Here is a 108,533-nt window from a genome sequence, read left to right as displayed (position 1 = left end):
TTTCGAGGATGGCGGTGATGGCCGCCTTGTCCTTGACCTTCGACGGGGCGGGACGCGCTTCGGCGGCCGGCGCGGCAGCGGCAGCGGCGGGCGCGGCCTTGTCTTCGCCTGCCTTCACCGGCGAGGGACGCGAATCGAGGCCGAGGCGGTGCGCCTTGCCGATCACCGCGTTACGACTGACGCCGCCCAGTTCGTCGGCGATCGCGCTTGCGGTCTTGCCCTCGGCCCACATGGCCTTCAGGCGGTCGATCCTCTCGTCAGTCCAGCTCATCGCTTCTCGTCAATCTCTGTTTGGGCGGTTGCCGCCATCGGCCATAGCCGATAGGCGCTTGCTCCGTGAACGACCAGCCCTCCACCATTTCGCGGATGCGCCGCGCCGCGCCGGGCGAACAGCGCCTCACGGGCGTCAACTGGGGTGGGCTGAAGACCCTCTATGTGAAGGAGGTGCGCCGTTTCTTCAAGGTCCAGACCCAGACGGTCTGGGCGCCGGCGGTCACGACGCTCCTCTTCCTGGTGATCTTCACCGTCGCGCTGGGCGGCAGCCGCCGCGAGGTGATGGGGGTCCCCTTCAGCCACTTCATCGCGCCTGGCCTGATCGTCATGGCGATGATCCAGAACGCCTTCGCCAACGCCAGCTTCTCGCTGCTGGTGGGCAAGATCCAGGGCACGATCGTCGACTATCTGATGCCGCCGCTTTCGACCGGTGAGCTGATCGCGGGCCTCGTCGGCGCGGCCGTCACCCGCGCTTTCCTGGTCGGCGGAGCGGTGTGGCTGTGCATGGCGCTGTTCCCAGGCGTCGACGTCACCGTCCGCCACCCGCTCGCCGCCTTGTGGTTCGGGCTGATGGGCTCACTGCTTCTTTCGCTCCTCGGCCTCATTACCTCGATCTGGGCAGAGAAGTTCGACCATGCCGCCGCGGTGACCAACTTCGTGGTCGCGCCTTTGTCGCTGCTGTCGGGCACCTTCTATTCGGTCGAGCAGCTTTCGCCCCTGTTCCGCGCGATCAGCCACGGCAACCCGTTCTTCTACGTGATCTCGGGCTTCCGCTACGGCTTCCTGCGCGAGGCCGATTCGCCCGTGCTGTTCGGCGCCGGCCTCCTCCTCGCCATTAATCTCGCCCTCTTCGCGCTCTGCTATGGGCTTCTGAAGAGCGGCTGGAAGATCAAGAACTGACCCGCCACGTGAACCCTTCATAACGGGGGCGTTCAGGCTCCCGATCGCGACTCAGGCGTATTGCATTCCCATCAAGCCTCGAAAGGGAGTGCAAAGACATGAAGAAGTTTCTCATTGCCGCCGCCGGTCTCTCGGCCATTGCCGCCGCCACTCCGGCCGCCGCGCAATATTATCCGGGTCAGCCGGCGCCTTACGGCAATGCCTATGGCTACAACTACGGCAACCAGGGCACCACGCGCGCCTATCTGATCCGCGCCGACCGCCTGATCTCGCAGGTCGAGCGTCAGATTTCGAGCGGGCGCCTCAACCCGCAGGAAGCCTATCAGCTGCGCAACGCCGCCCGCGACCTCCATGGCCGCACTCGCAGCTTCGCGCAGAACGGCATCAACAACCGTGAGCGTTACGAGCTCGACCAGCGCTTCGCCCAGATCGAGCAGAGCCTGCGTTACGCCGCCAACAACAATGGCGGGCGCTACGGTCAGTACGGCCAGGTCCGCGACCGCGACTATGACGGCGTTCGTGACGGCCGTGACGGCTGGGTCGATGCCAACCGCAACGGCATCGACGACCGCCGCGAGGGTTACCCCTACCGCCGCTAAGGCTCGGGGGTTAACCCCCGGACATTAGCCGCCTATAGGAGGGCGCGGCTTCCACTACGGAGGCCGCGCCCTTTCTTGTTCACAGATCTTCAGGAGCCGTTTCATGGCCATCACGCCGCTCATGCCCGTCTATCCGCGCTGCGAAGTGCGGCCGGTTCGAGGCGAGGGCGTCTGGCTGATCGGCGAGGGGGGCGAGCGCTATCTCGACTTCGCCAGCGGAATTGCGGTCAACCTCCTCGGCCACAGCCACCCGCACCTCATCGGCGCGATCCAGAAGCAGGCAGAGACGCTGATGCACGTCTCGAACCTCTACGGCAGCCCGCAGGGCGAGGCGCTGGCCAAGCGCCTGACCGACATGACCTTCGCCGACACCGTCTTCTTCACCAATTCGGGTGCCGAGGCGGTCGAGTGCGCGATCAAGACCGCGCGCCGCTATCACCACGCCGCGGGCAACCCGCACAAGTCGAAGCTCATCACCTTCCGCAACGCCTTCCACGGGCGGACGATGGCGACCATCTCGGCGACCGACCAGGTCAAGCTGCGCGATGGCTTCGCGCCGCTGCTCGAGGGCTTCGAAGTGGTTGATTTCGACGACCTCGACGCGGCGCTCGCGGCGATCGACGACAACACCGCCGGTTTCCTCGTCGAGCCGGTGCAGGGCGAGGGTGGCATCCGTCCCGCCAGCCCCGAATTCCTCCAGGGTCTACGCAAGGCGTGCGACGAGCATGACCTGATGCTGGTCCTCGACGAGGTGCAGTGCGGCGTCGCCCGCACCGGGACGCTCTACGCCTACGAGCAGTACGGCATCGTCCCCGACATCCTCGCCACCGCCAAGGGCATCGGCGGCGGCTTCCCCTTGGGTGCCTGCCTCGCGACCGAGAAGGCCGCGAGCGGCATGGTCATCGGGACTCACGGCTCGACCTACGGCGGCAATCCGTTGGCAATGGCGGCGGGCATGGCGGTGCTCGACGTGGTCGCGACCCCCGAATTCCTCGCCCAGGTCCGCGAGACCGGTCAGCGTCTCCGCGCGGCGCTCGAGCAGATGCTTCCCAATCACGACCATCTGTTCGAGAGCGTGCGTGGCCTCGGCCTGATGCTCGGCATCAAGATGAAGACCGACAGCCGCGCCTTCGTCTCCTACCTGCGCACCCGCGGGATCCTGACGGTGGCGGCGGGCGACAATGTCGTTCGCGTGCTCCCGCCACTGATCATCGACGACGCCGACATCCGCACCTTCGTCGACGGCCTGAGCGCCGCTGCGGCGGATTATGCGGTGCCCGCGCAGGCGGCGTGACGTTTTCGTAGGGATTTGGCCTTATTCCCGGTCTCCCATGCGCCGCGCGGGAGACCGGGAATGATCGACGACGGACATTACGACGAGGACGCCGAGCAGGCCGCGATCATGGCGGCGCTGCAGACGGCCGGACCCGACGACTGGCATGCCTTCGCCGCCGGCTTCAATTGGGGCGAGCCGCTCGGGCCCTTGTGCTGGATCGTCCAGCAGCCCGACTGCGACCGCGCCACGGCGCATCTCATCTTCTGGGCGGGCGAGCCGACCGGCTACGAGTGGCAGGACGAGGAGGAGCCGCTCGGCGCCGATCCCTATGCGGTGGCGCCGTTGCTGCGCTTCATCAACGACCGTTTCCACGGCCGAGGCTTTCCCCGTGCCGAGCTCGGCTACGACTGCCTCGCGGACCACGGCATCGACATGCCCGAATATTTCGCGACCTGCGAGGAAGGCCGCCGCCGCGACATCGCCGAACTCGAGGCATCGCTGTCGGCCCCGGGCCTTCACCCCCTGCTGAAGGAGCTGCGCTTCTCCGGACGCGGTTCGGAGCGCCAAGCGCCGGTCGACCCGTTCGCGCCGCTCTCGCCGCAGCTTGCCGCTTTCACTGATTCCGAAGACGACGGACCCGCGCCCGACCCCTTTGCGGCCATCCGCCCCCAGCTCCCTGCCGATCCCGAGCCCGAACAGCCCGAGGCCGATCCTTTCGCGGCCATCCGCCCGCAGCTCCCCGCTGCTCCCGAGCCCGACCAGCCCGAGGTCGAGCCGCCGCTCGCCGTCATCCCGGCCGCGCCGGCCGAACCGCCGCCTCCCGAAGTGTCCTTTGCTCGCGGACCGGCCGAGGAAAAGGCCTCCGCCCGCGTGCGCGATCTTCGCCGGCAATCGGACGACGCGCCCGACGCCGCTCCTGCGGCGAGCGCCGGCGGATGGCTCCGGCGGCTGCTCGGCCGCTAGCGCGCGGGCGCCGGTCCTTGGCGATCGGCGCCTCCCTTCCTATCTCGCCTCCATGACCCCCCAGATCTCGAATCTCGACGCGGCGCTCGGCGTGACCGTTCCCGCGCGCCATGCCCGCGGCCGCGCCGCCCGCCTCGGACCCGCGCTCGATGCCGTGCTGTCCGCCCACAACTACCCGGCCCCGGTCGAGAAGCTCCTCGCCGAGGCGCTGGTGCTGACCGCGCTCCTGGGTTCGCTTCTCAAGGATCCGACCGGTCAGATGACGCTCCAGGCGCAGACCCAGGGCGGCGTCGTCGACCTGCTCGTGTGCGACTACAAGGGCGGCGAATTGCGCGGCTATGTCCGCCACGACGCGGTGAAGCTCGCCGACGCGGCACACAGCCCCAGCCTCCAGACCTTGTTCGGCGAAGGGTATCTCGCGATCACCTTCGACCAGCCCGCGACTGACGAGCGCTACCAGGGCATCGTGCCGCTCGAGGGCGAAAGCCTCGCCGAAGCCGCGCAAAGCTATTTCTCGCAGTCCGAGCAGATTCCCTCGATCGTTCGCTTGGCGGTCGAGAAGAGGCCCGACGGCCACTGGATCGCGGGCGGCATCCTCTTCCAGCACCTCCCCGAGGGCGAGGAAGGCCGCGAGCGGCTCCACACCCGGCTTGACCATCCCGACTGGGACCATGTCGCGGTGCTCGCCGGCTCGGTGAAGGCCGAGGAACTGACCGACCCCGAGCTCGCGCTCGACCAGCTCGTCTGGCGGTTGTTCCACGAGGAGGCCGAGGTCCGCGTGCTCGCCGGCGCGCCGCTCTCGCGCGGCTGCCGCTGCGATCCCGATTACGTCCGTTCGGTCATCGCCCGCTTCCCCGAGGAGGAGCGCGAGGCGATGAAGGGCGAGGACGGCGTCATCCGGGTCGACTGCGAGTTCTGCTCGACCAGCTTTCCGATTACGTTCGCGTAACGAGCGCGTGGTAAGATGATGGCGATGCGACGAGTCGCGCTTGCTGCTGCTGCCGTCTGTGCCGTGGCCCTGACCGGGGCGGCGGCGCCCGGCATGCGCGCGCTGTCGGGGGTCGCGCCCGGCGCGTGGGAAATCAGCACCAGCGCCACCGGCAGCAATCCCCGGCGGATCTGCTTCAAGGACATGCGCTTGGTCGCGCAGCTCGCCCACGGCTACGAGCGTTGCCGCGGCACGGTGCTCCGCGACGTCCCGGGATCGCTCGCGATGGACCTCACCTGCGGCCCGGGCGAATTCGGTCGGTCGGAAGTGACGGTGACGACTCCGCGCTCGCTCAAGATCGAGACGCAGGGCATTCACGCCGGGGGCCCCTTCAACTACACGCTCTATGCCCGGCGGATCGGAAACTGTCGTATTCCGACTGGACGTTAAGGCCTCGTTTAACCATAACCCACTATGTCAGTCGGAGTGCTAGCCGAGGCCGGCACGCTTTCCTCCCTGACGGGCTTCGGCCCGTACCTGGGCCACCCTTCGGGGTGGCCCTTCTTTTTGTGCGTCGCGGAGACTAAAGGGCCGCCCATGCTGGGTTTCCTCGCCAAGGCAGGCATCGCCGGCCTGCTCGCCGCCGCCGTCGCCGAAATCGCTCGCCGCTCGCCCGGCTGGGGCGGGCTGCTCGCCTCGCTCCCGCTGACCAGCCTGATGGCCTGCACCCTGCTCTACTGGGACACGGGTGACACGGCGAAGGTGGCGGACCTGTCGAACGGCATCATGTGGTTCATCGTGCCGAGCCTGCCGCTATTCCTCGTCCTGCCCGTCCTGCTGCGCAGCGGCATGAACTTCTGGCTCGCGCTCGGCCTCGTCATCGCGGGCACCATGGCGCTCTACGCCGCGACCTTCGCTCTTGCCGGCCGGATGGGCGTGAAGCTGTGAAAAAGGCGGTCGTTCTCCTCTCGGGCGGGCTCGATTCCTACGTCTGCGCGGGCCTCGCGCGTGAGCAAGGCTATGAGGTCGTCGCGCTGACGGTTGACTATGGCCAGCGCCACCGGGTCGAGCTCGAGGCGGCGAAGACCATCGCCGCGCGCCTCGCCCACCGCCACGTCGTCCTCCCGCTCGACCTGCGGGCCTTCGGCGGCTCGGCGCTGACCGCCGACGTCGCGGTGCCCAAGGACGGGGTGGGGGAGGGCATTCCCGTCACCTACGTGCCTGCCCGCAACACCATCTTCCTCAGCCTCGCATTGGGCCTCGCCGAGGCGAGCGGCGCGCGCGATCTGTTCGTGGGCGTCAATGCGCTCGACTATTCGGGCTATCCCGATTGCCGGCCCGAGTTCGTCCGCGCCTTCGAATCGCTCGCCAATCTCGCGACCAAGGCCGGGGTCGAGGGCGAGGGGTTCACCATCCACGCGCCGCTGCAGGACATGACCAAGGCCGACATTGCCCGCGAGGCGGCCCGGCTCGGGCTCGATCCCGCGGTCAGCCACAGCTGCTACGATCCCGGCCCCGACGGCGGGGCCTGCGGCGAGTGCGACGCCTGCCGCCTGCGCGCCAAGGGCTTCGAGGACGCGGGCCTCCCCGATCCGACCCGCTACACGGCGCCATGACCTACGCGGTCAAGGAATGCTTCCTGACGCTGCAGGGCGAAGGCGCGCAGACGGGCAGCCGCGCGGTCTTCCTGCGCTTTGCCGGTTGCAACCTGTGGAGCGGGCGGGAGCAGGACCGCGACACCGCCCAATGCCGCTTCTGCGACACTGATTTCGTCGGCACCGACGGACTGAATGGCGGGAAATTCGCCGACGCCGCGACGCTTGCCAACCGGGTGGAGGAGATCTGGGACGGCGGGCCCGACCACCGGCTGGTCGTCATCACCGGGGGCGAGCCGATGCTCCAGCTCGATTCGGCGCTCGTCGATGCGTTGCACGCGCGCGGTTTCCGGATCGCGGCGGAGAGCAACGGCACGCTCCCCGCGACCCCCGGCATCGACTGGCTGTGCATCAGCCCCAAGGCCGGGACCGAGGTCGTCCAGCGCACGGGCGATGAACTGAAGCTCGTCTGGCCGCAGGCGGGGATCGATCCCGCCACGCTCGAAAATTGGGACTTCCGCCATTTCCTGGTCCAGCCGATGGACGGGCCGGAGGGAACGGTCGAGGCGTCAATCGCGCTCGCCATGGCGCGGCCCAGGTGGCGGCTGTCGCTCCAGGCCCACAAGGTCGTGGGCCTCGCCTGACTATTGGCCGGCGTCGTTGCCGGCCGCTTCGGGTGCTGCTTCGTCTGGCGTCGGCGCGGCGGCAGCGGGCTTGCGGGCCGGGGCCTTCTTCGGCTTGGCCTCGCTCGAATTCGACAGATTGGCGCTGAGGTTGGCGAGCTCGCCGTCGGCCGGCGCGGGCATGTCGGCGGCCATGCGCGCATCGTCGGCGGTGGCCGCGTCGATCGCGGTCACGTCGTTGGCGATGACATTTTCCTGCTCGAGCCCGGCCTGCGCGACCGCGTCGTTGGTCGCCGCTTCCTCCTTCTTGCCGCAGGCGGCGGTGACGATGGCGAGGCCGAGGAGGAGGGCGGGGCGCTTGATCATGCGCCGTGGGCTAGCCGCTTCGGCCCCATGAGAAAAGGGGCCGCCGGCGCGATGCCGACGGCCCCTTGACCTTGTCCGGTCCTCCCCGAGGGGAGGGCCGTGAACATTACATCGCGTTGGCGGTGTTGTTCATCATCATGTTGGCGTCGGCCGAGTTGGCAGCCGGAGCCATCGCGTTCGCGTCCATGGCGTTCGCGTCCATCATGTTGGCGTCCATGGTGGCGTTCGCGTCCATGGCGTTCATGTCGGCCATGCCGGCATTGGCGTCGACGGCGACGTTCTCTTCGACGACAGTGTTGTTGGCCGACTCGTTGCTGCTGCAAGCGGTCAGGGCCAGGGCCGCACCAGCGACCAGGATCAGAGCACGCATTCTAGACTCCCTCAAAATAGTCGATCTGGCGTGGTTTGCCACGTCACAAATCGAGGCGGGTTGTAGTGTGTCGTTGCGCTTCCGCCAAGAGGGGGGTCGATCAGCCGAGTTTTGCGAGGAATTGCGGGAAGTTGGCGCGCAATGCGGCGTCTACTTCCGCCAGTCCGGCCCGGTTTCCGAGCGCGGCGAGGCTGGTCACCCCATGCGTCGCGATTCCGCAGGGCACGATTCCGCCGAAGTGGGCGAGGTCGGGGGAGACGTTGATCGAGAAGCCGTGCAGCGTCACCCAGCGCTTCACCCGGACGCCGATCGCGCCGATCTTGGCCTCGGCCGCGCCCTCGCCCGTCCAGATGCCGATCCGCCCCTCCGCCCGGTGCGCTTCGACCTCGAGGTCGCCCAGCGCGGCGATCACCCAGCCCTCGAGCGCATGGACGAAGCAGCGGATGTCCTTGCCGCGCTGGCCAAGGTCGAGCGTCAGATAGCCCACCCGCTGACCCGGCCCGTGATAGGTGTAGCGCCCGCCGCGCCCCGCCTCGAACACCGGAAAATTGAGCGGATTGAAGAGCTCGGCCGGATCGGCACTGGTGCCCGCGGTGAACAGGGGCGGGTGCTCGAGCAGCCACACCCGCTCGGCCGCCTCGCCCGCGACCACTGCCGCCGCCCGCTCCTCCATGTCGGCGAGCGCCGCGGCATAATCGGTCAGCCCCTCGCTGATCCGCCATTCGATTGCGTCATGCCCGTGCATGGCTTCCCTTGGCCACGTCATTGGCAAAGGGGCAAGAGGGCGGCTAAGCCGCGGCCACAAGCAACGAGTGGGTGAAGGCGCGAAGATGAAGCTGTCGATCGGCAAGGCCTGGGACGAGACGAAGGCGATTGTCGCGCGCGACGGCAATGCGCTGGTCACGATCGCGCTCGCGCTGCTGGTGCTCCCGGGCACGATCATGGAGACGGTCGCGCCGAGCAGTGTCCAGCGGACCGAGCCGGGCCTCGTCATCACCCTGCTCAATCTCGCCGCGCTGCTGTTCAGCCTCGCCGGGCAGATCGCGATTTCGCGCATCGCGCTCGGCCCCTCGACCGTCGGCGAGGCGCTCGGCACCGCCTTTCGCCGGATGCCCGCCCTGTTCGGCGCGCTGATCGTCCTCGTGATCCCCTTCGTGCTGCTCGCCTCGCTGCTGGTGATGGCGACCGGCGCGTCCAACGACGTGACCAAGCTGCCGCCGGCCGCCTCGCTCGGCATTTCGGTGCTGATGCTCGCCTTCCTCTATTTCCTCATCCGGCTGCTGTTCCTGACTCCGCTCGCGGCCGACGGGCGGACGCCGTTCCGGCGGATGCTCCCCGAAGCCTGGGCCCTGTCGCGCGGCCGCTGGGCCCGCCTGTTCGGGCTCATCCTGCTGCTCGCGCTCGTCGGGCTGATCGTATTGTTCGGTCTCGCCGGCGCGCTGTCGGCGGTGATCCTCCTCGTCGCCGGTCCGATCGAGCCGATGAACCTCTCCGCCGTGCTGGTCGCGCTGGTCCAGCAGACGCTGGGTGCGATCGTCTCGATGTTCTTCGCGGTGCTGGTGGCACGACTCTACGTCCAGGCGCGCGACGGGGACCGCCACGTGTCGGTCCCCGACGCCGGTCACCAGTAAGGCGTCAGTTCCACTTCGCCAGCGGCGGCAGGCTCATCAGGATCGAATCGACGTTGCCGCCGGTCTTGAGCCCGAAGGTCGTCCCCCGGTCGTAGAGCAGGTTGAACTCGGCATAGCGCCCGCGGAAGACGAGCAACTGCTCCATCTCCGCCTCGGTGAAGGGCTCGTTCATCCGCTTGCGAACGATCGGCGGATAGGCCGCGAGGAACGCCTCGCCGACATCGCGGGTGAAGGCGAAATCATCCTCGAAATTGCCCTCGAGCCGGTCGTAGAAGATCCCGCCGACCCCGCGCGACACCTGGCGGTGAGGAAGCCAGAAATATTCCTCGCACCACTTGGAATAGCGCTCGTAATAATCTGCCCCATGCGCGTCGCAGGCCGCTTTCAGCGCCGCGTGGAACGCCGCCGTGTCCTCGGCCCTGGGGAGCGCGGGGTTGAGGTCCGCCCCGCCGCCGAACCAGCGCCGCGAGGTCGTCAGGAACCGCGTGTTCATGTGCACCGCGGGGACGTGCGGATTGGCCATGTGCGCGACGAGGCTGATTCCGGTCGCGAAGAAGCGCCGGCCATTGTCCTCGGCGCCGGGGATAGCCTTGGCGAATTCCTCGCTGAAGGTGCCGCCGACGGTCGAGACATTGACCCCTACCTTTTCGAAGACCTTGCCCTTCATCAGGCCCCGGACTCCGCCGCCGCCGGGCTCGCCCGACGGGTCCTCGCGGTCCCAGGCGGTGTAGGCGAAGGCGGCGTCGGAGCCGGCCTCGCGCTCGATCGCCTCGAACTCGGCACAGATGCGGTTGCGGAGGGATTCGAACCAGGTGCGGGCGGCGGTTTGTTGCTCGTCGAGTGCTTGCATGGGAGCGATTGCTAGCGACTCCGATCCGCCAGCGCCATTGATCCTGATCAAATGCACGCGCGCAACGGCCCGAACGTTTCGTCACCGAACCGCCTTTTGGACCCTTGAGGAGCGATGAACGGCCCGCTATCAGACCGCACACTTCCGCTCCGGTCCGTCCGGCGCGGCCATCGTCATTGTTCCAACCGGGGCTTCCCCCGGGAAGAAGACCCAAGCGAGAGCCAAGGACCGTAAATGGCCACCGTCGATCACTCCCAGCCGGTCATGCCCGGTGAACCGACCGCCGCGGAAGCGGGCGATCCCGGCGTCCGTCGCCGCGACTTCATCAACATCGCCGCCGTCAGCTTTGCCGGCGTCGGCGGGGCAATCGCGGTCGCGCCGCTGCTGATGCAGGCGGCGCCGTCGGCCGACGTGCTCGCGCTGTCGTCGATCGAGGTCGACATCTCGAAGATCCTGCCCGGGCAGGGGATCAAGACCAGCTGGCGCAAGCAGCCGGTGTTCGTCCGCAACCTCACCCCGGACGAGATCAACAAGGCGAATGCCGTGCAGGTCAGCGAACTGCGCGACCCGCAGACGCTCGCCGACCGGACCAAGCCCGGCAAGGCCAACTGGCTGATCACGCTCGGCGTCTGCACCCACCTCGGCTGCGTGCCGCTCGGCATCGGCGAGGGCGAGGCTCGCGGCGACTATGGCGGATATTTCTGCCCGTGCCACGGCAGCCACTACGACACCGCCGCCCGGATCCGTAAGGGCCCGGCGCCGAAGAACCTTCACGTGCCGGACTATTCGTTCAAGTCCGACACCGTCGTCCAGATCGGTTGAGGTAGACCACGATGAGCTTTGCCTGGGCCAAGCCCTATGAGCCGAAGAGCCCGCTTTCGAAGTGGGTCGACGAGCGCCTTCCGCTTCCCCGTCTCGTCTATGGCGCGATCGGCGGCGGTTATCCGGTGCCGCGCAACCTGAACTACTTCTGGAACTTCGGTGTTCTCGCCGGCCTCGCCCTGATGATCCAGATCATCAGCGGCATCGTGCTGGCGATGCACTATTACAGCTTCACCGGCGGCGCCTTCGACAGCGTCGAGCGCATCATGCGCGACGTCAACGCCGGCTGGGTGATCCGCTACGTCCACCAGAACGGCGCGAGCTTCTTCTTCGTGGTGGTCTACATCCACATCTTCCGCGGCCTCTACTACGGTTCGTACAAGGCCCCGCGCGAGATGGTCTGGCTCCTCGGCCTCGTCATCTACCTGCTGATGATGGCGACCGCCTTCATGGGCTACGTCCTCCCGTGGGGACAGATGAGCTACTGGGGTGCCCAGGTCATCACCGGCTTCTTCTCGGCCATTCCCGTCGTCGGTGAGCCGCTGCGCGTGTTCATCCTCGGCGGCTATGCCCCCGACCAGGCCGCGCTGACCCGCTTCTTCTCGCTCCACTACCTGCTGCCGTTCGTGATCGCGGGCGTCACCGTCCTCAAGATCTGGGCGCTGCACATTCCGGGTTCGTCGAACCCGACCGGCGTGGACGTCAAGGACGAGAAGGACACGCTGCCCTTCCACCCGTTCTACACCGCCAAGGACGGCTTCGGGATCGGCGTCGCGCTGTTCCTCTTCTCGCTGTTCATCTTCTTCTTCCCGTACAGCCTCGGCCATCCGGACAACTACATAGAGGCGAACCCGCTGGTGACCCCGGCGCACATCGTCCCCGAATGGTATTTCTGGCCTTTCTACGCGATCCTGCGCGCCTTCACGGTGGACTTCATCCTGCCGGCGAAGCTGTGGGGCGTGCTGGCGATGTTCGGCTCGATCCTGCTCTTGTTCTTCCTGACCTGGCTGGACCGCTCGCCGATCCGCTCGACCAGCTACCGCCCGGTCTACAAGATCTTCTTCTGGATCCTGGTGGTCGACATCCTGATCCTCGGCTGGTGCGGCGTGTCGCCGGCGGAGCAGCCGTACATCGCGATCAGCCAGATCGCGGCCGCCTACTACTTCGCCCACTTCCTGATCATCCTTCCGCTGGTCTCGAAGTTCGAGAAGCCGCTGCCGCTGCCCAACTCCATCTCGGAGAGCGTGCTGCATGGCGAACACAAGGAAAGCCGCCCCTACGGGATCGCGCCGACCGGTTCGTCGCCCTCGCCCCAGCCGGCCGAATAAGAAAGACAAGAGAGACACATGGTTCGCATCATCGGTTTCTTCGTCGGGCTGGGCTTCATCGGCGTCCTGCTGATCTCGCTCTTCACCAACGGGCTCGACTATTTCCGCAATCCGCCCGAGCCCACGGCCGCGCACGAGTTCCACAAGCATCCGCGCGATGCGGAGCTCCCCTCGGCGGGCATGACGGGCAAGTTCGACCAGGCGCAGCTGCAGCGCGGCTTCCAGGTCTACAAGGAAGTCTGCTCGGCCTGCCACAGCCTCAAGTTCGTCAGCTTCTACCAGCTGCACGACCTCGGTTATTCCGAGGCCGAGGTGAAGGCGATCGCCAACCAGTGGGCGACCGAGGTCCCGTCGGTGAACCCCGACACGGGCGAACCCGCGACCCGCAAGGCGCTGGTCTCGGACCGCTTCCCCTCGCCTTATGCCAACGAGACGGCGGCGCGCGCGGCGAACAACAATGCGCTTCCGCCTGACCTCAGCCTCATCACCGAGGCGCGCGAGGACGGCTCGAACTACGTCTACTCGCTGCTGACCGGTTACACCGATCAGCCGGCCGAGCTCCTCAAGAAGTTCCCGGATGCCAAGACGCCGACCGGCCTCTACTACAATCCGTACTTCGCCAATCTCAACATCGCGATGCCGCCGCCGCTCATCTCGGACGGCCAGATCACCTACGCCGACGGCACCAAGTCGACCAAGGAGCAGAACGCCAAGGATATCGCGGCCTTCCTGACCTGGACCGCCGAGCCGACCCTCGACCGCCGCAAGAGCGCCGGCTGGGTGGTGCTGCTGTTCCTCGCGATCGCGACGACGCTGGCGTATCTTTCGTACCGGAACATCTGGGCGAATGCGAAGCGCCAGGTTTCGCCGCGCGGCCCGCTCGATCCCGAGAACCGGGGCCGGATGGACGCCGCCAAGGCCGACCAGGGCGTCGCGGGCTAAGCCCCACCGCTACCGCAAAAGGAAGGGGCTCCCGTCGTCAGCGACGGGGGCCCTTTTCTTTTGGCCGTCGCCCCGGGCTTGACCAGAGAGCCCGCTTCTTCTCTTGGCGCACGAAGACACAAGCGCGATGCCGGACCGGGTCCGGCACGACGAGGAAGGTGCAAGACCCATGACCCCCGACCAGCTCCGCGCGCTCGTCCGCACCATTCCCGACCATCCCAAGCCCGGGATCATGTTCCGCGACGTGACGACGCTGCTGCTCGATCCCGAAGGGCTGGCGGCCGCCGCCGACGCGCTCGCGGCCACCGTCACCGACAAGCCCGACCTCATCGCCGCGATCGACGCGCGCGGCTTCATCGTCGGCACCGCGCTCGCGCTGCGCCTCGGCTGCGGGCTCCTCCTCGTGCGCAAGGACGGCAAGCTGCCCGGGGAGACGATCGCCGAGGATTATGCGCTCGAATATGGCACCGACCGGCTGGCGATGCATGTCGATGCCTGCACGCCGGGCGCGAGGGTGCTGATCACCGACGACCTCCTCGCCACCGGCGGGACCGCGCTCGCCGCCGCGCGCCTGATCCGCCGCGCGGGTGGTCTCGTCACCGGCGCGCGCTTCTTCATCGACCTGCCCGACCTCGGCGGCGGCGCGAAGCTCCGCGCCGAGGGGATCGAGCCGATCAGCCTGATGGACTTCGCCGGCGACTGAGCCCCGTCAGTCGGTCCCGAGCGTGATCCGCGAGGGATAGACCCGGCTGTGGTGGACGCTGTTGTTCGCCACCCGGCTCACCGTCTCCTCGCCGTTCCTGCCGCCCGTGTTGAGGTTGCGCTCGTAGCGGGGGAAGTTGCTGCTCGTGACCTGCAGCCGGATCCGGTGGCCGGGAAGGAAGGTGTTGCCGGTGAACATCGGCGGCAGGGTCACCTTCACCACCTTGCCCTTCTCGAGCATCCGCGGCTTGTCGTAGCCATCGCGGTACCGGACCCGGAAGATGCTGTCGTCGAGATTGTACGAGCGCCCGTCGGGATAGACGTCGGCGAGTTTGACCGCGATGTCGGTGTCGGGCGCGTCGCTCGAGACGTAAAGCTCGAGCGTCACCGGCCCGCGCACGCGCACCGCCTGGGTCAGGGGCGGCGTCGAATAGACCAGCACGTCCTGCCGCGCCTCGACTTGCGCCTGGTCATAAGCCCCGGCCGCCGGGATCCCACCCATGCAGCAGGCCCCGCCGCCCAAGGTCTGCACCGGGCGCTTCGGATCATAGACGAAGCTGTCGGCCTCGCGCCCGCCCATCGCCGGGGCCGGGACCAGCATGCCGTCGCCGTTGACGCTGTTCGCCCCCGCGCTGCTCGACAGGTAGAACTGCACCGTGCGCGGCGGCAGCGTCATCGACCGGTCGCCCTTCAGCCAGGCATTCTCGCCCATCTGATAGGTCTGGACGCGCGGCTCGGCCTCGGCGCCGTTGGCGATGCCCTTGAGCTTCCAGTCGAAGAAATCGATGATGCGCTTGTCGAAGTCGTAACTCGGATCGCCGATGTCGCGTTCGCCCACGGGGCCCTTGGCCGGCTGGCGCTGGAACGAGCAATGCACGCCGGGGGACACCACCAGATATTGCTGGTCCGCCGGCCGCCCCTTGGCGATGTGCTTTCGCGCATAATCGTAGAGGTAGAGGTTCGGCCCGACGCTGACGTCGTACCAGCTCACCCCCCACAGGGCCGGCACGCCGAACGTGTCGCCTTCGTTCGCGAAGCTGATCTTGTTCCAGCCCGGGTCCGCCGGGTTCCAGCGCGAAAACCACTCCCAGTCGGTCCGCGGTCCGCCGTCGGCGCTGATGAGATCGCTCACCGGCAGGTGCCCGTAGAACTTCAGCATGTCCGCGGTCGAGATCTTGGGCGTCGTCGCATAGGCGTTGAGCTTCAGCGAATAGAGCTTCGACAGCCGCGTCTTGGCCTCGGGCGAGAGGGTCGAGGGAAACATCGGCCGCTCGTCCGCGCCCGGTCCGCTGCTCCCGATATAATCGCGCATCCAGCTCGCGAAGAGCAGTTGCAGCGCGCCGCCGCGATAGATGTTGCCCTGTTCGGCATAGGGCCCGATCTTCCCGATCCCCGCGCCATAGCCGAGCACCACCGCCGCCTGGTGCGCCGGGTGGTTGAGCGCCATCAGCGCCAGCTGGTCCTCGGCGGTCGACGAGCAGCCATAGGTGCCGATCCTGCCGCTCGACCACGGCTGCTTGGTCACCCAGTTGAGCGTGTCGACCCCGTCCGGGCCGGCATTGGCCATGTAGATGTGCTTGCCCTCGGACATGTACATGCCGCGCTCGTTCTGCAGCACCAGCGCATAGCCGCGGTCGAGCAGCCGCCTCGCGAACTGGTCCATCGCCCCCGGCTCCTCGGGATTGCCGATGGGGTAGGGCGAGCGCACCACGATGGCGGGGAAGGGGCCCTGGCCCTTGGGCAGATAGACGCTGGTGTCGAGCTTCACCCCGTCGCGCATCGGCACCGCCTGATGCTCGAGCGCACGGGCGACGACATTGCCCTCGGGCGCCTTGATCGATTGCGCGCCCAGCGGCGTGGCCGCCAGCACCGCCACCGCCGCGCACCCGCTCACCAACCGCCGTCCGAGGTTCGTCATCCGCCTGTCTCCACCTGTCGCCACCGACTATGCGGCGCGCCCGCGCCCTTGTCACCCGCCGCGCAACGCCGGTGTTTGACATGCATCAGCTTTGCGCGATGCTGCGTCCCACGCTCAGGGGGAAGTTCCATGCTCAAGTCTCTTCGTTTCGTCGGCGCGTCCATGCTGGCGCTTGGCCTTGCCGCACCCGCGCCCGCCATTCAGGCGCCGCAGGAAGCGTCGGCGCCGGCCTTCGACTTCGAAACCGGCATGCAGAGCTATTTCCAGCATCTCGCGGCAAAGCGCTTTCGCGAAGCCCGCGCCGTGACCGCGACCCTTGCCCGCACTGCCCCCAACCAGGCGGTGGGGAAGGGGCTTGCCGCGATGCTCGACGCCGCCATCGTCGCGGCGGGCAAGAAGGATGACGAGGCCCGCCGGCTGTTTGCTTCCGGCGAAGCGGCGACGCCCGACACGCCCGAACTGCTTGGCGTCGTCATTCCGGCCTTCCTGATCGCCGAGCGCCCCGACTTCGCCGCCATGACCCTCGACCGGATGATCGCCCGGGCCCCCGACGCCGTCCGCACCGTCGATCCGAGGCTGGTCTATGCGACGCTCCGCGACACCGGTGAGCCCAAGGCCAGGGTCGACGACCGCCGGATCGCGCTGGCCGAGCTCGGCTTTGGCGGCGCGTCGGGCGACTACATGGCCTCGGCCGCCATCCGTGTCCTCCTCGAGCGCGGCCGGGTCGACCAGGCCAAGGCGCTGCTCGCCGACATCGACGCCCCGCGCGAGGTCGAGAACCTCCTCATCCAGCGCCGCTACGCCGTCCTCTGGCCGGCGCTGGCCGCCCAGGCCGGCCCCGGCCTTGAGAAGAGCCGCCAGTCGAGCGTCCGCCTCGCGCTCCAGGAATATGAGGAGAGCGACAACGACCCCGAGAAGCTTGCCGGCCTCATCAACGCTTATCGCTACGCCGGGCAGACCGACGACGCCATGGCGCTCCGGGCCAGGCTCCCCGCCACCCCCGCGGCGATGGCCGACGCCGGCGAGCAGACCGCTTGGGCCCTGAACAACCTCGCGCTCGCCCTCCATTCCGCCGGTCGCCCCGCCGAGGCCGACCGCCTCTTCGCCACCCTGAACGGCGCGCTCCCGGTCAATGACTGGCGGGTCAGCATGTTCATCAACCGTGCCGAGCTCCCGGTCTCCGACGGCCGCTATGCCGAGGCGCTGCCGCTGATCGCGGCCGCCGAGAAGGAGCGCAAATCGCCCTATGCCGAGCAGCTCCTGCGGCGCCTGCGCTACTGCAGCCTGGCGCAGCTCGGGCGGACGGCCGAGGCCGCCGCGCTCAAGCCCGAGGTCATGGCGCATGCCGCCGACGCCAAGGCCCCGACCATCGACGGCCTGCTCTGCGCGGGCAATCTCGCCGACGCCGAGGCGCTGGCCCTGCGCTTCCTCGCCGACCCCGACTTCGAGGAGGATTTCGTCCGCGGCCTCCAGCCGGTCGCGCTGACGGCCGACGATCCTTCGCAATGGGGCGACTGGAGCAAGCTTCGCGCGCGGCCCGCGATCGCCGCGGCCTATGCGAAGCTCGGCCGCGACCTCCCCGCCGAGCTCATCGCTCCCCGGCCGGTCGCCGCCAGACCGGCAAACTGACGCCGGGCCCCGGCGGAAGTGCTAGGGCGCGCGCGTCCCGGGGCGGGACTCATTGCCCCAAAGCGGGCTCCCGGCGCCGCTGCATCCGCGGCCATGCCGGCCCCGTATCTGTTCCTGCAGGCGCCCACGCGAGGGTGCCGAGACAGGGAGAATATCATGCGATTTCCGATTCTGGCGGGGCTGCTCGCCTCGTCCGTCGCCGCCGCCGCCCCGGCTTATGCCCAGAATAGCTGGACGGGCTTCCACGTCGGTGGACGCGTCGGCCTGCTCGACGTCAGCCGCGGCAACGAGCAGATCGAGTTCGACACCAACCTCGACGGCAGTTTCGGCGACACCGTGCGCACCGCCGCCGGCGCCAATGCCTTCTCGCCCGGCTTCTGCACCGGCGCCGCGGTCGACCGCGTGCCCACCGCCGGCTGCCGCCGCGACAAGACCAAGACCGACTATGCCGCGAGCATCGGCTACGACCAGCAGCTCGGTTCGGTCGTCGTCGGCATCGTCGGCGAATATGGCAGCAGCTCGGCGCGCGACAGCGTCTCGGCCTTCAGCACGACCCCGGCTTTCTACACCATGACCCGCCGCCTCAAGGCCAATGGCGCGATCCGCGCCCGCGCCGGCCTCGCGATCGGCGACACCCTGCCTTACGTCACCGCGGGCATCGCGCAGGGCCGGATCCGCCACAGCTTCGCGACCAGCAACACCGCCAACACCTTCGTCCAGCGCGGCGACGACCGGAACGTGACGGGCTTCCGCTACGGCGCGGGCCTCGAGCAGCGCTTCGGCAATTTCGCGATCGGCGCGCTCTACCTCGGCACCCGCTACGACGACAGCGACTATCGCGTCCGTTCGCAGGGCCCGGCCCCGGCGACCAACCCGTTCATCCTGGTCAACCCGAACGGCACGGACTTCCGCCGCAGCGACGACAAGTTCACCGTCCACAGCTTCAACCTGACGCTGAGCTATCGCCTCTGACCTGCCAGCTTCCCGCCGCGGCGCCTCCGGCCGCGGCGGGGAGCACGACAGGTTCGTCAGTGCAACCGGGCGAATGTGCGCTTTCGACCCATTGCGGACATTCACGTTTGAAGGTTACGCTCGGGTTGTCAGGAGGCGGAAGCGTTGAAGAAGCAGGACGCTGCTGTTTTGGTCGCACTTGGTATCGGCTTGGCCATAGTCATGCCGTTCCACGTGATAACCGCACACTTCGCACGACGGCCGGTGCTTGATGAAACGCTGGTATCTGTATTCATCAGCGCTGCACTTGCCGCCCTGCCGTTCCTAACTCTTGCCGGTAAGATGCTTTACGACAAGGTGACTTGGGTAATTGGCGTTGCACTTATCGTTCCTGCTTGGGTGTTCTTGCTATACACCGCAGTCAGCTACCAACTTAATGGTGACACCTCAGGTGTCGGTGGCGAAGCGCTTATCATACTGGTGTGGCCTATACTGGTCACCATCATCTGCGTTCGAGTCGCCCGCTGGCGCTCTCAGTAAGGTCCACTTTCCACCCAAGCCGGACCTTCACCTGTCCCGCTTGCAAAGTAGAATTTCGCTTGTTAATCTAACCCCATCGGTTCGCTGCCAGGCTCTTTCAATCTGTCGATCACGCGCTGGTGCCCTCGCGGAAGGTCACGGTATGGGACCTTGTTCATCTCGCAGGAAACCGCCAAATTCCGCCAATAAAAGGCGCATTTGGTAACGCCGCGCGCCCCGCGGACCCTGGGACCTTAGTGACCTTTAGCGCTGCGGCTCAGACGTTGAACTTGAAGTGCAGCACGTCACCGTCCTGCACCACATAATCCTTGCCCTCCTGCCGCAGCTTGCCGGCGTCGCGGGCCCCCGTCTCCCCGCCGAGCGCGACATAGTCGTCGAAGGCGATCGTCTCGGCACGGATGAAGCCGCGCTCGAAGTCGGAGTGGATGACGCCCGCGGCCTGCGGGCCCTTCGCCCCCTTCTCGACCGTCCAGGCGCGCGCTTCCTTGGGACCCACGGTGAAGAAGGTGATGAGGTGGAGGAGGTCGTAACCGGCGCGGATGACCCGGGCGAGGCCGGTTTCCTTGAGGCCCATCTCGCCGAGGAACTCCATCTTCTCGGCCTCGTCCATGCCGGTCAGCTCGGCCTCGATCGCGGCCGAGACGACCACCGCATTGGCATTCTCCGCCTTGGCCTTCGCGAAGACCTTGGCCGACAGCTCGTTGCCGTTGGCGGCATCCTCCTCGTTGACGTTGCAGACGTAGAGGACGGGCTTGGCGGTGAGCAGCTGCGCCTGACTGAAGACGCGGGCTTCTTCCTCGTCCTTCGGCTGCGTCAGCCGGGCCGGCTTGCCCTCGCGCAGCAGCTCGAGCGCCTGGCCGAGCACGCTGGCCGCGATCTTCGATTCCTTGTCGCCCTGCTGGCCCTTCTTGACGAGGTTGGGCACGCGCTTCTCGAGGCTCTCGAGGTCGGCGAGGAGGAGTTCGGTCTCGACCACCTCGGCGTCGGCCAAGGGATCGACCTTGTTGGCGACATGCTGGATGTCGTCATTCTCGAAGCAGCGCAGCACGTGGACGATCGCGTCCACCTCGCGGATATTGCCGAGGAACTGGTTGCCGAGGCCCTCGCCCTGGCTCGCGCCTTTGACGAGCCCCGCGATGTCGACGAAGCCCAGCTGGGTCGCGATGATCTTGGCCGACTTGGCGATGGCCGCGAGCTGGTCGAGGCGCGGGTCGGGCACCGCGACCTGGCCGACGTTGGGCTCGATCGTGCAGAACGGATAGTTCGCCGCCTGCGCCGCCTGCGTTTCGGTCAGCGCGTTGAAGAGGGTCGATTTGCCGACGTTCGGCAAGCCGACGATGCCGCAGCGGAAGCCCATGGTTCGTCCTTGTGTGTTCGGGAGTTGGCCTGCCCTCTAGCGGGGGATCAGGCGAAATTGAAGCTGACGCTCACCCGCTCGGCCTTGGCGGTGCCGGGAAGCACCTCGTGCCGCAGCCAGCTTTCCCACAGGAGGAGCTGGCCGGGCTTCGGATCGACCGTGACGAACGGCCGGAGCGCCTCGGGCGCGTCGGGCTGGCGAATGGGGGCGGCCATCATCATCGGCAGCCGCGGATCCTCGAACCGGATCGCCCCGCCGCCCTCGGGCACCTCGACGTAGAGAGTCCCGCTGAGGATGGAATGCGGGTGGATGTGCGCGCTGTGGTGGCCGCCGGGCTTGAGCAGGTTGACCCACAGGCTGTCGAGCTTGGGCCTGACGTCCCACGCCAGCGCCTTGGCGAACGTCGCCGCGTGGCGGGTCAGCGCCTTGGCGAGGTCGGCGAAGACCGGATCGCGGCGGGGGAGGTCGGCGAGCGAGGCGTAGCTCGTATAGCCCTTGTAGCCATGCGCCTTCGCCCAGCGCCGGCCGGCCCCGTCGTCCTCGGCGAGGCTGCGGATCGAGTGGGCGAGCTCGGCGAGGTCGAGGTCGAGGCCGGCTTCGTAGAGCGGGGTCGCGAACAGCTGGCGCATCAGCTGTCCTGCAGCCGCATGGCAACGTCGTTCATGAAGCGCGTGTCGTCGCCCGCGGCCAGCCACTCGGCTTCGGCGGCAATCGCGCCCAGCAGGTCGGACAAGGGCTCGATCTCGCTCTTGGCGTAATTGCCGAGCACGTGGCCGGTGACCCGGTCCTTGTGGCCGGGATGGCCGATCCCGATCCGCACCCGGCGGAAGTCCGGGCCGAGGGAGGCGTTGATCGAGCGCAGGCCATTGTGCCCCGCAAGCCCGCCGCCGGTGCGAACCTTGACCTTCATCGGCGCGAGATCGAGCTCGTCGTGGAAGACCGTCAGCGCGGTCTCGTCGGCCTTGTAGAAGCGCAGCGCCTGCTGAACCGCGTCGCCGCTGTCGTTCATGTAGGTCTGCGGCTTGACGAGGAGGAGGCGGTGGCGGCCGACCCGCCCTTCGGAGACGAGGCTCCGGAATTTCTTGCTCCACGGTCCGAAGTCGTGGATTTCGGCGATGGCGTCGAGCGCCATGAAGCCGACGTTGTGGCGGTGCAGGGCGTATTGGACGCCGGGGTTACCGAGACCGACCCAGAGTTGCATCGCGCCGGTGCCCTTCGACAGAAATTATCCTGAGCGACGCCGCAGGCAGCGTCGTTGGGCGCTTCGCGCTTCGCTCGGGACAAACGAGGATGAACCCGTTCGTCCCGAGCGAAGTCGAAGGACGTTGAAAGAAGGCTTACTCGCCTTCGCCTTCCGCCTCACCCTCGGCGACGGTGGTGTCACCCTCGTCGCTCTTCAGCGCCGACGGGGCCACGATCGTCGCGATGGTGAAGTCGCGGTCGGTGATGGTCGGGGTCGCGCCCTTGGGCAGGGTTACGTTCGAGATGTGGATCGAGTCGCCGACGTCGAGGCCCTTGAGGCTGATCTCGATGTCATCGGGAATCTCGGCCGCATCGCAGCTGAGCTCGATGTCGTGCTTGACGACGTTGAGCACCGCGCCGCGCTTGATGCCGGGGCTCTCTTCTTCGTCGGTGAAGCGCACGGGCACGTTGACGGTGACCTTGCTGTGCTCGCCGATGCGCAGGAAGTCGACGTGGACCGGGCGGCTGGTGACGGGGTGGAACTGCACGTCCTTGGGCAGGGTGCGCGTCGTCTTGCCACCGGCGTCGATCATCACGACCGAGTTCATGAAGTGGCCGGTCGAGAGCATCTTGGCGAGGACCTTTTCCTCGACGTGGATGCTCAGCGGCTCCTGGTTGGCGCCATAGACAACGGCGGGGACCCGGCCTTGATTGCGCAGATCACGGGAGGCTCCCTTGCCAGCCCGGTCGCGCGTCTCGGCGGTCAGCGACAGCTGTTCGCTCATACGTGCATTCCTTTGAAAGAGTAAGTTACCGCTCCCCACGCCTCCAGGGATGACCATGCAGGAGCGGGGGCGCGCATAGCGTGAGCGGGGCGGATTGGCAAATTCGCCCTACATTCCTTCGTGCTGAGCGCAGTCGAAGCCCCTGGGCGCGGACGCCCTTCGACGTCGCTCAGGGTAAACGGGTCATTTTTCGACCGGGGGCTTCTTTGCCGCCGGCGTTTTCAGCGTCTGGCGGAAGCGGAACAAGTCCTCGCGCTGGACCTCGCCGATGTCGCCGGGGTCGAGGTCCATCATCGTGAAGGGCCCGTAGGCGGTCCGGATCAGCCGGCTGACCTGAAGGCCGAGATGGGCGAGCACCCGGCGGACCTCACGGTTCTTGCCCTCGGTCAGACTGAGCTCGATCCAGCAATTGCTGCCGGTGCGGCGCTCGAGGTTGGCGTCGATCGATCCGTAGCGCATGCCCTCGATCTCGACCCCTTCGGAAAGGGCCTCGAGCTGAGCCTGGCTGACTTCACCGAACGCACGGGCGCGGTAGTGCCGGACGACGGCGGTCGAGGGCAGTTCGAGCTGGCGCTTCAATTCGCCGTCGTTGGTGAGGAGGAGCAGGCCCTCGGTCATGAAGTCGAGGCGGCCGACAGGCATGACCCGCGGGAGGCCGGCGGGCAGGCGATCGTAAATCGTCGGGCGGCCGGCGGGATCGCGCGCGGCGGTGAGGCAGCCGGCAGGCTTGTAGAAACGCCACAGTCGCGCTGCGGCGGGGGGCGCGACGGGCTTGCCGTCGACCGTCACGCCGCGGAGGTTCTCGAGCAGGGTCGCGGGCGTGGTCAGCACGTCGCCGTCGAGCGCGATCCGGCCCTCGGCGATCATCCGTTCGATGTCGCGCCGCGAAGCGACCCCGGCCCGGGCGAGCAGCTTGGCGATCCGTTGCGGGCCATCCTCCCGTGCGACCGGCGGGCCACGGCGTGTGTTATTTTCTTCGCGGCGCGGCGCTGGTCGTGGACCGCGGGGACCCGTTGTTCGTTGCGGGGGCAAGTTGTTCTTCCTTGAGGATCGCAAATGCTGTTCGGCACACGAGAACGCCACGTCAAGCGCATCCTCATCGTCGAGGACGAGCCGCTCGTCGCGTTCGACAATGAAACGATGGTGTCGGGGGCCGGTTACACGGTCGTGGCCACGGTGGATAGCGTGCGCGAGGCGCTGGCGGTGATCGCGCGCGAGCTGACCCCGGTCGAGGGCGAGGAGCGGGGCATCGACCTCATCCTCAGCGATCTCACGCTGACCGGCCGCCGGACGGGGATCGATCTTGCACGCGAAGCCAAGGGTCTGGGGGTTCCGGTGCTGTTCGCGACCGCCAATCCGCCCGAGCAGGACGAGGGCCTCGCGCTCGGCTGCCTGATGAAGCCCTATAACGAGCGCCGGCTGAAGGCGGCGCTCAAGACGGTCGAGGCGATCTTTGCCGGCAAGCCCAAGATCAAGACGCCGGACGGCGTGATCCTCTACGGCCGGCCGACACCCGCCGCCTGACCTTTGGCGGCAAGCATCGCGTCCAGCATGCGATGAAACTCGGCGACGCCATATTCCAGCGTGCCGAGCGTGACCTCGTCGATGAGGCCGCTGGCGAGTCCCTGATGGCATAAGGCGGCGGCGCGAAAGTCCTCGGCGCCGAAGGTCCCGCCATCGAGGAGGGTCCAGCTCTTCGCCCAATGCGCTTCCTCCTCGGCTGTTCGCGGCGGCTCGGGAATCAGCATGATGTCCTCGACCAGGGTGCGGCCGACCGCCTGCGGATAGCAGGTGAGGAGGTTCACGTAGTCGGGGCTGACGATGAGGATCGTGTTCGGGAAGAAATGGTAGGTGTAGGTGACCGCGCGCCGCAGCTGCCGCCAGTCGCTGCGGTCGATCCCCGCGAGATAGTCGGTCCGACCGACCGCGGCGCGCTGGTGGGGGCCGATCCGGTCGGCGACGGTGATGCCGTCCGCGAAAAAGGGCGCGATGGTCGCCGCGTGCAACCGCTGGACGTGGTAGCTTTCGAGAAAGGCATCGACGACCAGCTTCCAGTTGGCGGAGACCTCGTGGGTGTGGCGGCGATAGAGGTGGAGCTGGCCGAGGCCGAACGCGTCCATGTCGGGGGCGAGCGCCGCGACGGGCCTGAAGTCGGTGTCCGCTGCCTGGCTGAACCAGATCAGCCCACCGCTCTCGTGCGCGGGAAAGCGGCGCAGCGATTGCCGGGACTTGTCGAGGCCGGGGAAGCAATCGGGGCGGGGGAGCGCCGCGAGCGCGCCGCCGGGCGCGTAGGTCCATGCGTGATACGGGCAGACGATCCGGGCGGCGGGAACCACGCCTTCGGCCTCGATCAGGCGCGTGCCGCGATGCCGGCAAACGTTGGCGAGCACATGGATCTGCCCGTCGCCATCGCGGCTGACGATCAGCGGCAGGCCGTAGGCGTCGTGGGTAATCGCCTGGCGCGGGCCGGGCAGCATGGCCGACGGGCCCAAAAGCAAGGGCACGGCCGGAAAGAGTCGGCTCTGCTCGGCCTCGAAGCGCGCGGGGTCGGTGTAAAGGCTGGCGGGCAGGCGGGCGATGGCGGCGCCGACATCGGCCTCGCCTGATGCCAACCGCTCGGCGAGGGCCGCCTGGCCGGGCGTCGGGCGCGAGGACTTGGGCAGCGCATCCATGGCCGCGAGACTGCGCCTGCGACAGCCCGAGCGCAAGCACCGCCCAGCGCCGACGCTCACCCCCTGTTCAGCGCGATTGCGGCTGCTAGGGTCCGGCCGAAGGTTAGTGGGGAGAGGGACGTAGTGGCGAGCGAAGCGGCGATGGAGGCGGGCCCGCCGAAGGGCTGGCGACTGCTGACGACGGCCCTGTCCAACCGCAAGACGGCGGTGATGCTGGCCTTCGGCTTCGGCGCCGGGCTGCCCTACACGCTGCTGATCGGAACGCTCAACGCGTGGCTCGGCGAGTGGAAGATCGACCTCGCAACCATCGGTGTCCTGTCGTGGATCGGTCTTGCCTACGCCTTCAAGTTCCTGTGGTCGCCGCTGGTCGACCGGGTGCGGCTTCCCGGGCTCGAACGGCTCGGGCGGCGGCGTGGCTGGCTGCTGCTCTGCCAGATCATCCTGACGCTGACCTTCTTCGCCCTGTCGCTCTCCGACCCACGCCTTGCGCTCGGCAGCTTCGCGCTGATCGCGGTGATCGGCGCCTTTGCCTCGGCAACGCAGGACGTGGTGATCGACGCCTGGCGGATCGACGTCGCCGACGAGGCCGCACCGGTCGAGATCCTCTCCTCCATCTACCAGTTCGGCTATCGCATCGCCGCGCTGGTTGGCGGCGCGCTGGCACTGGTGCTTTCAGTGCGAGTGAGCTGGCCGACGGTCTACGCGATCATGGGCGGGTTCATGGCGCTCACCCTGATTGCGACGCTGCTGGCACCCGACACGCCGCGCGGCGCGACCGAAGAAGAAGAGACGAAGCTGCGCCGTGCCGGGGCGATCGCGCCCAAGTTGCGTAACATCGGTCTGGCCGTCGTGGGCCTGGGTTGGGCCTGGGCGATCTGGACGGTCGGTGCCTTCATGGTCCACATGCTTGGCGGCGACCTCGATCCGGTGACCGGCAAGCCACCCTCGGTCGGTGACTTCACCCGCGACTACGGCCCGCTCATCGTCGCCGCGACCGTGCTGATCCCGGCGATCGTGGCAGCGATCTTTAACGGGCTGGCCGCGCGTCCCGGCTACGTCCTCGAGGCCGACGCACCGGCGCAGACCGGCGTCCAGCGCGCCGCAGACCATGCCTATTCCGCGCTGATCCTGCCGCTCGCCGAACTGGTCCGGCGATTGGGCTGGGGGGTGATCGTCGTCCTCGGCCTGATCCTCAGCTACCGGATCACCGACAACATCTGGGGGAGCTTCGCCTTCCCCTTCTACCTGCAGGAACTCAAATACACCGGGGACGAGGTCGCCTTTGCGTCCAAGATCTTCGGCGTGTTCATGACCATGGCCGGGATCGCGATCGGCGGAATTCTGTTCGCCACCGTCGGGCGGATGCCGACGCTGATGATCGGCGCAATCGTCGCGGCGGCGAGCAATCTTCTTTATGCCGACCTCGCGTCGGGCGCGGTCGGGATCGATGCCTTCGCCCGCACCTTCGGGCTCGACGCCTTCGGGCACGATCTGCGGATGGTCCGACTGCTGGTGGCGATCTCGGGTGAGAACATCGCCGGCGGCCTCGCCGGCGCGGCATTCGTCGCCTACCTTTCCTCGATCACCAGCCGCGAATTCAGCGCGGTTCAATATGCACTGCTGTCGTCGCTGACCTTCCTGATCGGCTCGCTGGGGCGAGCGGCGCTGGGCGAAATGATCGACGCCGTCGGTTATGCGCCGGTCTTCTACCTCACCGCCAAGATCGGCCTGATCGCGATCGGCTTCGTCGCGCTCGAATGGGTACGCCAGGCGTGGAACGGCCGGCGTGGCGGCGCGGGGGACTTGCCCGCCAGCGATTCGGCCCGGGCCGCCGAAGGCGACACCGCCTAGTCCGGTATCTCGTCATTCAAGGCGAGGACTTCGCCGGCGAGGTAGAGGGAGCCGGCGATGAGGACCGGACGGTCGGCGGGGATGCCGGTGAGCGCCGCGCCGACGCTGGCATGCGCGCTCGCCTCGAAGCCGAGTTGGCGGGAAATGGCCGCGAGGTCGCCGGGGGCAATTGCCAGCGCGTGATCGAACGCGACCGCGTGGACTGACTCGACGAGCCCGCGAAAGGGCGCGAGCAGGCCGGCGGCGTCTTTGGTCGAGAGGATGCCCGCGACCAGGTGCAGCGGTCGCCCCCGTGTGAGCGCGGCAATCGATCTGGCGAGCACTGCGGCGGCCTGCGGATTGTGCCCGCCGTCGAGCCAGGCGTCGCGATTACCGACGAGCAGGCCGGGGCGCAGCTTCTGGAGACGGGCCGGCCAGCGCGTCGTGGTCATGGCGCTCGCCAGCGCCTCGTCGGGGACCATGACCGCGGACTGATGCCGGATCATGGCGATGGCGAGCGCCGCGTTATCCTGCTGGTGCGCGCCGGGAAGGGCGGGCAGCGGGAGGTCGACGCTATCGTTGGAGTCCGAATATCGCAGGTGCCCGTGATCGGCATCGCTGCGCCACTCCTCGCCCTGGACGAAAAGCGGAGCGCTTCGCTGCCCGGCGGCCTCGCGGATGCGGGCGGCGGCTTCCGGGTGGTGGGCGAGGGTGACGAGGGGAATGCCGGGCTTGGCGATGCCGGCCTTCTCTCCGGCGATGTCGGCCAGGGTCTCTCCCAGCCACATCTGGTGGTCGAGGCCGAGCGCGGCGATACCCGTGACGGCGGGCGCGGCGACGACGTTGGTGGCGTCGAGCCGTCCGCCCATGCCGACCTCGAGGACCAGCGCGTCGGCGGGGGTGCGGGAGAAAGCGAGGAAAGCCGCGGCGGCGGTTGCCTCGAAGAAGCTCGGGCCGATGCCGTCGCTTGCATCGAGCACTTCGGCGAGGAGCGCCGCCAGATGCTCGTCCTCGATCATCATGCCGGCGAGGCGGATGCGTTCGTTGAACCGGACAAGGTGGGGCGAGGTGAAGACGTGGACGCGGTGTCCGGCGGCTTCGAGCGCGCTGCGCAGGAAGGCGCAGGTCGAACCCTTGCCGTTGGTCCCGGCGACATGGAACACCGGCGGGAGCCCGCGCTCGGGATGGCCGAGACGCGCGAGCAGGGCCTCGATTCGCTCCAGCCCGAGCCGGTCGCCGCCGGGGCTCAGCGCCTCCAGCCGATCAAGCTGCTCCTGCACGCCCGGATGGTCCGAGCGGGCGCCGTCGGCCATCAGGCGGCCGCCTTCTCCGATGGGCTGAGGTAATCGATCAGCCGGCCGAGTCGCTCGCGCAGCTGGGCGCGATGGACGACCATGTCGATCATTCCGTGCTCGAGCAGATACTCGGCGCGCTGGAAGCCGTCGGGCAGCTTCTCGCGGATAGTCTGCTCGATCACGCGCTGGCCCGCGAACCCGATCAGCGCGCCCGGTTCGGCCAGCTGGACGTCGCCGAGCATCGCATAGCTGGCGGTGACGCCGCCGGTGGTGGGATCGGTCAGCACGACGATATAGGGGAGGCCCGCCTCGGCCAGCATCTCGAGCGCGACGGTGGTGCGCGGCATCTGCATCAGGCTGAGGATGCCTTCCTGCATGCGCGCGCCGCCGGCGGCGGTGAAGACGATGTAGGGGGCCTTGGCTTCGATCGCGGCCTTGACGCCGGCGACGAAGGTCGAGCCGACCGCGACGCCCATCGAGCCGCCCATGAAGGCGAAGTCCTGGACCCCGACCACCGCCTTGCGGCCGTCGATCGTCCCGCGGGCATTGAGGAAGGCGTCCTTCTCCTCGGTCGAAGTGCGGGCGGCCTTGATCCGGTCGACGTAGCGCTTGGTGTCGCGGAACTTGAGCGGATCCTCGCGCACGTCGGGGCTCGGCAGCACGTCATAGCGGCTGTCGTCGAAGATCTGGTCGAAACGGGTTCGCGCGCGGATCCGGTCGTGGTGGTCGCAGCGCGGGCAGACCATGAGATTGTCTTCCCACTCCTTGGTGAAGACCATCGACCCGCACTTCTTGCACTTGTGCCAGAGCGTGTCGGTGGTCTGCCGCTTGGGCAGGAAGGAAATGGAGTTACGAACCCGGCTGAGCCAGCTCATGCGCTTGTACCTGCGATGGAGATCAAGCGGTCGCGGTTAGCGGCGAGTGGTGCGCAAGGGAAGCCGCGATGCTTCGCGCCGCTTCGGCGGGGTCGGGGGCTGCGGTGATCGGGCGCCCGATGACGAGGATCGAGGCGCCGCGTCCGAGCGCCTCGGCAGGGGTCATCACGCGCTTCTGGTCGCCGACGTCGGCGCCGGCCGGGCGAAGGCCGGGAACGACGAAGGTGCCGCCGGGCCAGGCCTCGGCGACGGCGGCGACTTCCTCGCCCGAGCAGACGATTCCGTCGCAACCGGCGTTTCGAGTCAGGTCGGCGAGCCGGCGGACCTGCTCGGCGGGCGAACCGGCGACTCCCGCGGCGGCGAGGTCGGCGGCGTCGAGGCTGGTGAGGACGGTCACGGCGACCACCTTGCATCCGGCCGGCGCGGCGGCCTTGGCGGCGGCGAGCATCGCGTGGCCGCCGGCGGCGTGGACCGTCAGCACCGCGGGCGACAGCGGCGCGAGCGCGGCGACGGCCTTGCCGACCGTGTTGGGAATGTCGTGGAGCTTGAGGTCGAGGAAGATGTCGAGCCCGAGCGCGCCGAGTTCGCGGACCCCCGCGGGCCCGTTGGCGGCGAAGAATTCGAGCCCGAGCTTCAGCCCGCCGACATGGTCGCGCACCTGGCCGGCGAGCGCCCGGGCGGTCTCGAGGTCGGGGGTGTCGATTGCGACATAGACCGGGGAGGTCATGGCAGAGCCTCCGGATCGGGCGTGGCGGGTAGCGGCTCGGCGGCCGGAGGCGCCGGCGGATTGGCGAGCGCGAGCCGGCGATTGAGCGACCACAGTCGCGCGCGAAGCCACAGGAAAGTCGGAAGGAAGCCGAGGAAGGCGGCCAGCAGGACCAGCACCGGCAGCTTGATATCGGCCTGCAGGCTGCCCCACAGGTTGACCGTGACGTCCGACCAGTTGTTGCGCGCGATGATCGCCACGAACACCGCGAGGATCACCCAGAAAAGCGTTCGGAGGAACTGCATGGGCCGCTTCCTTAAGGCCAGCGACCGACCAAGGCCAGCCGGCGATGCGTTCGTCGCTGCAACCTATCGTCCTGCCGCACCCGCCGATAAGGGGCGGTTGAGCCCACGATGCGCTTGTTTCAGGCGGCGGGCGGGGAGGACAAGTCACTGAAGAAAAGCGTCATCGCCGGCGCCGGGGCCGTGCTGTTGATGGCCGGCGCGCTGGCCAGCATCCGGGTGGTCGCGCCCGTCGAGGACAGCGACAGCGGCGGCAACGCGCTCGCGGACACGCGGGCGGCGAGCCTGCTGCTCGCCAAGGTCCAGCCGACCGCGCGGCAGCGGATCGACTATGCCCGGCTCGACGCGCGGCTGAAGCGCATGGTGGCCAAGCCGACGATGGTCGGGATGGCGGTCGGGATCGTCGAGAACGGCAAGATCACCTTCCTGTCGGGCTACGGCGAGACGCTCGCCGGGTCGGGCGAGAAGGTGACGCCTGAAACGGTCTTCCGGTGGGCGTCGGTCAGCAAGGGCGTGGCCGCGACCATGGTCGCCAAGCTCGCCGAGCAGGGCAAGATCAACCTCAATGCGCCGGTCGCCAACTTCGCCCCCGGGCTGAAGCTGCCCGGCGGCAACGAATATCGGGCAACGGTGGCAGACGCCCTCAGCCACCGGCTCGGCCTTTACAAGAACGCGCTCGACAACAAGCTCGAGGAAGGCCAGTCGCCGCAGCGGCTGCGCGCCGAACTGGCGACGCTCAACAGCATCTGCCAGCCCGGCACCTGCTGGTCCTACCAGAACATCGCCTATGACAGCGCGAGCGAGATGGTCGCGCGGGCGACCGGCGAAAGCTACCAGCAGGCGGTTGTCCAGCAGCTCTTCTCGCCGCTCGGCATGGCGAGCGGGTCGCTGACCCGCGAAGGCCTCGTCACCGCGAAGAGCTGGGCGCGCCCGCACAGTGTCGGGCGGCGGCCGCTCGAAGTGCTCGAACCTTATTACGACGTGCCGGCGGCGGGCGGCGTCAACAGCGACATCAAGGACATGACCTTGTGGATGATCGCGCAGATGGGGGGCATGCCGCGCGTGCTCGACCAGCGCGTGCTCGACACGGTTCATTCGCGGCTGGTGAAGACCCCGGGTGAGCGCGGCCGGATGCGCAAGTTCCTCGAGCGGCTGGGCGACGCCTGGTATGGCCTTGGCTGGCGGTCCTATGATTATGCCGGCCACCAGATCGTCGGGCACCGCGGCGGGGTCGCGGGCTACCGGTCGCTGATCCTGTTCGATCCCAAGCTCAAGAGCGGCGTGGTCGCGCTGTGGAACAGCAATACGAGCCAGCCCGGCGGACTCGAATTCGAGGTCATGGACATGCTCTACGGTCTCGAATTCCGCGACTGGATGGAGCTCGACAAGGGCGGCGCCGGGCCGGCCGAAGTCGAGGAGACCGCGGCGAACGGCAACGGGGATTCGCGCTAGCGTTCCGCTGCCGCCGCGGCTCCCTGTCGGCTCAAACGTGCGCCGAGAGGAATTTCTCGAGGTCGCTGCAACCGCCGATGGTCTCGCCGTCGATGACGATCAGCGGGGTGGTGCTGAGACCGTGCTCGGCCTTGAACTGGTCGGTTTCCTCGCGGCTGGTGAGCTGGCGCTCCTCGACCTCGAAGCCATTCTCGTTCAAGAGTTCGAGGGCGCGGCGGCCGAACGGGCATTCGTGCTCCGGCAGGACCATGCGGGTAATCTGGGCGTGCGGCATTTGGGGGGCTCCTTTGTCTCGCTCCCGACAGCGTTCGATGGCCGACACGGTTCCGGTGGAGTTTCGACGCATTAACCTCTAAGGGGCCGCCTTATGCCTCATCATCAACTCCCCGCGGCGCTCGGCCGGGCGCTCGACGCGCGCGGCTATGACACGCTGACCGAAGTCCAGTCCGCCGCCTCCAATCCCGAGGTCGCGGGCCGCGATCTCATCGTTTCCGCCCGGACCGGTTCGGGCAAGACCGTCGCCTTCGGCCTCGCCATGGCGGCCGAACTGCTCGAAGAGGGCGGCGAGCGCCTCCCCTTCGCGACCGCGCCTTTGGCGCTGGTCATTGCGCCCACTCGCGAACTTGCGCTGCAGGTCTCGGCCGAGCTCTCGTGGCTGTACGCCGAGGCGCAGGGCAGGGTCGTCACCTGTGTCGGCGGCATGGATCCGATCAAGGAGCGCCGCGCGCTTCAGGGCGGCGCGCATATCGTGGTCGGCACCCCCGGCCGCCTCCGCGACCATCTCGAACGCGGCGCGCTCGATCTGTCCTCGATGCGCGTGGTCGTCCTCGACGAAGCCGACGAGATGCTCGACATGGGTTTCCGCGAGGAACTCGAGGAAATCCTCGACGGTGCACCGGCGGAGCGCCGGACCCTGCTCTTCTCGGCAACCATGCCGCGCCCGATCGTCGCGCTTGCCAAGCGCTACCAGAAGGATGCGCTGCGCATCGAGACGCTCGGCAAGGACGCGGGCCATGGCGACATCGCCTATCAGGCCGTGACTGTCCGTCCGACCGACATCGAGCATGCGGTCGTCAACCTGCTCCGCTTCCACGAAGCCGAGACCGCGATCCTGTTCTGCGCGACCCGCGAGGCCGTCCGCCGGCTCCACGGGAGCCTCGCCGAGCGCGGCTTCGAGGCGGTGTCGCTGTCGGGCGAGCATAGCCAGGCCGACCGAAATCGCGCGCTTCAGGCACTGCGTGACGGCCGTGCCCGGGTCCTCGTCGCGACCGACGTCGCCGCGCGCGGGATCGACCTCCCCTCGGTCAGCCTCGTCATCCACGTCGAATTGCCGCGCGACGCCGAGGCGCTGCAGCACCGCTCGGGCCGCACCGGCCGCGCGGGTCGCAAGGGCATTGCGGTGCTGATTGTCCCCAACATGCGCCGCCGCCGGATCGAGGGCATGCTGCGCCTCGCCCGGATCCCGGTCGAATGGACCAACGTCCCCACCGCCGACGAAATCCGCGAGCGCGACCGCACCCGCCTGCTCGAGAAGCTGCGCGAGCCGGTCGAGGCCGAGGAAGCCGACCAGGCGCTTGCCAAGCAGCTGCTCGAGGAACTCGGCCCCGACGGTGTCGCCGCGGCGCTCGTCCGGGCGCTTGCCGCCGACCTGCCCGCGCCCGAGGATCTCCTCGACGGTCCGGCCGGAGACGACAGCCGGCCGCAGCATGGCGGGTTCGAAGGCGCCGGCTGGTTCCGGATCAACGCCGGCCGCCAGCAGGGCGGCGACCCCAAGTGGCTGCTTCCGCTCATCTGCCGGATCGGCCACGTCGGTCGAAGCGAGATCGGTGCGATCAAGGTCGCGGCGACGCACAGCTATTTCGAGGTCAGCCCGCGGGCGATGCCGAACTTCGTCAAGGCGCTTCGCCGCAACAGCCCGGCCATGGCCCAGGATGGCATCATGGTCGAACCCAGTTCGAGCCCCGACGACCATCACGCCGCCGGTGGCGGTCCGCCGCGACCCCGTACACCGCGGGGCCCGCGCCCGCCGCGCCGCTAGGCTTCAGGGAAGGCTGACGAAGCTGTCGAGGACGCGCTTGCGGCCGGCATGCTCGAAATCGATCTCGAGCTTGTTGCCCTCGATCAGCGCAATGGTCCCGTAGCCGAACTTGCCGTGGAACACGCGCTGGCCCTGGCTGAGGTCGTCGCGGCCCTTGTTGCCGAGGCTGACCGCCGAGGCACGGGCCTCGACGACGCGCTGCGGGGCGGGCGTGAAGGCCTGCGCGGCGCGGCCCCATCCCGGCCCACGCGTGCCGATCCGGTCGGGGCGTTGCGCGGCGACATGGGCGAAGGGGTCGCCCTGCTCGCTCCACTGCGCGCGCCATAGCGACTCGCCGCCGCTCATGGTCGTCTCTTCCTCGATATGCTCCTTGGGCAGCTCGCCGACGAAGCGCGAGGGGATGGACGAGGTCCACTGGCCGTAGATCCGGCGATTGGCGGCGTGGATGATGGTCGCCTTCTCGCGCGCCCGGGTGATCGCGACGTAAGCGAGGCGACGCTCTTCTTCGAGGCTGGCGGTGCCGCCTTCGTCGATCGCACGCTGCGAGGGGAACACGCCTTCCTCCCAGCCGGCGAGATAGACGACCGGGAATTCGAGCCCCTTGGCGGCATGGATGGTCATGATCGTGACCTTGTCGCCGCCCTTGTCGGCGTCATTGTCCATGACGAGGCTGACATGCTCGAGGAACGCGCCGAGGTTCTCATATTCCTCCATCGCGCGCGTCAATTCGGCGAGGTTCTCGAGCCGGCCCGAGGCCTCGGCCGTCCGCTCGGTCTGGAGCATGGCGGTGTAGCCGGATTCGTCGAGCAACAGCCGCGCCAGTTCGGCATGCGCCGGCGGCTCGTGCGGGCTTTTCAGCTGGTCGGCCGCCGCGAGATGCATCTGCCGCCAGCGGGCGAAGTCCCCGACGAAGCGGCCGAGGCTTCGCTTGGCCTGCGGGGTCAGTTCGTCCGAGTCGAGCATCTGCGCGGCGGCAAGAAGCAGCGGCTGGCCAGAGGCACGGGCATAACGATGGATATTCGCGACCGCCTTGTCGCCGAGTCCACGCTTGGGCGTGTTGACGATCCGCTCGAAGGCGAGGTCGTCCGACGGCGACTGGACGAGGCGAAGGTAGGCGAGCGCGTCGCGGATTTCGGCCCGCTCGTAGAAGCGGAACCCGCCGACGATCTGGTAGGGGAGGCCGATCGCGATGAAGCGCTCTTCGAACTCGCGTGTCTGGAACTGGGCGCGCACGAGGATCGCGACATCGGCGAGCTTGCCGCCACGGATCTGGTGGCTTTCGACTTCCTCGCCGACCCGCCGCGCTTCCTCGGGGCCGTCCCAGACGCCGATCACCTTGACCTTCTCGCCCGCGTCGACCTCGGTCCACAATTCCTTGCCGAGGCGGCCCGAATTGTTGGCGATGAGGCCCGAGGCAGCGCCGAGGATGTGCGGGGTCGAGCGATAATTCTGCTCGAGCCGGATCACGGCCGCGCCGGGAAACTCGCGTTCGAAGCGCAGGATGTTGGCGACTTCGGCCCCGCGCCACGAATAGATCGACTGATCGTCGTCGCCCACGCAGCAGATGTTGCGGCGCGGCTCGGCGAGCAGCTTCAGCCACTCGTACTGGACGGCATTGGTATCCTGATATTCGTCGACCAGCAGATATTTGAAGCGGGTCCGGTAGCGCTCGAGCACGTCGTCGTGGGTGCGGAAGATGACGAGCATGTGGAGCAGGAGGTCGCCGAAGTCGCAGGCGTTCAGTGTCAGCAGTCGCTTCTGATACTGGTCGTAGAGCTCGCCCCCGCGACCGTTGGCATAGGCCTCCGACTCGCCCGCATCGACCTGGTCGGGGGTCAGTCCCTTGTTCTTCCACCGGTCGATGCAGCCGGCGAGCTGGCGGGCGGGCCAGCGCTTTTCGTCGATCTCGGCGGCGACGATGAGCTGTTTCAGCAGCCGCAACTGGTCGTCGGTGTCGAGGATGGTGAAGTTCGACTGCAGCCCGGCGAGCTCGGCGTGGATCCGGAGCATCTTGGCGGCGATCGAGTGAAAGGTGCCAAGCCACGGCATGCCCTCGATCGCGCCGCCACTGATCCGGGCGACCCGCTCGCGCATCTCGCGCGCGGCCTTGTTGGTGAAGGTGACCGCGAGGATCTCGCTCGGCCAAGCGCGACGAGTTGCGACGAGGTGCGCGAGTCGCGCGGTCAGCGCGGCGGTCTTGCCCGTGCCGGCGCCGGCGAGGACGAGGACCGGGCCCTCGGTCGTGAGGACGGCATCGCGCTGGGGCGCGTTGAGGCCGCCAAGATAGGCCGGCTCGGGCGAAAGGGCTGCGGATTCGGGCACTTGGTGACAGGTAGGGCGAGGAGAACGGAACGGCAACAGGCGGGGTGGGGACAGAGGTGCAACGATTGCACCCGATTTCCCCGTTATCCACAGGCTTGGCCCTGCCGATTATGCTTTGCGCGAATCGGATTCGGAGTCATCTTCATCAGGTGATCGGGGGGCAACGGCCTCTCCTTCCGGGAAGGTCCGCAAGGGCCCAGCGGCAAGGGTAGACGGAAAACTCCGATCTCCGCCGGCAAGGCGATGGAGTGGAATTCGCTTCGAGAACATTGGGCTTCCCCAGGACGCCCGGTCGGACCGAACGGAGGATCTCCGGAGCGAAGCCGGCAAGAGGCGCCGGAAGAGATGTTCGTCTCACCGCCGCAGGCCAGGCAGGCTCGAAAGAGCAGGTCAGGGCAGCGCGAGAGACGAAGGTCCCAAGAAGGGCCGCGAACGGACAGTGTGGTGGCCGACCGAGGTCAGCCCGGGCAACCGGGCAGGATGCGGGAGGCAGGTGTCGGACCGGACGGTCGGTTGAAGTGGACGCTTCCGCAAGGAAGAGGTCGCGGCAAGCGACAGGATGGATCGGGACCGCCGCGAGGAAAGGCAGCTTTGCCAAGGGTCTTCGGACCGGCGGCGCGGAAGCCTGGAGGCGGGGCAGAGCCGGATGGACGCCGGAAGGGCCGCAAGGCCTGGAACAGCGGAAGCTCCGGGGAAGAGTTCGGGTGACCGGACAGCCGACTGGGACCGGCGCGACGCCTGAGAAGGCGTGCGAGGATCGCGATGGATGAGAGCTCTGCTTCTTCGGAGGCGGCATTCTCGGACGGATCGAACACCCGCTAACCTGTCTCGGCGCAGTGGGGCTCGGCAGCAATGCCGGGCCCCATTTCTCGTTCGGGCCCGCCGCGCCACCCACGAGAACCTTGCCCCAAAGCCGGTAGGAGACCGGCGCCCCTTCGCTCGTTGACCGGCCAAAGGAGACAGATCTTGGCCGACACCATCGACGCCGACGAGCGCAAGACCATCGTCAAGGACTTCAAGGACGCGGTGAACATGACCCCCGCGCAGCTCGAGAAATGGCTCGACACGCCCGAAAGCAAGGAGGTCGGCTGGAAGGGCGAGGACGGCAAGGGATCGGGCGAGAGCGTCGGCCACAAGTCGGGCAAGCGGATCGTCGAACTCCTTCACAAGAAGCAGGCCGACCTCGACGCCGACGACCTCGCGCACATGAAAAAGGTCACGGGCTACGTGCACCGCCACATGAAGCAGAAGCCCGCGCATCCCGACGGCAGCAAGTGGGAAGCGAGCCTCAAGAACTGGGGCCACGATCCGGCGAAGAAATAGCGACAACGGCTCGACAGCCCCGGACACGCCAGTCTAGCCTCGGCTGCAACCGGGGGAGGATCGTCGATGAGTTGGTGGCTGGCTCTGGCCTTGCAAGCGACACCGACCGCGCCGCCGCCGCTTCCGCCCCCACTCTTTCCGGCCGTCACGAAGGCCAAGGCCGGGACCAATCTCGCGGCCTATCTCAGCGAGGATGATTATCCGGTCGACGCCATTCGCAACGGCGAAGAGGGGACGGTGGCCTTCACGCTCGAGGTCACGCCGCAGGGCCGGGTCGGCGGCTGCACCATCGTGGCGTCGAGCGGATCGGCGACCCTCGACGAGGCCACCTGCCGATTGATGACGACGCGGCCGCGGTTCGCGCCGGCGCTCGATCAGTTCGGGAATCCGACCCGCGACAGCTTTTTCGGCCGCATTCGCTGGGTCTTGCCGGTCGTGCGGATTGCCCGCTTCAGCACCCTGGAGGTGACGCTGGCGGGGCCAAACGCGAGGTTCGCGCGGGCGAGCGACTGCCACACCATCGAGGAGGTTGCGGGCGAACGCAGCGATACGACGGACGAGGAGTGCCGCGACTTCGACGGAAATCCGCTCCAGTCCGCACTGCGCGAGGCCGCGCGGAAGGCCGGCCGCACTCCGGTTCGGGTACGGCTGACGATGGAGAGTTTGCTCGACGGGGAGCCGGAGCGCCCGTTCCCGTCCGACGGCCGCCTCGTCGGCTCCATCGTCCACCGGATCGAGCTTGCGGCAAGTGGCAAGATCACCACGTGCGCAAAGGCATCCGGCGATTGGCCGTCGATGCCGGATGTCACTTGCGAGATCGCCGACTGGTTCGATCCCGCCCGCTTGAGTGGTGCGGCAACCCGGGCCCGGATCGTCCAGCGGCTCTTCGTCGTCGGAGAGAATAAGGCGGCGACGCGGCCATCGGCCCCGCCGCCGCCGAAAACTTAACCCAGCAAGCTTGCCGGCACCTTGCCGCCATTGTCGGCGAGGCCCTTCATCACGGCCTTGTGCAGCCAGATGTTCATTTCTGCCGAGCCGTCACGCTCGCCGGTGTAGCCGAGCTCCTGCGCGAGTTCCTTGCGGTTCTCGAGGCTCGAAACGATGCCCAGCAGCTTCATCAGGTCGACGATCGACGTCTTGTACTTGAGGTCGGGATTGCCGCGCTGGCGGCTGATGTCCGACAGCACCTGGTCGACGTCGACCGGCTCGGCCGGGGCCAAGGCCTGGGGTGCGGCCTGCGGCTGCGCGGTCGCCTGGGGCTGCTGCCCGAGCGGCGGGCCCCCGGCCATGCCGGCCGGGATAGTCGGGCGATTGCCCGGTCCCGGATCCTTGTGGCCGAAGATGGCGTCCTTGATCTTGCCGAAGATGCTCATGGCTCAGGCCTCCAGGCCGTGCTTGAGCGCGCTGATCTGGTCATGGCCCTGGCGGACCGACTGATAGGCGCGCTCGATTACCGTGCGGGCCTGCGGATCGATGTCGGCCTTAAGCGCGAGTTCGAACTTCTCCTTGAGATAATCCTCGCCGCGCTCGACCTCGTTGACGATCGCGGTGTCGTCACGCCCGGTGATCGCCGCCTTGAGGTCGAGGAAGCGCTGGTGGGTCGCACCGAGGAAGCTGCCGTCGTCGGGCGCATTGCCGCCGAGGCGGGTGATTTCGGCGCGGAGCTCCTCGACGACGCGGCTGCGCTCGTCGGCATTGCGGCGGAAGATTTCCTGGAAGCGGGTGCCCTCGGCATGCTCGGCGGCGTCGCGATAGCCGTTGATGCTGTCGATGAGGGTGGTGGTGAGCGTCTCGAGCGTGCCGAGGCCGCTGGTGTTGCTGTCGTTCGAACCGATCATGCTAGGCTCCTTCATGTGAGGGATAGTGTCCCGTGCCGAACGCGGCGGTCCTCCGCTTTGTTCGAGGCGACGGTGAATTAATGAGGTGGAGCGAGGGCTGCGCTTGGCAGGCCGCACGCTGCTGGCTAGTCAACGCGGGCGTGCTCGCGCCTGGAGTATCCGATTGATGACCGAACGGACCGCATCCGCCGGAGCCGAGTCTCCGCCGCGCGGGGGCAGAAGCGCACTTGTTCTGCTGGCCGCGCTCGTCGTCGGCCTGGTGCTCGGGATAGTCACCGCCGGCCTTGGCGACGGGATCAAGGAACCGCTGGTCCAGGCGGCCGGCCTGATCGGCGGATTGTGGCTCGACGCGCTCCGGATGACCGTCATCCCCCTGATCGTCGCCCTGCTGGTGGTCGGCGTGGTCGGCGGTGCGGACGCGGCGCGCGCCGGCGGGCTGGCGGCGAAGGCCGTGGCCTGGTTCGTCGGCTTCTACATTTTCTCGGCGATCTTCGGCGCGGTGGTGACCCCGGCGCTTCTCGCGGTCTGGCCGCTGCCGCAAGCGGCCGCCCAAGCGCTTCAGGCGGGTCTCGCCGGCGTCGACCAAAGCGCGACCGCGGCGGCGGTGCCGACCGTGGCCGACTTCTTCAAGACGATCATCCCGCCCAACCCCATCGGCGCGGCGGCCAACGACCAGATCCTGCCTCTGGTCTTCTTCACCACCGTCTTCGCCTTCGCGCTGGCCCGGGTCGATTCCGCGCGCCGAAGCACGGTGCTCGGTTTCTTCGAGGGCGTCGCGGACACGATGCTGCTGGTGATCGGCTGGGTCCTCGCGCTCGCGCCGATCGGCGTGCTTGCCCTGGCCTTTGCGGTCGGGGCGGGGGCAGGCGGCTCGGCACTCGGCGCGGTCGTCCACTACGTCATCATCATCTCGCTGCTGGGGATCATCCTCACCGCGATCGGCTTCGGCATCGCGATTTTCGTCGCGGGCTTCGCGCCGGGTGCCTTCTTCAAGGCGATTGCCGGGCCGATGGCGGTGGCGCTGTCGACCCGCTCCTCGCTCGCGTCCTTGCCCGCTATGCTCCGCTCGGCCGCCGACCTGCGGGTCAAGGAGCGCGATGCCGACGTGGTGCTGCCGCTCGCGGTCGCGCTGTTCCGCTCGACCGGGCCGGCGATGAACATCGGTGTCGCGCTCTATGTCGCGCACTGGCTCGGGGTCAGCATCACGCCGACCGGCTATGCGGCCGGGATCGCGGTCGCGGCCATGGCCTCGCTCGGCGCGGTCAGCCTGCCGGGCCAGATCAGCTTCGTCACTTCGATCGCGCCGATCAGCATCGCGCTCGGGGTCCCGATCGAGCCGCTCGCGCTGCTGCTCGCGCTCGAGACCATTCCCGACACCTTCCGGACGCTCGGCAACGTGGTCCTCGACGTGGCGGTGACCGGCGCGGTGGCCGGGCGGGAGGACGCCCCCGCCTAGCGCCCGGCGATGGCGCGGACGCTGTCGGCGTAGAGCCGCCCGACCGGCTGCTCGCTCCCGTCCGCCAGCCGCGCGATCCAGCGGCCCGAGACGTTGCGGTGGAAGCCGGCGATATAGTCGCGCCGGACGATCGCCGAGCGGTGCAGCCGCACGAACAGCCCGGGATCGAGTCCTTCCTCGAGCGCGGCCATGCTGTGATGGATGAGCCAGCTGCGCGGGCCGACGTGGAGCCGCATATAGTCGCGCTCAGCGGTGATCCGGTCGATGTCGACCGAGCGGATGCGGACCAGACCGGTCAGGTCCGAGGCCCAGAATTCGTCGAGATGCTTGCCCGCCACCGCGGTCGGCTGGGTGGCGTTGGCGCGTCGCTCGATGTGGGCGCGGGCGCGTTCGAGGGCGCGTTCGAGCCGGACGGTCTCGACCGGCTTGACCAGATAGTCGACCGCCTCGACCTCGAAGGCCGAAACCGCGAACTGGTCGAAGGCGGTGACGAACACGACCGCGGGTCGATCGGCCCGCCGTGAAAGCTCGCGGGCGACGTCGATCCCGTCCATGCCCGGCATGGCGATGTCGAGCAGGAGGAGGTCGGGCGACAGCGCCTCGGCCATCCGGCACGCCGCCTCGCCATCGCTCGCCGTGCCGACAAGGTCGACCCCGCCAATGCGGGCGAGCAGAAGCTGCAGTCGTTCGGTCGCGAGCGGTTCGTCGTCGACGACCAGGATCTTCAGGGGCGCATCATCCATCGTGTCGTGTCACCGGCATGGTCAGGGCGACCTTGTAGCCGCCTTCGGGCAGCGGTCCATGCTCGATCCCCGCCGCGCGGCCGAAGCGCGCCCGGAGGCGCTGGGCGACGTTGGCGAGGCCGACGCGGGTGCCGGCGCCGCCCGACGACTGGCGCGGGGTCTTGAGCACGGTCCCGCCGAAATTGCTGATCTCGATCCGCAGGCGACCGGGCAGCGGCTCCTCGGCGGTGATCTTGAGCGTCACCTTGTCGCGGGTCCGGCCAAGGCCGTATTTGATCGCATTCTCGACGATCGGCTGAAGGACGAGTGCGGGCAGGCGCGCGCTGGTCAGGCTGTCGGGCACGTCAATGACGACCTTGAGCCGGCGCGGGAAGCGGACCTTCTCGATCTCGAGATACAGCCGCTGGAGCTCGATCTCCTCGGCGAGGCTGACGTCGGCGGTGGGGTCGAGCGACAGGCTGGTCCGGAAAAAGTTCGACAGCTTGAGGATCATCGCCTCGGCCTCTTCCGGGCGGCCGCTGATGACCAGGCTCGAGAGGCTGTTGAGCGTATTGAACAGGAAGTGCGGATTGACCTGGTAACGCAGCGCCCGGACCTGGGCGAGATTGGCCGCGCTTTCGGCAGCGGAGGCGCGCTGCTGGAGCTCGAGCGCCTGGCGCTGGCTGACGGCGGCGAGATAGACGGCCGACCAGGCAGCGAAGAAGAACAGCCAGACCACCGCGGCGTCGGCGGCGATCCGGAACTGGTCGTGCTGCTTGAGGTCCTGGAGGCGCGGCATGGTGACGACCACCGGGTCGGCCGCATTGCGCTCGATCCGGACCTGGTCGCCCTTCTGAACGACGACGAAGCCCTCGCGGGCCTGGAAGCGGAATTCCTCCTTGCTGGTGCGCTGACGGCCTTCCGACAGGACGAGCGTGCTCGCGAGCACCACGCAGGCGATGACCGAGCCGAGGCCCGCCACCACCGCCTTGCGACGCATCGAGGAGCCGGGGGCGAGGAGGGCGATGGCAAGGTAGAGCAGGACCGTCAGGACCAGGCCGACCGCCAGCGTCAGCACCTTGTTGAGGAGGATGGTCGTGGGATCGCTGCCGAGGAAGGCGCGGGCGACGACGGTCACCACGTAGATCGCCCAGAAGCCGAGAACCGTCTTGAGCGCCATCCGCCAATCGCTGAAGCGGCCGCGTGAGCTGTGGTCGTGGAGTTCGAGCAGGTCGGCGGCGATGGGCATGTTCATGGGGCTGGAGCGTGACCCCGCCCGCCCGTTCTTGCAAGCGGGGCGGCGCCGCTCGGCGAAAGGTGAGGCGCCCTCGTCGAAGCGGAACGCCTGCCAGCCGCGTCCGTTATGCGGCCGAAAGGAATTTCCCATGTCCGACGACCACCGCCAAGACGCGCCGCCGCCGGTTCTTTCCGGCGACCCGGAACAGGAACTCGAGCAGAAACTGAAGCGCAATCCAGAGGACAATGACGCCAAGGTCGACGTCGGCAGCGACCAGTCGATGGACGCGTCGGACCCGCCCTCGACCAGCCAGCCCGGCGACGGCGACGAACCGGTTCCGTCCTCGGGTTTTCCGGACTGACGACACTCATCTCACCGTCAAGGTGAGATGATCGCGGCGTTGCAGGATGGTGACAGCTGTCCTGCAACTCGCTGGCGTTTGCGAAAAGTCGTGCAATCGACTCACGAACCGGTTTCAATATGAACCGGGGTTGGGTCGATGGTTAAGCGATTGGCAACGCTTGATCATGCACTTTCAGACCCTGGGTGTAAGGAGCTGGGAGCCATGACGACGCGTTCGACGCAGCCCGCCGGTGGAGCGTTACTGCTGAGCGAGATGAAGGAGTTTGCGGCCTTTCCGAAGGCGACGCAGCGCTACATCCGCCGCAGTCTCGACATCGCATTCGGCCGCCGCGACGCGCTTAGCTGCTGGGCTCGCGACGAAGGCGAAGCCGCCTCGATCCGGGCGCAGGGCCAGCTCTACAAGCAGCTCGACGCGCTCCGGCTGCAGGTCCCCGACGACAGCGGGCTCGACACGATCGACCCGTTCATGGGCCTGCTGATCACGATCACCGCCTTCGATCTCGGCCAAGATCGCCTGCCGAACTTCGCCGCCTATCGCTTCCTTTACGAGCGACTGCTCGGAGCGGGGGTGCGCTCGTGGCTTCCGGCGGCCTTCTGCGCTGCCGCGGCGCTGCCACATCTTCATCCTGACCGCCGCCGCGTCCTGCTGCAGTCGATCAGCGAAAGCGCGGCGACCGCGCCCGGCTGGTCGAACCGCGAGCCGGTCTTCTGGCCGGAGTGGGTCGAGAAGGTCGACGTCGCCGAAGCGGCCTGACCGTCACGTCAATCAGCCCGGTCGGTGGCCGGGCTGATCACCTCGGGATAGATGTTCGCCAGCGCGGCGATGCTCTGACGCGCGCTGCGATGCAGGACATAGATCCCGCCCGCGTCGAGCCACGCCTGCCGATGCCGCTCGCTATCATCGACCAGCACGTCCGCGCCCGTCATGTGACGATGCTTGTCGCGCGCCATGCAGGCGATGACCGGCACGCCGGGAAAATGCTCGGCGGCCCAGGCGACTTTCTGGGACGCGGCCCATTTGCCGACCGGGAGGCCGGTGAGGATGGTCGGCTTCAAATGCCGGACGGCTTCGAACAGCAGGTCGGCGTCGGGCATCTTGGGAAGGGACGCGTAGAAATCCGGCGCCCGGGCAAGCTTCTGCCAGAAGCTGCCCCGGCCATGGCGCCGCTCATAGTCGTCAGCCGTCACGCCAAGTAGGCCCCGGACGCCGGCATCGAAATCGGCCAGCACCCCGTCGCAGTCGAGAAAGAGCTTGGGGCGGCCCGTCACGAGATCCGGGCGGGAATTGCCGTCACCGGCACCGGATGGTCGAGCTCCTTCCAGCCGCGCTCCTTGAGCACGTCGTTGCTCTCGATCGCGCGCCGGCCTTCGCCCAGCGACCAGGTGATGTGGTAAGTCGAGCCGTCAGGCCGATCGACCGTCCCGCCGACCGTCACCACCATCGCCTCGACCCCGTTATCGTCGTCGGTGCGACCGACGATCACGATCTTCGCCTCGGGCGGAAGCGTCGTCGGATCGAGCTGCTGCGTGACGTGGTCGGCCACCGCATTGGCGTAGCGGGGCGGGAATTGCTCGAGCAGGGCGTCGCGCTCGGCACGATCGAGCTTCCAGCCGGCGAAGGGAGACGATGCGGTCATCCCGCTTCAATCAGCCCTGGGCGTCGAGGTTCCGGAGCAGCTCGGCCGCGAATTCGCTGAGCGTGTCGTCGCGGGCGCCGAGGATCGCGATCCGGTCGCCGGCCCGCGCTTCGTCGAGGAGCCGCGCGCCGATCGCGGCGCGCTCGGGAACATGCTCGGCCGCACCGCCCGCCGCGACGATCGCCTGCGCCAGCCAGTCCGATCCGCGGCTCCGGTCGACCGTCCCGCCCTGGTAGACGGGGTCGGAGAGGAACAATTGGTCTCCCTCCCGCATCCCCGAGGCGAAGGTCTGGCTCAGTTCTTCGCCCATCTTCGCGAGCGGGCCGTAGCCATGCGGCTGGAAGAATATGAGTAGGCGGCCGGCCGATCCGGTCAGTGTCGCCAGCGTCGCGGCGATCTTGTCAGGATTGTGCGCGAAATCGTCGATCACCGTGACCCCGGCGGCGGTCCCGACGGTCTCGAGCCGCCGCCGCAGGCCCGAGAAGGTGCCAAGGGCCGCCGCCGCATCGGCGATCGGCAGCCCGAGTGCATGCACTGCCGCCAGCGCGCCCAGCGCGTTCGAGGCGTTGTGGCGGCCGGGGAGGGGAAGGCGGACCTCGACCGACGTCCCATCGACCCCGACGGTGAAGCGGCTGCCCTGCGCGTCCAGCACCAGCGCGTCGCCCCGGACCGCGCCGTCGGCCTCGAAGCCGTAGCCGATCGCGCCTTCAAGGTCCCTGGCGATCGCCGCGCTCTCCGCGTCGTCGAGGTTGATCACCGCCCGGTCGGCAGCCTTGAGGAAGCCGCTGAACAGCGCGCGCAGCTCGTCCATTTCCTTGTGGTCGAGGCTGACGTTGTTGAGCAGCGCCACGGTCGGCCGGTAGAGCGCGATCGAGCCGTCGCTCTCGTCGACCTCGCTGACGAACAGGTCGGGGTCGCCCACAAGCGCGCTGGCGAAAGGCGTGTCGGCCGAGACGAAGTTCTTCATCACCGCGCCGTTCATCACCGTCGGGTTGTGGCCGAGCGCATGGAGGATCCAGCCGATCATGCCCGTGACGGTCGACTTGCCCGACGTGCCGCCGACCGCAACGCTGCGGGCCGCCGCGTTGAGAAGTTCGCTGAGCAACTCGGGGCGGGTGACGTGTCGCAGGCCGAGCTCGCGGGCGCGGACGACGTCGGGGATGGTCGCCTCGACCGCAGCGGAGGTCACGAGGGTCATGCCCGCGTGCAGTCCGCTCCCGTCCTGCGGGAAGAGATCGATCCCCTGCGCGCGGAGGAATTGGAACTTGGGCGCGAGCCGGCCGGCGTCGAGCGCGCGGTCGGACCCCGCCACCTCGGACCGGCCCGAGCGGACGATGCAGGCGAGGGGGAGCATGCCGCTGCCGCCGACGCCGCAGAAGAAGTAACTGGAAGCCGTCATGTCGACCGCCCTATTGAGGGGCGGAAGAAGTGGCAATCGGAGGCACGATGAGGATTGCGGTAGTGGCGCCGAGTTGCCCGTTGAAACGCGAGGCGGCCGATCGCGTGACCGACATTGCGGCGGCGCGCGGGCACGAGCTCGCCATCCATCCACAATGCTTTCTCGAAGACGGCCATTTCGCGGGATCCGACGCGGCGCGTCTCGCGGCACTGCGCGAGGTCATGGCCGACGAAAGCGTCGAGGCGGTATGGTTCGCGCGCGGCGGCTACGGCTCCAACCGGATCGCCGAGGCGGCCATGGCCGACGTCCCCTCGGCGGCATGGTCCAAGACCTTCCTCGGCTACAGCGACGGCGGTTTCCTCCTCGCCGGGCTCCACAAGGCCGGCCTTGCGGTCGCTCATGGCCCGATGGTGCAGGACGTGGCGCGTGACGGCGGCGAGGCGGCAATCGGCCGGGCGCTCGACTGGTTCGAAGGGAATGGCGAGGCCCTCGAGCCCGGCCTCGACGGTCCGGCCTTCGCTTTCAACCTCGTGGTCCTGTCGAGCCTCATGGGAACCCCTCTCGAACCCGACTTCACGAGCGCCGAGCTCCTGATCGAAGAACTCGACGAGGAACTCTACCGGATCGACCGCTTCCTGTTCCACGTCAGCCGCCAGCCGGGCTTTGCGAAGGTCCGGCAGCTGCGCCTGGGGCGGGTTCTCGAACGCGCCAACGACCGGCCCTTCGGCAGCGACGTCGAGGCCGTGGCGCGGCGCTGGTGCGCGGAGGCCGGCGTGTCCTTCGGCGGACGAGCGGACATCGGTCACGATGCCCACAACAGGATCGTGCCGTTTCCCCGGCGCCACGCCTGACCGCCTCTCTCTTGGGAGCCTCTTGCGGAGCCTTTGAGTTTGCGCTCTACCCCTGTGGCGAAACAACAGGAGGGCCACATGGCTAAAGAAGCGAGCGGGACTGGGCGTAAGGCAGGGGGCGGTCTGGCCCGTCCGGTGACTCCGTCGCCGGATCTCGCGGAAATCGTCGGCAAGGATCCGCTGCCGCGCAGCGAGGTCGTGTCGAAGGTGTGGGATCACATCCGCAAGAACAATCTGCAGAACCCGCAGAACAAGCGCGAGATCGTCGCCGACGACAAGCTGAAGAAGATCTTCGGCAAGGATCGCTGCACCATGTTCGAGATGAACAAGCACCTGTCGAAGCATCTCTCGTAAGCGCTTCCACAGCGCTGGAGTTTGAAGGGGCTCGCCGCTCAGGCGGGCCCCTTTTTTCGTGTTATAACAACGACTTGGCTAGCGACAGGCGCGCCAGCCGCCGGCGCCGCGATCGGCGGTGTCGAGGTGCAGGTGGTCGCGGTGCGCCGCATTGTAGTCGGGCGACAGGACGGTGGTGAACGAGCGGCACGCCGCGTCGCGCACCCCGCGCAGGAAGGTGCCCTTGGGTCCCTGGTCCGGCCAGTCGCGAAGCACCGAGATCGTCCGCCCGTCTTCCAGCACGAAGCCCAGCACGTCGAGCGCGTCGGCGGTCGCATGTTCGCTCCACGCCCCTTCCGAGCGGCCGTAGAGCCGGCGACAGGAGAAGCTGCCGGCGTGGAGTAGGCGCACCACCGGCGACCCGAATCGGACCCGGGCCTCGCGCTGCACCGCCTCTTCCCAGACGAACGCCGCGGCGGCGACGGGGCAGCTCGAGACCACTCCGGCCGGGGAAAGCCCGATCGAAGCCAGCCGGAGGTTCGTTCCGTCGCGGTAGCCGCACTCGTTGCCGACGAGGCGGTCGGGGGCAGGGCGGCTGATCCCGCCGTCGCGGGCGAGGATCGCGCGGCAGCGCGGCGGATCGCTCCCGAGTTCGGCGATCCGCCCCGCGGTGAAGCGGCCGGGCGGGGCCTGCAGATCCACCTCGGTCCACGGCAGGTCCTGCCGGTGCCGCTGCATCCAGCCGGCGAGCTCGATCACGAGCACGGCGAGAATGGTGGTGATGACGAAGACACGGATCGCAAAGAGCATGGCGGGCTGAACGCCGCTCGGGCGGAATCAGGCGCGAAGGGCGATATCGAGCCGTTCGCGGGTGACGGGATAGCCGAGGTGCGAGGGGATCGTGAGCCAGCGCTCGCCGTCGGCTTCCTCGATCCACGGGCTGATCACCTCGACCGGATGCGCGAGCGCATGATGCCGCGCGTCCGCGAAACTCGCGAACTGGGCGAGCCGCTCGAGGTTGCGGATGGTCGGGAAGATCGCGCGGGCCGAGCCGCTCCGGACGTCGTCCAGCATCGCCTCGGCGGTGGTCCAGATTGCCCGCTCGCATTCGCCGGGCTGGGGCAAGAGCGGTCCGGAATCGTCGGGTGCGGGAGCGATGAAGAAGAAGGTGTCGAAGCGCCGGTGGCTGACATTGTCCGGCCGCCACCGCGCGAAGGGCACGAGTTGCGCGGCGTCGACGGCAAGGCCCGTCTCCTCGGCCGTCTCGCGCACCGCGGCGCGGATCGCGGCCTGTTCGAGACCGGTCGCGCCCTGATGGTCGTCGGAATCGATCCGACCGCCCGGGAACACCATCGCACCGCCGGCGAAGGCCATGGTCCGGGGCCGCTCGACCATCACGATCTCAGGAAAGAGGCCGGGCCGGTCGCGCATCACGATCAGGGTCGCGGCGGGGATGGCTTCGGAATCGCTCATCGCCGCCGCCTTGCGCGTCGCGGCCCCAAAAGAAAAGGCCGGCCCCACGAGGGACCGGCCTTCCTGGTGCGTGCACCGCTCAAGCGAGCGATGCGCCGCATTACATGGCGTTGACGGCCGCCGCAGCTTCGGCGCCGTTCTGCGCGTTGACGTCGGCGTCGTCGATCGCGTCTTCCTTGCGATCGCCTTCGGCCTTCAGCGCGTCAGCCTGGTTGCGGAGGCTGTCGGCCTCGGCGGCATTGGCGGTGTTGTCGGCCATCGCGTCCATGTTGTCGGCGGCGTTCTCGTAATTCTCCTGGACGTTCTCGCCCAGCGAATCGTCGCCCTTGCCGCCGCAGGCTGCGAGCGCGAGCGAAGCAGCGCCGACGAGCGCGAAATGGATCTTCTTCATGATGGGACTCCCCGTATCGTTATGGTTGGCGGATTTATCCTACCCGCCTGACGCGGCCAAACGCCAGCCCGTTCGTCGCGGTTCCCTCACTCCTTCCTTGGAATCGACGAGCCGATCACCTAGATAGGGAGGGTCGGGCAACCGACTATGCTGGTAGAGTGTGGGTTGAAATAAGCACTTCGGACCCGGGGGGCAGTACCCCGGCGCCTCCACCAGCAGCGGCGTGACGGGCCTTAGCGGGAGCCCTTGTCGCACGCCGTTGCTGATGGGGGCGAAACAGGATCGACGGGTGTAGTAAAGGATCTACTGCCAGCGGGCTTGGACAGGCCCTAAAACCGTCATTCTCACAAGTGCCAACGATAACGAGGCGCTCGCGATTGCTGCGTAACTGACGGCCTAAAGGTCAGAAGTTACAAAGCTTAAGCGCGGTTGGACCCCACCGGGCAACAGAAGGGGATTCCAGCGGTACGGGAGGCACCGGGCAACAGAAGCCTCCCACTTTCACCGACCGACGATCTGTGACAGATTTCTCCTGATTTTTCGGGGGAATCGGACATGGTGAAAATGCTGTTCTGCGCGCTGCTGCTGGCCGGCGCATCGATTTCGGCGGCCGCGGCGCCCGTTCCCAAGGAACAGCTGCTCGTGCCCCCGGCGAACGCTCGCCATTTCACCATCACGTCCAAGGCCGGCAAGCACGGCGACAATTGGGTCTGGACCTTGCCCGACGGTCGGATTGCCTCGCGCATGTCGATGTCCTTGAGGGGCTGGATCACCGAGGTCGACGAGGTCGCGACGCTCGGGTCCGACGGCCGGCCGGTCGCCATGGAGGTTCGCGGCTATACCGACAGCGGTGACGCGAGCGAGACGTTCAAGGTCGGACCCGACGGGATCGCCACCTGGAAGACCGCGGTCGACAGTGGTTCCGCTCCGTTCGGAACCAAGCGCTACAGCAGCTACGGTGGCCCATGGTTCGACGGGGTCGACCAGGAGGGTGCGTTCCTGGCCGCGGGCGAACGCGGAATCGAGCTCCTTCCCGGCGGCAAGGGACGGATGCGGATCGTCCGCTCGGTCGAAATCACGGGACCCAAGGGTCCGGAAACGGTCAGGCTCGGCTTTGTCGAAGGCTTCGGTCTCTCGCCACGGCCCTACTGGCTGACCGCCGACAACAAGTTCTTCGGCTCGGCCGGCCAGATCAGCATCCTGCCCGCCGGCTACGAGGCCAATGCCGAGCGCCTGAAAGCCATTGGCGAAGAGGAGACCGCCAAGCTCGTCCGGGACATATCGCGGCGCTTCCTCGCCAAGGAGAACAGCGCGCCCGTCCTGTTCGACCACGTCAAATTGTTCGATTCGGTCGGCGGCCGCTATCTCGCTGACCGAGCGGTCCTGGTCGCGAACGGCAAGGTCGCGGCGGTGGGCGCCGCCGGCTCGCTCAAGGCGCCCGCCGGGGCACGGATCATTGACGGGCGCGGCAAGACGCTCCTGCCGGGCCTGTGGGATTCGCACCGCCACGTCGGCGGCGACGACTTCGAGCTGATCCAGAATCTCGCCACCGGAATCACCAATTACCGCAGCCCCGGCTCGCTGATCGAGGACGCGCAAAGCATCTTCAAGCGCCGCGCCGCGGGCGATCTGCTTGCACCCGACGGCAAGGTGTCGGTGATCATCGACCGCAAGGACCCGCTCGCCGCGCAGGGTGCGCTCACCGTCAGCAGCGAAGCCGAAGCCATTGCCGCCGTCCGCAAGGTCAAGGCGGCGGGCATGTGGGGTGTCAAATTCTATACCTCGATGAATCCGGCATGGATCGCGCCGGCCGCTGCAGAGGCGCACAAGCTCGGGCTCCACGTCCACGGCCACGTGCCCGCCGGCATGCGCCCACTCGACGCCGTGCGCGCGGGCTATGACGAAATCACGCACATCAACTTCATCATGATGCAGGCGATGCCGCAGGCGGTGGTCGACAAGGCCAACACGGCCGCCCGGCTCGAGGGACCGGCGCAATATGGCAAGGACGTCGACCTCGATTCGCCCGCGATGAAGGCCTTTTACGCCGAATTGTCGAAGCGCGGCACGATCATCGATCCCACGCTCACCGTCTGGGAGCCGCTGATGACCTCGGACGGCACCGCCATTGCGCCCGAATATGCGCCTTATGCACCGGTCGCCCCGCCGGCGGTGGCACGCGCCTGGAAGATCGCGGGCTATCCCCTGTTCGGCAACGTCACCCGCGATGACTTCCGGAAGAGCTTCGCCAAGATGGTCGGCGTCGTCGGACGCCTCCACAAGGCCGGGGTCCGGGTGGTCGCGGGGACCGACGGCTACGGCCTTGAACTGGTCCGTGAGCTCGAGCTTTACCAGCAGGCCGGCATGACCAACGTCGAGGCGCTCCAGACCGCGACCATCGTGCCTGCGCGCATGGTCGGCATGGACAAGGCGGTCGGCTCGGTCGCGCCGGGCAAGACCGCCGACCTCATCCTCGTCAACGGTGACGCCGAGAAGGACCTGCGGGTCCTCCGGCAGGTCGACAAGGTGGTCCTCGACGGCGTGCTGATGGACGCGCAGGCGCTGCGTGAGGCGGCTGGATTCAGCGGACCGCCGGTCGGAGCCAATTGAAAGCGCAAAGTGTGCCATCTATGTAAGTCACCTGACGGGCTTTCAGGGGACCAGTAGAACATGACGATCCTTCGCCGCTTCGGCCTTCTCGCGCCGCTCGCCGCAGTCAGCCTTGCCGGCTGCGGCATCAATTCGGTGCCGACCGCCGAAGAGAATGTGAACGCCAAATGGGCCAATGTGCAGAGCGAGTATCAGCGCCGCGCCGACCTCGTGCCCAACCTCGTCGCGACGGTGAAGGGCTATGCCAAGCAGGAGAAGGACGTCCTGACGCAGGTCACCGAGGCCCGCGCCGGTGCCACCCGGATCCAACTCGCGCCCGGCGACCTGTCCGATCCGGCCAAGGTCGGCGCCTTCAACGATGCGCAGAACCGACTGACGATGAGCCTCCAGCGGCTGCAGGAGGCCTATCCGGACCTCAAGAGCAACGCGAACTTCCTCGCGCTCCAGTCGCAGCTCGAGGGAACCGAGAACAGCATCCTCGTCGCGCGCAACGACTATAACGAGGCGGTGCAGGCCTATAACACCCGCATCCGGACCTTCCCCGACGCGGTCGGCGCCAAGATCTTCTACGGCGCCAAGCCCAAGGTGCCGTTCCAGGCCTCGAGCGGCGCGCAGGCGGCCCCGACGGTCGATTTCAACGCCCAGTAAGCCGGTGCGCTTCCCCGTCCCGCTGGTTGCGGCCGCGATGCTCGCGGCATGCGGCCAGTCGCCGCCGCCCGGGGGCGATCCGGCCGCCGCCGGGCAGCCGGCGCGCGTCGCGGACGGGGCTTTGCGTGGCCGGGTGATCGACACCGCCGACGTCCTCACGCCGATCGAGGAGAAGGCGATCGCCGGGCGGCTCGCGGCGCTGGCGGCCAACCAGAAGAAGGCGGTGGTGATCGTGACGGTGGTTCCCAAGAACGGCGACAGCATGGAGCGGGTCGGCTGGGCCGTTGGCGGCAAGACCGCCAATCCCGGCACGCTGCTGATGCTGATCGATCCGCAAGCCTCGAGCGTGCGTCTCGAAGGCGAATTGTCGCCGGCCGACCGTGCGCTCGTCGCCGCTGCGATCCTGCCGGACCTGCGTGAGCAGCGCTACGGCGCCGCAATCGGCCGCGGACTCGACCGCTTGCAGGGGTTGGTCAAGTGAAGTTGCGCCATCTCCTCGCCTGCCTGTTCGCGTTGCTCCTGGCGGTGCCGGCCGTGGCCCAGGACTTTCCCAAGCTCACCGGCCGAGTGGTCGATAATGCCAACCTCCTCGATCCCGCGCAGGAAGCGGGCCTGACCGCCAAGCTGGAAGCGCTCGACAAGCAGACCGGGCGGCAGCTCGTCGTCGTGACGCTCCCGAGCCTCGATGGCCGAACGATCGAGGATTACGGCTATCGCCTCGGCCGCACCTGGGCGATCGGCGACAAGGACAAGGACGATGGCGTCCTGCTGATCGTCGCCCCCAACGAGCGCAAGGTGCGGATCGAGACCGGCTATGGCGCGCGGGTATTCCTGACCGACGCGCTGTCGAGCGTCATCATCCGCAACGCCATCACGCCGCGCTTCAAGGCGGACGATTATCCCGGCGGCATCGATGCCGGGGTCGATGCCATCGCCGAGCAGATGCAGCTGTCCCCCGCGGAAGCCGCGCGCCGGGTCAAGGAAGCCGAGGCCAATGCCGCCCGGCCCCGCCCGTCGAACAACGGCGGCGACCTCACCCCGCTCATCTTCTGGGGCTTCGTCATCCTCTTCGTCTTCCTGTCTTTCGCCCGCAACGCGAGCGGCCGCCGCTATCGCGGCAAGCGCCGCGGCGGGATCGACCCCTGGGTCGTGCTCTGGGGTCTCGACGCGATCAGCCGCTCCTCGCGCGGCGGCGGCGGCTGGGGTGGAGGCGGTGGCTTCGGCGGCGGCGGCGGTATCGGCGGGGGCGGGGGTTTCTCGGGCGGCGGCGGTTCGTTCGGCGGGGGAGGCGCGTCCGGATCATGGTGACCCTGAAACTCGACGACAGCGACCACCAGCGGGTCAGCGAGGCGATCGCGGCGGCCGAGGCGACCAGCGATGGCGAGATCCTGACGATCGTCAGCGCCGACAGCGACAGCTATCACGACGTCGCTCTTCACTGGGCGGTCGCCGCGATGCTTGGCGTCATCGCGGTTGCCGCCTGGCAGTCTGATTTTCTTGCCCGCATGTGGGACCGGTTGTTCGGCGGCTGGGGCGTGCAGCCGAGCATCGGCCAGATCCTCTTCTTCGTCCTGATCCTTGTCGTTCTCAAATTCCTCGCCGTGCTGCTGGTGATGAAATGGCGCCCGCTGCGGCTCGCGCTCACCCCCGGCGCGACCAAGGGCCGGCGGGTCCGTCGCCGCGCCATCGCCCTGTTTCGCGCCGCAACCGAGCGCCGCACGGTCGGCCGCACCGGGGTTCTCATCTATCTCTCGCTCGCCGAGCGCCGCGCCGAGATCGTCGCGGACGAGGCCGTCACCAAGGTCACCACGCCCGAATGCTGGGGCGATGCCATGAGCGAACTCATCGCCGAGATCCGCCAGGGCAACCCGGGAGAAGGCCTCGTCCTCGCCGTGCGCGAGGTCGGCGAGGTGCTGACCCGTCACTTCCCGAAGACCGGCGACGATCGCAACGAAATCCCCGACAAACTGATCGAACTGTGAGCCGCGATCCCGACCTCGATCTTCCGCCCGAGACTATGTGGTCGGGGCGCTTCGTCCAGGCGCTGCGCAAAGGCAAATGGGAATATGCCGGCCGCACCGGCGGCATCCGCGCGGTCGTGATCCTCGCCGAACATGAGGGGCAGTGGATCCTGGTCGAGCAGGACCGCGCACCTCTGGGCGGCCCGTGCCTCGAACTTCCGGCCGGTCTCGTCGGCGATCACGGCGACGGTGCCACGATCGAGGAGACCGCGGTCAAGGAGCTGGAGGAAGAGACCGGCTTCACCGCCGAGCGGATCGAGCGCCTCGGCGATTTCCACGCCTCGCCCGGCATGCTGAGCGAAAGCTTCACCCTGGTCCGCGCGCACGGCGTCCGCCGGGTCGGTGCAGGCGGCGGGGTGCCGGGCGAGGAGCAGATCACCGTCCACCTCGTCCCCAAATCCGACCTTGCCGGCTTTGTCGCCGACAAGCGGGCGGCGGGCGTCGCCATGGACGTCAAGCTGCTGCTCCCGCTCGGCCCTGCGCTATTGGGCATTCCCGACGCCTAGCCATTGACGGTTCAGGCCGCACCGTGTGGAAGGCGCGCATGTCGTCATTTTCGAGGTCACTCATCAATGCGCTTGCCCATTCTTCTTGCCGGTTCGGTCCTTCCCCTGCTCGCCGGTTGCGCGACCGTGCCGCCCGCTGACACGTCCGCCGCACCGATGGCGGAAGCGGCCGCCGAGCCGGTAGCGCCGCCCGCGCCCGCGGTGCCCAACAACATCCTCCTGGCCGACTGGACCGGCGGCTTCGGCGGGGTGCCGCCGTGGGACAAGGTCAAGCTGTCGGACTTCCCCGAAGCCTTCACCTTCGCGATCGACGAACAGCGCCGCGAATTCCGCAGCATCGCCGACAATCCGCAAGCGCCGACTTTCGCCAACACCATCGAGGCGATGGAAAAGGCCGGTCGCCGGCTCGACCGCGTCGGCAGCATCTTCGGGGTCTACACCTCGAACCTGTCGAGCCCCGAGGTCCAGGCGCTGAGCAAGGAATGGAGCCCGAAGCTCTCCGCCGCGGGCGACGAGATCACGCTCGATCCCAAGCTCTTCGCGCGCATCGAGACGCTCTATAACGGCCGCGCCGCGCTCGGGCTCGACGCTGTTCAGACGCGCCTCCTGACGCGGACCTACGAGAGCTTCGTGCGCAACGGCGCCAAACTCGATCCCGCGCAAAAGCAGCAGCTCACGGCCTATAACCAGCAGCTCGCCTCGCTCTTCACCGACTTCAATTCGAAGCTTCTTGCCGACGAGGGCAGCTTCACCGCCGCCAGCGAAGCCGAGATGAAGGGCGTGCCCGCCGACGTGAAGTCGGTCGCGGCGAGCGTCGCGAAGGACAAGGGCCTTCCGCCCGGCAGTTACGCCATTCGCAACACCCGCTCGGCGGTCGAGCCGGTGCTGACCTTCGGCACCAACCGCGCCTTCCGCCAGAAGGTCTGGACCGCCTTCACCAACCGCGGCGACAATGGCAACGCCAATGACACCAACGCGATCATCAAGCAGATCGTGAAGCTCCGCTCCGATCGGGCGCGCCTGCTCGGCTACCCGACCCATGCGCACTGGCGGATGCAGGACACGATGGCCAAGACGCCCGACCGGGCGATGGACCTGATGATGCGGGTCTGGCCGGCGGCGGTCGCGCGCGTTCACCAGGAAGTCGCCGACATGGCGCCCTTCGCCCGGCGCGAGGGCGTGAAGACGGTCGAGCCGTGGGACTATCGCTACTTCAACGAGAAGGTCCGCAAGGCGAAATACGACCTGTCGGAAGAGGAAATCAAACCCTACTTCCAGCTCGATAATCTCGTGCAGGGCATGTTCTGGTCGGCCGGCCAGCTCTACGGGCTCGAGTTCAAGGAAAATACCGGGGCGGTCCCCGTCTTCCACCCCGACGTGCGCACCTTCGAGGTCACCCGCGGCGGCAAGACTGTCGGCCTGTTCTACCTCGACACCTATGGCCGCGAGGGCAAGCGCTCGGGCGCGTGGATGACCACCTACCGGTCGCGCGCGCGGCTGACCGGCGACGACATCGTGCTCGCGAGCAACAACAACAACTTCAACAAGCCGGCGCCCGGCGAACCCGTGCTCGTCAGCCTCAGCGACGCGAAGACGCTGTTCCACGAGTTCGGCCACGCGATCCATTATCTCAACGTCGACGTGAAATATCCGAGCCTCGGCGGAGCGCAGCGCGACTTCGTCGAATATCCCAGCCAGGTGAACGAGAATTGGCTGCTGACCCGGCCGGTGCTCGACCGCTTCGCCAAGCATTACAAGACCGGCCAGCCGATGCCTCAGGCGCTGGTCGACAAGATCGAGAAGGCCTCGACCTTCGGGCAGGGCTTCGCGACGGTCGAATATCTGTCCTCGGCGCTGGTCGACATGAAGCTTCACCTGCTGCCGGGCGGCGAGGTCGATCCCGACGCGTTTGAACGCACCACGCTGGCCGAGCTCAAGATGCCGCGCGAGATGGTGATGCGCCACCGCCTGCCGCAGTTTGGGCACCTGTTCAGCTCGGACGCCTATTCGGCGGGCTATTACAGCTACCTCTGGTCCGAGACGATGGACGCCGACACCTGGGCGGCGTTCCAGGAAACCGGCGACCCATTCAACAAGACCGTCGCCGAGCGCTTCCGGACGATCCTCCTGCAGACCGGCAACGAGACCGACCGGGCCGAGGCCTATCGCCAGTTCCGCGGGCGCGACCCCGATGTGACAGCGCTGCTCAAGCGGCGCGGTTTCCCGATCAACTGAGGAAGGGGAGGGCGGGGCCTAGAGCCTCGCCCTTTCCGCCTGCGCCCAGGCCATGGCGGCGAGCGGTTCGAGCGCCTTCGCGCTTTCGGCGGCATGCGCACTCGACGCATTGCCGCGGGCGAGACGGCCCTTGATGCCGTGGATGATCGCGGCCAGCCGGAACAGGTTGAACACCATCAGGTAATCGTAGGCCGGAATGCCCGCGCGGCCCGTGCGGCGGCAGTAGGCCGCGACATATTCCTCTTCGCTCGGGATTCCGAGCGCCGCGAGGTCGAGTCCGGCGAGGCCGGTGAAGATGCCCGACGGCATCCGGTACATCATGCAATGGTAGACGAAGTCGCTCTCGGGGTCGCCGAGTGTCGACAACTCCCAGTCGAGCACCGCTCGGACCTGCGGGGCGGCGGCATCGAAGATCATGTTGTCGCAGCGATAGTCGCCGTGGACGACCCGGCTGTCGCCCTTGTCGGCGGGGAGGTGCTTGCCGAGCCAGTCGACGAGCCGGTCCATGTCCTCGACCCGGCCGGCATCGGTGTCGGCGAGATATTGCTTCGACCAGCGCGCGACCTGCCGCTCGACGAATCCGCCCGCCTTGCCATAGTCGCCGAGACCGATCGCCGCCGGCTCGAAGCTGTGCAATTGCGCGATGGTCGCGTTCATCGCGTCGAAATGCGCTGCGCGGCGCGACCGCTCGACGTCGGGGAACTGCGCTTCCCAGACGATCCGTCCCGGCACCATGTCCATGACGAAGAAGGCGGTGCCAATGACGCCCTCGTCCTCGCACAAGGCATGGACCCGCGGGACAGGGAAGCCTTGGCGTCCGAGCGCCGCCATCACCTTATATTCGCGCTCGACCGCATGCGCGCCGGGCAGCGTCTTGCCGGGCGGCTTGCGCCGCAGGACATAAGCGGCGGTCGGCGTGTCGAGCTTGTAGGTCGGGTTCGACTGCCCGCCCTTGAACTGGCTGACCGACAGCGGGCCGGCGAAGCCCGCGACATGGGCTTCCATCCATTCGGCGAGCCGCGCCTCGTCGAAGCGCAGGCGATCCGAGATGTCGCGGGTTCCGGTGTTGGCAGTGGTACGATCCATGGGTCAGCCGTCGTCCCGAACGTGATTACCGTCCCACCCGTAGACTGCGCGGCCCGCCGAATGAAAGGCAAGAAGGCTGAAACTTGTTCGCGTCGACGGCGGTTTGATGCGCCATGGCCAGTCTCGTACAACTTTCCGACCTTCATTTCGGCGCGCACGACGAGGAGATCGTCCGTGCTGTCGAGCAGGAGGTCGACGCCGCCAGGCCCGACCTCGTCATCATCAGCGGCGACTTCACCCAGCGCGCACGGACCGAGCAATTCCAGCGCGCGGGCCAGTTCCTCGAGCGGCTGCGCGATGCGGGGCACGAGGTGCTTGCCGTTCCGGGCAATCACGACGTGCCGCTCTACGACGTGCTCCGGCGCTTCCTCTCGCCCTTGTCGCGTTACAAGAAATTCATCGATGGGACGCTTTGCCCCTGGCACCAGTTGCCGGGCGCGTCGGTCCTCGGCCTCAACACCGCCCGCTCGCTGACGATCAAGGACGGCAAGGTCAGCCGCGAGCAGATCGATTTCGTGCGCGAGCATTTCGATGCCGCGCCCAAGGGCGACCTCAAGGTGCTCGTCACGCACCATCCATTGTTCGCGCTCCCGGTCGACGACGCGGGCATCCTCGGCAAGGCGATCGGTCGGCAGGAGCTCGCGCTCGACGTCGTCAACGACCTCGGGATCGACCTGCTCCTCGCCGGGCACAACCACCGCGCCTCGACCCATTATGCGCGCGATCTCGTGACGCGCGCGGGCGGCGCGCTCGTGATCCAGGCCGGGACCGCGACCAGCGTCCGGACCCGCGAGGAGGAGCAGAGCTTCAACATCCTCGAAGTGTCCGCGCACGAGGTGACGCTCGGGCTCAAGCGCTGGACCGGCAGCCGGTTCGAAGCCGCCGAGCCCGTGCGCTTCGTCGAGGAGGAGGGCGGCTGGAGCCACGCGCAGGTGCTGAAGGATCCGGCGGAGGCTTGAGCGGCGCCGCGGTCCGCTCCATGAGCCTCTTCATGATCGACGGTTTCGACGCAGACGAGTTCGTCTCCCGCACGCTGGCCGAGGATTTGGGGAGCGGCGGCGATGTGACGTCCGCGGCCACCATTCCCGCCGACGCCCGCTTCACCGCCACCATGAATTGCCGCGAGGACATCGTCGTCGCCGGGCTGTTCCTCGCCGAGCGCTTCTTCCGCGCCACCGATCCCGACGTCACGATCACCACCGACGTCAGCGACGGTGACCGCGCGCCGGCCGGCACGGTGCTGATGCGGCTCGAGGGTAATGCGCGGGCGATGCTGACCGCCGAGCGCTCGGCGCTCAACACGCTCCAGCACCTGTCGGGAATCGCGACGCTGGCGCGGCGCTATGTCGATGCGATCGACGGCACGGGCGCGACCCTGCTCGACACGCGCAAGACGACTCCCGGACTACGGCTCCTCGAGAAATATGCCGCGCGCATGGGCGGGGCGCACAACCACCGGCTGCGGCTCGACGACGGGTTGCTCATCAAGGACAATCATGTCGCGGTGAACGGTTCGGTCGAAGCGGCCGTGTCCCGCGCGCGGGCCGCAAACGCCGGGCTCCAGATTCAGGTCGAGGTCGACCGCGTGTCGCAGATCGAGCCCGCGCTCGACGCGGGGGCCGAGCGCCTGCTCCTCGACAACATGCCGCCGCCGGTGCTTCGCGAAGCCGTCGCCCTCGTCGCCGGCCGGGTGCCGCTCGAAGCCTCGGGCGGGGTCAATCTCGACACCATTCGCGGCATTGCGGAAACGGGGGTCGACTTCATCTCGGTCGGCCGGATCACCCAGTCGGCGCCGGCCGTCGATATCGGGCTCGATTTCGCGCTGAGCTAGCTGAACGGCAGCCGACCGGACGGTTCAGACGGACGTCAGAGGAAAGGGCGCAGAAGGGCCTTCACACGAAAGGAGCCCTGCTCATGTTCAAGAAGTTTCTCTTCGCCGCCTCGGCCGCTTCGCTGGTCGCCATCCCGGGCGCCGCGAGCGCGCAATATTACCCCGGCTACGGCGGCGGCTATAACGGCCAGAGCTATTACGGCGGCAATCGCTGTTCGGGCACGACCGGTACCGTCGTCGGCGGTGTCGCCGGTGCGGTGATCGGCAGCCAGATCGCCAAGGGTCGCGGTGGCTACGATTACTACGGCAATCGCCGTGGCGGCAGCGGCACCACCGGCGCGATCATCGGCGGTGCGGTCGGCGCTCTCCTCGGCCGCAAGGTCGACAAGGACAGCTGCAAGAGCCGCAACTACGGCTACAACGGCTACGGCTACAACAACGTCTATGGCGGCAACTACGGTAACTACGGCTACCGCCGCTACTAAACGGCTGCATTAGCAACCACATCGGGCTGCCGGGCTTTGGTCCGGCAGCCCTTTTTCATTTGGGGCTGGCAAAGGCCACGTTATAGGCGGCTGGTTCAACAAGGAGTGCTCACGTGTTCAAGGGACTGTCGCCGATCATGTACCAGGGCCGCGAAGTCTGGCCGCTGGTGGAAGGCGGCAAGGGCGTCAGCGCCACCAATCACGCGAGTTCGGGCGCCTGGGCGGCAGCCGGCGGTATCGGCACGGTGAGCGCGGTCAACGCCGACAGCTACGATCCCGAAGGCCGCATCGTGCCGCAAGTCTACAACGGCATGACTCGCCGCGAGCGCCATGAAGAACTGATCAAATATGCCATCGACGGCGCGGTCGCGCAGGTCCGCAAGGCCTATGACATCGCCAGCGGCAAGGGCGCGATCAACATCAACGTGCTGTGGGAAATGGGCGGCGCGCAGCATGTCCTCCACGGCGTGCTCGAGCGGACCAAGGGCCTCGTCGCGGGCGTCACCTGCGGCGCTGGCATGCCCTACAAGCTCAGCGAGATCGCGGCGCAGTACAATGTTTCCTACCTCCCGATCGTGAGCTCGGGCCGCGCCTTCCGCGCGTTGTGGAAGCGCGCCTACAGCAAGGTCGCGAACCTGCTGTCCGCCGTGGTCTACGAGGATCCGTGGCTTGCCGGCGGGCACAATGGCCTCAGCAACGCCGAGGACCCGCGCGCGCCGCAGGATCCCTATCCGCGCGTCGCCGAACTGCGCGCCGTGATGCGCGAGGGCGGGATCAGCGACGACGTGCCGATCGTCATGGCGGGCGGCGTGTGGCGCCTCGACGAGTGGGAGAACTGGATCGACAATCCTGAGCTCGGCAGCATCATGTTCCAGTTCGGCACCCGCCCGCTCCTGACGCAGGAAAGCCCGATCCCGGTCGAGTGGAAGCAGCGGCTGATGACGCTCGAGGAGGGCGACGTCCTCCTCCACAAATTCTCGCCCACCGGCTTCTATTCCTCGGCCGTGCGCAATCCGTTCCTGCGCAACCTCGAAGCGCGCAGCGAGCGCCAGATCGCCTTCACCAAGGAAAGCGTCGGCGACCACGCCTTCGAGCTCGACGTCGGCATCGGTACCAAGAAGAATTACTGGGTCACCAGGGGCGACCTGCAGCATGCGCGCGAATGGTTTGGCGCGGGCTTCACCCAGGCGATGAAGACGCCCGACGACACGCTCGTCTTCGTCACCCCCGAGGAAGAGAAGGTCATCCGCAAGGACCAGGCCGACTGCATGGGCTGCCTGTCGCAGTGCAGCTTCTCGAGCTGGGCCGACAATGAGAAGAATTCCACCGGCCGGCTCGCCGACCCGCGCAGCTTCTGCATCCAGAAGACGCTGCAGGACATCGCGCACGGCGGCCCCGTCGAAGAGAACCTCATGTTCGCCGGCCACGCCGCGTTCCGCTTCAAGACCGATCCCTTTTATTCGAACGGCTTCGTCCCGACGGTGAAGCAGCTGGTGGATCGGATCCGGACGGGGGCGTGATGAAGCGTCTCCTCGGGATCGTCCTTCTCGGCCTTGCCGCGAGCGCGAGCGCGCAGGACCGGCCGGTGCCTTATTGGAACTCGCTCAAGAGCGGCGAGGCGATGATGCGCTCGGGGCCGGCGCGCACGTATCCCGGATTGTGGCTTTACAAGCGCCGCGGACTTCCGGTGCGCGTCCTGAAGCGGTTCGAAAACTGGCGGCTGATCGAGGACAGCGAGGGCGCCAGGGGCTGGATCCTTCGGACCATGCTCAGCGAGAGCCGTACCGCGATGGTCAAGGGCAGCGAAGCGCGCCCCGTGCACGCCAATCCGGATGAAGGCAGCCGCGTCAAATATCTGGCCGAGCCCGGCGTCGTCGGCCGCATCAGCGACTGCGACGGCACCTGGTGCCACTTCGAGATGGGCAAGCGCGCCGGCGCCATCCGCATCGCCGACCTGTGGGGCGTCGCCCCGGGCGAAGAGGTCGACGACTAGCCTGTAAAGAACTCTTGACTGTCAAACATGTTTGTCATACCCGGTTCCCATGGAGAATCGGGTCAAGGATTGGCGCGAGCAGGCCGGCTGGTCGCAGGGCGAACTCGCCCGTCGCCTTGGCGTGTCGCGCCAGACCGTGAATGCGGTCGAGACCGACAAATATGATCCGAGCCTCCCGCTGGCACTTCGGATGGCGAAGCTCTTCGCCGTCCCCGTGGACCAGCTCTTCCTCGATCAATGGGAGCCGATCGCATGATGTCCTCGACCCTTCCGCCGCCCGCCAAGACCCGCAAGGTCGCGCTGCAGATGGCGCTTGGCGCCGTCGCGGGCGGGCTGGGCATGTACGGCCTGCTTTCGCTGCTCGACGCCGACCGCGCCTTTCTTGCGTCGGGTGACCGAATCTTCGCGCTCGGAACCGCGCTGGTCTATCTCCTGATGGGTGCGATGGTCGGGCTGGGCTCGCTCCTGCCCGGGGTCGGCGCCAAAACCCTCAATGTCGAGGACGCGGACGACGTGCGCGAGCAGCGGACCGCGCTTCTGGTCGGAAGCGCGACCTTCCTCGTGGTCGCGATTCTGATCGGGGCGCTCGCCCTCGTGCGCGACTCAAGCGGCCTTGGCTATCTGTCGGCCAGCACCGCCACCATCGTCGTCGCCGCCGCCGTGCTGGCCCTCACCGTCCTCGGCGTGCGGTACCGCAAGGTCGGGGACGAGCTGATGCGGCAGGTCTCGCGCGAGGCGAACGGCGTCCTCGTGCTGCTGCTGCTTGCCGTCGTCGGCGGCAAGGCGGTGGGCGCGGTGCTCGGGTTCACCGCGCCGCTCGCGCCGCTCTCGTTCATCAGCGCCTTCTTCGCCCTCTATCTTGCCGCGATCTTCATCGCTGCCGGACGACGCGGTCTGCTGACCCCGCGCTAGACGAGCTCGACCGCGACCGCCGTCGCTTCGCCGCCGCCGATGCAGAGCGAAGCGACGCCGCGCTTCAGGCCCTTCTGCTTGAGCGCGTTCAAAAGGGTCACGATGATGCGGGTGCCGCTCGCGCCGATCGGGTGGCCCAGCGCGGTCGCGCCGCCGTGGACGTTGATCTTGTCGTGGCCGATGCCGAGGTCCTTCATCGCGAACATGGCGACGCAGGCGAAGGCTTCGTTGACCTCGAACAGATCGACCTCGCCGATGCTCCAGCCGGCCTTGTCGAGCACCTTGTGGATCGCGCCGATAGGGGCGATCGTGAACTCGGCCGGGGCCTGCGCGTGCGCGGCAGTGGCGACGATCCGCGCGACCGGGGTCAGCCCCTTCTCGCGCGCCAGCGACTCGCGGGTCAGGACGACCGCGGCGGCGCCGTCCGAGATGGACGAGCTGGTCGCGGCGGTGATCGTCCCGTCCTTGGCGAAGGCGGGCTTCAACTGCGGAATCTTGTCGGGACGGCCGCGGCCCGGCGCCTCGTCGGTGTCGACCACCGTCTCGCCAGCGCGGCTCTTCACCGTCACCGGCACGATCTCGTCGGCGAAGCCGCCGCCGTCGATCGCTGCCTTGGCGCGATTGAGGCTTTCGATGGCATATTCGTCCATCGACGCCCGCGTCAGCTGATAGTCGTTGGCGGTGTCCTGCGCGAAGGTGCCCATCGCGCGGCCTTCCTCATAGGCGTCCTCGAGGCCGTCGAGGAACATGTGGTCGTAGGCGGTGTCATGGCCGATGCGCGCGCCCGAGCGATGCTTCTTCAGCAGATAGGGGGCGTTGGTCATGCTCTCCATGCCGCCCGCGACGATCACGTCGGCGTTGCCGGTCGCAATCGCTTCCGACCCCATGATCACTGTCTGCATGCCTGAGCCGCAGACCTTGTTCACCGTGGTCGCCTGGACCGAAGTCGGGAGCCCCGCCTTGATCGCCGCCTGGCGGGCCGGCGCCTGGCCGAGACCGGCCGGGAGCACGCAGCCCATGTAGATACGGTCGATGTCCTCGCCGCTGACGCCGGCGCGCTCGACCGCAGCCTTCACTACGGTCGCGCCGAGCTCGGTCGCGCTGACGTCGGCCAGCGCGCCCTGCATCGCGCCCATCGGGGTGCGGGCGAAGGAAAGGATGACGGTGGCGTCGGTGGGGGCAGTGGCCATGGCTCGGCTCCGGCAAGAGAAAAGATGCTGCACCGCACATAAGGCGCAAGGCTGCCTTGTCCAAGCCTCGGCCGCTCTGCTAGCGCCAAGCCATGTCAGCACCCACCCTGGACTTCGATCTCGGCGAGATGGCCGACGCCATCCGCGATTCCACCCAGCGCTTCGCCACCGACCGGATCATGCCGATCGCGGCACAGATCGATCGCGACGACCGCTTCCCGATCGAGCTGTGGCCCGAGATGGGCGCGCTCGGCCTCCACGGCATCACCGTCGAGGAAGAGTGGGGCGGGCTTGGCCTCGGTTATCTCGAGCATGTCGTCGCGCAGGAGGAAGTGGCCCGCGCCTCGGCCTCGGTCGGCCTGAGCTACGGCGCCCACTCGAACCTCTGCATCAACCAGATCCGCCGCTGGGGGAATGACGAGCAGAAGCGCAAATATCTGCCCAAGCTAATCAGCGGCGAGCATGTCGGCGCGCTGGCGATGAGCGAGGCGGGCGCGGGCTCCGACGTCGTCTCGATGAAGTTGAAGGCCGAGAAGAGCGGCAACGGTTTCCGCCTCAACGGCACCAAGTTCTGGATCACCAACGCGGCCTATGCCGACACGCTGGTGGTCTATGCCAAGACCTCGCCCGACGCGGGCAGTCGCGGGATCACCGCCTTCCTCGTCGAAAAGGACATGGAAGGCTTCTCGATCGGGCAGAAGATCGACAAGGTCGGGATGCGCGGAAGCCCCACGGCCGAGCTGGTGTTCGACGACTGCTTCGTGCCCGCCGAGAACATCATGGGCCCCGAGAACGGCGGCGTCGGCGTGCTGATGAGCGGCCTCGACTATGAGCGCGCGGTGCTCGCCGGGATCCAGCTCGGCATCATGCAGGCCTGCCTCGACGTCGTCCTGCCCTACGTCCGCGAGCGCAAGCAGTTCGGCAAGCCGATCGGCGCGCAGCAGCTGATCCAGGCCAAGGTCGCCGACATGTACGTCGCGCTCAATTCGGCGCGCGCCTACGTCTACCAGGTCGCAAAGGCCTGCGATGCGGGCAAGACCACCCGCTTCGACGCGGCCGGCGCGATCCTGCTGGCCAGCGAAAGCGCGTTCAAGGTCGCGGGCGAAGCGGTGCAGGCGCTGGGCGGCGCGGGCTATACCAAGGATTGGCCGGTCGAACGCTTCATGCGCGACGCCAAGCTCCTCGACATCGGCGCCGGCACCAACGAAATCCGCCGCATGCTGATCGGGCGCGAGCTGATCGGGGCCTAGGCCCCTTTCGTCACTTCCCCACGAACAGGAAACCGACGCCCGCCATGATGCAGGCGAAGGCCGCCGCGTGGCGCCAGTGGAGGGGCTCGCCGAGCACCGTCACCATGAACCCTGCGAAGATGATCAGCGTGATCGCTTCCTGCACGATCTTGAGCTGCGCGCCCGACCAGCCGCTCTGGTAGCCGACGCGGTTGGCGGGCACCGCGAAGCAATATTCGACGAGTGCGATGCCCCAGCTGATCAGGATGACCAGCATGATTGGTTTGTTCATGCCGCCCTTGAGGTGCCAGTACCAGGCGATGGTCATGAACAGGTTCGAGCAGATGAGCAGCAGGATCGTCGGCATGGCGCCCTGCTAGCTCATCCGCTTGCCGTGGGGGAGGGGCTTACCAGACCTTCACGCGCTGGTCGGGCGCGAGATAAAGCTTCTGCCCCGGCTTGACGTCGAACGCGCCATACCAGGGATCGAGGTTGCGGACGGTCAGCGCGCGATACTGGCCCGGCGCATGGCCGTCGGTGGCGATGGCGTTGCGGAGCGACTCGTCGCGCATCTTGGTCGCCCAGGCCTGCGCATAAGCGACGAAGAAGCGCTGGTCCCCGCTGTAGCCGTCGATTACCGGCGCCGCCTTGCCGCCGAGGCTGTCGTGATAGGCCTGATAGGCCGCCGCGAGGCCCGCGACGTCGGCGATGTTCTCGCCCAGCGTCAGCTTGCCGTTGACGTGGAGCCCGGGCAGCGGCTCGTAGCCGTCATATTGCTTGGCGAGCGCGGCGCCGCCCTGCTGGAAGCGGGCGAAGTCGGCCGGGGTCCACCAGTTGCGCAAGGCGCCGGTCGAATCGAACAGCGCGCCATTGTTGTCGAAGCTGTGGCTGATCTCGTGGCCGATCACGCTGCCGATCGCGCCATAGTTGAACGCCGGGTCGGCCGCGGGATCGAAGAATGGCTTCACGAGGATTGCGGCCGGGAAGTTGAGCGCGTTCTGGACCGGCAGGTTGACCGCGTTCACCAGCTGCGGCGGCATCCACCATTCGGCGCGATCCATCGGCTTGCCGATCTTGGCGATCTGGTGGCGATATTCCGCCAGCTGGGCATTCTTCTGGTTGGCATAGGCATTGTCGCCGGTGATCGTCAGCGAACCGTAATCGCGCCACGTGTCGGGATAGCCGACGCCGACCACGATCGACTTTACCTTCTTGAGCGCCTCTTCCTTGGTCGAAGGCGCCATCCAGTCGAGCGCCTCGACACGCTTGGCGAAGGCGGCCTTGATCTCCTCGACCATCTTCTGGACTTCGGCCTTGGCCGAGGCCGGGAAATATTTGTCGACATAGGCCTTGCCGACCGCGTCCTGCAGCGCGCCGCTGGTGGCGTTGAGCGCCTGGACGTCACGCGGGCGCTGCTGCGGCGTGCCCGAGAGCGCGGTGCCGTAGAAGGCGAAACTCGCGTCGCGGATCGGCTTGGGCAGCACGTTCGCCTGCTGGTTCAGCGTGTGGAAGGCGAGCCACTCCTTCCACGCGTCGAGCGGCTCCGAGCCCACCAGCGCGGCGAGCTTGGGAATCGCGCCCGAATGATAGGCCTGGAACTTGGGCGCTTGGCCCAGCTGCGCGGCGTCGAGCAGCGCGGTCCAGTCGAGCCCCGGCGCATTCTTCTCGAGCTCGGCGCGGGTCCAGACCTTGGCGGCCTTGCTGAAGTCCTCGCTCTCCTCGCGGGTCGCATGCGCCTGCGCGATCTTGGTCTCGAGCGCCATGATCCGGCCCGCCGCGCCGGCCGGGTCGGGGTTGCCGGCCGCCTGCATCACCGTCTGGACGTAGCCACGGTATTTCTCGCGCAGCGCCGCCATCTTGGGATCGGCGCCGAGATAATATTCGCGCTCGGGCAGGCCGATCCCGCCCTGCATCAGATAGGGAAGGGTCTCGCCCGGCGTGTTGAGGCCCTGCGTCACGAATACGCCGAACAGGTTCTCGGTCTGGTAATTGGTGGCGTTCAGCGGATCGACGTCGGCGCGGATGGTGCCGCCGATCGCGCTCGCCAGCGCGCGCTTGTCGGCGATAGCCGCGATCGCGTCGAGGTCGGCCTTGGCGGGCGTCAGCCCCGCCTTGTCGATCGCGTCGGTGTTCAGATACGCCTTGTAGTAATTGGCGATGCGGCCCTCGTTGGTGCCGGCGTCGGCATTACCCTTGAGCAGCCCGTCGAACAGCTCGCGCGTGTTCTTCTCGCGCACCTGGTCGGCGATGTAGAAGGCGCCGACGCTCGACCGGTCGGCGGGGATCTCGGTCGACCTCATCCACCCGCCATTGGCGTAACCGTAGAAGTCGTCGCCCGGCATCACGCTCTTGTCCATCGAGGCGGGGATGATCCCAAGGGCATTGCCGGCCGCGGGCTTCACCGCGGCGGTCTCGGTGGTCTTGCTGCAGGCGCCGAGCGCGAGCGGAAGGGTGAGGGCCGACGCGGCGAGGTAAAGGGCGCTGTGACGCATGGATCGCTTCTCCGGTTACTTGTGGCGCTTCGCTGCGCCCGAACGGCATCGCTTTGCAAGCGCCGCACGCCCCGCTAGGCGCTAAGTGACACCCGCTTTTCGACGAACGTGAGCCAGAGCCCATCCCATGAGCGCACCGCGCCTCGACACCAAGATCGATCCGGCCAGCCCCGAATTTGCCGCCCGCCACGCGCATAATGCGGCGCTCGTCGAGCGGCTTCGGGCCGACGTCGCCACCGCCGCGCTCGGTGGCAACGAGAAGAGCCGCGAGCGCCACGTCGGCCGCGGCAAGCTGCTCCCGCGCGAGCGGGTCGAACGGCTGCTCGATCCGGGCTCGCCCTTCCTCGAGATCGGCCAGCTCGCCGCCAACGACCTCTATGACGGCGAAGTCCCGGGCGCCGGCCTGATCTGCGGCATCGGCCACGTGTCGGGGCGGCAGGTCATGATCGTCTGCAACGACGCCACGGTGAAGGGCGGCACTTACTATCCGCTGACGGTCAAGAAGCACCTGCGCGCGCAGGAGATCGCCGAGGCCAATCGCCTGCCGTGCATCTATCTCGTCGACAGTGGCGGGGCGAACCTGCCGCACCAGGCCGAGGTATTTCCCGACCGCGACCACTTCGGCCGGATCTTCTTCAACCAGGCCAATATGAGCGCGCTCGGCATCCCGCAGGTCGCCTGTGTCATGGGCAGCTGTACCGCGGGCGGCGCCTATGTCCCCGCGATGAGTGACGAGAGCGTCATCGTCCGCAACCAGGGCACGATCTTTCTTGCCGGCCCGCCGCTGGTGAAGGCCGCGACCGGGGAAGTCATCAGCGCCGAGGAACTGGGTGGCGGCGACCTCCACGCCCGCAAGAGTGGCGTCGTCGACCATCTCGCCGAGAATGACGAGCATGCGCTGACCATCGTCCGCGATATCGTCGCCACCTTCCCCGAGCAGGCCGCCGCGCTCGACCTGCGCGAAGCCCGCGCGCCCGCCTACGACCCCGCCGAGCTCCTTGGCATCATCCCCGAGGACGTCCGTGCGCCCTACGACGTGCACGAGGTCATCGCCCGCATTGTCGATGCTTCCGAATTCCACGAGTTCAAGCCGCTTTACGGGACCAGCCTCGTCTGCGGCTTCGCGCACATTCACGGGGCACCCGTCGCGATCCTCGCCAACAACGGCGTCCTGTTCTCCGAAAGCGCGGTCAAGGGGGCGCATTTCATCGAGCTCGCCTGCCAGCGCCGCGTGCCCCTGCTGTTTCTCCAGAACATCTCGGGCTTCATGGTCGGGGGCAAGTACGAGGCCGAAGGCATCGCCAAGCATGGCGCCAAGCTCGTCACCGCCGTCGCCACCGCGCAGGTGCCCAAGATCACCGTGCTGATCGGTGGCAGCTTCGGCGCGGGCAATTACGGCATGTGCGGCCGCGCTTATTCCCCGCGCTTCCTCTTTTCATGGCCCAACAGCCGGATCAGCGTCATGGGCGGCGAACAGGCCGCGAGCGTGCTCGCCACCGTCCACCGCGACGCCGACACGTGGACCGCGGAAGAAGCCGAAGCCTTCAAGGCCCCGATCCGCGAGGACTATGAAGCGCAAGGCTCGCCGTGGCACGCCACCGCCCGCCTGTGGGACGACGGCATCGTCGACCCCACGCAGACCCGCGACGTGCTCGGCCTCGCCCTCGCGGCCTGCCTGAACGCGCCGATTGCGGACCGCGCGCAGTTCGGCGTGTTCCGGATGTAGGCCGGGGCCAGTTTTTCCCTTTCCGATCGATCAAGGACATTTTCTTGGCGTCATTGCCTGCCCGTCGCGCGGCCATCGTGCCCACCGCGCTTGCCGCCTTCGCCGTCGTCGTGGTGATGAACCTCGTTCACGAGGCGGGGCATGGCCTTGCCGGCAAGGCGATGGGCTATGACGTCATCGTCCGCACCAATCACGCCGCCGTCGCGACGGGCGATTTCCGTTCGGCCACCGACGGCCTGATCATGTCCGCGGCGGGGCCGCTGGTGACCGTCGCCATCGCGCTGATCGCCGTGCTCTACGCCCGTCGCGGTTCGGTGCTGGCCGCTGGCGTGGTCCTCGCCGCCCTGGTCTCGCGGCTGATCGCGGCGGTGGTCAGCCTCAACTACCCGAATGACGAGGCCCGGATCTCGACCGCGCTCGGCCTTGGCCAGTGGACCCTGTTCGGGATCGTGATCCTGTTGCTCGCTTCGCTCACCGCGCTGGCCCTGCGCGGAAAGCGCCTCGGCTGGCGCTGGTATGTCGGCGCCTACATCGGCGCATCGCTCGGCACGGCCATGGTGGTGCTGGGTGAAAGCTGGTTCCCCGCCCTTCGCTTCTGACACTCATTACCCCGGAGACCATCACACCGTGCTTGACCCCGTTCGTCAGGACTGGACCCGCGCGCAGATCGCCGCGCTGTTCGACCTGCCCTTTACCGAACTCCTGTTTCGCGCCGCGCAAACCCACCGCGCGCACCATGCCGCCGGCGAGGTGCAGCTCTGCACCCTCCTGTCGATCAAGACCGGCGGCTGTCCGGAGGATTGCGGCTATTGCTCGCAGTCGGCCTCGGCCAAGAGCGGCCTCAAGGCCGAGAAACTGATGGACGTTGATGCCGTCCTCGCCGCCGCCGCCGAGGCCAAGGCGGCGGGGTCGCAGCGCTTCTGCATGGGCGCGGCGTGGCGTGAGCCCAAGGATCGCGACATGGCCGCGGTCTGCCGCATGGTCGCGGGCGTCAAGGCGATGGGGCTCGAGACCTGCATGACGCTTGGCATGCTCACGGCCACGCAGGCGCGCGCGCTCAAGGACGCGGGCCTCGACTATTACAATCACAACATCGACACCTCGCCCGAACATTATGGCGAGATCATCTCGACCCGGACCTTCCAGGAGCGGCTCGATACCCTCGACGAAGTGCGCGAGGCAGGCATCAGCGTCTGCTGCGGCGGAATCGTCGGCATGGGTGAGCGGCGCGAGGACCGCGTCGGGTTCCTCCACGCGCTGGCGACCCTGCCGCGCCACCCCGAAAGCGTTCCGATCAACGCGCTCGTGCCGGTCAAGGGCACCGTGCTCGGCGACATGTATGCGGGCGAGCGCCTGATCGACGACATCGAGTTCGTCCGCACGGTCGCGGTCGCGCGCATCGCCATGCCGCGCTCGATGGTCCGCCTGTCGGCCGGGCGCGAGAGCATGTCCGAGGCGACCCAGGCGCTGTGCTTCCTCGCCGGCGCCAACAGCATCTTCACCGGCGACAAGTTGCTCACCACCGCCAATGCCGGCGACAGCAAGGACGCCGCGCTGTTCGCCAAACTGGGCCTCGTGCCGATGCGGGCCGAGGAACCGATGCGGGCGCTCGAGGCGGCCGAGTAGGCCCTGTTACCCGGCCCCCGCCTTGGCTAGGAACATGCCCATGATCACTTCGCTCCTCATCGCCAATCGCGGCGAGATTGCCTGCCGCGTCATTCGCACCGCGCAGAAGCTTGGCATCCGCACGGTGGCCGTCCACTCGGACGCCGATGCCGACGCGCTGCACGTCCGCATGGCCGACGAGGCGGTCCACATCGGCCCTTCGCCGGCGCGCGAAAGCTATCTGGTCGGCGAGCGGATCATCGCCGCTGCGCGCGAGGCCGGCGCCGAGGCGATTCACCCGGGCTACGGCTTCCTCAGCGAAAACGCCGACTTCGCGCAGGCGGTCCTCGATGCCGGCCTCGTCTGGGTCGGGCCCAAGCCCGCAAGCATCCGCGCCATGGGTCTCAAGGACGCAGCCAAGAAGCTGATGGCCGACGCCGGCGTCCCCGTGACTCCCGGCTACATGGGGGACGACCAGTCGGTCGAGCGGCTCAAGGCGGAGGCCGACGCCATCGGCTATCCGGTCCTGATCAAGGCGGTCGCGGGCGGCGGCGGCAAGGGCATGCGCAAGGTCGACCGCGCGGAGGACTTTTCCGACGCGCTCGCCAGCTGCCGGCGTGAAGCTGCCTCGAGCTTCGGCAACGACGTTGTCCTCCTCGAGAAATACATCCTCTCGCCGCGGCACATCGAGGTGCAGGTGTTCGGCGATGCCCACGGCAACGCCGTCCACCTGTTCGAGCGCGACTGCTCGCTCCAGCGGCGCCACCAGAAAGTGATCGAGGAAGCCCCGGCACCGGGCATGGACGCCGGCACGCGCGACGCCGTCTGCGCGGCCGCCGTTCGCGCGGCGCAGGCAGTGTCCTACGAGGGCGCGGGCACGATCGAGTTCATCGCCGACGCGAGCGAGGGACTTCGCGCCGACCGCATCTGGTTCATGGAAATGAACACCCGCCTCCAGGTCGAGCATCCGGTGACCGAGGAGATCACCGGGCAGGATTTGGTCGAATGGCAGTTGCGGGTCGCGAGCGGCGAACCGCTGCCCAGGCGCCAGGACGAGCTCAGCATCACCGGTCACGCCATCGAGGCGCGGCTCTACGCCGAGGACCCGGCGACGGGTTTCCTGCCCAGCACCGGCGTGCTCGACCATTTTGACCTCGGCGAAGACGGCCGCATCGAGACCGGGGTCGAGGAAGGCGATACGATCTCGCCCTTCTACGATCCGATGATCGCCAAGCTGGTCGTCCATGGCGACGACCGCGACGAGGCGATCGGCCTGCTCGCGTCGATGCTCGACGAGGTCGAGGTCTGGCCGGTGCGGACCAATGCCGGCTTCCTCTTCAACTGCCTCCTCGACGAGGATTTTGGCGCGGCCGACCTCGATACCGGCTTTATCGAGCGCAAGCTCGACGACCTCGTGCCGAGCCCTGCCGCCGACGATCTGCTGTGGCGTGCTGCGGCGGTGATCGCGCTCGCTGACGAGGAGCCGGCCATCCTCTCGGGCTTCCGCCTCAATGCCCCGGCGCAGCCCTCGGTGGTGCTCAGCCATGGCGGGGAGCGGCGCCGCGTCGTCCTCGCCGACGACGAGCCCTATGCCGAGGCCTCGGGCTTCCGCGACGCGGACCGCGTCGTCACCTTCTTCGAAGGCCAGGCCTATGAGTTCGCCTTCGCCGCGCGCGGCAAGGGCGGGGCGCTGGCGGGCGACGGCAGCATCGTCGCGCCGATGCCGGGCAAGGTGACCAGTGTCGACGTCGCGGCGGGCGATCCGGTGACCAAGGGGCAGCGCCTGCTCACGCTCGAGGCGATGAAGATGGAGCATGCGATGCTCGCCCCGTTCGACGGGACGGTGGCCGAATTGAACGCCAGCGCCGGCCAGCAGGTGCAGGTCGACACGTTGCTGGCAAAGGTCGAAGCCGCCGCCGGATAGGGGTCACCCCGGACTTGATCCGGGGTCCGCCTTCCTTCACCCGGCGGTACGTTATTGCAGGATCAGACCGGCGCGAACCGGCACGAACAGGAGATCGACGATGGATATCAATGGCGTTGCGGCAGTAGTGACCGGGGGTGCCTCGGGGCTCGGCGAGGCGACCGCGCGGGCGCTGGCGGCCAAGGGCGCCAAGGTCGCCATCTTCGACCGTAACGAGGAACAGGGCGAGAAGGTCGCGGCCGAGATCGGCGGCATCTTCTGCCAGGTTGACGTCACCAGCGACGACACCGTCGTCGCCGGCTTCGAAAAGGCCCGCGCCGCCCACGGGCAGGAGCGGATCCTCGTCAACTGCGCCGGCGTCGCCAATGCGGTGAAGACGGTCGGCCGCGACCGCGAAACCAAGGCGGTCAAGAAGTATCCGCTGCACCAGTTCGAACTGGTGATCGGGATCAACCTCGTCGGCACCTTCCGCTGCATCGCGCACAGCGCGGCGGGCATGGTCGACGCCGAGCCGCTGACCGACGGCGAGAAGGGCGTGATCATCAACACCGCCTCGGTCGCGGCCGAAGACGGGCAGATCGGGCAGGCGGCCTATTCGGCGTCCAAGGGCGGCGTGCTGGCCATGACCCTGCCGATCGCGCGTGACCTCATGAACGAGGGCGTCCGCGTCAACACCATCCTTCCGGGCGTTTTCAAGACCCCGATGGTCGCGATGATGCCGCCGCAGGTGCAGGACGCGCTGGGCGCGCAGGTGCCGTTCCCCAAGCGCCTCGGCCAGCCGCACGAATATGCCAACCTCGCGGTCTTCATGATCGAGAGCGGCTACATGAACGCCGAGCACGTCCGCCTCGACGGCGGCATCCGCATGGCGCCCAAGTAAGATGGACCGCACGGCCCTCCTGGAAGCCGTCATCGACGCTTCCTGGCGGGCCGGCGCGCTCATCCGCGACATTCGCCGGCGCGGCTGCGGTCACCGGCTGAAGTCCGATCTGTCGCCGGTGACCGAAGCCGACGAGGCCGCGGAAGCCTTGATTCTCAAGGCCTTGAGGGCCGCGGCCCCCGACATTCCCGTGGTCGCCGAAGAACAGGCCGCCAGCGGCCATGTGCGTGACCTTCGAGAAGTTTGGTTCCACGTCGACCCCCTCGACGGCACCAAGGAGTTCATCCGCGGCGGCGATGACTATACCGTCAACGTCGGCCTGGTCACCCGCGACGGACCGCTCCTCGGCGTCGTCCTCGCCCCCGAACAGGAGCGCCTGTTCGCCGGCATCGTCGGCGAGGGCGCCTTCGAGGAACATGGCGGCCGCCGCACACCGCTCGCGGTCATCCCCCCGCGCGATCCGCTGATCGTCGCCGCGTCCAAGTCCCACTTCAACCGGCAGACCGAGGACTATCTCGCCCACGCCGCGCCGGCGGCCGAGCGGCTGTCGATCGGCTCGTCGCTGAAGTTCTGCCTTCTCGCGACGGGCGAGGCCGACTTCTACCCTCGGCTGTCGCCGACCAGCGAGTGGGACACCGCCGCGGGCCACGCCGTGCTCCTCGCCGCCGGCGGCCGCGTCGACGGACCGGACGGCCATGCGCTGACCTACGGAAAGCCGGGCTTCCTCAATTCAGGCTTCACCGCGACGACGGGCTGGCAGGCGCCGCCGGTCGGACCCTGGCTCGCCGCCTAGTTCCAGAGGCGGCGGCTAAGGTCGCACTCGTCATTGTCGGGCAGGTGCTGCGGCGGGCGCTGGCGCGGCGTCACGCACAGCAGGTCGACCTCGGCCTTGATCGCATCGAGCCGGCCCAGAAAGGCGCGCGCCTCGTTGCCGACCAGCGGGTCGCCGGCCATCTCGCGCGCAAGCTGCAGGGTCTGGCCCAAGGCATGCTGCAACGTCGCGAGCACCTCGGCCCGTCCTTCACGTCCCATGTCACCGTTTCTCATCTGGCTGCTTGCGCTCATGCAGCGGGGATACTGTCCATAGCCTTAGCGGAAGCCTTTGACTTGCTCGACGGTGGACGAATTTTCCGCGCGACAGTGGGAGGCGCGGCGGTGTAAGCAGGGGACGCTCGGTTGATATTGTTCCCAGGGGTAGTTCATGTCCCGAGCCTATGCTCAACCGCTTTATTCGCAGAGCCCGTCGACTCCGCCCGTCCTGATCATCGGCGATACGGCCCTCGCCCGCGAGCGCGCGCGCAAGACCCTCGACATCAGTGACTATGATTCCGCCGCCATCCTCTCGATGGGCGAGGCGGCCGAGGATCTCGGTCGGGCCGGTGCCTTGTCGACGGTCTGGCTCGAATTCACCGACGCTCCGACCGCCGGGGGGCGGCGCCTGCTGCAGCGGATCGCCGCCGATGCCGCCCGTCTGTCGAGCGGGGTCGTGGTGTCGGTCCCGATCGACCATCTCGACGAAGTCCTGCTGTGGCTCGGGTCCTCCCCGGTCGAGCTTCTGGTCGATGCGAGCGAGCCCGAGCGGCTCAGCGCCCTGACCTTTTCGGTCTGCAGCGCCCGCTCGATGGGGCTCGCGCACGAAGGTGCCAATGAGGCGAGCTCGGAGCGGCTTCGGCAATTGAGCGACGAGGTATCGCGGATTGCATCGGCCCTGGCCCGCCTCGGAAACTTGTCCAGCCAGCCGCCGCTATCTCCGGCCACGATGCAGCCCCAGCAGGGCGACATGCCGGCGATATCGGCGGAAGCGCTCCGGACCATGATCAGGGCGCGGCGGCAGCGTGCCAACTACCTTCCGGCCGACCTCTTCGCCGATCCCGCCTGGGACATGCTCCTCGACCTCCTCCAGGCCGAGATCGTGCAGCACCGGGTGCCGGTTTCGAGCCTGTGCATCGCTGCGGCGGTGCCCGCGACGACGGCGCTCCGCTGGATCAAGCTGATGACCGACCGGGGGCTGCTGGTGCGGCGCGACGATCCGCACGACGGGCGCCGGGTCTTCATCGAGATGGCGCCGTCGACCAGCGCCGCGCTGCGGCACTATTTCGGCGACGTCGGCCTGGCCGTCGTCTGATTGCTTCTTGCAAGCCGGGGCAGGGCGGGGCACGGGGGCCCGGGGGCGCTTAGCTCAGCTGGTAGAGCGGCTCGTTTACACCGAGTAGGTCGGCGGTTCGAACCCGTCAGCGCCCACCATCCTCAAGGCTCCGGCTTCGCGGTGCCTGGCCCCGTCAGTTGAGTGAGCGCACGAGCCGCGTCGGGATGGCGAGGTAGGGTGGGTCATTGACGACGACCTGACGCGTGCCGCTGCCGAGCGGGAGGAGGTGCAGCTTGCCTTCCTCGCGGGCAAGCAGTCGGCCGAAGACGAAACGCCCGGCCGGACGGGGCACGAGGACGTCGCGATTGAGCGCGCGGCCGAAGTCCTCGGGGGCGAGGCGGTCGCACCAGATTTCGTCACCCGCGCGATAATCGGCGACGCCGCTTGTCACCAGCAAGGCGACCTGCCCGGCAGCGGGGTGGGGCGGGATGACGATCTGCGACTTCTTGGGCGCGGTTGCGCCTTCGCTGCCGATGAGCGCGAGCACCTCGAGCTTTTCGCTGGCCTGATGCTCGACGAGGTCGGATGCCGTGACTCCGAGCGCGTCGGCAATCCGGTTCAGCCAGCCGACCGAGACCGTGCGCATTCCGGTCTCGAGGCGGCCGATCGTCTGCGGGGTGGTCGGCGGGGTGCAGGCCCGCGCGACGTCCTCCAGGGTCATTCGCTTCGCCTTGCGAACCTCGCGAATACGCGTGATCATGATTGAGTACCCCTGTAACCGATCCGGCGATTTCTACTGTCCTACAACAGGGACGATCTGGCAAGCTTCATTTCGACTCGGGAACGGGAGGGGTGAGATGAAGCCGGTGTACCGCGAAAAGTCGATTGTCGAAGCGGGAGCGCCGGGGCGCAAGGCGCGGCGATCGGTCACGATCAACGAGGTGGAATCCCCGTTGGGATGGCTCTTCCGCCACGGGCACTTGAGCGTTCGGCAATATGATGCGGGGGAACAGCTGCGATCGGATTATGAATTATCCAATCTGGCACCGAGCGTAACCATGAGATGGGATGCTTCCGGTGTTAAGGGGGCGCGGCACGGCGCAGCCGATCTGACCCCTTCGGAGCGGCAGGCTGCGGCGCGTCAACGCTTTGACGGCGCACTCCGGGAAGCCGGTACGGGAATGTCGGACATCCTCTGGCGCATTGTCTGCGCCGGCGAAGGCATGCGCGACGCGGAGACGGCGCTGGGCTGGCCGGCACGGGCAGGCAAGCTTGTGCTTCAAATGGCGCTCGACCGGGTCGCAGCGCATTATCGTATCCCCGAGTGAGGGGGATCGTCAGGCGACGACCCCCTTCCTGTTACTCAGAGGCTGCTGCCCTCGATGTCGCTATCGCGGCGCTGGCTGCGTTCGCTTTCGACGTCGGTCGTGGCGGTCGGATCTTCCGTGCTCGCACCTTGGCCATCGGCCGCGAAGTCCTGCGCGCCGTCGGTGCCGAGGTTGGCCGAGGATTGCGCCTGGCCGCTGCTTCCCAGGTCATCGCTCGAGCCGCTGAAGAGGCGGTCGCCGCCTTGGCTGGCGCTGTCGGGGGCATTGTCGGCCTGTTGATCCACGGTGCCCGTGTCGCCGCTGTTGCCATAGGAAGCCTGGCCGGTGGCCATGTCGTCGGCCGAGGACTGGCGCGCATCCGGGGAACCGGCCTGGCGATCATGGGAGCGCTGTTGCGCATTGTCCTGCGCGGCGGTCCGCCAAAGATGCTGTTTGTTCTCAGATTGGTCGGGCGTGTGTCCATCGGCGGTCATCGTGCTTCTCCTCGAACAGCCCCCGGGCCCTGCGACGAGAATGCTTCCCCGTTGCGCACCGTTCCGCGACCCTGCGACCAGTCGAAGCGCTTTTCGACCGACGGCCTCGCCCAACGAAAAAGGGCCGCCCGCAAGCGGACGGCCCTTCGTGAAGGTCGAGAGCGGAGGCTCAGGCCTCTTCGGTCGAGCCCTCGTCCGCGCTGACTTCGGCGGTGGCGCCGGGTTCAGCGTTCGGATCATAGTCCTCGGTGAAACCACCGGTGTCGCGCTCGAACATCTGCGCCATGACGTCCACGCCCTGGGCCTGGAGATCGGCTTCCTCGGGCGAACGGGCGACGTTCACCTTGACGGAAACCGAAACTTCCGGGTGAAGCGCGACGCGCACTTCGTGCATGCCGATTGCCTTGATCGGACGATCGAGGACGACCTGGCTCTTGGCAACCTTGGCACCATCAGCCTCGAGGGCTTCGACGATGTCGCGGGCGCTGACCGAACCATAGAGCTGGCCGGTGTTCGAGGCCTGGCGGATCAGCTGAACCGTCTTGCCGTCGATGCCGGTCGCCGACGCTTCGGCCGCGGTGCGGCGCTCGGCGTTGTCGGACTCGATCTTCGCACGGTTGGTTTCGAACAGCTTCCGGTTGGCTTCGTTCGCACGAAGCGCCTTCTTGTTCGGGAGCAGGTAGTTACGGGCAAAGCCGTTCTTCACGGTGACGACGTCACCGATGGCGCCGAGCTTCTCGACGCGCTCAAGCAGGATGACTTCCATTACCGGCGCTCCTTACTTGACGACGTAGGGCAGCAGACCGATGTGGCGGGCGCGCTTGATCGCCTTCGCCAGCTCGCGCTGCTTCTTGGTGCTGACCGCGGTGATGCGGCTCGGGACGATCTTGCCACGCTCGGACACGAAGCCCTGAAGCAGACGAACGTCCTTGTAATCGATCTGGGGGGCGTCCTTGCCCGAGAAGGGGCAGGACTTGCGGCGGCGGAAGAATGCGCGGGCCATGTCTTAAGCTCCCATCTCTTCGCGAGGACCGCGCTCGGGGCGATCCGAGCGGCTGCCACGATCGCGCTCCTGACGGCGCATCATCGCCGACGGGCCGGCCTCGTGGGCGTCGACACGAACGGTCATGTAGCGGATCACGTCCTCGTTAATGCCGGTCTGGCGCTCGAGCTCGGCGATCGCCGCGGCGGGCGCGTCGATGTCGAGCATGACGTAGTGAGCCTTGCGGTTCTTGGCGATCCGATAGGCGAGACCGCGCAGGCCCCAGGTTTCGGCCTTCACGACCGAACCACCGTTTTCGGTGATGATGTTGGTTGCACTCTCGGCGAGGGCGTCGACCTGGGCTTGCGCCAAGTCCTGCCTCGCGAGGAATACATGCTCGTAGAGCGGCATGGTTTCTCTCAATGTTGGCCGATCGCTGGCGCTCGCCCCATGCGAGAACCCCTCCGGCTGTCGTCGTTATTCGCTGACCAGGAATCAGTCGCGCTGATCCGGGACGGCGGGCCATTCGCACAAAGTCGGTCGCTTTGCAAATCTGCACTCACAAGAGGGAAAGCAAGCGAACCAAAAAGGCACAAAAAACTTGACATCGTAACGCTGTTATGGCACAAGAGGGCAAGCTAGGACGAATCGGCAGCGGCCTTCGTCGGCGTCATCAGCCAAGGACATAAGATGCGGTGGTTCGGACGAAAGTCGGCGGACCTCCCGCCGCTGTTCCTCTCGATTCCGGGGAGCGAGGCACGCAGCCTGTTTCCGAGTTCGCCGCAGTCGCAACTCAAGGAAGTCTTCCTGACCAATCCGGTCGGGCAGCGAGCGGTGAAGCTGGTGGCCGGTGCGGTCGGGACGCTCAAGATCTATGCGACCGAGGGGGACGAGGCGGCCGCGAACCTCCTGTGTCGTGCCAGCCTGCTCGAGCAGATGACCGCCTCGCTCCTGCTCAACGGCAATGCCTATCTGCAGATCGTCGAGGCGCTCGGCGCGCCAGCGCAATTGTTCGTGCTGCCCGCCGACCGGATGAACATCGAGACGGACGACAAGGGTTGGCCGCGGCGTTACGTCTACAAGGCGGGTCGCCGCACTACCGTGGTGCCGCGGCACGACGAACTTGCGCGAACCCAGGTCATCCACATCCGGGCGCTCAACCCGACGAACGAGCAGACCGGTCTCGGCTGCCTGGACGCGGCGAGCGCGGCGGCGGCGATCCACAACAAGGCGAGCCGGTGGAACAAGGCGCTGCTCGACAATGCAGCGCGGCCATCGGGGGCGCTCACTTACGATCCGGCAGACGGCGCCGCGCTCAGCAGCACGCAGTTTACGCGGCTTCGCGAGGAAATCGATCGCCAGTTCAGCGGGAGCGACAATGCCGGTCGGCCGATGCTGCTCGAGGGTGGGCTGAAGTGGCAGCCGCTTGGGCTGACCCCAACCGACATGGATTTCTGCGCGATCAAGGAAGCCGCGGCACGCGACATTGCGCTCGCCTTCGGCGTCCCGCCCGTGCTCCTCGGGCTGCCCGGTGACACCGCCTATGCGAACCTTCGGGAGGCCGGGCGGGCGCTCTATCGCCAGACGGTCCTGCCACTGGCGGAACGTATCGTCAGCGAGGTGGGTGAAGCGCTCGCAGACTGGTTCGGCCCGCTTCGTCTCGCCATCGACACCGATGCCATCAGCGAGCTTGCGGAGGACCGGGAGCGGCTGTGGCAAATGGTGTCGGCGGCGGACTTCATCTCTGCGGCAGAGAAACGCGAGATGCTTGGCTTTGCGCCGCTTCCGAGCCCTGCGAAGTGATCCGTCCGGCAGCGGATGACCTGCTCGCCGAACTTCTGGTCAGTGCCCAGGGACGACAGGTCGATTACGTCCTGCTGCAGGCGGTGATCGAGGAAGCGAGCCAGGCCGGTGCCAGCCGGGCGCTGGCCTCGCTCGGCCTCGAGGATGCCCGCGCCCGTCGCGACATGGACGAGCTCCGGGAACTGCTCGGTGCCTGGCGCGACGTCAAGAAATCGGCGTGGCAGACGGTCGCGCGGTGGGTTGTCCGCGTCGTGCTCGCGATGCTGATGTGCGCGCTGGCGTTCCGACTGAACCTGAAAAGCCTGTTGGAGCCTTGACCCATGCGGCAGCAGAAGAGCGCCGGCGGGCTTCGCTTCGCCGGCTACGCATCGGTGTTCGACCAGATCGATCGGGGCGGCGACATCGTGCGACCCGGCGCCTTCAAGCGTACGCTCGGCGAAGGCCGGAGCGTCCCGCTGCTATGGCAGCATCAGCCGGGGAAATGCATCGGCGTCATCGAGCATATCGCCGAAGACACGCGCGGACTGCAGGTGATCGGCCGGCTCAACGATGATGCACTCGCGGCAATGTTGGGCCGCGAATTGCAGCGCGGCAGCCTGACAGGCCTCAGCTTCGGGTACCGCGTCCAGGCCGCCGCCAAAGGGCGGACCGCGCGCGAACTCAACGATGTCGACCTGCTCGAGGTCAGCCTGGTGAGGCGCCCGATGCAGCCGCTCGCCCGCATTCACAAGATCGCCGCCTGAGGGGCGGACGAAGCCAGTTTCATTGGAGAAGATGATGGAATTCAAGGCAGATCCGCTGGAAGCGTCCTTTTCGACGCTCCAGCAGCAGAATGACGACGCCGCCGTGCTGCGGGCCGAGGTCGATGCGCTCAAGACCAAGCTGCGGCAGTCGCTGGTGGCGGCCGCCCGCCCGGACGTCAGCGGCGAGGCCAAGAGCGCTGGTGACGAGACCTTCAACGCCTTCCTGCGCAGCGGCGATCTCGCGTTCGAAGGCAAGTCGGCCGACAACAGCAGCGGCGCCGCGGGCGGCTTTTCCATTCCGCGCGAGATTGACGAGGTGATCGACCGTGCACTGGTGGCGATCTCGCCGATCCGGCGCATCAGCAATGTCGTCAAGGTCGGCAGCTCGAACTACCGCAAGCTGATCACCACCGGCGGAACGCCGTCGGGCTGGGTCGGCACCGAGGCGCTCCGGCCGGAGACCGCGACCCCGACATTCAGCGAAGTCGTGCCGGCCACGGGCGAACTCTACGCCAATCCGGCAGCCTCGCAGCACATGCTCGACGACGCGCAGTTCGACGTCGAAGCGTGGCTCGCCAACGAGATCGCGACCGAATTCGCGCGCGCCGAAGGCTATGCCTTCATCAAGGGGAGCGGCGTCAACCAGCCGCTCGGGTTCCTCTCGTCGCCCAATGCGATCACGGCCGACAGCGCGCGCCCGATGGGCACGCTCCAGACGATCGGCACCGGTGTTGCCGGTGCCTTCCCCGCGGCCAATCCGCAGGACAAGCTGGTCGACCTCGTCCAGTCGCTTCGCCAGCCCTACCGCCAGGGCGCGGTGTTCGTGATGAATTCGGCAACCGCGGCGATGGTGCGCAAGATGAAGACCACCGACGGTGCCTTCATCTGGCAGCCGGGGATGATCGCCGGCCAGCCGTCGACGCTGCTCGGCTACCCGGTCATCGAGGCGGAGGACATGCCCGACATCGCGGCAAGCAGCCTGTCGATCGCGTTCGGCAACTTCAAGGCCGGCTACATCATCACCGAGCGCGCGGAAACCAGCATCTTGCGCGATCCCTATACCAAGAAGCCGTACGTGTACTTCTACGCGACCAAGCGCCTTGGGGGTCAGGTCGTGAATTCGGAAGCGATCAAGCTGCTCAAGTTCGCCTGATCGATTTCGCCTTCCCCGACCGAGACCCAATTTTCGAAAGCGCGAACACTCATGCCGCAAACATTCACGCCCGTATTCCGGGACATGGTCCGCGTCTCGACGACGACGCAAGGCACCAGGCCGCTTGCCTGCGGGCCGGCCGTGGCGGGGTTCTCGAGTTTCGCCGATAGCGTCGCGGTCGGGGACAGCTTCTATTATTCGGTCCAGAATGCCGACAAGCCGCAGGAGCGCGAAGTCGGCCGGGGCACGCTGCTTTCCAACGGGACGATCTCGCGCCAGCCGGTGCAGGGGGGGCTGATCAGCTTCACCTCAGGCAGCAAGACGATCGCGCTTGTCACCACCTCCGAATGGTATTCCCAGGTACAAGTCGCGGTCGCGCAGGGCGGTGGTCAGTCTTCGGACGTCGACACCCGCCTCCAGCTCAAGGTCGCCGACCCGGCGAAGTCGCGCTCGCGCCATCTGCTCGAGCCGGGCCGCCAGGGCTTCTTCGTCTGGGATGCAACCGTACCGGTCGCGACGCACCAGGCGGATACCGCCGAAGGCATTTTCGTGGCGCCGAGCGCGACGGCTGCCGGGGCGTGGGTTCGCCAGATCGATGGACCGGTGAACGTCTGCTGGTTCGGGGCGTCCCCCGCCGCTACCGCCAGCGTGAACACCACGGCGTTCAAGGCGGCGCTCGCCTATCTTCAGGCAGGCAACAACCAATATTCGTGGCTCAGCATGACCCACGCGCGGCGGCTCTACATTCCCGCCGGCAAATTTCAGCTCAACGACGTCCTCAACGTGCACGTCACCCTCATCATCGAGGGCGACGGTCCGCGCTCGACCCATCTCAAATGGGCAGCGGGGAGCTCGGGCTTCCGGATCCTTCGGATCAACACCGGCGAATATACGGCGCCTGGCCCCACCGGCAGCGGTGGCGCGGCCGACGAGACGATCATCCGCGGCATGATGCTCGAGGGCGGCGCGGTCGAGTTCGACTACGTCAATTACACGGTCGGGAATGAGGGCGAATTCCACGGCATCGAGCTTCGCGCGCGCGCCAGCATCTACGACGTCGTTCTCTACAAATGGCAGGGCGACGGCATCTATTCGCTGGCGGTCGCCGGCGGCGGCACGGCCGAAGGCAATGCCAATCTTATCCGCATGTTCAACGTGACGGCGTGGAGCTGCCGCAATGGCGCCTTCCTCGACGGGGCGGATACCAATGCCTGCGCGATGTACGGCTTCAACGGATTTAGTTGCCGCCAGTGGGGGTTCTGGGACAGCAGCTTCCTCGCCAACGAGTGGAGCGGCGTTCACGTCGACGGGAACGGCATCACGAACCTGACCTACGCCCATGCGAGCGGGCGGCTCTATTACGTCCTCTACGGGCAGGAAGCTTGGTGCGCGGCGAACCCGCCGAGCGGAACGACGGCGAGCAACCAGGGCTGGGCCTATCTCAAGGACGCGTCGATTCCGGCGCTCGACTGGGTGTCGGGCCGCGCCTACCGCGCGGGTGGCTCCTTCTGCTGCGATAATGCGAACGCCTTTTCGACGGTCAGCGGCTATTCGGAAAGCGGGCAGCCGCCGGCGCAGGTCGCTTATCCGACCAAGGTCGACGGCGGATTCTACGCGGGCGTCAAGCAGCTCTCCACGACGCGTTCCTACGGCGGAATGATGGTCGCCAGCGGCTCGGGGATGCTGGGCGTCGCCACGACAGGCGATCTGAAGGCGGGCGAGAACGTCTTCCTTGGCGGCAACCTCGAATTCACCAAGGATACCGCGCGCGGCTATACCGGTCCCGACCTGTGCGGGGTGTTCCGCCAGGGCGGCGCGCTTCAGCTGTTCGGCCCGAGCAGCGCGTCCTTCGGACTGGCGCTGTATAATGGCGGCAATCCGGGACTGACCTTCGGCGCTACGGGTTCGACCATCGCCGACTTCTGGGGCGATGTGAACCTTCGCAATGCGGGGAAGGTGTTCAAGGTCCAGGGGACGCAGGTTGTCGGCCCGCAGGGCGCGGCGGTCGCGGATGCGCCGGCGCTGACGAGCGTCAACGGCGCCAATGCCGCGACTGCTCCAACGCAGGCCGAGTTCAATGCGCTGGTCGCCGAATTCAACAAGCTGCGGATCGATGTCGGGGCGGCAAGGACGGCGCTCAACGCTTCGCTGTCGCGGCTTCGTACGCACGGACTGATCGCCGCCGCCTAGGCGCGAGCAAGCACCCGACTACCGACATCTACAGGAGCGAGCATGAGCATCGCTGCATTTGCCGTGACCGAGGCGCCGATCGCGCAGCCCGTGGTCGTTGCCGAAAAGAAAACGCCGCCGAAGCGCACGCTGACCGCCCTTTCGGATCCCGTTCTTGTTCCTGAAGCTCGCTGAGGAGGCACAATGACCCTCGTCTTGAAGGACCCTGCAAGCTCGCTCGATTATCGCGTGGACTGGGCCAGCCGATATCTCAGCGACGATACGCTCGAAGAGTCGAACTGGAGCGTCGTTCCGGTCGAGCCCGGAGGGGTCACCATCGACGGCACACGGTTCGACCAGGCCAGCACCACCGTGCTCATCAGCGGCGGCAAGCCAGGCAAGCTGTATCGGCTCCTCAATCAGGTTGTCACCGCGCAAGGGCGCGAGGACAGCCGCTCGATCCTCATTCGCGTGGAGGTTCGCTGATGCTGCAGCAGGACGTAGCGGCGCTATGCGTCAGCCTCAACGAGGCGCAGGCCTATGCGCGTGTCGAAACCGGGGAGGAGGAGGCGATCCTCGCAGGGCTTCTTCGGGTCTCGAGCGACCTTTGCGAAGCGTTCCTCAATCAGGCGCTGATGGCACGGCCCTTCACCCAGGTCATCACTGCCGGAGATGGGTGGACGTTGCTCGGCGTCCAGCCGGTGCGCACGATCACGGCGCTTCGATCGCGCGACGACGGAGTCGCGGTGCCGGCATCGGATTACCGTACCGATATCGATCATGACGGCCGGGCATTCGTGTCGGGGCTGAAGGCCGGATCCCGTTACGAGGTGACCGGTACCGCCGGCATGGCGGCGGAGGCGAATATGGTGCCCGAACCGGTCCGGCAGGGAATCCTGCGGCTTTGCGCGCATCTTTTCGCCAATCGGGATGGCCCGGCGGGAGAACTGCCGCGCGCGGTCACCGCATTATGGCGTCCATACCGGCGGGCCGGATTATGCCGGTGACCGAATTTGCCGGCGGGCTCACCAACCGGGTCGAGCTCTGGCAGCGGGTCGATGATCGCCATGCCGGATCGGGTCTGGAGGAGGAGTGGGTTCTCGTCGACCGTCTTCTCGCCCGCATCGAACCCGAGGGGGCTGGACTTCCCACCGAGGCGATGACGCTGAGCGCGATGCCGCGATATCGGGTCACCGCGAGGGTCGGACCCGCCTTCGCGATCGACAGCGAGTTGCGCTGGAAGGGTCGGCGGATGGTCATTCGGCAACTGCTTGCCGACCCCGCGCTTCCCGACCGGGTTCTTTGTAGCTGCGAGGAATTGCGATGATGGCGCCGAACGGACAGCTTCAGGCCGCACTATCCGCCTTCTTCTTATCGAAGGGTGTATTCGCGGACATCTATGACGACGCCCCCGCGCGCGCGTCCTTTCCCTACCTCGTCATTCATTGTCCCGCCGACACGGCGTGGAACATGCAAGGGCTCGACGGGCGCGAGATCGGGATCGAGCTGACCCTGTGGGACGAGCAACCGTCTCGCTTGGTCAGGTTGGAGCATGACCTGTCGGTAGGGCGTGAGGATGTGCCGCCGCTGGAAGGCTGGAGGCTTACCAGTCTCGTCGAGCTTGGCCGGCAGCGGACGCGAAACCCGGCAGGGCCCTGGTCACACACGCTGAAGCTTCGTGCGCGGGTGGTGAACGATGGAGTGGGCGCGTGAGCGAGGTATCCACGCCGAGCGCGATCTTCCTTGCCGATGCGGATGGTAGTTGGTCTCCGGTGGCCGGGCTACTTGTCAGCAAGTGGCGACTCTTTCGGGAACTGGTCGACGTCACGCGATCGGATGACCAGGGATGGCGGCGGTTGCTGCCGAGCGCCGGTGTCCAGGCTTTCGATGTGGAAGGTGAGGGCGTCGGCGTCGATCCGGTGACGTTGGGCCAACTGCAAGAAGTTGCCGTCGCGGGATCGAAGGTGTCTTTTAAAATTCGTCTCGAGCCAGCGCTCACGATCACGGGCGACTTCATCATCGGCGCATTCGAGGTTCGCGGCGAGGTCGACGAGGAGGTCACCTTCGCATTCGTCCTCAATAGTGCCGGCCCTGTCCTCCCGTCGCTTGAGACAGCCTGACCCTCCGAACTGAAGGAGTTGCGCATGCGTTATTGGCTGACGCGCGCCGATCCCGGTCTGCGCCAAAGCAGCGTGAAACGCTTCGATCCCAGTCACTGGACGATCGACTTCCCGCGCGGGAGCATGGCGTCGGTTGTCTCGGTCCCGCAGGCGCCTGAACTCAAGATCACGGCGACTTTCGCGACTCGCGGTGATCTCATCGGACTGATCTACCGGTCATCCGAGGACGATCTGCACATCGGGCACCAGCGCGAACTCAACCGCGACTATTCACGCTGCACGCTGTCTTTCCGTTGGCGGTCGCAAGGGGTCATTCCGCTCGATCAGGCCAACGGGCCGACGTTGACGATTGAGGGCCGAGACGCGGATGGGCAGGCCCGGTCCTGGTTTGTCCGTCTGTGGAACTATGCGACCGGAACGCCGACGGACGCTCAGGTCGTCCTGCCGTTCGGTGAGCTTCGTTCCGGCTATCAACCGTCATCTGGCGAGTCGGTCCATGTCGCAGACATCGACCGGATGTTCATCAGCCTCGTGCCACCCGAGTATGTGAGCGGTTCGGCGCAACGCTTTGCGGCCCCGATTCAAGCCGAGATCGAACTCAGCGATTTCGCCTGCACCGGGTCGGGCAGCACGATCGCGATCAACGACACATTCGTTCCTGAACACCAGGTCCGGATCTGCACTGCCTACGACGATTGCTATCATCTCACGCCCGAGCGCGTGATCGATGGTATCGAGCGCCTCGGCTATCGGGCGATCATCAACCATTATGTGGGGATGAGCCACTATCCCTCGCTTACAGGCGCGGGTTTGATCGATCCGGGCATCCCTATCTGTGAGCCTGCGAGACGGTGGCACGAAAGCTTCGCCGCCATCGCCAAGCAGCGTGGCTACGAAATCATCTGGTCGCTCTCGTTCGAACTACTCGACCAATGGTGCCCGGAGTCGTGGAAACAGAGAGATGTTGACGGTCTCCCGGCGCTCACGGCTTACCAGCCACCATCGACCTTGGTGTCGCCCGCTGTTCCAGACTCTATCACCTACCTTGGAAGCGTCGCTTCCGCTTTCGTCGGTATCGGTGTGGAGGCCGGCCTCACGCCGATGGTCCAGGTCGGCGAGCCATGGTGGTGGGTGAAGCCGAGCGGGAAGATCTGCATCTATGATCCGGCGGCGTCCGGCCACTGGTCGGCGCACGAACCGATCGGCGATGTCGCGGGAGCGCTGACCGCCGCGCAGAAGCTCGTCCTCGACGAAGCGGGCGAAGTGCTGGCGTTCGCCACCCGGAGGATCGTCGAGGCCGTTCGCGCAATCCACGCCGATGCGAAGTCGCATCTACTTGCCTATCTTCCGGGCGTATGGCGCAGCGATGCAAAGGAAATCTCTCGCGCCAACCTGCCGCTCGCCTGGGCAAAGCCGGCTTTCGATATCCTTCAACTGGAGGATTATGAGTGGGTGACGCAGGGACGTGTGATCGGGCGACAGAAGGCCCGCGCGCAGGTCTTCGCGCGGCTCGGCTACGGTACGGATGAAGCGCATTATCTTGCGGGCTTCGCATCGAGCGCAATGCCTTCGGCGGACTGGTCGGCGATCGTGAGCGCCGTGGACGAGGCGCGCGACGCGCGGCTCGCCCAAGTTTTCGTCTGGGCACTGCCCCAGGTCTTTCGCGACAACATTACTTTGTTTGAGGGGGATCCGGACGTGAATACCTTTGAGGACGTCGATTTTCCACTGGAGCTCGGTCTGAAGGCCGAAGTCTGCGCCTGCTTCTCGACGACGGTCTCCACCAGCACCGCCGGTTTTGAACAGCGGAATGTCAACTGGTCGCAATCGCGTCTTCGGTTCGATGTTGGCCCAGGCGTGCGAAGCGTCGGAGACCTGCAAACGCTGCTTCGCTTCTTTCGCGCGATGCGTGGCAATGCGACCGCTTTCCGTTTCCGTGACCCTCTCGATCACAGCACGACAGCAGATAATGCAGCGCCACTCGCGACCGATGTGACGATCGGGATCGGTGACGGATCATCTCTGAACTTTCCGCTTTCGATCCTCTACGGCTCAGGAGAGCTGCGGCGTATCACCCGACCGGTCGCGGCTAGCCTCAGGATTGCGATCGACGGTAGCGAAACCGGTGCGTGGTCGCTTCTCGACAAGGGCATCATCGAGTTCGAACAGCCACCGACAGCAGGCGCGCTGATCACCGCCGGCTTTCTCTTCGATGTTCCGGTGCGCTTCGAGCAAGAGCAACTCGCCGTCAGCCAGACGACGCATCTTGCCGGAGAAGCGAAGGCGATTCCGCTGATCGAGGTTCGTGAAGCATGAGAGTCTCAGGAGATGCCGTCACAGCCTTTCGCTTTGACTGGAGCCTGCAGCGACCGGACGGCGCCGGATTTGCGACATCGAGCGACATCCAGGCTGATACGCTCGGGCACGGATGGGCCGGAGGACTTCGATTGCTCGAGCTTCGGCAAAACGAGGAAATCGTCGGCAGTGCGCTGAAGGTCGAAGGCATTCTTCAATCGAATGCACTGACCAAAGCTGACCTGGAAGCACGGCGTTGGGATCATGCAAGCTTGAAGCTGGCGCTAAAGGATACCAGCGGCGGGTCGAATGGCACCGTGTGCATGGGAGAGCTCGGTCAGGTCGCGGTGCGCGGGCAGACGTTTGAAAGCTCCGTCTCGATCGCGCCCCGAAAGCTTGCATCCTCGCCATGCGTGCTGACGGCGCCTGAATGCCGAGCGGTGCTTGGCGACAAGCGGTGCGGTGTCGATTTGCGGACACGGCGAATGCGGGTCGCTGTGGCTCATCAGGATGGCGTTCGCTTGACGTTCGACCGGACAATCGAGGCTCAGTATCGGTTCGGTCGGGTGCGATGGTTGAGCGGCGCGAACACAGGCATCGATCAGGACATCGTCGACATTATCGATGGCAATATTCTGCTGCGTGAACAGCCACCTTTGGAGTGTATACCAGGTGACCATCTCGAGATCACGCAAGGGTGTGACGGGCAGCCCGCGACGTGCGGTGACATCTTTTCTAACATTGCGAACTTCCGCGGCGAGCCGAACCTGCCGCATACCGATGCGCTGATGCGCTATCCCGGTGCTTGAGCCATTCGAGCGGGCGCGACAGCTTCTTGGGTCACCGTTCCGACCGCAAGGTCGAAGTCCCGTCACTGGCCTCGACTGCGTTGGGGTCGTGATAGTGGCCTTTGGGTTGCGCGATGTTGAAAGACCAAGTTACCGATTTGCGGGCTGGAGTTGGCGCAAAATCGAGCACGAGATCGGAACCTGGTTCACGCCGTCGTCTGTCAACAGTCGTCAGCGAAACCGACTCGTCGTTTTGGACTGTGGTCGGTCCTTTCATTTCGGGGTGACTGGGGATCGATCGTTCGTTCACGCAGACCTCCGCTTGCGTCGCGTGGTGGAGCAGCCGTTCGACGATCTTTCAAATGCGCGCTTCTTTGACAGACAGCCGGAGCACAATTGATGGCGACCATGGTATTAAGCGCTGCCGGTACCGCCATCGGTGGTCCCGTCGGGAGCGCCATCGGGACCTTCGTTGGACGGCAAATCGATCGCTCCTTGCGTCCGAGCTCACGCAGCCGGTTGACCGATCTTCACGTCCAGACCTCGCAATATGGGGATCCGGTACCCTGCATCTTTGGCAGGATGCGCGTCGCCGGTGTGGTGATCTGGGCGGGCGAGTTGGTCCGCTCGAACCTCACTAGCAAGACAAATTCGCGACAAGCGTATAGCGTCAGCTTCGCGTTGGCGCTTTCGTCCCGACGCCTGTCGGCGTGTCATCGTATCTGGGCAGACGGGCGCCTCATTCGTGATGCCGATGATCGTCAGTCGGTCCAGTTCAAGCTGAGATTGCACGACGGCGATGCTGACCAAGCGCCCGACCCGCTGATGGTGGCGTCTCTCGGAATAAATCGCGCACCGGCCTTTCGTGATCTTGCCTATGTCGTCTTCGAAGATTTCGATCTTTCCACCTTCGGAAATCGCCTCCCGCAAATCACGATTGAAATTTCCTCAGCGGACGGATCGGTGGACGGCGGGGCGATCATGAGCGAACTGCTGGCGATCGAGCGAAGCGGTGTCGGTTCGCCATCGTTCCTTGGCTGCGCCATTTCCGGAGACACCACCGAGCAAGGTCTTGAGCCGCTAGTCGCCGGACTGCCAATCGCGACCCACTTTCGGGACGGCCGGTGGGTGGAGGGTGCGAGCGATGTTTCGCATTCGGTCGGCGTCGCGGATCCCATCGTTCTCGATAGCAAGGTGGACGAGCGCCAGCGCGCGCCAGCGAAAGTGGCGCTTCGCTACTTCGACACCGCGAGCGATTTTGCGATCGGGGAGAGCAGCGTTCGTCTGCCGGGCGGTGATGAGGCGCTCGTCATCAATTTGCCCGTCGCTATCGATGGAACGGCGGGGAAGGCATTGGCGCAGCGAATCCTCACTCGCGCCTGGCAGGAACGCGAAGAGGTGAGGCTTCGGCTTCCACTGCGCTTTTGCGGGGTGGAGGTCGGCGACAGTGTCGCCCTCGAAGGCTTTGCATCTGAGGCGTTGCGGGTTCGACGAAAGCTCATCGCGGACGATGTCGTCACATTGTCGCTTGTCCGGAATGCCGATTCACGTCCCGTCGTGCCCCTGCCGGCTGCCCCAGTCGCCGATGAGGTCGTCCCGAGCGGACAGATACGGCTGGCGGTCGTCGAATTGCCGATCGGAAGTTCGAGTGATCTGCCCTCTCTGGCCGTCGTCGTCGATGGTGCGCCTCAGATCACGTCCGTTCAAATCGAGGGCGTTGGGGTCAATGAGCAGGTCGAGGTGCGTTCCTCGCCGGGGGCGATCGGATACCTTCGCGAACCTCTCATGAGAGGCGAGACCGACCTATTCGACACCCAGAATGTCGTCGATGTCGAGTTTGCGTTCGATCCCTCGCTTACCAGCGAGGACGAGAGCCTGCTTTTCACCGGCGCAAATACGGCCGCGCTCGGCGGCGAGATCATTCAATTTGGAACGGTCTTTCCGCTAGGTGGTGGCCGATATCGGCTCACACACCTTCTACGCGGTCGTCAGGACAGCCTCATTCCTGACGTGCACGCGACGGGAAGTGCATTCGTCTTGCTTAACAAGGACAGCTTCTTCGAAATCCAGCTTCCCGTCGCGGCATTGGGTACGGCGGTGTCGATTTCGGCCTCCGGGCTCGATGGGGCGACGGTCACGGACGAATTGCCCGCCGTTCATGGGCTCACAATCAGACCATGGCGTCCGCAGGTCCTGTCCTGCCAGTTGGTGGGGCAGGAACTCCGTGCCTCATGGGTTCGCAGAGGCCGAGAGGGCGCGGCCTGGCTGGATTATGTTGATACCCCCATCGGTGCTGCGGTGGAACGCTATGGGATCACCATCGCGGGAGCGAACGGCGCGAGCGTCAGCATAGAAAGTGACATCCCGTCCGTGACAATCCCCGAAGCCTTGCTGCAGGAGCTCGGGCCGCGACCGTGGCGGCTCGAGATACGACAATTGGGGAACTTCACGGCAAGCGCCGCTACCGTTCAAATCATCAATTGAGGACCGCACATGGCCACCACGTCACGCCTTCACATGCCGCTCCTTGCGGCTGGCCAGGCCCAGAAGGAGGTCACACACAACGAAGCTCTACTCCTGCTCGATGGCTTGACGCAGGCCGTCTGCGCTGCAGGGCCCAACGACACGCCCCCCGCTACGGCGGTCGAAGGTGCTGTTTATATCTGCGGAGGAACGCCCACGGGCGCATGGAGCGGTCAGGCCGGTAATCTTGCCATCAACACCCCGGGAGGCTGGCGATTTGTCCATTCATTCGAGGGGCTTCGACTGGCCGACGGCTCGACCGGTATGAGCTGGGCGAGGCGTAACGGGCAATGGGTCAGTGGCCGCGTCGAAGCGCTGGAGGTCCGGATCGGCGGCGTTCAGGTGCTCGGAACCCAGCGAGGCCCCATCGCCGCCCCGGTGGGCGGCGGTACGGTCGATACCGAGGCGCGGGCGGTCATCGGCCAGCTTCTCACCGCGCTTCGAGGGCACGGGCTGATCGCGAGCTGAGTGCGACTTTCCAGTCACAACGGACTGAATTGTTGAGGATAAGCAACAAAAGCGGGAACGGAGCGGCTTCCGGCTCTATTGTCCCCCGGAACTTTACCGAGGGGATGTAAGAATGTCGTCCAGACTGATTTTGCTAGCTGCCACCGCCTTGGCAGTCGTGCCAAGCGCGGCGTCGGCGCGTGATGGCACGCCGTATGTCGCGATCGAAGGTGGCGCGATCAAGCCAGAGAAGGCGAAGCTCGACTATCGTCTTCGTGCGCTTTCCGTCGATAATGGCGTCGTGCTCGAGCACCGCACCGGTGTCGATGCCGACCTGCTCGCGGGTTATGACTTTGGCCTCATCCGGGTCGAGGGCGAGCTTGGCTACAAGCGCGCCAAGCTGTCCGACGTCTCGATCAGCCCGGCGGTCATCACGACCACCGGTCGTCCGGGCATCTCGGGCCGGACCCAGATCCTGTCGGCCATGGCAAATGCCCTCGTGGACGTCGGTTCGGACGATGGCCTCCAGTTCTACGGCGGCGGCGGCGCGGGCATCGCGCAGTTCGCGGTTCGCAGCAGCATCTATGGCCCCGGCGTGCCGCTCGGCACCGGCATCTACGGCAAGGATCGCCATTTCGCGTGGCAGCTGATCGGCGGCATCCGCATGCCGGTGAGCCGTTCGGTCGATGTCGGCCTCAAGTATCGCTATTTCCGCTCAAAGCTCGACTTCACCGACACGAACAACGGTCTCGCAGCCGAGAGCCTTCGCGGCAACTTCAAGTCGCATTCGCTGCTCGCCACCCTGGCCTTCAACTTCGGTGCTCCGGCGCCGGTGGTCGTGCCGGAGCCGGTCGTGGTGGCGCCGCCGCCGCCTCCTCCGCCGCCGCCCGCGACCCAGACCTGCCCCGATGGCTCGGTGATCCTCGCGACGGACGTCTGCCCGGCGCCTCCGCCGCCGCCGCCGCCGCCGCCGCCGGCTCCCGAGCGCGGCTAACCCAACCACTCGTCGGCTCCCGAGAAATCGGGAGCCGACTTGCCTCGACCGGCTCGAAAACGGTCGGTAAGGCCGGCTGATGCATCAGCCTCTCGCCCTTCGCTGCGACGCAGCCGCCTTGGCGGGCAACTTCCACCATCTCCAGAACCTCGCTGGCGTGCCCGCGGGTGCCGCAATCAAGGCCGACGCTTATGGCCTCGGTGCTCGAGAAGCCGCGCGCCATCTGCTCGATGCAGGGTGCCGGGATTTTTTCGTCTCGACCTGGTGGGAAGCGGCCGAGCTGGATTTTCTCCCCCCCGACAGCCTTGCCGTCCTTCATGGCCTCGGCGTTAACGACGCCGCGCTCCCGGGCGTGCGCCCGGTCCTCGTCAGCCCCGAGCAAATCGTGCGCTGGAAGAACGCTGGTCCACCGGACGCGCCGTGCGACGTGATGATTGATACCGGCATGAACCGGCTTGGCCTGCGGGCCGAGGACATCGATCTCCTCGAGGGCCTTTCCATCCACACGCTCCACAGCCACCTCGCCTGCGCAGACGAGGATATTCCGGTCAATGACCGGCAGCTTGAGGCTTTCCGTGCCCTTCGAAGCGCCGTCCCCGCACAGCGCTACAGCCTTGCGAACAGCGCCGGCATCCTCCTCGGCCGGGATTATGCGTTCGATCTCGTCCGTCCCGGACTTGCGCTCTACGGCGGCATTCCGCGCGCCGAGGGGCGGGGACTGGTGCGCCAGGTCGCCACGCCTGAGGCGCAGATCATCCAGCTTCGCACCGTCCCGGCCGGCGAAACCGTTGGCTACAACGCCACCTTCGCCGCAGCGACCGATACGCGCATTGCGATCATCAATATTGGCTATGCGGACGGTTACTGGCGCGGCTTCTCCTCGCGCGGAATGGCCCGGTTCCAGGGCCGAGAGCTGGCGGTCGTCGGGCGCGTGTCGATGGACCTTGTCGCGCTGAAGGTCGACGGAGCCGCTGACATTAGGGAAGGCGACTGGGTCGAGCTCGCCTTCGACCTCGAGCACGCCGCCCAGACGAGCGGCATGTCGCAGTACGAACTGCTTACGGGGCTGGGGTCGCGGTTCCGGCGCTACTGGATTTAGGCGGCGTCAGCCGCTTTTCGCGAAAGCGGCAAAGATCGACGACCGGGCACCGCCAGCAATCGGGCGCCCGCGCCTTACAGATGTATCGACCGTGCAGGATCAGCCAGTGATGCGCATGTAAAAGGAACGGTGCCGGCGTCACCTTCTCGAGCTTCAGTTCGACCGCCAGCGGGGTTTTCCCCGGGGCTAGCCCCGTCCGGTTGGCGACCCGAAAAACGTGCGTATCGACAGCAATGGTTGGCTCGCCGAAAGCGATGTTCAGCACCACATTGGCTGTCTTGCGGCCGACTCCGGCCAGCTGTTCGAGCGCATCACGGTCGCGCGGAACCTCACCGCCGTGCCGCTCGATCAGCTGCTGCGCCATCAGCACGAGATTTTTGGCCTTGGTGTTGAACAGGCCGATCGTCTTGATGAATTCGCGAATGCCGTCCTCGCCGAGCGCCAGCATCTTTTCGGGCGTGTCGGCCACGGCGAACAGCTTGCGGGTCGCAATGTTGACGCTGACGTCGGTCGCCTGCGCCGACAGGGCGACCGCGACCACCAGCGTGTAGGGATTGACCCACTCGAGTTCGCCCTTGGGCTCCGGATTGAGCTCGGCCAGCCGCAGGTAGAATTCGGCGACGTCGGCCTTCTTCACAGCGCCTCGACGACGTCGCGCATCGTGTAGAGCCCCGGCTCGCGTCCGTGCAGGAATCGGGCGGCCGCCAAGGCCCCGCGGGCGAAGATCATGCGGTTTTCGGCCCTGTGCGACAGGATCAGGCGCTCTTCGGGTCCGGCAAAGATGACGTCGTGGTCGCCGACCACGGTGCCGCCACGAAGCACCGCGAATCCGACATCGTTCGCGACGCGTTCAAGCCCGCGGCCGCTCCGAGCCTCATCACGCCGGAAGGGGATGTCGCGGCCCCGAGCCGCCGCTTCCCCAAGAGCCAGCGCCGTGCCCGACGGCGCATCCCGCTTCATCCGGTGATGCATCTCCAGCACTTCGATATCCCAATCGGTTCCGAGCACGCGGGCGGCCCGCTCGACCAGTTCGGACAAAAGCGCCACGCCGAGCGAGGTGTTCGCCGCGCGAAGCACCGCGACCGAGCGCCCGGCTTCGGCGAGGCGGCGATCGGCGAAATCGTCGAGCCCGGTGGTGCCCACGAGAATCGGCACGTTGCTCCTAGTCGCGCGGTCGAGCGATCCGGCGAGGGCTTCGGGCGAGGAAAAGTCCACGATCACGTCGCCATGATCGGCGTCGATGCGGAAGCCGCCATCGGCGTCGGCCGCGGCGACGATCGCCTTACCCATCCGGCCGTTCGGCGCGACAAGGCTCAATCGGATGGTCTGCTGGTCTGTCCGCATGGCGCGCACCTTGGCGTCCGCCGGCGGGGGAGGCAACAGCTCAGGCCGGAAGGAAGCGGCTCACTACGTCCTTGGCGAGTCGCGCGGGACGGAGCGAGGTCGCGTCGAGGCAACACCAGGTGCTCTTCACCTCGGCGAGCACTTCCTCGCCGCGGCGGATCACCGTCGTGAACAGCGCGCGCGCACCCTGCACCTTCTCGGCGATCACGTCGGCGACCACCGTATCGTTGAGAAAAGTCGGGCGGCGAAACTCGATCTCGTGCTTCATCGCGACCCACAGGTGGCGAGTGACCGCCTCGGCCGGGGCAACTCCCTCCCAGTAGCGGACGACCGCTTCCTGGACCCACTTGAGGTACACGCTGTTGTTGACGTGCCCCATATGGTCGATGTCGGCAGGGTCGATCCCGATCGGGTGGCGGTACATGGTCTCTTTATCGCTGTTAGAATGGCTGCTGACAACAGTGTAAACAAATAGGTTGAGCAATGGTTGCGGGTGGTCAACGAAACGGACAAGTCTTGCTGGTCCTGACCGGCGCCGGAATCTCGGCCGAAAGCGGTGTCGCCACCTTCCGAGGGCCCGACGGCCTGTGGGAGGGGCACAGGGTCGAGGACGTCGCGACGCCCGAAGCCTATGACCGCGATCCTGCCTTGGTCCACGCCTTCTACGACGCCCGCCGTGCAAAGCTCGAGACTGTGGCGCCGAACCCGGCGCACGCAGCGCTCGCGCGGCTCGAACGCGAATGGTCGGGAGAGTTCCTGCTCGTCACTCAGAACGTCGACGATCTTCACGAGCGTGCCGGCTCGCAGAAGCTCATCCACATGCATGGCGAACTGGCGAGCGGCTGGTGCCTTGCCTGCGACTCGCGCTTCACCTGGGTAGGCGCGATGGGGGAGGGGGCGCGTTGCCCGTCATGCGCGGCAACTGGCAAGGTCCGCCCCGACATCGTCTGGTTCGGCGAAATGCCCTACGCCATGGACCGGATCGAGGATGCGCTCGCCCGCTGCACCCTATTCGCCTCGATCGGAACGTCGGGTGCGGTCTATCCGGCCGCCGGCTTCGTCCAGACCGCCCGCTACGTCGGTGCGCACTGCGTCGAGCTCAATCTCGAGCCGAGCCAGGGCAGCATCTTCTTCCACGAGACCCGCCTCGGCCGCGCGAGCGAGATCATTCCGGCCTGGGTGGACGAAATCCTGGCTCAGTTCGTCCAGTCGAGCCCGATGTCCTTGTAGAGCCCGCGATCCTCGGACCAGCGCGGCGCCACCTTCACGTGAAGAAAGAGGTGGACCTTGCGCCCGAGATGCTCGCCGATCGCCTCGCGTGCCGCCGCCCCGATCGTCTTGAGCTTCGACCCGCCCTTGCCGAGCACGATCGCTTTCTGGCTGTCACGCTCGATCAGGATCTGCTGGTGGATGACCGTGGAGCCGTCCTTGCGCTCTTCCCATTTCTCGGTCTCGACCGCGCTCGCGTAGGGGAGCTCGGCGTGAAGCTGGAGATAGAGTTGCTCGCGGGTCAGTTCGGCCGCCACCATCCGGTCGGTCGCGTCGCTGAGCTGGTCTTCGGGGAAATGCCACGGTCCCTCGGGCATGGATTCTGCCAGATGGCGCTTGAGGTCCGCGACACCGTCGCCGCTGGTCGCCGAGATCATGAAGACCTCTTCTGGTTGCAGCCGGGCACTCAACTCGGTCGCCAGCTTGAGAAGGTCACCCTTGTTGGCGATGTCGACCTTGTTGAGGACCAGGATCTTGGGCTCGGGCCGCCCCTCGATCCCTTCGAGGACCATTTCGGCCCGCTGGCCGATGCTGGCCGCAGCGTCGATCACCAGCACCAGCCGGTCGGCGCTTTCGGCACCCTCCCAGGCCGCTTTGACCATCGCCCGGTCGAGCCGGCGGCGCGGCGCGAAGATTCCCGGCGTGTCGACCAGCAGGATCTGGCTCTTGCCCTCGATCGCAAGGCCCATCAGCCGGGCGCGCGTCGTCTGGGCCTTCGGGCTGACGATCGCCACCTTCTGGCCGACCAGCGCATTCACCAAGGTCGATTTGCCCGCATTGGGGGCGCCGATCACCGCCACCAGGCCGCACCGCTCGCTCAACAGATCATCTCCAGCAAGGCGGTCGCTGCCGCCGTTTCCGCTTCCTGCTTGCTCGCCCCTTCGGCTTCCGCCGCGCCGGCGCCGCCGACGCTGACCTTCACCCGGAAGGTCGGGGCGTGGTGCAGACCGAACTGGCCGAGCAATTCATAGACCGGCGGCTTCAACCCGCGCGCCGCCGACACTTCCTGAAGCAGCGACTTGGGATGCTGCGGCGCCTTCTTCTGATGGTCGAGATAGGCCGCCCAACTTTGCCGGATGACCTTCTCCGCCACGTCCAGCCCACCGTCGAGATAAAGCGCGCCGAGCAAGGCCTCGACCACGTCGCCCACGACATTGTCGCTCAATTGCGCATGATCCTCGCGCGCCTGCTTGCCGAGTCGGATAAGCTTGGGGACCCCCCACTCGCGTCCGACCTCGGCGCAGGTTTCGCGGGCGACCAGCACGTTGTAGCGCCGGCTCATTTTGCCCTCGGGCTCGTCGGGAAAGCGCTCGAACAGCCAGCCCGCGACCACCAGCCCAAGCACCCGGTCGCCGAGGAATTCCAGCCGCTCGTAGCTTTCGCGCGCCGCGCTCCCATGCGTCAGCGCGCGGGTGAAGAGCGCCTGCTGGCGCACCTCGTGCCCGAAGCGCTGGCGGATGAAGGCGACGAGGTCGGCCATCAGTGGCGTTGTCCGATCCGGTCGAAGCGCGCGGCGCTGAACCAGGTCCAGGGCAGCAGCCACTGCGCCGTCCCGTCGGTCGACCAGAAAGTGACCAGCGCGCGTCCGACCAGCCGTTCCGTCGGGACGAAACCCATCCCGCCGAGCGAGGGCGGGATCCGGCTGTCGGCGCTGTCGTCGCGATTGTCGCCCATCACGAACACGCTTCCGGCCGGCACCTTCACCGGACTGAAATCGTCAACGATCGGGTTGTCGGTCTGGTCGAGCACCACATAGCTGCGCCCGCCCGGAAGCGTCTCGCGCCACGCCTTGAACAGGCAATTGCCGCCGACCTCGTTCGGGGTGACCGAGCGGCAGGGGGAGTTGGGGGTCACGGGGATTGCCACCGGCGCGACCGCCTGCCGCGGCACCGGCCGACCATTCAGCACCACTTGGCCGTCGACCGTCGCTACCGTGTCCCCCGGCAGGCCGATCACCCGCTTGATGACGTCATTGCCCTCGGGACCTTGGAAGACAGTCACGTCGCCACGCTCGGGCAGACGCTCGAAAACCTTTCCCGATATCGGCGGAAAGCCGAACAGGAAGCTCGCGCGGCCGTAGCCGTAGGGCCATTTGGCGACCATCAGATAGTCGCCGATGTAGAGGCCCGGCAGCATCGAACCCGACGGGATGCTGAACGGGGCCACGATCAGGCTGCGCAGCACCCAGGCGAACAGCAGCAGCCACAACAGCGACTTGCCGAGCCCGCCGCTCGGCTTCTTCTTGGTGTCCGTGGTCTCGACGATGGCCATATCCCGCGAGCCTTGCGGCGGGCCACGCCCCCGGGTCAAGCGCGGCAGGGTGGAATATGTGGCCCGCATCGCTATGTCGCGGCCATGGCTTCCCCCGCTTTCCTCGCCGATTTCTCCCCCACGCCGCTGACGCGCCTGTTCGAGGAGGATGGCGAGCGGGCGAGCCGCTTCGCCCACGACCTCGCCGGCATCCACATCGACCTGTCGAAGACGCACCTCACCGACTCGCTGGTCGAAAAGCTCGACGCCGCGCCCTATCGCGAGGCGCTCGACCGCCTGTTCGCGGGCGAAGTGGTCAACCCGACCGAAGGCCGTGCGGCCGAGCATCTCGCCGAGCGCGGCACCGGCTCGCCCGACGCGGTCGCGCTCGCCGCCCAGCGCCACATCCGGATGCGCGGGCTGGTCGACGCGATCGAGGCCGGCGCCTTCGGTGACGTCACCGGAATTCTTCACATCGGCATCGGCGGCTCGGCGCTCGGTCCGGCGCTCCTCGTCGACGCTCTCGGCCGGACCGAGAACCGCTTCCGGGTCGAGATCCTGTCGAACATCGACGGCCAGGCGGTCGACGACGCGCTGCGCCGGCTCGATCCCGCCACCACGCTCGTCGCGATTGCGTCCAAGACCTTCACCACCGCCGAGACGCTCCGCAACGCCGATGCGGCGCTGGCCTGGCTCGCCGAGGCCGGGGTGGAGGATCCTTACGGCCGTCTCATCGCGCTCACCGCGGCGCCCGAGAAGGCGGTCGAATTCGGGATCGACGAGACCCGCATCCTGCCCTTCGCGCCGAGCGTCGGCGGCCGTTATTCGCTCTGGTCCTCGATCGGCTTTCCCGCCGCCCTCGCGCTCGGGGTCGAGGCGTTCGGTCAGATGCTTGAAGGCGCCGCAGCGGTCGACGCCCACGTCGCCGAGGCCGAGCCGGGCCGCAACGTGCCGCTCCTCGCGGCAATGTCCGACATCCTCTACAGCCGCCACTTCGGCGCCGAGACCCGCGCGGTCTTCGCCTATGACGAGCGGCTCCGCCTGTTGCCCTCCTATCTGCAGCAGCTCGTGATGGAATCGAACGGCAAGTCAGTGGCCACCGACGGCGCGCCCGTCGATGGGCAGACCTCCGCCATCCTGTGGGGCGGGACCGGAACCGACGCGCAGCATGCCGTCTTCCAGCTTCTCCATCAGGGCACGCATCTCGTGCCGGTCGAGTTCGTCGCGGTCGCCGAAGGCACCGACGAGCAGGACCCCGCGCACCACCGCGAGCTCCTGCTCAACGCCTTCGCGCAGGGCGCCGCGCTGATGACCGGCCGCCATGCCGACGATCCCCACCGCGCCTATCCCGGGAACCGGCCCTCGATCACGATCCTCCTCGAGGACCTCGATCCCGCCAGCCTCGGCGCCCTGCTCGCCTTCTACGAGCATCGCACCTTCGCCGAGGCAGTACTCCTCGGCATCAACCCGTTCGACCAGTTCGGCGTCGAACTCGGCAAGGAGATGGCCCGCGCCATCGACGACCCCGAGGCCCGCGCCGCCTTTGACCCCTCCACGCGTGCCTTGATCGAAAGGGCCGGGCTTTGACCGATTTTGACTTTGACCTGTTCGTCGTCGGCGCCGGCTCCGGCGGTGTCCGGGCCGCACGCATCGCCGCGGCCCACGGCGCCCGGGTCGCCATTGCCGAGGAGCACCGCATCGGCGGGACCTGCGTCATCCGCGGCTGCGTGCCCAAGAAGCTTCTCGTGTACGGCGCCCATTTCGCCGAGGATCTCGACGACGCCGCGATGTTCGGCTGGGACGTGCCCCACAAGCGCTTCGACTGGCTGGTCCTGCGCGACAACGTCCTCGCCGAGGTCAGCCGGATCGAGGGAGCCTACGGGCAGACACTCGGCAGCCACCATGTCACGATCCACAAGTCGCGCGCGGTGCTGACCGGCCCCAACCAGCTTCGCCTCGACGACGGCACCACCGTCACCGCCGGCAAGATCCTCCTCGCCCCCGGCGCGCGCCCGATGCTCCCCGAGATCCCTGGCGTCGAGCATGCCATCACCTCGAACGAGGTCTTCCACCTCGAACGCCTCCCCGAGCGGATCGTGATCGTCGGCGGCGGCTACATCGCCAACGAATTCGCCGGCGTCTTCCACCAGTTCGGCGCGCACGTGACCGTGGTCAACCGCTCGGACACGATCCTGCGCGGCTATGACGAGCAGGTCGTCGATCGCCTCGTGAAGATCAGCCTCGCAAAGGGCATCGATTTCCGGTTCAACTCGACCTTCGATTCGATCGAGCGCCAGGACGACGGCACGCTCCTTTGCCGGATGAACGGCTGCGAGGACATTGTCGCCGACGAAGTGCTGTTCGCGATCGGTCGCGTCCCGAACACCGAGGGACTCGGCCTCGACGAGATCGGAGTGAAGCGCAACGAGCGCGGCGGCATCATCGTCGACGACCAGTTCCGTACCTCGGTCCCGTCGGTCTTCGCGGTGGGCGACGTCACCGACCGGATCCAGCTCACCCCCGTCGCGATCCGCGAGGGCCACGCCTTCGCCGACACCCAGTTCGGCGGCAAGCCGTGCACGGTCGACTATGACAATATCCCGAGCGCGGTCTTCTCGCACCCGCCGATCGGCGCGGTCGGGCTGACCGAGAGCGAAGCGAAGAACAAGCTCGGCGTCATTCGCACCTACACCTCGGACTTCCGCCCGATGAAGAACGTGCTCGCCGGCCGAAACGAGCGCTCGCTCTACAAGCTGGTGGTCGACGAGGGCTCGGATCGCGTCGTCGGCATCCACATGATCGGCCCCGACGCGCCCGAAATCCTCCAGGCCGCCGCGATCGCGGTCAAGGCGCAGCTGACCAAGGCCGACTTCGACGCCACCATCGCGCTCCATCCGAGCATGGCGGAAGAACTGGTCCTGATGCGCTGACGCCCGACCGTTCGTCCCGGGCGAAATCGAGGGGCAGGGTGTCTCGACTTCGCTCGACACGAACGGCTACGTGAGCCCGTGCCCTACGACGCGATCATCATCGGCGCCGGCCATAACGGTCTGGTCTGCAGCTTCTACCTCGCCAGGAAAGGCCTCAAGGTCGCGCTTCTCGAGGCGCAGGCCACAGTCGGCGGCGCCGCTGTCACCGACGAATTCCTGCCCGGCTTCCGCAACAGCGCGGCGAGCTACACCGTCTCGCTCCTCCAGCCCAAGGTCATCCGCGACCTCGAGCTCGAGCGGCACGGCCTGCAGGTCGTCCTGCGCAAGACCGACAACTTTCTCCCCGGTGCGGAGAAGGGCGACTATCTTCTCGGCGGGCGCGGCGGGCTGACCCGCGCCGAGATCGTCCGCCATCACGCCGCCGACGGCCCCGCCTACGACCGCTACATGGCCGAGCTCGAAACGGTCGTCCCGCTCCTCCAGAAGTGGTTGCTGAAAGCTCCGCCCGAAGCCGGCGCAGGACTTGCCGGCCTTCCCAACATCCTCCGCCTCGGCCGCGATCTCGTCGGCCTCTCCACCGACGAGATCCGCATCGTCCACGACTATGCGACCAAGTCGGCGGGCGACATCCTCGACCGTCATTTCACCGGCGATTTCGCCAAGGCTCTGTTCGGCTTCGACGGCGTCGTCGGCAATTTCGCCTCACCCTACACACCGGGCACGGCCTACGTCCTGCTCCACCATCTGTTCGGGGAAGCGGCCGGCGTTCCCGGTGCCTGGGGACACGCCATCGGCGGGATGGGCGCGATCACCCAGGCGATGGCCAAGGCCGCGCGCGAGGTCGGGGTCGACATCGTCCTCAACGCACCCGTCGAGGAAGTCATCGTCGAGAATGGCAGGGCCGTCGGCGTCGTCGCGCAAGGCAAGGCGTGGCGCGCGCCCCAAATCGTCGCCGGCGTCAATCCGCGCCTCCTGTTCGACAAGCTCGTGCCCGAAGGCGCCGTCTTCGAACCCGTCCACCGCCACATGACGCACTGGTCGTGCGAAAGCGCGACCTTCCGAATGAATGTCGCGCTGTCCGAGCTGCCAAGCTTCACGGCGCTGCCGGGCAAGGGCGATCACCTCACCGGCGGGATCATCATCGCGCCCAGCCTCGACTACATGGATCGCGCCTTTGTCGAGGCCAAGCGCGAGGGCTGGTCGCGGCATCCGATCATCGAGCTCCTCATTCCCTCGACCCTCGACAAGTCGCTCGCGCCAAAGGGCAAGCATGTCGCCAGCCTCTTCTGCCAGCATTTCCGCTACCAGCTTCCGGGCGGGCGCAGCTGGGACAAGGCACGCGACAAGGTGGCCGACCACATCATCGCGACCGTCGACAGCTACGCGCCCGGCTTCGCGGCCAGCGTAATCGGTCGCCAGATTCATTCGCCGCTCGACTTGGAGCGCCGCTTCGGCCTCGTCGGCGGCGACATCTTCCACGGCAAGATGGGGCTCGACCAATTGTTCAGCGCGCGGCCGATGATCGGCGCCGCCGACTATCGCATGCCCTTGCCCGGCCTCTACCTTTGCGGGTCGGGCGCGCATCCCGGTGGCGGGGTCACCGGCGCCCCGGGCCATAATGCGGCCCGGGCCGTGCTTGCCGACCGCCGCCCGTGGAAGCGCCGCGCATGAAGCCGCTCGAAGGCATCCGCGTCCTCGATCTCAGCCGCGTGCTGGCCGGACCCTGGTGCACCCAGCTCCTTGCCGACCTCGGCGCCGACGTCATCAAGATCGAGCGTCCGGGGGTCGGCGACGACACCCGCCACTGGGGCCCGCCGTGGTCGGGTGACGGCGACAGCCGCGTCGCCGCCTATTTCCTCGCCTGCAATCGCGGCAAGCGCAGCGCCGCGATCGATCTCGCCCGCGACGAGGGGGCGGCACAGGTCCGCGCGATCGCCGACAAGAGCGACATCGTGGTCGAGAACTTCAAGGTGGGCGCACTCCGCCGCTACGGCCTCGACTCCGCGACCCTTCGCGCCCGCAACCCTCGGCTGGTCTACGCCTCGATCACCGGCTTCGGCCAGGACGGCCCGCGCTCGGGGCAGGCGGGCTACGACTTCATGATCCAGGGGCAGGCCGGCCTGATGAGCATCACCGGCCTTCCCGACGAGGTCGAGAATGGCGGCCCGCTGCGCGCCGGCGTCGCGATCGTCGATCTCTTCACCGGCATGTATACCGCCAGCGCCATCCTCGCCGCGCTGGTCCGGCGGGGGACGACGGGGGAGGGGGCGGTGATCGACAGTGCCCTGTTCGATTGTGGCCTCGCGATGCTCGCCAACCAGGCATCCAACTATCTCGTCAGCGGCCACAGCCCCGGGCGACAGGGCAACAGCCACCCCAATCTCGTGCCCTATCAACCCTTCGTCTGCGCCGACAAAGCGCTGATCATCGCGGTCGGCAACGACCGTCAGTTCGCCGCGCTCGCCAGCCTGCTCGGGCATCCCGAGTGGGCGAGCGATCCCGCCTTCGCCACCAATGCCGCCCGGATCGCGAACCGCGCCGACCTCGTCGCGCGGATCGAGGCGATCACGCGGACCCGGCCGGCGGCGTACTGGTTCGAGGCATGCGAGCGGGCGGGGATTCCGGCCGGCCCGATCAACAGTATCGCGCAGGCGCTCGACGATCCTCAGGCGACCCACCGCGCGATGCTTCGCGAGATGGACGGCATGCGGCTTCTGGGTGGGCCCGTGCGGCTCGACGGGGAGCGGATGGACTCGACCCGCCCGCCGCCGCGGCTGGGCCAGCACACCGCCGAAATATTGGCGGAACTCGGCGCTTCCTGAACCCTTTTGCCTTTATCGAATTTCATCGAAAAGGCCCTTTACCAATGCGCACCCGTCAGCTCGGCAGCAGCGACCTCCACGTTTCCGAAATCTCGCTCGGCTCGTGGCTGACCTACGGGGTCGGGGTCGAGGCGGAGGCCGCGCGGCGCTGCCTCGACGCGGCCTTCGACGCGGGGATCAACTTCATCGACACCGCCAACGTCTATGGCGGCGGCGCGGCGGAAAGCTTCCTCGGCGAGGCGCTCGCCGACCGGCCACGTGACAGCTATGTGCTTGCGACCAAGCTGTTCTTCCCGATGTCCGACACCGACAAGGGGCTGTCGCGGGCGCAGGTGCTGAAGCAGATCGACGCGTCGCTGAGCCGCCTCAAGACGACCCACGTCGACCTCTACCAATGCCACCGCTACGACTTCGACACGCCGCTCGAAGAGACGATGGAGGCGCTGACCGAGGTCGTCCGGGCGGGCAAGGCACGCTACATCGGCTTTTCCGAATGGCCGGCCGACCGGATCAAGGCGGCGATCGAGATGGCGGGGGTCGAGAAGTTCGTCTCGAGCCAGCCGCAATATTCGCTGCTTCACCGCGATCCCGAGGACGAGGTCATCCCGCTGTGCGCCGCGAACGGGATCAGCCAGATCGTCTGGTCGCCGCTCGGCCAGGGCGTGCTGACCGGCAAGTACAAGCCGGGCGAGGCGCCGCCGGAAGGCAGCCGCGCCAAGAGCGACGAGATGGGCGGCTACATCAAGGGACTGATGACGCCGGCGATCCTGCAGGCGGTGCAGGACCTCAAGCCGCTCGCCGAGGAGGCGGGGCTCAGCCTGACCCAGTTCGCGCTCGCCTGGGTGCTGCGCGAGCCCAATGTCGCCTCGGCGATCATCGGGGCGAGCCGGCCCGAGCAGGTCCATGAAAATGCCGCGGCGTCGGACGCCAAGGTCGATCCCGAATTATTTGCGCGGGCCGAGAAGATCGTCGGCGAGGCGCGGGCGAAATAGGCGGATCTTCTCGATCATCACGCATATCGCGCATGGTGCGGGGGTGTTTAAGAGGTTGGAGAGAGCAGGGTTGCGAACCGTCCGGGTTAGTTTGACGACGCAAATCCTACATTGCAAGCCTCAGACCTCGTCGGTCTGCCCGTATTTGGTCTCGATGAAGCGGCCCTGCGTGGCGAAGGCGTCGAGGTCGCGCCGGGCGAGGCGCTCGTTGACCTCGCCCAATGCCGTCCGGCTGGCCTGGAGGCCCTCGATCAGGCGCTGGTCGACGGTCTTGCCCTCGCCGTCGACCTCGCTCCGATAGGCGGCGGGCACGTTGGCATAGCGTTCGATCAGGCCAGGGAGATGGACGCTCATCAACCGGCGGGCTTCCTGCGCGTCGGGATCGAGCGTGTCGGTCCGCTCGAGTGTCTGGCGAAGCGTGCCGAGCTGGCTGGTGATCCCGTCGACCACGGTCTGGGCGGGGGCGGGGAGCGCGCGGCGGGTGCGGTAGAGGAAGCTGTCGAAGCGCTGGACCATCTCGCCGTTGGGGACGTCGGTCGGCACGCTCGGGATCGACGGTTCGCCGCCGCCCGCGCTCCAGTAGTAGGTCGCGACCACCACTGCGGCCGCCAGCAGCAGCGCCGCGAGGAAGCCGAACATGCCGATCGGCATCACGAGGCCGACGCCGATGGTGATGGCAGCCACCGCGACCATCGCCACGACGACGTTCCGCGCGACCCGTCCGGCCTGCGCGGTCTTGCGCTGCCGCTCGCGCCGGGCCTGCTGGGCCACGGGGCCCTGCTTCTCGTCGATCACCGTCATGACCCGGTCGAACCGGGCCAGCGCCTTCGAGACCTTGTCGTTCGTCTCGGTCACTTCACGTCGAGCGGGGTAAAGGCCGGCGCCGCCTCGAGCTTGGCCTGGTTGGCACCCTCGGCGCGAGCGATGTAGCCGCGGCTCTTCTCGACCTCGTTCCCGAGCGTATTGACCGTCTGCTTCATGTTCTCGAGCGCCTTCAATTTGAAGCTGTCGATCGAGTCCATCGTGTCATAGATGTTCTGGAAGGCGCGCTGCAGCGTCTCGAGGGGAATCGTCGAGCTCGCCGCCTGCTCGTGGATCGCGGCCGACTGCGTCTTCAAGAGGGTGCCGGTCGAATCGATCATGTTGGCGGTGGTGGTGTTGAGTGCGCCGACCTGCTCGAGCACGAGCTTCTGGTTGGTCAGCGCCTGCGCGACCGTGACGGCGGTGCGGAGCGCCGCGACCGTGGTGGTCGAGGCGCGGTCGACACCCTTCACCAGCTCGACGTTGTTCTTCTTGACGATGTCGAGCGCGAGATAGCCCTGCACGGTGACCGCCATCTGGGTGAGGAGGTCGGTGGTGCGCTGGCGGGTGTAGAAGAGCGCGGTCTCGCGGATCGCCTTGGCCTTGGCCGGCTCGGTCGCGTCGAGTTCGGCGGCCTTCTCCTCGAGCTTGGCGTCGAGCGCCTTCGAGATGTGGATCATCTGCTCGAGCTTGTGCATCGTCTT

General features: G+C 67.2%; 120 protein-coding genes, 1 tRNA gene and 1 other RNA gene (2 of these 122 only partly in view). 76 read left to right on the top strand and 46 right to left on the bottom strand.

Going from position 1 to position 108,533, the window contains the following annotated elements; genetic code table 11:
- Positions 1 to 271, bottom strand: partial view of a GcrA family cell cycle regulator gene (locus ABD693_RS01485; protein WP_344695186.1) — the beginning only. The gene continues 437 nt to the left of window position 1, outside the view; the window shows 271 of its 708 coding nt (coding positions 1-271); it begins with the start codon at positions 269 to 271; its stop codon lies beyond the left edge, outside the window.
- Between the two features lie 65 nt (positions 272 to 336).
- Between ABD693_RS01485 and ABD693_RS01480 the strand changes: the two genes are divergently transcribed.
- The 9 genes from ABD693_RS01480 to queE all read left to right on the top strand — a co-directional run bounded on the left by ABD693_RS01480 (position 337) and on the right by queE (position 7,178).
- Positions 337 to 1,173: an ABC transporter permease gene (locus tag ABD693_RS01480; protein ID WP_425567238.1), complete on the top strand. Its 837-nt coding sequence runs from the start codon at positions 337 to 339 to the stop codon at positions 1,171 to 1,173.
- A gap of 98 nt (positions 1,174 to 1,271) precedes the next feature.
- Complete coding sequence (locus ABD693_RS01475) at positions 1,272 to 1,772, top strand: hypothetical protein (RefSeq protein ID WP_344695185.1); 501 nt, start codon at positions 1,272 to 1,274, stop codon at positions 1,770 to 1,772.
- Positions 1,773 to 1,875: 103 nt separating this feature from the next.
- Positions 1,876 to 3,066 carry an aspartate aminotransferase family protein gene (locus ABD693_RS01470; RefSeq protein ID WP_344695183.1) on the top strand — a complete coding sequence of 397 codons (1,191 nt, stop codon included), beginning with the start codon at positions 1,876 to 1,878 and terminating at the stop codon, positions 3,064 to 3,066.
- A gap of 60 nt (positions 3,067 to 3,126) precedes the next feature.
- Positions 3,127 to 4,011, top strand: coding sequence for a DUF4274 domain-containing protein (locus tag ABD693_RS01465; protein WP_344695182.1), 885 nt, complete (start codon positions 3,127 to 3,129; stop codon positions 4,009 to 4,011).
- A 52-nt stretch (positions 4,012 to 4,063) separates the two neighbouring features.
- Entirely contained in the window at positions 4,064 to 4,960 is an 897-nt protein-coding gene (gene hslO / locus ABD693_RS01460; protein WP_344695181.1) for an Hsp33 family molecular chaperone HslO, read from the top strand.
- 63 nt (positions 4,961 to 5,023) lie between these two features.
- Positions 5,024 to 5,389 carry a DUF3617 domain-containing protein gene (locus ABD693_RS01455; protein WP_344695180.1) on the top strand — a complete coding sequence of 122 codons (366 nt, stop codon included), beginning with the start codon at positions 5,024 to 5,026 and terminating at the stop codon, positions 5,387 to 5,389.
- A 147-nt stretch (positions 5,390 to 5,536) separates the two neighbouring features.
- On the top strand, positions 5,537 to 5,887 hold the full coding sequence (locus tag ABD693_RS01450) for a DUF3147 family protein (protein WP_344695179.1): 351 nt from the start codon (positions 5,537 to 5,539) through the stop codon (positions 5,885 to 5,887).
- A complete protein-coding gene (queC, locus tag ABD693_RS01445) occupies positions 5,884 to 6,555 on the top strand; it encodes a 7-cyano-7-deazaguanine synthase QueC (RefSeq protein WP_344695178.1) in 672 nt (223 codons plus the stop codon). The genes ABD693_RS01450 and queC overlap by 4 nt, the downstream gene beginning before the upstream one ends.
- A complete protein-coding gene (queE, locus tag ABD693_RS01440; protein WP_344695177.1) occupies positions 6,552 to 7,178 on the top strand; it encodes a 7-carboxy-7-deazaguanine synthase in 627 nt (208 codons plus the stop codon). The genes queC and queE overlap by 4 nt, the downstream gene beginning before the upstream one ends.
- Here the strand turns inward: queE and ABD693_RS01435 are convergent, their stop codons facing one another.
- The 3 genes from ABD693_RS01435 to lipB all read right to left on the bottom strand — a co-directional run bounded on the left by ABD693_RS01435 (position 7,179) and on the right by lipB (position 8,638).
- Positions 7,179 to 7,523, bottom strand: coding sequence for a hypothetical protein (locus tag ABD693_RS01435; protein WP_344695176.1), 345 nt, complete (start codon positions 7,521 to 7,523; stop codon positions 7,179 to 7,181).
- A gap of 106 nt (positions 7,524 to 7,629) precedes the next feature.
- Positions 7,630 to 7,893, bottom strand: coding sequence for a hypothetical protein (locus tag ABD693_RS01430; RefSeq protein ID WP_344695175.1), 264 nt, complete (start codon positions 7,891 to 7,893; stop codon positions 7,630 to 7,632).
- Between the two features lie 100 nt (positions 7,894 to 7,993).
- Positions 7,994 to 8,638 (bottom strand): lipoyl(octanoyl) transferase LipB, encoded by a 645-nt coding sequence (gene lipB / locus ABD693_RS01425; protein WP_344695174.1) that lies wholly within the window; start codon positions 8,636 to 8,638, stop codon positions 7,994 to 7,996.
- Positions 8,639 to 8,723: 85 nt separating this feature from the next.
- Between lipB and ABD693_RS01420 the strand changes: the two genes are divergently transcribed.
- Positions 8,724 to 9,524: a glycerophosphoryl diester phosphodiesterase membrane domain-containing protein gene (locus tag ABD693_RS01420; RefSeq protein WP_344695173.1), complete on the top strand. Its 801-nt coding sequence runs from the start codon at positions 8,724 to 8,726 to the stop codon at positions 9,522 to 9,524.
- A 4-nt stretch (positions 9,525 to 9,528) separates the two neighbouring features.
- On the opposite strand, the gene hemF is transcribed toward ABD693_RS01420, so the two are convergent.
- Positions 9,529 to 10,374, bottom strand: coding sequence for an oxygen-dependent coproporphyrinogen oxidase (hemF, locus tag ABD693_RS01415; protein WP_344695172.1), 846 nt, complete (start codon positions 10,372 to 10,374; stop codon positions 9,529 to 9,531).
- Positions 10,375 to 10,608: 234 nt separating this feature from the next.
- Here hemF and petA point away from each other — a divergent pair, with 234 nt between their 5' ends.
- The 4 genes from petA to ABD693_RS01395 all read left to right on the top strand — a co-directional run bounded on the left by petA (position 10,609) and on the right by ABD693_RS01395 (position 14,169).
- Entirely contained in the window at positions 10,609 to 11,196 is a 588-nt protein-coding gene (gene petA, locus ABD693_RS01410) for a ubiquinol-cytochrome c reductase iron-sulfur subunit (RefSeq protein WP_425567237.1), read from the top strand.
- A gap of 11 nt (positions 11,197 to 11,207) precedes the next feature.
- Positions 11,208 to 12,524 (top strand): cytochrome b, encoded by a 1,317-nt coding sequence (locus tag ABD693_RS01405; protein ID WP_344695171.1) that lies wholly within the window; start codon positions 11,208 to 11,210, stop codon positions 12,522 to 12,524.
- Positions 12,525 to 12,542: 18 nt separating this feature from the next.
- On the top strand, positions 12,543 to 13,466 hold the full coding sequence (locus tag ABD693_RS01400; protein WP_344695170.1) for a cytochrome c1: 924 nt from the start codon (positions 12,543 to 12,545) through the stop codon (positions 13,464 to 13,466).
- 169 nt (positions 13,467 to 13,635) lie between these two features.
- Positions 13,636 to 14,169 (top strand): adenine phosphoribosyltransferase, encoded by a 534-nt coding sequence (locus ABD693_RS01395; RefSeq protein ID WP_344695169.1) that lies wholly within the window; start codon positions 13,636 to 13,638, stop codon positions 14,167 to 14,169.
- A 6-nt stretch (positions 14,170 to 14,175) separates the two neighbouring features.
- On the opposite strand, the gene ABD693_RS01390 is transcribed toward ABD693_RS01395, so the two are convergent.
- Entirely contained in the window at positions 14,176 to 16,086 is a 1,911-nt protein-coding gene (locus ABD693_RS01390; protein WP_344695168.1) for a CocE/NonD family hydrolase, read from the bottom strand.
- Between the two features lie 129 nt (positions 16,087 to 16,215).
- On the opposite strand from ABD693_RS01390, the gene ABD693_RS01385 reads away from it, so the two are divergent.
- From ABD693_RS01385 to ABD693_RS01375, 3 genes are all read left to right on the top strand, one after another.
- Positions 16,216 to 17,715, top strand: coding sequence for a tetratricopeptide repeat protein (locus ABD693_RS01385; protein ID WP_344695167.1), 1,500 nt, complete (start codon positions 16,216 to 16,218; stop codon positions 17,713 to 17,715).
- A 156-nt stretch (positions 17,716 to 17,871) separates the two neighbouring features.
- Positions 17,872 to 18,687 carry an outer membrane protein gene (locus tag ABD693_RS01380; RefSeq protein WP_344695166.1) on the top strand — a complete coding sequence of 272 codons (816 nt, stop codon included), beginning with the start codon at positions 17,872 to 17,874 and terminating at the stop codon, positions 18,685 to 18,687.
- 144 nt (positions 18,688 to 18,831) lie between these two features.
- Positions 18,832 to 19,206: a hypothetical protein gene (locus ABD693_RS01375; RefSeq protein WP_344695165.1), complete on the top strand. Its 375-nt coding sequence runs from the start codon at positions 18,832 to 18,834 to the stop codon at positions 19,204 to 19,206.
- Between the two features lie 256 nt (positions 19,207 to 19,462).
- On the opposite strand, the gene ychF is transcribed toward ABD693_RS01375, so the two are convergent.
- The 5 genes from ychF to ABD693_RS01350 form a co-directional block, all read right to left on the bottom strand.
- Complete coding sequence (gene ychF / locus ABD693_RS01370) at positions 19,463 to 20,563, bottom strand: redox-regulated ATPase YchF (protein ID WP_344695164.1); 1,101 nt, start codon at positions 20,561 to 20,563, stop codon at positions 19,463 to 19,465.
- 47 nt (positions 20,564 to 20,610) lie between these two features.
- Entirely contained in the window at positions 20,611 to 21,192 is a 582-nt protein-coding gene (locus tag ABD693_RS01365) for a TIGR02466 family protein (RefSeq protein WP_344695163.1), read from the bottom strand.
- Entirely contained in the window at positions 21,192 to 21,764 is a 573-nt protein-coding gene (gene pth, locus ABD693_RS01360; protein ID WP_344695162.1) for an aminoacyl-tRNA hydrolase, read from the bottom strand. Before pth ends, ABD693_RS01365 begins: the two co-directional genes overlap by 1 nt.
- Before the next feature lie 136 nt (positions 21,765 to 21,900).
- Positions 21,901 to 22,530 (bottom strand): 50S ribosomal protein L25/general stress protein Ctc, encoded by a 630-nt coding sequence (locus ABD693_RS01355; RefSeq protein WP_344695161.1) that lies wholly within the window; start codon positions 22,528 to 22,530, stop codon positions 21,901 to 21,903.
- 183 nt (positions 22,531 to 22,713) lie between these two features.
- Positions 22,714 to 23,586, bottom strand: a complete 873-nt coding sequence (locus ABD693_RS01350; protein ID WP_344695160.1) for a pseudouridine synthase — start codon at positions 23,584 to 23,586, stop codon at positions 22,714 to 22,716.
- On the opposite strand from ABD693_RS01350, the gene ABD693_RS01345 reads away from it, so the two are divergent.
- Positions 23,587 to 24,054, top strand: a complete 468-nt coding sequence (locus tag ABD693_RS01345; protein ID WP_344695159.1) for a response regulator — start codon at positions 23,587 to 23,589, stop codon at positions 24,052 to 24,054.
- Here ABD693_RS01345 and ABD693_RS01340 read toward each other — a convergent pair.
- Complete coding sequence (locus ABD693_RS01340) at positions 24,027 to 25,202, bottom strand: aromatic ring-hydroxylating oxygenase subunit alpha (protein ID WP_344695158.1); 1,176 nt, start codon at positions 25,200 to 25,202, stop codon at positions 24,027 to 24,029. The two genes, ABD693_RS01345 and ABD693_RS01340, sit on opposite strands and share 28 nt — an antisense overlap.
- Positions 25,203 to 25,325: 123 nt before the next feature.
- On the opposite strand from ABD693_RS01340, the gene ABD693_RS01335 reads away from it, so the two are divergent.
- Positions 25,326 to 27,053 (top strand): AmpG family muropeptide MFS transporter, encoded by a 1,728-nt coding sequence (locus ABD693_RS01335; protein ID WP_344695157.1) that lies wholly within the window; start codon positions 25,326 to 25,328, stop codon positions 27,051 to 27,053.
- On the opposite strand, the gene ABD693_RS01330 is transcribed toward ABD693_RS01335, so the two are convergent.
- The 4 genes from ABD693_RS01330 to ABD693_RS01315 are packed head-to-tail and all read right to left on the bottom strand — an operon-like array spanning position 27,050 to position 30,213.
- Entirely contained in the window at positions 27,050 to 28,345 is a 1,296-nt protein-coding gene (locus ABD693_RS01330; protein WP_344695156.1) for a bifunctional folylpolyglutamate synthase/dihydrofolate synthase, read from the bottom strand. The genes ABD693_RS01335 and ABD693_RS01330 overlap by 4 nt on opposite strands.
- The gene (accD, locus tag ABD693_RS01325; RefSeq protein ID WP_344695155.1) at positions 28,345 to 29,202 is read right to left on the bottom strand and encodes an acetyl-CoA carboxylase, carboxyltransferase subunit beta; all 858 of its coding nucleotides are present in this window, start codon (positions 29,200 to 29,202) and stop codon (positions 28,345 to 28,347) included. The genes ABD693_RS01330 and accD overlap by 1 nt, the downstream gene beginning before the upstream one ends.
- Before the next feature lie 22 nt (positions 29,203 to 29,224).
- Positions 29,225 to 29,929 carry an orotidine-5'-phosphate decarboxylase gene (gene pyrF / locus ABD693_RS01320; RefSeq protein WP_344695154.1) on the bottom strand — a complete coding sequence of 235 codons (705 nt, stop codon included), beginning with the start codon at positions 29,927 to 29,929 and terminating at the stop codon, positions 29,225 to 29,227.
- The gene (locus tag ABD693_RS01315) at positions 29,926 to 30,213 is read right to left on the bottom strand and encodes a hypothetical protein (protein ID WP_344695153.1); all 288 of its coding nucleotides are present in this window, start codon (positions 30,211 to 30,213) and stop codon (positions 29,926 to 29,928) included. The genes pyrF and ABD693_RS01315 overlap by 4 nt, the downstream gene beginning before the upstream one ends.
- Positions 30,214 to 30,321: 108 nt before the next feature.
- Between ABD693_RS01315 and ABD693_RS01310 the strand changes: the two genes are divergently transcribed.
- Positions 30,322 to 31,662, top strand: a complete 1,341-nt coding sequence (locus tag ABD693_RS01310; protein WP_344695152.1) for a serine hydrolase domain-containing protein — start codon at positions 30,322 to 30,324, stop codon at positions 31,660 to 31,662.
- A gap of 31 nt (positions 31,663 to 31,693) precedes the next feature.
- Here ABD693_RS01310 and ABD693_RS01305 read toward each other — a convergent pair whose 3' ends face one another.
- Complete coding sequence (locus tag ABD693_RS01305) at positions 31,694 to 31,936, bottom strand: glutaredoxin domain-containing protein (RefSeq protein ID WP_344695151.1); 243 nt, start codon at positions 31,934 to 31,936, stop codon at positions 31,694 to 31,696.
- Between the two features lie 93 nt (positions 31,937 to 32,029).
- Between ABD693_RS01305 and ABD693_RS01300 the strand changes: the two genes are divergently transcribed.
- Positions 32,030 to 33,700, top strand: a complete 1,671-nt coding sequence (locus tag ABD693_RS01300) for a DEAD/DEAH box helicase (RefSeq protein ID WP_344695150.1) — start codon at positions 32,030 to 32,032, stop codon at positions 33,698 to 33,700.
- A gap of 3 nt (positions 33,701 to 33,703) precedes the next feature.
- Here ABD693_RS01300 and ABD693_RS01295 read toward each other — a convergent pair whose 3' ends face one another.
- Complete coding sequence (locus ABD693_RS01295; RefSeq protein ID WP_344695149.1) at positions 33,704 to 36,022, bottom strand: ATP-dependent helicase; 2,319 nt, start codon at positions 36,020 to 36,022, stop codon at positions 33,704 to 33,706.
- A gap of 966 nt (positions 36,023 to 36,988) precedes the next feature.
- Between ABD693_RS01295 and ABD693_RS01290 the strand changes: the two genes are divergently transcribed.
- Both ABD693_RS01290 and ABD693_RS01285 read left to right on the top strand, forming a co-directional pair.
- On the top strand, positions 36,989 to 37,345 hold the full coding sequence (locus ABD693_RS01290; protein WP_344695148.1) for a DUF3140 domain-containing protein: 357 nt from the start codon (positions 36,989 to 36,991) through the stop codon (positions 37,343 to 37,345).
- A gap of 66 nt (positions 37,346 to 37,411) precedes the next feature.
- Complete coding sequence (locus tag ABD693_RS01285; protein ID WP_344695147.1) at positions 37,412 to 38,293, top strand: energy transducer TonB; 882 nt, start codon at positions 37,412 to 37,414, stop codon at positions 38,291 to 38,293.
- Here ABD693_RS01285 and ABD693_RS01280 read toward each other — a convergent pair.
- Positions 38,290 to 38,718, bottom strand: a complete 429-nt coding sequence (locus ABD693_RS01280; protein WP_344695146.1) for a DUF3597 domain-containing protein — start codon at positions 38,716 to 38,718, stop codon at positions 38,290 to 38,292. The genes ABD693_RS01285 and ABD693_RS01280 overlap by 4 nt on opposite strands.
- Positions 38,719 to 38,721: 3 nt before the next feature.
- Complete coding sequence (locus ABD693_RS01275) at positions 38,722 to 39,183, bottom strand: ferritin-like domain-containing protein (protein WP_344695145.1); 462 nt, start codon at positions 39,181 to 39,183, stop codon at positions 38,722 to 38,724.
- A 166-nt stretch (positions 39,184 to 39,349) separates the two neighbouring features.
- On the opposite strand from ABD693_RS01275, the gene ABD693_RS01270 reads away from it, so the two are divergent.
- Positions 39,350 to 40,639: a dicarboxylate/amino acid:cation symporter gene (locus ABD693_RS01270; protein ID WP_344695144.1), complete on the top strand. Its 1,290-nt coding sequence runs from the start codon at positions 39,350 to 39,352 to the stop codon at positions 40,637 to 40,639.
- Here the strand turns inward: ABD693_RS01270 and ABD693_RS01265 are convergent.
- Together ABD693_RS01265 and ABD693_RS01260 are read right to left on the bottom strand one after the other, a co-directional pair.
- Positions 40,636 to 41,382 (bottom strand): LytR/AlgR family response regulator transcription factor, encoded by a 747-nt coding sequence (locus ABD693_RS01265; RefSeq protein WP_344695143.1) that lies wholly within the window; start codon positions 41,380 to 41,382, stop codon positions 40,636 to 40,638. The genes ABD693_RS01270 and ABD693_RS01265 overlap by 4 nt on opposite strands.
- A complete protein-coding gene (locus tag ABD693_RS01260) occupies positions 41,375 to 42,616 on the bottom strand; it encodes a sensor histidine kinase (RefSeq protein WP_344695142.1) in 1,242 nt (413 codons plus the stop codon). Before ABD693_RS01260 ends, ABD693_RS01265 begins: the two co-directional genes overlap by 8 nt.
- Positions 42,617 to 42,746: 130 nt before the next feature.
- Here ABD693_RS01260 and ABD693_RS01255 point away from each other — a divergent pair, with 130 nt between their 5' ends.
- The gene (locus ABD693_RS01255; protein ID WP_344695140.1) at positions 42,747 to 42,959 is read left to right on the top strand and encodes a hypothetical protein; all 213 of its coding nucleotides are present in this window, start codon (positions 42,747 to 42,749) and stop codon (positions 42,957 to 42,959) included.
- A 204-nt stretch (positions 42,960 to 43,163) separates the two neighbouring features.
- Complete coding sequence (locus tag ABD693_RS01250) at positions 43,164 to 43,715, top strand: hypothetical protein (RefSeq protein ID WP_344695139.1); 552 nt, start codon at positions 43,164 to 43,166, stop codon at positions 43,713 to 43,715.
- Between the two features lie 8 nt (positions 43,716 to 43,723).
- On the opposite strand, the gene ABD693_RS01245 is transcribed toward ABD693_RS01250, so the two are convergent.
- The 3 genes from ABD693_RS01245 to ABD693_RS01235 are packed head-to-tail and all read right to left on the bottom strand — an operon-like array spanning position 43,724 to position 45,997.
- Positions 43,724 to 44,230, bottom strand: a complete 507-nt coding sequence (locus ABD693_RS01245; RefSeq protein WP_344695138.1) for a 5' nucleotidase, NT5C type — start codon at positions 44,228 to 44,230, stop codon at positions 43,724 to 43,726.
- Positions 44,227 to 44,598, bottom strand: a complete 372-nt coding sequence (locus ABD693_RS01240; RefSeq protein ID WP_344695137.1) for a hypothetical protein — start codon at positions 44,596 to 44,598, stop codon at positions 44,227 to 44,229. Before ABD693_RS01240 ends, ABD693_RS01245 begins: the two co-directional genes overlap by 4 nt.
- 10 nt (positions 44,599 to 44,608) lie before the next feature.
- Positions 44,609 to 45,997: a UDP-N-acetylmuramate--L-alanine ligase gene (locus ABD693_RS01235; protein ID WP_344695136.1), complete on the bottom strand. Its 1,389-nt coding sequence runs from the start codon at positions 45,995 to 45,997 to the stop codon at positions 44,609 to 44,611.
- 47 nt (positions 45,998 to 46,044) lie between these two features.
- Between ABD693_RS01235 and ABD693_RS01230 the strand changes: the two genes are divergently transcribed.
- Entirely contained in the window at positions 46,045 to 46,848 is an 804-nt protein-coding gene (locus ABD693_RS01230) for an LD-carboxypeptidase (RefSeq protein WP_344695135.1), read from the top strand.
- Positions 46,849 to 46,926: 78 nt separating this feature from the next.
- The gene (locus ABD693_RS01225; protein WP_344695134.1) at positions 46,927 to 47,202 is read left to right on the top strand and encodes an SWIB/MDM2 domain-containing protein; all 276 of its coding nucleotides are present in this window, start codon (positions 46,927 to 46,929) and stop codon (positions 47,200 to 47,202) included.
- A 78-nt stretch (positions 47,203 to 47,280) separates the two neighbouring features.
- Here the strand turns inward: ABD693_RS01225 and ABD693_RS01220 are convergent, their stop codons facing one another.
- The 3 genes from ABD693_RS01220 to ABD693_RS01210 all read right to left on the bottom strand — a co-directional run bounded on the left by ABD693_RS01220 (position 47,281) and on the right by ABD693_RS01210 (position 49,045).
- Complete coding sequence (locus ABD693_RS01220) at positions 47,281 to 47,991, bottom strand: extensin-like domain-containing protein (protein ID WP_344695133.1); 711 nt, start codon at positions 47,989 to 47,991, stop codon at positions 47,281 to 47,283.
- 27 nt (positions 47,992 to 48,018) lie between these two features.
- Positions 48,019 to 48,654, bottom strand: a complete 636-nt coding sequence (locus ABD693_RS01215) for an NUDIX hydrolase (protein WP_344695132.1) — start codon at positions 48,652 to 48,654, stop codon at positions 48,019 to 48,021.
- Between the two features lie 100 nt (positions 48,655 to 48,754).
- Positions 48,755 to 49,045, bottom strand: a complete 291-nt coding sequence (locus ABD693_RS01210) for a hypothetical protein (RefSeq protein WP_344695131.1) — start codon at positions 49,043 to 49,045, stop codon at positions 48,755 to 48,757.
- A 93-nt stretch (positions 49,046 to 49,138) separates the two neighbouring features.
- On the opposite strand from ABD693_RS01210, the gene ssrA reads away from it, so the two are divergent.
- The 8 genes from ssrA to ABD693_RS01170 all read left to right on the top strand — a co-directional run bounded on the left by ssrA (position 49,139) and on the right by ABD693_RS01170 (position 57,065).
- Positions 49,139 to 49,506: a transfer-messenger RNA gene (gene ssrA / locus ABD693_RS01205) on the top strand.
- A gap of 94 nt (positions 49,507 to 49,600) precedes the next feature.
- Positions 49,601 to 51,655: an amidohydrolase family protein gene (locus ABD693_RS01200; protein WP_344695130.1), complete on the top strand. Its 2,055-nt coding sequence runs from the start codon at positions 49,601 to 49,603 to the stop codon at positions 51,653 to 51,655.
- A gap of 60 nt (positions 51,656 to 51,715) precedes the next feature.
- Positions 51,716 to 52,303 carry a LemA family protein gene (locus ABD693_RS01195; protein WP_344695129.1) on the top strand — a complete coding sequence of 196 codons (588 nt, stop codon included), beginning with the start codon at positions 51,716 to 51,718 and terminating at the stop codon, positions 52,301 to 52,303.
- Between the two features lie 37 nt (positions 52,304 to 52,340).
- A complete protein-coding gene (locus ABD693_RS01190; protein WP_344695128.1) occupies positions 52,341 to 52,784 on the top strand; it encodes a TPM domain-containing protein in 444 nt (147 codons plus the stop codon).
- Positions 52,781 to 53,611 (top strand): TPM domain-containing protein, encoded by an 831-nt coding sequence (locus ABD693_RS01185; RefSeq protein ID WP_425567236.1) that lies wholly within the window; start codon positions 52,781 to 52,783, stop codon positions 53,609 to 53,611. Before ABD693_RS01190 ends, ABD693_RS01185 begins: the two co-directional genes overlap by 4 nt.
- Positions 53,605 to 54,285: a TPM domain-containing protein gene (locus ABD693_RS01180; RefSeq protein WP_344695127.1), complete on the top strand. Its 681-nt coding sequence runs from the start codon at positions 53,605 to 53,607 to the stop codon at positions 54,283 to 54,285. The genes ABD693_RS01185 and ABD693_RS01180 overlap by 7 nt, the downstream gene beginning before the upstream one ends.
- Positions 54,282 to 54,830 (top strand): NUDIX hydrolase, encoded by a 549-nt coding sequence (locus ABD693_RS01175; protein WP_344695126.1) that lies wholly within the window; start codon positions 54,282 to 54,284, stop codon positions 54,828 to 54,830. The genes ABD693_RS01180 and ABD693_RS01175 overlap by 4 nt, the downstream gene beginning before the upstream one ends.
- 66 nt (positions 54,831 to 54,896) lie before the next feature.
- On the top strand, positions 54,897 to 57,065 hold the full coding sequence (locus tag ABD693_RS01170) for a M3 family metallopeptidase (RefSeq protein WP_344695125.1): 2,169 nt from the start codon (positions 54,897 to 54,899) through the stop codon (positions 57,063 to 57,065).
- 18 nt (positions 57,066 to 57,083) lie between these two features.
- Here the strand turns inward: ABD693_RS01170 and ABD693_RS01165 are convergent, their stop codons facing one another.
- Positions 57,084 to 58,151, bottom strand: a complete 1,068-nt coding sequence (locus ABD693_RS01165; RefSeq protein WP_344695124.1) for a phosphotransferase family protein — start codon at positions 58,149 to 58,151, stop codon at positions 57,084 to 57,086.
- 113 nt (positions 58,152 to 58,264) lie between these two features.
- On the opposite strand from ABD693_RS01165, the gene ABD693_RS01160 reads away from it, so the two are divergent.
- The 7 genes from ABD693_RS01160 to ABD693_RS01130 all read left to right on the top strand — a co-directional run bounded on the left by ABD693_RS01160 (position 58,265) and on the right by ABD693_RS01130 (position 63,372).
- Positions 58,265 to 59,110 (top strand): metallophosphoesterase family protein, encoded by an 846-nt coding sequence (locus ABD693_RS01160; RefSeq protein WP_344695123.1) that lies wholly within the window; start codon positions 58,265 to 58,267, stop codon positions 59,108 to 59,110.
- 32 nt (positions 59,111 to 59,142) lie between these two features.
- Positions 59,143 to 59,982: a carboxylating nicotinate-nucleotide diphosphorylase gene (gene nadC / locus ABD693_RS01155; protein WP_344695122.1), complete on the top strand. Its 840-nt coding sequence runs from the start codon at positions 59,143 to 59,145 to the stop codon at positions 59,980 to 59,982.
- An 83-nt stretch (positions 59,983 to 60,065) separates the two neighbouring features.
- Positions 60,066 to 60,467 carry a glycine zipper 2TM domain-containing protein gene (locus tag ABD693_RS01150; protein ID WP_344695121.1) on the top strand — a complete coding sequence of 134 codons (402 nt, stop codon included), beginning with the start codon at positions 60,066 to 60,068 and terminating at the stop codon, positions 60,465 to 60,467.
- Between the two features lie 113 nt (positions 60,468 to 60,580).
- Positions 60,581 to 61,987 (top strand): NAD(P)H-dependent flavin oxidoreductase, encoded by a 1,407-nt coding sequence (locus ABD693_RS01145; protein ID WP_344695120.1) that lies wholly within the window; start codon positions 60,581 to 60,583, stop codon positions 61,985 to 61,987.
- Complete coding sequence (locus ABD693_RS01140; RefSeq protein ID WP_344695119.1) at positions 61,987 to 62,460, top strand: SH3 domain-containing protein; 474 nt, start codon at positions 61,987 to 61,989, stop codon at positions 62,458 to 62,460. The genes ABD693_RS01145 and ABD693_RS01140 overlap by 1 nt, the downstream gene beginning before the upstream one ends.
- Positions 62,461 to 62,509: 49 nt before the next feature.
- Entirely contained in the window at positions 62,510 to 62,716 is a 207-nt protein-coding gene (locus ABD693_RS01135; protein WP_344695118.1) for a helix-turn-helix transcriptional regulator, read from the top strand.
- Positions 62,713 to 63,372 (top strand): hypothetical protein, encoded by a 660-nt coding sequence (locus ABD693_RS01130; protein WP_344695117.1) that lies wholly within the window; start codon positions 62,713 to 62,715, stop codon positions 63,370 to 63,372. The genes ABD693_RS01135 and ABD693_RS01130 overlap by 4 nt, the downstream gene beginning before the upstream one ends.
- Here the strand turns inward: ABD693_RS01130 and ABD693_RS01125 are convergent.
- Complete coding sequence (locus ABD693_RS01125; RefSeq protein WP_344695116.1) at positions 63,369 to 64,562, bottom strand: thiolase family protein; 1,194 nt, start codon at positions 64,560 to 64,562, stop codon at positions 63,369 to 63,371. The genes ABD693_RS01130 and ABD693_RS01125 overlap by 4 nt on opposite strands.
- A 92-nt stretch (positions 64,563 to 64,654) precedes the next feature.
- Here ABD693_RS01125 and ABD693_RS01120 point away from each other — a divergent pair, with 92 nt between their 5' ends.
- Positions 64,655 to 65,812 (top strand): isovaleryl-CoA dehydrogenase, encoded by a 1,158-nt coding sequence (locus ABD693_RS01120; RefSeq protein ID WP_344695114.1) that lies wholly within the window; start codon positions 64,655 to 64,657, stop codon positions 65,810 to 65,812.
- 10 nt (positions 65,813 to 65,822) lie between these two features.
- Here the strand turns inward: ABD693_RS01120 and ABD693_RS01115 are convergent, their stop codons facing one another.
- Entirely contained in the window at positions 65,823 to 66,158 is a 336-nt protein-coding gene (locus ABD693_RS01115) for a DMT family protein (RefSeq protein WP_344695113.1), read from the bottom strand.
- A 40-nt stretch (positions 66,159 to 66,198) separates the two neighbouring features.
- Complete coding sequence (locus ABD693_RS01110; protein WP_344695112.1) at positions 66,199 to 68,283, bottom strand: M13 family metallopeptidase; 2,085 nt, start codon at positions 68,281 to 68,283, stop codon at positions 66,199 to 66,201.
- Between the two features lie 127 nt (positions 68,284 to 68,410).
- Between ABD693_RS01110 and ABD693_RS01105 the strand changes: the two genes are divergently transcribed.
- From ABD693_RS01105 to cysQ, 6 genes are all read left to right on the top strand, one after another.
- Positions 68,411 to 70,009: a carboxyl transferase domain-containing protein gene (locus tag ABD693_RS01105; protein ID WP_344695111.1), complete on the top strand. Its 1,599-nt coding sequence runs from the start codon at positions 68,411 to 68,413 to the stop codon at positions 70,007 to 70,009.
- 44 nt (positions 70,010 to 70,053) lie between these two features.
- The gene (locus ABD693_RS01100) at positions 70,054 to 70,608 is read left to right on the top strand and encodes a hypothetical protein (RefSeq protein WP_344695110.1); all 555 of its coding nucleotides are present in this window, start codon (positions 70,054 to 70,056) and stop codon (positions 70,606 to 70,608) included.
- Between the two features lie 28 nt (positions 70,609 to 70,636).
- Complete coding sequence (bioB, locus tag ABD693_RS01095) at positions 70,637 to 71,635, top strand: biotin synthase BioB (RefSeq protein ID WP_344695109.1); 999 nt, start codon at positions 70,637 to 70,639, stop codon at positions 71,633 to 71,635.
- A 40-nt stretch (positions 71,636 to 71,675) separates the two neighbouring features.
- Positions 71,676 to 73,538 carry an acetyl/propionyl/methylcrotonyl-CoA carboxylase subunit alpha gene (locus ABD693_RS01090; protein ID WP_344695108.1) on the top strand — a complete coding sequence of 621 codons (1,863 nt, stop codon included), beginning with the start codon at positions 71,676 to 71,678 and terminating at the stop codon, positions 73,536 to 73,538.
- A gap of 100 nt (positions 73,539 to 73,638) precedes the next feature.
- Positions 73,639 to 74,418 (top strand): SDR family NAD(P)-dependent oxidoreductase, encoded by a 780-nt coding sequence (locus tag ABD693_RS01085; RefSeq protein ID WP_344695107.1) that lies wholly within the window; start codon positions 73,639 to 73,641, stop codon positions 74,416 to 74,418.
- Position 74,419: 1 nt separating this feature from the next.
- The gene (cysQ, locus tag ABD693_RS01080) at positions 74,420 to 75,211 is read left to right on the top strand and encodes a 3'(2'),5'-bisphosphate nucleotidase CysQ (RefSeq protein WP_344695106.1); all 792 of its coding nucleotides are present in this window, start codon (positions 74,420 to 74,422) and stop codon (positions 75,209 to 75,211) included.
- Here cysQ and ABD693_RS01075 read toward each other — a convergent pair.
- Complete coding sequence (locus ABD693_RS01075) at positions 75,208 to 75,450, bottom strand: hypothetical protein (RefSeq protein WP_344695105.1); 243 nt, start codon at positions 75,448 to 75,450, stop codon at positions 75,208 to 75,210. The genes cysQ and ABD693_RS01075 overlap by 4 nt on opposite strands.
- 169 nt (positions 75,451 to 75,619) lie before the next feature.
- Here ABD693_RS01075 and ABD693_RS01070 point away from each other — a divergent pair, with 169 nt between their 5' ends.
- Both ABD693_RS01070 and ABD693_RS01065 read left to right on the top strand, forming a co-directional pair.
- Positions 75,620 to 76,543, top strand: a complete 924-nt coding sequence (locus ABD693_RS01070) for a hypothetical protein (RefSeq protein WP_344695104.1) — start codon at positions 75,620 to 75,622, stop codon at positions 76,541 to 76,543.
- A 43-nt stretch (positions 76,544 to 76,586) separates the two neighbouring features.
- Positions 76,587 to 76,662, top strand: a tRNA-Val gene (locus tag ABD693_RS01065).
- A gap of 35 nt (positions 76,663 to 76,697) precedes the next feature.
- Here the strand turns inward: ABD693_RS01065 and ABD693_RS01060 are convergent.
- Complete coding sequence (locus ABD693_RS01060; RefSeq protein WP_344695103.1) at positions 76,698 to 77,264, bottom strand: helix-turn-helix domain-containing protein; 567 nt, start codon at positions 77,262 to 77,264, stop codon at positions 76,698 to 76,700.
- Between the two features lie 97 nt (positions 77,265 to 77,361).
- Between ABD693_RS01060 and ABD693_RS01055 the strand changes: the two genes are divergently transcribed.
- Entirely contained in the window at positions 77,362 to 77,832 is a 471-nt protein-coding gene (locus ABD693_RS01055) for a DUF6456 domain-containing protein (RefSeq protein ID WP_344695102.1), read from the top strand.
- Positions 77,833 to 77,867: 35 nt separating this feature from the next.
- On the opposite strand, the gene ABD693_RS01050 is transcribed toward ABD693_RS01055, so the two are convergent.
- The 4 genes from ABD693_RS01050 to rpsF form a co-directional block, all read right to left on the bottom strand.
- On the bottom strand, positions 77,868 to 78,305 hold the full coding sequence (locus tag ABD693_RS01050; RefSeq protein WP_344695101.1) for a hypothetical protein: 438 nt from the start codon (positions 78,303 to 78,305) through the stop codon (positions 77,868 to 77,870).
- A 169-nt stretch (positions 78,306 to 78,474) separates the two neighbouring features.
- Positions 78,475 to 79,071 (bottom strand): 50S ribosomal protein L9, encoded by a 597-nt coding sequence (gene rplI / locus ABD693_RS01045; protein ID WP_344695100.1) that lies wholly within the window; start codon positions 79,069 to 79,071, stop codon positions 78,475 to 78,477.
- Between the two features lie 12 nt (positions 79,072 to 79,083).
- Positions 79,084 to 79,308, bottom strand: coding sequence for a 30S ribosomal protein S18 (rpsR, locus tag ABD693_RS01040; RefSeq protein ID WP_168070454.1), 225 nt, complete (start codon positions 79,306 to 79,308; stop codon positions 79,084 to 79,086).
- A gap of 3 nt (positions 79,309 to 79,311) precedes the next feature.
- Positions 79,312 to 79,698 carry a 30S ribosomal protein S6 gene (rpsF, locus tag ABD693_RS01035; RefSeq protein WP_344695098.1) on the bottom strand — a complete coding sequence of 129 codons (387 nt, stop codon included), beginning with the start codon at positions 79,696 to 79,698 and terminating at the stop codon, positions 79,312 to 79,314.
- Between the two features lie 279 nt (positions 79,699 to 79,977).
- Here rpsF and ABD693_RS01030 point away from each other — a divergent pair, with 279 nt between their 5' ends.
- The 17 genes from ABD693_RS01030 (at position 79,978) to alr (ending at position 95,421) form a co-directional block, all read left to right on the top strand.
- Positions 79,978 to 81,090 carry a phage portal protein gene (locus tag ABD693_RS01030; protein ID WP_344695097.1) on the top strand — a complete coding sequence of 371 codons (1,113 nt, stop codon included), beginning with the start codon at positions 79,978 to 79,980 and terminating at the stop codon, positions 81,088 to 81,090.
- Entirely contained in the window at positions 81,087 to 81,407 is a 321-nt protein-coding gene (locus ABD693_RS01025; RefSeq protein WP_344695096.1) for a DUF6127 family protein, read from the top strand. The genes ABD693_RS01030 and ABD693_RS01025 overlap by 4 nt, the downstream gene beginning before the upstream one ends.
- A 3-nt stretch (positions 81,408 to 81,410) precedes the next feature.
- Complete coding sequence (locus tag ABD693_RS01020; RefSeq protein WP_344695095.1) at positions 81,411 to 81,833, top strand: HK97 family phage prohead protease; 423 nt, start codon at positions 81,411 to 81,413, stop codon at positions 81,831 to 81,833.
- A gap of 31 nt (positions 81,834 to 81,864) precedes the next feature.
- Entirely contained in the window at positions 81,865 to 82,986 is a 1,122-nt protein-coding gene (locus ABD693_RS01015) for a phage major capsid protein (protein WP_344695094.1), read from the top strand.
- 141 nt (positions 82,987 to 83,127) lie between these two features.
- Positions 83,128 to 85,176, top strand: coding sequence for a hypothetical protein (locus ABD693_RS01010; RefSeq protein WP_344695093.1), 2,049 nt, complete (start codon positions 83,128 to 83,130; stop codon positions 85,174 to 85,176).
- Positions 85,177 to 85,218: 42 nt separating this feature from the next.
- Positions 85,219 to 85,350, top strand: coding sequence for a hypothetical protein (locus tag ABD693_RS01005; RefSeq protein WP_344695092.1), 132 nt, complete (start codon positions 85,219 to 85,221; stop codon positions 85,348 to 85,350).
- 9 nt (positions 85,351 to 85,359) lie between these two features.
- The gene (locus ABD693_RS01000; protein ID WP_344695091.1) at positions 85,360 to 85,641 is read left to right on the top strand and encodes a phage fiber-tail adaptor protein; all 282 of its coding nucleotides are present in this window, start codon (positions 85,360 to 85,362) and stop codon (positions 85,639 to 85,641) included.
- Positions 85,641 to 86,162 (top strand): head-tail connector protein, encoded by a 522-nt coding sequence (locus ABD693_RS00995; RefSeq protein ID WP_344695090.1) that lies wholly within the window; start codon positions 85,641 to 85,643, stop codon positions 86,160 to 86,162. Before ABD693_RS01000 ends, ABD693_RS00995 begins: the two co-directional genes overlap by 1 nt.
- Complete coding sequence (locus ABD693_RS00990; RefSeq protein WP_344695089.1) at positions 86,159 to 86,482, top strand: head-tail adaptor protein; 324 nt, start codon at positions 86,159 to 86,161, stop codon at positions 86,480 to 86,482. Before ABD693_RS00995 ends, ABD693_RS00990 begins: the two co-directional genes overlap by 4 nt.
- Positions 86,479 to 86,868: a tail completion protein gp17 gene (gene gp17, locus ABD693_RS00985; protein WP_344695088.1), complete on the top strand. Its 390-nt coding sequence runs from the start codon at positions 86,479 to 86,481 to the stop codon at positions 86,866 to 86,868. Before ABD693_RS00990 ends, gp17 begins: the two co-directional genes overlap by 4 nt.
- Positions 86,865 to 87,275, top strand: a complete 411-nt coding sequence (locus ABD693_RS00980) for a phage tail tube protein (RefSeq protein ID WP_344695087.1) — start codon at positions 86,865 to 86,867, stop codon at positions 87,273 to 87,275. The genes gp17 and ABD693_RS00980 overlap by 4 nt, the downstream gene beginning before the upstream one ends.
- A gap of 24 nt (positions 87,276 to 87,299) precedes the next feature.
- Positions 87,300 to 89,591: a DUF2460 domain-containing protein gene (locus ABD693_RS00975; protein WP_344695086.1), complete on the top strand. Its 2,292-nt coding sequence runs from the start codon at positions 87,300 to 87,302 to the stop codon at positions 89,589 to 89,591.
- Positions 89,588 to 90,379, top strand: a complete 792-nt coding sequence (locus ABD693_RS00970) for a DUF2163 domain-containing protein (RefSeq protein WP_344695085.1) — start codon at positions 89,588 to 89,590, stop codon at positions 90,377 to 90,379. The genes ABD693_RS00975 and ABD693_RS00970 overlap by 4 nt, the downstream gene beginning before the upstream one ends.
- Positions 90,380 to 90,877: 498 nt before the next feature.
- The gene (locus ABD693_RS00965) at positions 90,878 to 92,842 is read left to right on the top strand and encodes a phage tail protein (RefSeq protein WP_344695084.1); all 1,965 of its coding nucleotides are present in this window, start codon (positions 90,878 to 90,880) and stop codon (positions 92,840 to 92,842) included.
- Between the two features lie 9 nt (positions 92,843 to 92,851).
- The gene (locus ABD693_RS00960; RefSeq protein ID WP_344695083.1) at positions 92,852 to 93,349 is read left to right on the top strand and encodes a DUF2793 domain-containing protein; all 498 of its coding nucleotides are present in this window, start codon (positions 92,852 to 92,854) and stop codon (positions 93,347 to 93,349) included.
- A gap of 112 nt (positions 93,350 to 93,461) precedes the next feature.
- A complete protein-coding gene (locus tag ABD693_RS00955) occupies positions 93,462 to 94,322 on the top strand; it encodes an outer membrane protein (protein ID WP_344695082.1) in 861 nt (286 codons plus the stop codon).
- A 79-nt stretch (positions 94,323 to 94,401) separates the two neighbouring features.
- On the top strand, positions 94,402 to 95,421 hold the full coding sequence (gene alr, locus ABD693_RS00950) for an alanine racemase (RefSeq protein WP_344695081.1): 1,020 nt from the start codon (positions 94,402 to 94,404) through the stop codon (positions 95,419 to 95,421).
- On the opposite strand, the gene nth is transcribed toward alr, so the two are convergent.
- The 3 genes from nth to ABD693_RS00935 are packed head-to-tail and all read right to left on the bottom strand — an operon-like array spanning position 95,381 to position 97,189.
- A complete protein-coding gene (gene nth / locus ABD693_RS00945) occupies positions 95,381 to 96,058 on the bottom strand; it encodes an endonuclease III (RefSeq protein WP_344695080.1) in 678 nt (225 codons plus the stop codon). The two genes, alr and nth, sit on opposite strands and share 41 nt — an antisense overlap.
- On the bottom strand, positions 96,055 to 96,765 hold the full coding sequence (gene dapB, locus ABD693_RS00940; RefSeq protein ID WP_344695079.1) for a 4-hydroxy-tetrahydrodipicolinate reductase: 711 nt from the start codon (positions 96,763 to 96,765) through the stop codon (positions 96,055 to 96,057). Before dapB ends, nth begins: the two co-directional genes overlap by 4 nt.
- A gap of 40 nt (positions 96,766 to 96,805) precedes the next feature.
- Entirely contained in the window at positions 96,806 to 97,189 is a 384-nt protein-coding gene (locus ABD693_RS00935) for an acyl-CoA thioesterase (protein WP_344695078.1), read from the bottom strand.
- A gap of 59 nt (positions 97,190 to 97,248) precedes the next feature.
- On the opposite strand from ABD693_RS00935, the gene ABD693_RS00930 reads away from it, so the two are divergent.
- On the top strand, positions 97,249 to 97,995 hold the full coding sequence (locus ABD693_RS00930) for an NAD-dependent deacylase (RefSeq protein WP_344695077.1): 747 nt from the start codon (positions 97,249 to 97,251) through the stop codon (positions 97,993 to 97,995).
- Here ABD693_RS00930 and era read toward each other — a convergent pair.
- Genes era through lepB form a run of 3 tightly spaced genes read right to left on the bottom strand, consistent with a single transcriptional unit; the run spans position 97,962 to position 100,305 of the window.
- Positions 97,962 to 98,855 carry a GTPase Era gene (gene era, locus ABD693_RS00925; RefSeq protein WP_344695076.1) on the bottom strand — a complete coding sequence of 298 codons (894 nt, stop codon included), beginning with the start codon at positions 98,853 to 98,855 and terminating at the stop codon, positions 97,962 to 97,964. The genes ABD693_RS00930 and era overlap by 34 nt on opposite strands.
- The gene (gene rnc / locus ABD693_RS00920; RefSeq protein ID WP_344695075.1) at positions 98,852 to 99,514 is read right to left on the bottom strand and encodes a ribonuclease III; all 663 of its coding nucleotides are present in this window, start codon (positions 99,512 to 99,514) and stop codon (positions 98,852 to 98,854) included. Before rnc ends, era begins: the two co-directional genes overlap by 4 nt.
- Positions 99,514 to 100,305, bottom strand: a complete 792-nt coding sequence (lepB, locus tag ABD693_RS00915; RefSeq protein WP_344695074.1) for a signal peptidase I — start codon at positions 100,303 to 100,305, stop codon at positions 99,514 to 99,516. Before lepB ends, rnc begins: the two co-directional genes overlap by 1 nt.
- Positions 100,306 to 100,389: 84 nt before the next feature.
- Between lepB and pgi the strand changes: the two genes are divergently transcribed.
- The 5 genes from pgi (at position 100,390) to ABD693_RS00890 (ending at position 107,028) form a co-directional block, all read left to right on the top strand.
- Complete coding sequence (gene pgi / locus ABD693_RS00910) at positions 100,390 to 101,871, top strand: glucose-6-phosphate isomerase (RefSeq protein ID WP_344695073.1); 1,482 nt, start codon at positions 100,390 to 100,392, stop codon at positions 101,869 to 101,871.
- Positions 101,868 to 103,214, top strand: coding sequence for a glutathione-disulfide reductase (gene gorA / locus ABD693_RS00905; RefSeq protein WP_344695072.1), 1,347 nt, complete (start codon positions 101,868 to 101,870; stop codon positions 103,212 to 103,214). The genes pgi and gorA overlap by 4 nt, the downstream gene beginning before the upstream one ends.
- A gap of 78 nt (positions 103,215 to 103,292) precedes the next feature.
- On the top strand, positions 103,293 to 104,885 hold the full coding sequence (locus ABD693_RS00900) for a phytoene desaturase family protein (protein WP_344695071.1): 1,593 nt from the start codon (positions 103,293 to 103,295) through the stop codon (positions 104,883 to 104,885).
- Positions 104,882 to 106,036, top strand: a complete 1,155-nt coding sequence (locus ABD693_RS00895) for a CaiB/BaiF CoA transferase family protein (protein ID WP_344695070.1) — start codon at positions 104,882 to 104,884, stop codon at positions 106,034 to 106,036. Before ABD693_RS00900 ends, ABD693_RS00895 begins: the two co-directional genes overlap by 4 nt.
- Positions 106,037 to 106,080: 44 nt before the next feature.
- Positions 106,081 to 107,028 (top strand): aldo/keto reductase family protein, encoded by a 948-nt coding sequence (locus ABD693_RS00890; RefSeq protein ID WP_344695069.1) that lies wholly within the window; start codon positions 106,081 to 106,083, stop codon positions 107,026 to 107,028.
- 120 nt (positions 107,029 to 107,148) lie between these two features.
- On the opposite strand, the gene ABD693_RS00885 is transcribed toward ABD693_RS00890, so the two are convergent.
- Positions 107,149 to 107,883, bottom strand: a complete 735-nt coding sequence (locus ABD693_RS00885) for a hypothetical protein (RefSeq protein WP_344695068.1) — start codon at positions 107,881 to 107,883, stop codon at positions 107,149 to 107,151.
- Positions 107,880 to 108,533, bottom strand: partial view of a toxic anion resistance protein gene (locus ABD693_RS00880; RefSeq protein WP_344695067.1) — the 3' portion only. It continues 555 nt past the right edge of the window; only the last 654 of its 1,209 coding nucleotides appear in the window; its start codon lies off the right edge, out of view; its stop codon occupies positions 107,880 to 107,882. Before ABD693_RS00880 ends, ABD693_RS00885 begins: the two co-directional genes overlap by 4 nt.

Source organism: Sphingomonas rosea (assembly GCF_039538065.1).
Taxonomy (GTDB): domain Bacteria; phylum Pseudomonadota; class Alphaproteobacteria; order Sphingomonadales; family Sphingomonadaceae; genus Sphingomicrobium; species Sphingomicrobium rosea.
This window is presented reverse-complemented; position numbering and strand designations above follow the sequence as displayed.

Coding starts and splice junctions, on each gene's coding strand:
- ABD693_RS00935 (WP_344695078.1), bottom strand. CDS start 97,189: ATGTACCGCCACCCGATCGGGATCGACCCTGCCGACATCGACCATATG.
- ABD693_RS01060 (WP_344695103.1), bottom strand. CDS start 77,264: ATGATCACGCGTATTCGCGAGGTTCGCAAGGCGAAGCGAATGACCCTG.
- ABD693_RS01475 (WP_344695185.1), top strand. CDS start 1,272: ATGAAGAAGTTTCTCATTGCCGCCGCCGGTCTCTCGGCCATTGCCGCC.
- queE (WP_344695177.1), top strand. CDS start 6,552: ATGACCTACGCGGTCAAGGAATGCTTCCTGACGCTGCAGGGCGAAGGC.
- ABD693_RS01420 (WP_344695173.1), top strand. CDS start 8,724: ATGAAGCTGTCGATCGGCAAGGCCTGGGACGAGACGAAGGCGATTGTC.
- ABD693_RS01000 (WP_344695091.1), top strand. CDS start 85,360: ATGACCCTCGTCTTGAAGGACCCTGCAAGCTCGCTCGATTATCGCGTG.
- ABD693_RS01085 (WP_344695107.1), top strand. CDS start 73,639: ATGGATATCAATGGCGTTGCGGCAGTAGTGACCGGGGGTGCCTCGGGG.
- ABD693_RS01285 (WP_344695147.1), top strand. CDS start 37,412: ATGAGTTGGTGGCTGGCTCTGGCCTTGCAAGCGACACCGACCGCGCCG.
- ABD693_RS01165 (WP_344695124.1), bottom strand. CDS start 58,151: ATGGATCGTACCACTGCCAACACCGGAACCCGCGACATCTCGGATCGC.
- nadC (WP_344695122.1), top strand. CDS start 59,143: ATGATCGACGGTTTCGACGCAGACGAGTTCGTCTCCCGCACGCTGGCC.
- ABD693_RS01395 (WP_344695169.1), top strand. CDS start 13,636: ATGACCCCCGACCAGCTCCGCGCGCTCGTCCGCACCATTCCCGACCAT.
- ABD693_RS01105 (WP_344695111.1), top strand. CDS start 68,411: ATGAGCGCACCGCGCCTCGACACCAAGATCGATCCGGCCAGCCCCGAA.
- ABD693_RS00955 (WP_344695082.1), top strand. CDS start 93,462: ATGTCGTCCAGACTGATTTTGCTAGCTGCCACCGCCTTGGCAGTCGTG.
- alr (WP_344695081.1), top strand. CDS start 94,402: ATGCATCAGCCTCTCGCCCTTCGCTGCGACGCAGCCGCCTTGGCGGGC.
- ABD693_RS01090 (WP_344695108.1), top strand. CDS start 71,676: ATGATCACTTCGCTCCTCATCGCCAATCGCGGCGAGATTGCCTGCCGC.
- ABD693_RS01195 (WP_344695129.1), top strand. CDS start 51,716: ATGACGATCCTTCGCCGCTTCGGCCTTCTCGCGCCGCTCGCCGCAGTC.
- ABD693_RS01265 (WP_344695143.1), bottom strand. CDS start 41,382: ATGGATGATGCGCCCCTGAAGATCCTGGTCGTCGACGACGAACCGCTC.
- ABD693_RS01050 (WP_344695101.1), bottom strand. CDS start 78,305: ATGACCGCCGATGGACACACGCCCGACCAATCTGAGAACAAACAGCAT.
- petA (WP_425567237.1), top strand. CDS start 10,609: ATGGCCACCGTCGATCACTCCCAGCCGGTCATGCCCGGTGAACCGACC.
- ABD693_RS01015 (WP_344695094.1), top strand. CDS start 81,865: ATGATGGAATTCAAGGCAGATCCGCTGGAAGCGTCCTTTTCGACGCTC.
- ABD693_RS00970 (WP_344695085.1), top strand. CDS start 89,588: ATGAGAGTCTCAGGAGATGCCGTCACAGCCTTTCGCTTTGACTGGAGC.
- hemF (WP_344695172.1), bottom strand. CDS start 10,374: ATGCAAGCACTCGACGAGCAACAAACCGCCGCCCGCACCTGGTTCGAA.
- ABD693_RS01365 (WP_344695163.1), bottom strand. CDS start 21,192: ATGCGCCAGCTGTTCGCGACCCCGCTCTACGAAGCCGGCCTCGACCTC.
- ABD693_RS01170 (WP_344695125.1), top strand. CDS start 54,897: ATGCGCTTGCCCATTCTTCTTGCCGGTTCGGTCCTTCCCCTGCTCGCC.
- ABD693_RS00890 (WP_344695069.1), top strand. CDS start 106,081: ATGCGCACCCGTCAGCTCGGCAGCAGCGACCTCCACGTTTCCGAAATC.
- ABD693_RS01200 (WP_344695130.1), top strand. CDS start 49,601: ATGGTGAAAATGCTGTTCTGCGCGCTGCTGCTGGCCGGCGCATCGATT.
- ABD693_RS00960 (WP_344695083.1), top strand. CDS start 92,852: ATGGCCACCACGTCACGCCTTCACATGCCGCTCCTTGCGGCTGGCCAG.
- ABD693_RS00930 (WP_344695077.1), top strand. CDS start 97,249: ATGGTTGCGGGTGGTCAACGAAACGGACAAGTCTTGCTGGTCCTGACC.
- ABD693_RS01125 (WP_344695116.1), bottom strand. CDS start 64,562: ATGGCCACTGCCCCCACCGACGCCACCGTCATCCTTTCCTTCGCCCGC.
- ABD693_RS01110 (WP_344695112.1), bottom strand. CDS start 68,283: ATGCGTCACAGCGCCCTTTACCTCGCCGCGTCGGCCCTCACCCTTCCG.
- ABD693_RS01310 (WP_344695152.1), top strand. CDS start 30,322: ATGCGCTTGTTTCAGGCGGCGGGCGGGGAGGACAAGTCACTGAAGAAA.
- ABD693_RS01340 (WP_344695158.1), bottom strand. CDS start 25,202: ATGGATGCGCTGCCCAAGTCCTCGCGCCCGACGCCCGGCCAGGCGGCC.
- ABD693_RS01135 (WP_344695118.1), top strand. CDS start 62,510: ATGGAGAATCGGGTCAAGGATTGGCGCGAGCAGGCCGGCTGGTCGCAG.
- ABD693_RS01430 (WP_344695175.1), bottom strand. CDS start 7,893: ATGCGTGCTCTGATCCTGGTCGCTGGTGCGGCCCTGGCCCTGACCGCT.
- ABD693_RS00975 (WP_344695086.1), top strand. CDS start 87,300: ATGCGTTATTGGCTGACGCGCGCCGATCCCGGTCTGCGCCAAAGCAGC.
- ABD693_RS01385 (WP_344695167.1), top strand. CDS start 16,216: ATGCTCAAGTCTCTTCGTTTCGTCGGCGCGTCCATGCTGGCGCTTGGC.
- cysQ (WP_344695106.1), top strand. CDS start 74,420: ATGGACCGCACGGCCCTCCTGGAAGCCGTCATCGACGCTTCCTGGCGG.
- rpsF (WP_344695098.1), bottom strand. CDS start 79,698: ATGCCGCTCTACGAGCATGTATTCCTCGCGAGGCAGGACTTGGCGCAA.
- rpsR (WP_168070454.1), bottom strand. CDS start 79,308: ATGGCCCGCGCATTCTTCCGCCGCCGCAAGTCCTGCCCCTTCTCGGGC.
- ABD693_RS01355 (WP_344695161.1), bottom strand. CDS start 22,530: ATGAGCGAACAGCTGTCGCTGACCGCCGAGACGCGCGACCGGGCTGGC.
- ABD693_RS01180 (WP_344695127.1), top strand. CDS start 53,605: ATGGTGACCCTGAAACTCGACGACAGCGACCACCAGCGGGTCAGCGAG.
- ABD693_RS01020 (WP_344695095.1), top strand. CDS start 81,411: ATGCGGCAGCAGAAGAGCGCCGGCGGGCTTCGCTTCGCCGGCTACGCA.
- ABD693_RS01270 (WP_344695144.1), top strand. CDS start 39,350: ATGACCGAACGGACCGCATCCGCCGGAGCCGAGTCTCCGCCGCGCGGG.
- rnc (WP_344695075.1), bottom strand. CDS start 99,514: ATGGCCGACCTCGTCGCCTTCATCCGCCAGCGCTTCGGGCACGAGGTG.
- accD (WP_344695155.1), bottom strand. CDS start 29,202: ATGAGCTGGCTCAGCCGGGTTCGTAACTCCATTTCCTTCCTGCCCAAG.
- ABD693_RS01345 (WP_344695159.1), top strand. CDS start 23,587: ATGCTGTTCGGCACACGAGAACGCCACGTCAAGCGCATCCTCATCGTC.
- ABD693_RS00895 (WP_344695070.1), top strand. CDS start 104,882: ATGAAGCCGCTCGAAGGCATCCGCGTCCTCGATCTCAGCCGCGTGCTG.
- ABD693_RS01390 (WP_344695168.1), bottom strand. CDS start 16,086: ATGACGAACCTCGGACGGCGGTTGGTGAGCGGGTGCGCGGCGGTGGCG.
- ABD693_RS01220 (WP_344695133.1), bottom strand. CDS start 47,991: ATGCTCTTTGCGATCCGTGTCTTCGTCATCACCACCATTCTCGCCGTG.
- ABD693_RS01055 (WP_344695102.1), top strand. CDS start 77,362: ATGAAGCCGGTGTACCGCGAAAAGTCGATTGTCGAAGCGGGAGCGCCG.
- ABD693_RS01130 (WP_344695117.1), top strand. CDS start 62,713: ATGATGTCCTCGACCCTTCCGCCGCCCGCCAAGACCCGCAAGGTCGCG.
- ABD693_RS01315 (WP_344695153.1), bottom strand. CDS start 30,213: ATGCAGTTCCTCCGAACGCTTTTCTGGGTGATCCTCGCGGTGTTCGTG.
- ABD693_RS01120 (WP_344695114.1), top strand. CDS start 64,655: ATGTCAGCACCCACCCTGGACTTCGATCTCGGCGAGATGGCCGACGCC.
- ABD693_RS01210 (WP_344695131.1), bottom strand. CDS start 49,045: ATGAAGAAGATCCATTTCGCGCTCGTCGGCGCTGCTTCGCTCGCGCTC.
- ABD693_RS01235 (WP_344695136.1), bottom strand. CDS start 45,997: ATGACGGCTTCCAGTTACTTCTTCTGCGGCGTCGGCGGCAGCGGCATG.
- ABD693_RS01280 (WP_344695146.1), bottom strand. CDS start 38,718: ATGAGCATCTTCGGCAAGATCAAGGACGCCATCTTCGGCCACAAGGAT.
- ABD693_RS01075 (WP_344695105.1), bottom strand. CDS start 75,450: ATGGGACGTGAAGGACGGGCCGAGGTGCTCGCGACGTTGCAGCATGCC.
- rplI (WP_344695100.1), bottom strand. CDS start 79,071: ATGGAAGTCATCCTGCTTGAGCGCGTCGAGAAGCTCGGCGCCATCGGT.
- ABD693_RS01400 (WP_344695170.1), top strand. CDS start 12,543: ATGGTTCGCATCATCGGTTTCTTCGTCGGGCTGGGCTTCATCGGCGTC.
- ABD693_RS01070 (WP_344695104.1), top strand. CDS start 75,620: ATGTCCCGAGCCTATGCTCAACCGCTTTATTCGCAGAGCCCGTCGACT.
- ABD693_RS01240 (WP_344695137.1), bottom strand. CDS start 44,598: ATGACCGCATCGTCTCCCTTCGCCGGCTGGAAGCTCGATCGTGCCGAG.
- ABD693_RS01380 (WP_344695166.1), top strand. CDS start 17,872: ATGCGATTTCCGATTCTGGCGGGGCTGCTCGCCTCGTCCGTCGCCGCC.
- ABD693_RS01305 (WP_344695151.1), bottom strand. CDS start 31,936: ATGCCGCACGCCCAGATTACCCGCATGGTCCTGCCGGAGCACGAATGC.
- ABD693_RS01225 (WP_344695134.1), top strand. CDS start 46,927: ATGGCTAAAGAAGCGAGCGGGACTGGGCGTAAGGCAGGGGGCGGTCTG.
- ABD693_RS01250 (WP_344695139.1), top strand. CDS start 43,164: ATGACGACGCGTTCGACGCAGCCCGCCGGTGGAGCGTTACTGCTGAGC.
- hslO (WP_344695181.1), top strand. CDS start 4,064: ATGACCCCCCAGATCTCGAATCTCGACGCGGCGCTCGGCGTGACCGTT.
- ABD693_RS00995 (WP_344695090.1), top strand. CDS start 85,641: ATGCTGCAGCAGGACGTAGCGGCGCTATGCGTCAGCCTCAACGAGGCG.
- ABD693_RS01435 (WP_344695176.1), bottom strand. CDS start 7,523: ATGATCAAGCGCCCCGCCCTCCTCCTCGGCCTCGCCATCGTCACCGCC.
- ABD693_RS01330 (WP_344695156.1), bottom strand. CDS start 28,345: ATGGCCGACGGCGCCCGCTCGGACCATCCGGGCGTGCAGGAGCAGCTT.
- ABD693_RS01005 (WP_344695092.1), top strand. CDS start 85,219: ATGAGCATCGCTGCATTTGCCGTGACCGAGGCGCCGATCGCGCAGCCC.
- ABD693_RS01260 (WP_344695142.1), bottom strand. CDS start 42,616: ATGAACATGCCCATCGCCGCCGACCTGCTCGAACTCCACGACCACAGC.
- ABD693_RS01470 (WP_344695183.1), top strand. CDS start 1,876: ATGGCCATCACGCCGCTCATGCCCGTCTATCCGCGCTGCGAAGTGCGG.
- ABD693_RS01160 (WP_344695123.1), top strand. CDS start 58,265: ATGGCCAGTCTCGTACAACTTTCCGACCTTCATTTCGGCGCGCACGAC.
- ABD693_RS01450 (WP_344695179.1), top strand. CDS start 5,537: ATGCTGGGTTTCCTCGCCAAGGCAGGCATCGCCGGCCTGCTCGCCGCC.
- gp17 (WP_344695088.1), top strand. CDS start 86,479: ATGATGGCGCCGAACGGACAGCTTCAGGCCGCACTATCCGCCTTCTTC.
- pth (WP_344695162.1), bottom strand. CDS start 21,764: ATGCAACTCTGGGTCGGTCTCGGTAACCCCGGCGTCCAATACGCCCTG.
- ychF (WP_344695164.1), bottom strand. CDS start 20,563: ATGGGCTTCCGCTGCGGCATCGTCGGCTTGCCGAACGTCGGCAAATCG.
- lepB (WP_344695074.1), bottom strand. CDS start 100,305: ATGGCCATCGTCGAGACCACGGACACCAAGAAGAAGCCGAGCGGCGGG.
- pyrF (WP_344695154.1), bottom strand. CDS start 29,929: ATGACCTCCCCGGTCTATGTCGCAATCGACACCCCCGACCTCGAGACC.
- ABD693_RS01465 (WP_344695182.1), top strand. CDS start 3,127: ATGATCGACGACGGACATTACGACGAGGACGCCGAGCAGGCCGCGATC.
- ABD693_RS01300 (WP_344695150.1), top strand. CDS start 32,030: ATGCCTCATCATCAACTCCCCGCGGCGCTCGGCCGGGCGCTCGACGCG.
- pgi (WP_344695073.1), top strand. CDS start 100,390: ATGGCTTCCCCCGCTTTCCTCGCCGATTTCTCCCCCACGCCGCTGACG.
- ABD693_RS01115 (WP_344695113.1), bottom strand. CDS start 66,158: ATGCCGACGATCCTGCTGCTCATCTGCTCGAACCTGTTCATGACCATC.
- ABD693_RS01140 (WP_344695119.1), top strand. CDS start 61,987: ATGAAGCGTCTCCTCGGGATCGTCCTTCTCGGCCTTGCCGCGAGCGCG.
- ABD693_RS01405 (WP_344695171.1), top strand. CDS start 11,208: ATGAGCTTTGCCTGGGCCAAGCCCTATGAGCCGAAGAGCCCGCTTTCG.
- ABD693_RS01150 (WP_344695121.1), top strand. CDS start 60,066: ATGTTCAAGAAGTTTCTCTTCGCCGCCTCGGCCGCTTCGCTGGTCGCC.
- dapB (WP_344695079.1), bottom strand. CDS start 96,765: ATGCGGACAGACCAGCAGACCATCCGATTGAGCCTTGTCGCGCCGAAC.
- ABD693_RS01215 (WP_344695132.1), bottom strand. CDS start 48,654: ATGAGCGATTCCGAAGCCATCCCCGCCGCGACCCTGATCGTGATGCGC.
- lipB (WP_344695174.1), bottom strand. CDS start 8,638: ATGCACGGGCATGACGCAATCGAATGGCGGATCAGCGAGGGGCTGACC.
- ABD693_RS01030 (WP_344695097.1), top strand. CDS start 79,978: ATGCGGTGGTTCGGACGAAAGTCGGCGGACCTCCCGCCGCTGTTCCTC.
- ABD693_RS01230 (WP_344695135.1), top strand. CDS start 46,045: ATGAGGATTGCGGTAGTGGCGCCGAGTTGCCCGTTGAAACGCGAGGCG.
- ABD693_RS01255 (WP_344695140.1), top strand. CDS start 42,747: ATGTCCGACGACCACCGCCAAGACGCGCCGCCGCCGGTTCTTTCCGGC.
- ABD693_RS01190 (WP_344695128.1), top strand. CDS start 52,341: ATGCTCGCGGCATGCGGCCAGTCGCCGCCGCCCGGGGGCGATCCGGCC.
- ABD693_RS01275 (WP_344695145.1), bottom strand. CDS start 39,183: ATGATCGGTTCGAACGACAGCAACACCAGCGGCCTCGGCACGCTCGAG.